Source organism: Anoxynatronum sibiricum (assembly GCF_039414295.1).
Taxonomy (GTDB): Bacteria; Bacillota; Clostridia; order Peptostreptococcales; family Tindalliaceae; genus Anoxynatronum; species Anoxynatronum sibiricum.
On sequence record NZ_JBCITM010000007.1, the window covers coordinates 1 to 115,343 of the forward strand.

Below are 115,343 nucleotides of genomic sequence, written 5' to 3' on the forward strand. Positions count from 1 at the left end.
GCCACTATCCTTGATAATAGAGGATAGGAATACCCTTTCTCAAAGCAATATCACCCCTCAAAACTGATTCTAAGCGCAAAAAAGCCATGTTTCATCTCTAAAACATGACTTTTTCGACAACCTCAAGTCCGGAAGACATTACCGGACTTTTTTGATTGTTTTTATATAAAATGATTATCATTCCCATTTATGGATATAATACTAATATGTGAGTAGACGGGATTCCCCGTAGAATAAACCCATTAACCGAGAATCAAAAGGAGGATACAGATGACTTATCAACTACCTAAGTTACCTTACGATTACAATGCACTGGAACCACACATTGATTCATTAACCATGGAAACTCACCATTCCAAGCATCATCAAGCCTATGTCACCAAACTGAATGAAGCGCTGGAAGGGCATGAAAACTGGCAACAACTGGAAATCAAGGAGTTGGTTGCCCGTTTAAGCGAACTCCCCGAATCCGTTCGCACTGCAGTGCGGAACAATGGCGGCGGTCATTATAACCACTCCCTGTTCTGGGAGCTCATGTCACCCTCTCCCAAAACCGAACCCACTGGAAAACTGGCAGCTAAGATCAATGAAGTCTTTGGCAGTCTGGAAAGCTTCAAGGAAAAGTTTAAACAGGCGGCACTGGGCCGGTTTGGCAGCGGCTGGGCGTGGCTGGTTCTTGACAACGGCCAGCTGGCAGTGGTTTCCACCGCCAACCAGGACAACCCGGTTACCGAAGGCAAAGAAGTGCTCATGGGCATTGATGTCTGGGAGCATGCTTATTATCTGAAGTATATGAACAAACGCCCTGACTATGTGGATGCCTGGTGGTCAGTGCTTGATTGGAAAAAAGTGGAAGAGCGTTTTGAGGCCCTTTCCAAATAGTGTCACCGGTTCGAACTGCTATGACACATGACTGATAAACCCCCAATGCTTAAATGCACTGGGGGTTTGTTGTGACCGCCGCTTTTCAACTTATCTATTGTCATGGTAAAGTAGAAAGATGCCAGCGAACAGGCTGAGATAGCACCGAATCCTTCCTCTCATTTCGGTGCATGAAATGAAAGACTCACTGACCGCTGGTAAGTTTGAGGAATACACCGTTCCCGCGGCCACTTGGGCTGTTTTCTCAGGCGAAGGCACTGGCCGCTCCATTCAGGAGCTGGAGAAGCGTATTATCACCGACTGGCTGCCCACCTCAGGGTATGAGTATGCCAACGCCCCGGACATCGAGGTGTATCTTGATCCAAATCCTGAGAACACAAAGTATGAGGTATGGATTCCCGTTCAGAAAAAAAATGACTAACCGGAACATCTCAAGGCTCCAGCAACAAAGCTCTCACCGGAGATGCTTCAGCCCCCTTGATCTTTAGAGGCACCGCCACCAGGAGGTAATCTCCCGGTGGCACCGCTGCCAGACGAAGGCCTTCAAGAATTAAAATCCCGTTTCCCAGTAGTGTTTTATGGGTCATGCGATCTGGCTGATCCCGCTCAATACCCAGGGAATCAATGCCGACCCCCGTCACGCCTAACTCTTTAAGGTAGGCAGCGCCTGACCTTTCCAGGTAGACAAATTCAAAGTCGAATGTTTCGTGAAAAGAGTTGCGTGTTTTGAGTAAAACGAACTTTCCCGATGAGATCTCTTTTTTTTCCAGATCCTGTTGTGTGATTCCACCCGCTGCTTCTGTCAGATCCACCACCTGACAAGGCGTGACCACTTGTTCTAAACGAAGGTCATTCAGTGTCTCCCCTCCTGGAATCATATGCAGCGGCATATCCAGATGGGTGCCGGTATGCATTCCCAGGGTCACTGTTGTTTCATAGGCTTCGCTTGCTGTAAAGTCCCGGGTGACTTGAATCCGGGGCTTGTTTTCTTCCCGGTTTTTATAGACCATCATATTTTCAGAGATTTCCATGCTGATATCGATGATTGTGCCTGGCCACTTCATCACTTTTCCTCCTTTTCTTCCAATGCTGATGCATGTTTCAACCGCTCCTCATAGGCTGGGCCTTGCGATCCTTTCGGGTAGGATTTCACCGCTTCAGGATGTGCTGCTGCCCATGATATCAGTTGGTCAATCCATATCCACGAGGCTTCCACTTCATCCCAATGGGTAAAGGAGCTTTGATCTCCCTTCATGGCGTCCAGCAACAGTTTTTCGTATGCCTCGGGTGTATTGGTACCCGCCAGGCAGTTCTGGCAGAAATCCATGTTGACAGCCATCAGTTTGTTCAAAGTTCCCGGTTCTTTTGTGTTGAAAGACAAGACAACGCCTTCCTGAGGCTGTATCTGTATGATGAGCCGATTCGGCGCAAGCTGCTGCTGGGTTTGCCTGAGGCTCCACGATCCCATGGGCAGCTTGTACTGGATCATGATGCCAGCTGTTTTTTCTGCCAGCGCTTTCCCTGTGATCAGGAAAAAGGGCACGCCCTCCCAACGGGGATGATCCAGAAAAACTTTCAGGGCTGCGAAGGTTTCTGTCGTGGAATCCGGTGCCACTTTCAGTTCGTTGTGATACCTTTCATACTGCCCCAGCACCAACCTGTTTTCCATCTCTTCCGTTTCAAACGGTACCAGACTTCGAAGAATTTTCACTTTTTCAGCCCGAAGATTTTCAGCCGTCAGATAATCCGGCATCTCCATAGCCGTCAGTGCCAGCATCTGCAGCATATGGTTTTGAACCATATCCCGTAGCGCTCCAGCCTGGTCGTAATAAGCGCCCCGGGTACCCACCCCCTCCATTTCTGTTGAAATAATCTGCACATGATCAATGTGGTCTGCATTCCAAGTTGGTTCAAAAATCTGGTTGGCCGCACGGATGGTCATCAGGTTTTGCACCATTTCCTTGACCAGATAATGATCAATCCGAAAAAGCTCTTCTTCCTCAAAAACCATCCTCAATGTCTGATTAAGTTCTCTGGCAGAGGCGGCATCCCGCCCAAAGGGCTTTTCAATCATCATGCGCTGCCATCCATACTTTCGGTTAACGATTCCATGGTTTTTCAGATGCTGCACAATGGTTCCAAAATATTCAGGTGAGACCGCCATGTAGAAAAGTCGATTCCCACTGCTTTCTGTCTTTTCTCCAAGAGTGTCCAATTTCTTTTTCAGCGACTCATACTGATCTCCCTGATCAAACTCAAGGGACTGGTAGTGGAATCTGCCTGCCAGCTTGTTCCAGACAGATTCCTCAAAGGTTTGACGGGTATGGGCTTCAGCCTGCTGCCTGACAGATGCCACGTATTCATCAGTATTGTGTTTTTTTCGGGCAACCGCCACCACTCCGAAAGCTTTAGGGAGCAACTCTTTTGCTTCCAGATGGTAAAGGGCTGGCACCAGTTTTCGACTGGTCAGGTCTCCGGTGGCACCAAAGATCACCATCAGGCAGTTCATTGCTCCCGCATCCTGCACCATTAGGTTTCCTCCTTTTTCACCGTTGCATGGCCGCCAAACTGGTTTCTCAGACCAGCCACCACTTTTCCGGAAAAAGTGTCTGCCTGTTGAGACCGGTAACGAGTGAACAGTGAAGCGGCAATGACGGGCACCGGTACAGACAGGTCAAGGGCTTCCTGCACGCTCCAGAGGCCTTCGCCGGATGCGTGGACAACCCCTTTGATGGAGGCCAGATCCGGGTCTTCCTGAAAGGCTTTCTGTGTCAGATCCATTAACCAGCCCCGAATCACTGATCCATGACGCCACACCTCTGCCACCTGGGCATAATCCACATCAAAAGGGCTTTCCTTAAGAATTTCAAACCCTTCTCCGATGGCCTGCATCATCCCATATTCAATCCCGTTGTGGATCATTTTCACATAATGACCGGCACCTTCCGGGCCCACATGGGCCAATCCGCCAGGCACACAAAGATCCCTCAGCACCTCTTCCAACTGGCCGTAATCCTCATCACTGCCCCCCACCATCATGCAGGCTCCATGCCGGGCACCTTCAATACCACCGCTGGTGCCAATGTCCATAAAATGAATCCCTTTTCCCTTCAGCTCACCGGCCCGGCGCAGGGTATCCCGGTAATGGGAGTTACCGCCATCAATCACCAGGTCGCCTGCTGCCAGCAAGGGCGTCAGGTCCGCCAACACTGCGTCCACCGCCGCTCCTGCTGACACCATGATCCAGATCCTCCGGGGATGGTCCAGCTGCTTCACCAGATTCTCCAAAGAGTCAGTTCCCTTAATGCCTTCTGCCTGAAGGGCTTTCACTTTATCGAGGCTCCGGTTATAGCCGATCACGCTCTGACCCCGCTCTTGCATGTTCAGGGCCAGCTGGAACCCCATTTTTCCCAGACCAATTAATCCGATCTTCATGTGAACATCCTCCTTCTCCGATATAGAATAGATCTTCATTCATTTTTGACCGACAGTACGGTGATAACTGTTGACAGTCGTGTGGCAAAATCAGTGATGCGTCACAAACAGGTTTATGGTAAAAACAACCTTTGAAACAGTTTTTTCTGCCAGGGCTTAAACGAATCTTTTAACTGGGTCAATGCCGCTCCTCCAAAAATTTCCGATTTGCTGGGATAGGCATAGATGATGTTCATGAAATCCGACACTTTCAACTTCTTCACAATGGCCAGGGAGGCCAGGGAAATCATCTCTCCCGCCTGTTCGCAGACCAGCGTGGCGCCGATGACCCGCTTTTTTCGGTCCAGCACCAGCTTCAGGAATCCCTCCCGGTCATCCTCGATGACGGCCCTGTCCACCTCCCGGAAAGGATGGGTGATGACCGACCCCAGGAGGCCGGCTTCTTTGGCGGTTTCTTCCGTGTAACCGGCGTGGGCCGCCTGGGGGCTGGTGTAGGTGGTCCAGACCACATGGCGGTAATCCACTTTTTTCTTCAGGGGCAAAAACAGGTTCCGCACCACAATCCCCGCCTGGTATCCGGCCATGTGGGTGAACTGATAGGGGCCTGCAATATCACCGCAAGCGTAAATATGAGGCTGGCTGGTTTGCAGGGCTTCGTTCACCACCACAAACCCCCGCCGGTCCGTTTTCACAGCGGCAGCCTCCAGGCCCATGCCTGTCGAAGCCGGCTGGCGGCCCAGGGCGATGAGGAAGGTATCTCCTTCGAGGATCGATGGTATATCTTTTTTGGTTTCCTTCAATGAAAGACTGATCCGGCTCTCTTCCTGGGAAACACCGGTGATGTCACGGCCATAGAGGAACCGGATGCCGTCGGCTTCCAGTTTTCTGGCCATGATCTCGCCCACCTCCGGTTCATCTTTCTTGAACAGCCCATGACCACGAAGAATGACTGTTACCCTGGAACCCAGGTGAACAAATGCCTGGCCAATCTCCATGGCGATGGGGCCGGCCCCCCAGATCATCAGGTGCTCCGGCAGTTTTTTTAGGGAGAACAGTGTTTCATTGGTGAGATAGCTCACCTTATCCAGTCCTTCCAGTTTTGGAACCTGAGGACCGGAACCGGCTGCAATCACAATTCTTTTTCCTGTCAGAACCCGGTCCCCCGCCTGGACCGTATGCGCATCCAGCAACCTGCCATGAGACTGGATCACTTCCACTCCCATGGACTGGAAACGTTCCACTGAATCGTGGGGGGCAATTTCTTCGATGACCCGATGGACCCGGTTCATGACTTTTTCAAGGTTCACAGGCGCCTGGGTACCGTCCAGTCCCATTTTTTTGGACTGCCTGATCCAGTTTGCCAGATGGGCACTGGCCAGGAGGGATTTGCTGGGCACACACCCGGTGTTGAGGCAGTCGCCCCCCATTTCATTCCCTTCAAGCAGGGCCACTTTTGCCCCCAGGGCGGCGGCACCCCCTGCCGTCACCAGCCCGGCGCTCCCGCCGCCGATGACGATGACATGGTATTCGTATGACATGAGTACAACTCCTCTCTCCCCGGTTCTTCAACCCAGTCTGATAGTCAATGCTGGCCACAGCTATTGACAGCTGGAGGCAGTCAGGAAACTATCAGATAAATCCGTCTCGGCAACTCTATTTCCACTGTCTGACCGACACTCAGGTCACCATGGAAATTGTCATCAATCCAAAGGGGGATGTCATCCACCAACACTTTCACCCTTCGGCTTTTTCCCATGTATCGTATGTCAGTGACTCGTCCGCCTGCATCCCCTGGCGTCATGACAATCCCACGTTCTGGAATCAGTCCCGTGGCCGGGCCTTCAGGGATGCCTTCTGCGGGGAAACGCCCCAAAGCACAGTGAAAAACCTCTTGGGCAACAGATCCCTCCACCAGATTCCCAGCTTCCATGAAACGGGCAGTTGCCCTCTTTTTCGGTCGTTCATAGAGCTCTTTGGGGGTGCCCGACTCCAGCACCTTTCCCTCTTTCAGCAACAGTATTTCATCGGATAACTGCAGGGCTTCTGTCACATCATGGGTGACAAAAATAACCGTCAGGTTCATCTGGCGCTGCAGCGTCTTCACCTGTTGGCCAAGTTCACGACGAAGGGAAGGGTCCAGGCTGGAAAAGGGTTCATCCATCAACACCAAAGAACTTCCAGGTGCCAGGGCTCTGGCAATGGAAACTCGCTGCTGCTGCCCCCCGGAAAGGGTTCCCGGCATTCGGCACTCCAATTCACTGATTTGAAGCACTGCCAATAACGCCTTCACTTGTTCCCCGATTTTTCCCCTGTCCCAGCCAACTGTTTCCAGCCCAAAGGCGATGTTCTGGTATACCGTTAAATGGGGAAAGAGCAGGGGCTGCTGAAAAATCATGGGGATTCTGCGCCCCTCTGCCGGAACCGCTGTCACATCCCGGCCCTCCAGGAGAATGCGGCCCTCCTCCGGCTTTTCAAGCCCGGCAATCAGCTTCAGCAGGGTGGTTTTACCCGTTCCAGAATCTCCCAGTATGGTATGGAAGCACCCCTTCGGCGTTCGGAAGCTGACAGATTGGATGACTGGCTGCCTATTCAGTTTTTTTGACACATTCACCAGCTCAAGCATGGGCAGCCTCCTTTAAAACAGGTAGTCGGTGTTGGACGAACTTCGGCGAACCCAGCCATCGGCCAGGTAAAACAGGCTCAGGTGAATGGCCAGGAACAGGGTACCCATGACAGCACCAGTCCCCCATTGACTGCCGGTCAGGGCTGGGTACATGAGCATGGAAAAAGTGAGCACATTGCCTCCCCCCAGCAATAACACAGAAAAGAGCTCTGAAAAAGACAGTAAAAACCCGATGCAGAAGGAAAAAAAGACACCGGGCACCATCAAGGGCAGCAGCACTTTCCGATGATAGTAAATGGTGCTGCAACCCAGGGTTTTGGCTGTTTCTTCCAACTCGCTGCCAATTCCTTTCTGGTAGGCTGTCAGGATTGCCGTGGCATAGGGAAGGCTGATGATCACGTGTGCTGTCAGGACAGCGGCTCCGGTGTTGGCCAGGGAAAGCCGCAGCATCACCAGGTGGAGGCTGAGCATCAGCACCACCGCCGGCACATACAGGGGCAGGGAAATCAGCGCAAACCATGTCAGGGAAACGGATGGCTCCATCCGGGACAGGCTTCGTGCCGTCACCAGGCCCAAAAGTGTGGTGATGAGGCCGGTGAGGAAGGCCAGCCGGACACTGGTGTAAAGCCCTGGCAGGAACAGGGCATTGCGCCCCAGGGTGTTTTCCCAGAATTGCAGGGAAAAACCCCTGGGAATCAGTTCCGGAAAGGGAATGGCTGCAAAGAAGGAAAAGAGGATGACGTAGCCCATGGGCAAAAGCCACAAAACCGAGATCAGCATCAGGCCCACGGAACCCACACTGATGAACCCCGGCGGGGTGTCCTTCCCCTTGTCTGAAGCGGGAAAACCCCGAAAAGTCGTGGTGCTTTTCAGCAGCCAGTTAAGCAGGCTCAGGTACAAGCCAGCGGCGGATGCGCCAAGGACCAGCATCACCATTCCCTGGGCCATGGCTTCGTAATAACTGGAAAGACCGGGGCGCAGGTACAGGCTGTAGAGGCTGGCTGACAAGGGACGGGGAGAAAAGGCACTCATCAGATGGGGAACCTCAAAGGATCCCAGGGCATAAGCAAAATGCACCAGGCAGCTCCACAGAATGACCCGGCGGCATAATGGCAGGTAAATTGCAAACAGCTGCCGCAGCCGTCCGGCACCCAGGGTGCGGGCAACACCCCGGTACTGGCGGTTGATGCGGGTCATCACCGTCAGGGTCATGAGGGCGACGAAGGGAATCCCCTTAAAGGCGTAGACCCAGATCATGCCCACCCCGGCAGCATCAAAGATCAGCGGTGGAAAAGACCCCGGACTGTCAATGACACCCAGGGCCAGGGCCAGTCTTGACAACAGGCCGGCCTGGCCCAGCAGCAGGAACGCCAGAAAAACCACGTACAGGTAGGGAAGCACCAGGCCTGCCTGCATCACCCGTTCCGACAGGCGGCGCAGCAGCCTTGTTTCGCTGGTGGCAATGGCATAGGCTGTCAGGGTTCCCGCCACCGCAGCCAGCAGGGAGGCGGCAACCGCCAGGTAGAGGCTGTAGAAGGCGTTCATCCAAAACCCGGACTGGCTCAGCAGGGTCCGGTAGTGGACCAGCGTCAGGGCGTCCCCTGAATCGCCGGAATCAGTGAGACTGGTGATGAACATGAGCACCAGCCCTCCCGCCACCATAAGGATCAGGGTCATAACAGGAAGCAGTCTTCGGATGTTTCGGTTCATCAGCGTCCCCCCACTTCCTCCTGCCAGATTTCTTTGATCCAGTCAATGGTTTGGGCATGCATTTCAGGCACCCGGGAAGCGGCCAGCATTTCCAGGGAAGGCATCCCCGGCTGGTATTCAATGGCGGCCAGTTCCTGCTGCAGTTCAGCTGTCAGTCGGGAGGGATCAATGGCGGGCATATCCCCCCATACCTCCGGGTTGTACTTGTGCAGCTGGGCTTCCGGACTTTGGAGAAAATCGATGACCAGCAGGGCGCCCGCCTTTTCAGGGGCGTTGAATGGCACCGCCAGGTAATGGGAGTTGCCAATGCTGCCACTGTCAAAAATCAGGGTTTCCACGGTTTCCGGAAAGACCCCTTCCCGGATGAGCCCCAGCACCTTGCCCACTTCAAAGCCCATGGAAAAGGCGGTCTCCCCGTTTCGGAAAAAATCATCCAGCTGGGCCTGGGAGGCGGGATAGGCCTTCCCCTGGCGCCAGAGATGGGGTTGCAGCTCCCGGAAATAGTCCATGACCGGCTGAGAAATCTCATGAATTTCTTCCCGGCTCATTTCCCGGGTGAGTTCCTCCTCTGTCAGGTCAGTGAGCTCATAATAGGCGGACCGGATGAAGGCGGCCCCGGCAAAATCATCCACCGGGTTGGGGTAGGTAAATCTTCCCGGGTTCTCCCTGGCCCAGTCCAGAAGCTCTCCATAACCGCGGGGCGGCTCTGGAATGCGGGCGCTGTCGTAGGCCATGATCAGTTGGGCACGGCCCCAGAGGGCTTCAAACCCGCCGATGGGCACCCCGGTGTCAAAATGAAGGTCCGAGGATTCCGGGTTCATGTAAGCCTGCTGGTTGGGCAGCAGGTGGGTAAAAGGCCCCCAGAGGAGGTCGGCTTCCCGGGCTGTCCGAAAGTTTTCTCCGTTGATCCAGACCAGGTCTGCGGTTCCCCTGTTGAGGCCGCTGCGTTTCTCGTTGATGAACTTGGCCATGAATTCCGGTGCGTTCATGGGCACCCGGCGGAGGATGATTTGGTGTTGTTCCAGAAGCGCCGGTGCCACCCATTCGTCCATGTACCGGTTCACCTGGTCATTGCCGCCCCACATGACGATGGTGACGGTGGTGCCTTCTCCGGATGCCATCACTTCTTCCCAGTTGTCCGGCTGAAATACTTCCGGCGAGGCCTCCGGAACAGGGGACGCGCAGCCGGCAAGAAAGAACACAAACAGGAGCAGCCATAGAACCAGCTTGTTTCTTTTAAGGTGATGCCGATTAGATCCTTTCATCGAATCACTTACCCCCCCAGTTCTTGCAGTACTTTTTCTTACGGCTTCTAATTAATCTTCTTTTGGTCTTTCCATCAATTTACCATCAGTCTTTCATCAAGCTTTATCAAATTTTGAAGAGTTCTCCTCATGCCGGATCAGACGGTAAAACCGCCGGATGCCTGTGGCAAACATCAGGGCGTTGAAGGCCATTAAGAGGCCGAACCGGCCGGCCGGCCAGAGGATCATGGCGGTGAACAGAAGAAATGTCTCCGTCCGTTCTAAAATCCCCGGGTCATAGTGCATGCTTTTCTCGCCCTTGTTGGGAAACAGGGCTCCAGCGGCCAGAAAGGTGGAAAAATTAAAAATAACTCCTACAAAAAACAACAGGTGAGCCAGGGCATGCTCCGGTGCAATGGCATAAAAGCCCAGGATCACTGCCGCTTCCACCATCCGGTCCAAGATCAGGTCCATGAGAGCCCCGGTGGCGGAAACCCTGCCGCTGAGACGTGCCACAGTGCCGTCCAGCACATCCATGATGCCGGAAAGCCACAGCAGCCCCAAGGCCATCACCATCCACTGCCGGCTGACGAAGAACCCGGCAGCCAGGCCGGCGATGAATGCGGCAAGGGTAATCTGGACAGGGGTGAAGCCTGCCTGGTGCAGGTTTTTTCCCGTCCGGTCGAAAAGAGGTTGTACCCGGTGACGCAGTCTGGTATCAATCATCGGCAAGTCCTTCCTGTCTTTTACGGATCTGGCCTGGGATCAATGACACAAAAACAAAGAACACCGCTCCGATTCCCAGGTAAAACAGGACCCGTCCAGGATCCCCTTCCCCGGCGACCACGGATCCGGCCATGAAATTGTAGGCGGCAATACCGGGAATCATGCACACCCAGGACACCACTACATAGGTACCCAGGGAAATGCGGGTTAATCCGTAGGCAAAATTCTGCAGATTAAAGGGGAACAGGGGCACCATTCGTGTCACCATGAGCATCCGCCACCCCTGTTTTTCCACACCTCTGTCGATTCGCTGGAAGGTTTCGTTTTCATCCAGCCAGTTTTCCACCATCTTCCGGGCGGCGTAGCGGGCAGTGAGAAAGGCAGCGGCCGCACCCAGGGTGGAACCAATTGAAGTATAGACCGTTCCCCAGATAGGCCCGAAAGCAAGGGCACCCATGAGGGTCACGGCAAAACCGGGCAGCATCAGCAGGCAGGCGGCAATGTATATGAGGATGTAGACCACCGGCCCTGCCACACCGAAACCGGCAACCCAGTCCCGGAGGAGGGTGGCATTTTCCAGTCGGATGAATTGACTAATCCCGGACATTCGGACGATAACTATCATAATGATCAGCACGCCTGCAATGATCAGCAGCCTGCGCTGGTTTTCCTGTTTTTTCATCGTTGGTGCCTCCCTTGGATGGATTAACTATATTCAGCTCTCCAGCAGCTGGTGCATCATTCCAGCAAACACATCCAGCGGGCGTCTGTTGCGGCTGGATTTCATCCGCAGCATGGCTCCCTGAAAGCTGTTGACCAGGAACTCAGCCATTTGACGGCTGTCCGTGGCCAATGTGGATTCCTCTGACAGGCAATGGGCAATGTCCCCTGCAACAGCATCAAGTATTTCATCTGCTGTGGCTGCAATACGGTCGTTCAGGTCTCCCATCTCCTCTGAAAAGTTACCCACCAGGCATCCCATTTGGTAGTGAAAACCTTCCATCATTTGAATGTTGCCCAAAAAAAAGGCTTTGACCCGCTCTTGTGGGGGCATGGAAGGGTCTTTCAGCACCACTAGCAAGTGGTCCTTCAAGTGCTGGTGGTAGAAATGCAGGGCCTGAACCGCGTACTCCTCTTTACTTTCGAAGTAGTTATAAAAGGAGCCCTTGGGGATCCCCGCTGCATCTGCCAGCTCCTGGATGCCGGTACCGTGATAGCCCTGCCGGTAGATAATGTAAATGGTTTTTTCGATGATTTCGTTGCGTTTAAGCTGCTTTTTATCCAAAGTCAGCTGTGGGCTGGTCATACAATCCCTCCTGGCTATCTTATTCATACACATCTGTTTGCGGATGAAACGCAAACCATCCGAACCACATGACGTCATAGACATTGATCATGTCCAGTTGAGTACCCTCCAGGGGACCTTCCACAGCCGCTCCCCGTTCATTCCAAACTGATTGTGTCTGTTCATCAATGATACGGCCATTTTCAATCCTGAAGTTCAGTACCTGTTCTTCAATACCGCGATGGAATACCCGGCCTGTTTCCAGGGCCTCATCATAGAAGGCAGCCAGCGGCTCTTCTTCCACACTGAATTCCATTAATCCTTTAGATTTCAGGGATTCTTTCAGCACTGCAAAGGGGGTTTCGCTGATCCGGTTGGCCAGCACCACTTCCTTGGGGTTGAAACGGTCGTCCTGGTTCATGACCGGAAACATGAGCCGGTCGTTGTTGTAATAATCATCGCCACTCAGATAGGAGCCGTAGGGGTCCCGTTGATAATCCCGGATAAACCCGGTGTTTGTGGACAATACCCTTCCTTCCCCGTAGTATGCCTTCGCCAGGTGCCAGCGGGTCCAGATCACAGGAAATTCTTCCAGCCTTTCTCCCTTTGATTGTCCACTGACAGCCACACCCAGGATCTGGGGAATGTAGCTGGTGGTCGCCCGGTCGTACATCACCAGGTTGCTGTTCAGCAACTTGCCCGATGTGCCGTAGGTTGTCTCTCCCGCGGTCAACACCCCCCGGTATCCGATGGTGGATCCGGTCAGGGGGCAGTAGGTAATGCTTCGTTTTTCACCTTCGAAGGTTTCATTGACAATTTCATGCCAGACCAGAATACTCTGCGGGTACACATATACTCCTTCACTGCTTTCCACCACAAAGACCACGGCGAGATCTGACAGAAAACGATCCGCCTCTTCCATTGTCACATATTCGGGTGTTTCCAGGGGCGGAATGCCATCCATGGGAGGACCGCCGGCCTGGATGTTGGCAAAGAAATCATCCAGGGGTATGCCATCCTCAACTGCTGTGTCTCTCTGTGATGTTGACAGGCCACCTTCTTCAGTTTCAGCTCCACCTGACATTTCGTCAGATGCCGGGCTGCCGCACCCCGCCATACTGGTGATAGTAACCAACAGAATCATCAGACCCGATAATATCATCCCAAAATTTTTGCTGTTCCTGTTTCTCATAAGAACGCTCCTGTCTCCTGGCTTCTTCATTCATTTCCTTCCTTTGCAGGATCATACACCAGCAAACTCTCCGTTTCTCCTGTCAGGGCCACCTCAATGGCTTTTTTTAGAATGGCTGTTTGGGTATCCCGGTCACCGGCATGGCCAAATATGGTCCCCAGGGAATAGTTCACCTGGATGATCCTGGGCGGCCGCACAATTTTACCGATGTTGGGCAGGTTCATGAGGGAAACAGTTCGGATCCCTTTCTCTTCCATTTCCCGCTGGATCAGTCCCACGGACTGATGGCAGGTGTATCAGCCAGGTGTCAGGACTGCAATGTCCACCCCATCATCAAGCAGTATTTTTGCTGCTTCCGGTGCTGTTTCTTTCACCAGGGGGCCCACGTCCGGGATGTAGCCCATGAAGCTGATGTGATTGGCTGCCGCCGAATCCACATAACCCTCTGCCACGAGTTCTTCCAGTCGGTCCATGGGCAGGAGGCAGTTCACATCTGCCCGCACGTCGGTTTCATCATAATGGCCGTGTGTGATGGTGAGTTCACTTTTGGGGGTGTTTCTTGGAATCAGCCGGAAGCTGTGATCGCCATTCTTTGGTGTGAAGAGTTCTTGGTTTTTCAAGTGAACCCCGCCGGTGGTGACCAGGGCTACCCGGCATTTTTCACTTGGTTTGGTTACAGGCGCAATGACCGGGGCTGTCATGGGCCGGCCAATCTGAATTTCAAACAGTTTTGCCCGAATCCGTTCTTTATAGGTTAAACCGTCTTTTGCCATGTTTATTTCTCCCTTCAGTTACTGTTCAGGCTCCTGCTTGTCTCTGAAAAACATGAGCAGCTCGCATCGCATCCTGTATATATGACCAGTCGTCTTATATTGATATATTATACCCGGTCAATTTCCTTAATAACAACAACTTTCAATTTTATTTGAAATTTATTCTCTTTTGTGGCTGCTAGTGTTCCGGAAAGCCGCAGTTGACACCGGGCAGTGATGGGTTGCTCCTTGGATTTTTACCATGCCTGAAAATGAAGGCAGGCACTGCTGCTGCTTGCCTGTAATAAGTGCTGCTTCTGTCATAAACAAACGACGATTCTTCCATTTGGTAAGTAATGAGGCCGGCGAAAGAGAGACTGGGAAAGTGTTGCCAGTTTCTTTGGGAAAGATGAGGTCCAGCAAATGATACGAAGACTGTCCCCCTCTGTGGACGGCTTCCTGACAGCCTGCACAGTAAGTCATGACGGGATGCTTGTGAAAGCGGGAAGCTCGTTTGCGCAGAAAAGACACCGGTTCATTGACGGAAGAACCCATGAGTTCTCCCTGTCCACAGCAGAGGGTACGGCCATCTGATTCATTCACTTTCACAGGATTCACACCTAAGCGTGTCATCAGGTGTCTGGCTGACTGCTGCACCTCCGGGTATTGACGGGTAGCACAGGAGTCCTGCACATGACAAGTGACAGGGGCATTGCTGAATGACATCGTGTTTTCCGGGAGACCTTGTTCGGCCAAGCAGGTCCAAAGAGACATGACGTTAAGTTGAAGATTCCCCTGACGAAGAACCTGCAAACAGTTTTGGCAAGCAGTGATTATTTCGACTGCACCGGATTGGGCAATTTTATTTTCCAGGTGACGAAAGCGCTTTTGAAAAAGCAAGGGCTGTTTTAGATATCTAGTTGGCTTCCCGCAACACGTGAGAAGCAATCCCACAGGTTCGTCATAGATTGCTTGAATGTGTTGATAGACTAGAAGAGCTTGCTGAGGCCGACTGGCGGACAGGCTGCACCCTGGCATAAACAGTTTTCGTACAGAGTCGGAAGGGGAGAGCACTTTAGAAAACCAGGGAGAAAAACTGAGTGCTTGATGAAGTTTGATGCCAAGATGACTCACAGAGATCACTCCTTTTCATTGCTGGTAAACAGGGCCACTCCAAGGGTGTACCCTGACAATTATACCTTATTGAAAGGGGGTGAAAACCAGTTGTATGCATAAAATTCCTAAATTAAAAACAGGAAAATCATTAAAATATTCGATATGACTTCTGGGTAACCATGTGCTATGATTGTACTGCTCAAAACCTGAAGACTGAAATGATAGATAAACATTTATTTGTGTGACAGGTGGTTTTGCGGCAATCAAACTGTAAAGGATGAATGCTAAATGAATAGCAAAATAAAGATTTTGCTAGCCTTGATGCTGGCCTCGGTGCTGTTTTTCAGTGGATGTGGGGGTAACGATCCAGTTGAACCAGAACAGGAAACACAGCCGGAATCTGCTCCATCGGAAAATGTTGAGGCGGCAGAGGTGTCAAGCCTAACCACAGAAGAAGTGCAGGCCATTGTGGAAGCAGATGACTGGGTGCTTGTTGATACCCGTCTGAATGACGCGTACATAGGCTGGGCGCTGGAAGGTGTGTCACGGGGCGGCCACTTGCCCGGAGCTGTAGACTTTTCAGCTAACTGGTTGGTAACAGATCACCCAGAACTTGATGCGGCCTTGGAGAAAGCCCTGGATGAAAAGGGAATCACTCCTGATAAAAACATCCTTCTTTATGATGCCAATGGCACAGACGCCCAGGCAGTGAAGGGATACCTTGAAGGGAAAGGGTATGAAAACCTGTTTCTCTATGATGTGAAGGAATGGGCAGATGACCAGGGCCTTCCCATGGAAAGATATGCCAACTATCATCTCGTAGTGCCGGCCTATGTGGTCAACGAAATCATTGAAGGCAGAAAACCGGAAACCTTTGAAAATGCCGGCGAGATTAAGATCGTTGAAGCAAGCTGGGGCGAAGAGGAAACCTCTTATGCCAATGGCCACGTGCCCGGCAGTTTTCACATTAACACAGACCTGGTGGAGCCGCCGCCAGACTGGATGTTGGCAGATGCCGAAACCTTAACTGATTTTGCCCTGGAATATGGTTTTACTGTTGACGATACAGTGATTGTTACCAGTGAGTATCAGATGGCCGCCTACCGGGTAGCCGTCGTGCTTCGCTACATGGGTGTACAGGATGTGCGGGTGCTAAATGGCGGCCTGGGAGCCTGGATTGCTGCGGGCTACGAAGTGGAGACAGATCGGCATGATCCGGTGCCGGTGACCGATTTTGGGGCTGTGATTCCTGCCAACCCCGAACTGATCGTCACCATTGATGAACTGAAAAATGCCCTTGCCACTGATGACCAGTTTGTTTTAGTCGATAACCGCACCTGGGAAGAACACATTGGTGAAACATCAGGCTACAGCTACCATGACAAAGCTGGCCGTATTCCCGGAGCTGTCTTTGGACACGCTGGCTATGACGATGCCAATTCACTGCAGCATTTTCAAAATGTTGACATGACCATGCGTAATGGGGATGAAATCAAGGCGCTTTGGACAGGAGAAGGCATCAATTTGAACAAACATCTTTCCTTTATGTGCGGCAGTGGATGGCGGGCAGCAGAAGTGCTGTACTATGCACAGGTGATGGGGCTGGAAAACACCTCGCTGTACAGCGACGGGTGGATTGGCTGGAGCAATGATCCTTCCAACCCCGTGGAAACTGGCATTCCCCAATAAGGTGTGAGCAGCATGAAGCGACACATGAAGACATGGGTTTTATCACTGGCAATTGTCATTCAGGCAGGGTTGGTGGGGGGCATTGCTGCACTGCAGCGACTGACCAGGTTAAGGGCAGGCGTCATGCGCCACCTCTACCAGCGGCGCCTTCAATATGAGCAGACTTTCCTAACACCACAGTTTCTGTGGGGGCTTTCTTTTTTCAACATGGTCAGTGCCGGCCTGTGCCTACATCGGGCCCGCTGCCAGCATCGAAAGGAAGGCAGCGGTCGGGCAGTGACTTACTGGCTGATCGCCGGTGCGTTGAACTTATGGAATCTGTTTGTGATTCACGGCACAACCTTTAAGGATTTGCTGGCACACCCCTACTTTTTGCTGGCCTTCCACATTGTGTGGGTCATACAAGTCATAGTGGCAGTGATTACGGAACAATAGAAAAAAATCACTCTTTCGCTTATCCGATGATTGAATTATAACACCAACAGACTCTCCGGCTCTCCGTCAAGCGCACCCTCAACGGCTTTTTTGAGAATCTTTGTCTGTGCTTCCTCATCACCGGCGTGGCCAAAAATGGTCTCCAGGGAATAGCCCACATGGATCATCCGTGGCGGCCTTACAATTTTGCCGATATTAGGCAGGTTCATCAGAGTTACGGTTGAAATGACCGGTTCTGTCATGGGCCTGCCAATCTGAATTTCAAACAGCTTCGCACGAATCCGTTCCTTGTAGGTAAGCCCGTCTCTTGGCACTTCACCATCTCCTTCCACTTATGCATCCCTGACACACTCTTTTATTTGAATGAATCATCACAAATCATTTCTGGCTATGCATTTAATAGACGACTGGTCATCTATTATTCATTTAAAAAAATGCACCTCCTGTATTCAATTTATGTGCATCTTACCCCCCAGCTATCGTCTTTTATCGCTGCTGCAAAGACTTTTCGGATACTCAACGACCTATGATGTTATTGCAAGATGAACTTATTGGATGCCATGATGCCATTCATGAAAGGATTTTCAACTTAAGACAATGCCAAGGGTCCGAAAGGATATTCGTCGCCCTGGCCACAGGTGAATCATCATCCCGAACTATATCAAACGATAAAGATAGCCGGACACCACCGCCCCCACCAGGCTGTAAGCCAGGTACAGGAAAAATACTTTGCGTTTCACAATGGAATAAACGGCTGCCATGGCCGGTATGGAGGTGGCCGCACCGCCGATCATAAAGGCCAGGGCAGTTCCCTTGTCCATTCCCAAGTCCATGAGCCCTCTGATTACCGGCATGGCTGAAATGCTGCTGGCATAGGCAGGAATCCCCACCAGCGCTGCCAATAGAGGGCCGGCGTCGTTGCCACTGCCCAGCAACCCTGCCACCCACTCTACTGGTACGTACTGCACGATCAGCGCTTCCAGTACGAAGGCCATCAAAATGTATTTTCCAATGAAAATCCCCATAGTAATGGTGTTGATGATGAAGGACTTCATCATTTTTCCGTCCCATTTTCCATCAGGCTCCGATTCCTGTTGGCAGGATGATGTGCCACAGCCTTGTGTTCCCATGGAGTACCGCAATACCTCCGGTTCAATTCTGCCCGTTTTCATCAAATACCAGGTACTGTAGCCGGCCACAAGCCCTATGCCCAGAGTGGCCGTCAGACGGGCCACGGCCATTCCACCTCCCAACAGACTGTAAGTGAGTACAAAAGACTCAGGACTCATGAGGGGAGAAGTAATCCAGAAAGCCATGATGGGAGCCAGGGGAATTCCCGCCGCCAGCATGGCAGCAATGGCTGGAATGACACCACAGGAACAAAGCGGACTGAAGGCACCGGTGCCTGCAGCAACAGGAATGGAAACCAGTTCCCTTCCCCGAAAAGCTTTTTTGAAAGATTGCTCCAGCTTCAGGGTTTTAATCAGCGATGCCACCGAGATGCTTAATAAGAAGAATGGAAGAATGCTTTTGACTGCATTGACTGTAAATATCAGCACAAATAGAATGGTTTCATTCATGGAAAACGCTCCTTTTTTAATGTGTTTACATGTTTACTGTTTTTTCATGGAATCACGAGGACGTTCAACCTGCAGGTTCAGCCGATCTCTTGAAGGAGTGATCACATGAATGATTGAATTCATCTGGTTCAGGTAATCAATATGTTGTTTGGTGCATTTATTGTATTATGCAAATAAACAGCGTGATGACACTTTTCTAAATCTTTATCGCTCAACAGCAGTTGGGATTGGCTTCATCAAAGGCCTCCACCAATAGTGCCGCTGCCTGCAACACCTCCCGCACCCGACCTTCCGGCAGATTGGCTACAATTTTTCGATAGTAATCCTGAATCGATGCCTCCACTGTTTCAGCTGCTTCCTGACCTTTTTCTGTCAGACTCACCACCACCATTCGTCTGTCCTTTTCTTCCCGCATTCGCTCAATGTACCTGTCGCGCACCAGGTTGTTCACAATGCGTGTCATGGTGCTGGTGCGGGCATTGAGCTTTTCGCTCAGCTCATTCATGGTCAGGCGGGGGGTGCGTTTCAGCTGCGTGAGCACATAGGCCTGCGAGGTGGTGAAACCATGGGGCTTAATCTGATCACGTTCGAAAAGCTGCATCACCCGCACCAAATGCTGTACTGTCTGGCCCACTTCTTCCACACAGCAGTCAGTTGAAGTTTCACAGGTGCATTGGGTAGGTGCTCTTTGCCCGCTAACTGATTTCATGGTAACCTCCCCCTTTACTTATTTGTATCATGCAACTATTTGTGTGTCAATAGTTTTTTTATCTTTCCAATCAACACCACTGTTCTTTGTTTACATCAGGCGACACCCTGTGTGGATGCCTGGATTTGGTGGAGCCGCTTTGAAAATCCTGCCTTAGTCCAGTTTGAGTCCCATCGACATCAGGTCGTAATACTGTCCCTTTACCTTGAACTCCCGAGTGATAATGCCTTCCACCCGGAATCCTGTCTGATGATAAAGTCGAATGGCCCCCACATTATCGGTGCGTACCCGAAGATTAATTTTTCGGATGGTGCCCGTGCTTTTTGCCCAAATGATCAACCTTTCTAATAAAGCACTGCCTAATCCCTGTCCCCAAAATTCCCGCAGCACACTCATGCCAAATTCGCCTGCATGAGCAGTTCTGGGACGGTTGCCTCCCGTGAAATGGAGATTGCCGATGATGCGGTTCTCAGCTACTGCCACCAGGAACAGCGCGTTTGGCTGGCTGTTGACAGAGCGGATAAAATGGACCTCTTCTTTTTTCGTTATGTTCAGTTCCCCCGGCCCAAAGGTCAGGTTATCAGATTCCCGGCTAATCTGATTCATGTAGGCGATCAACGCTGCTGCATCCGCCTCCACAGCTTTCATGATATTCACCTTCTGGCCGCTTTTCAGGATGGCAGTGACCATGGTGTCCCTCCTTTGCCTTTGTCTCTTTGTCTGCACTTTTTTTTATTGCCATCGACTGAGGCTGCCTCTTCATGGAGACAGCCCTGATGTGATCATACAATCGATTGGTGGTGTTTTTGTTGCGTTTAAAGCAGGACGAATCCTATCAGCAATCCGGCAATAAGTCCGGCGTTGGCCATATGGCTGTGCATGCTGTTGGACTGGGGAATCAGTTCGTCATTGACAATATAGATCATGGCACCGGCAGCAAAAGCCAGAGAGCCGGCAATAAAAGCTTCTGAGATCCCAAAAACCAGCAACCCGATGGCAGTTCCAATGGGGGTCATCAGTCCTGCCCCCAGGGTGAACAAAATCACCTTCAGATTGGAAAGGCCGCCGGCTCTAAGAGGTCCGGCCACTGCCAGCCCTTCTGGAATATTATGAAGGCCTATGGCCAGTGCAATGACCATTCCCAGTTCCTGACTGGCCTCCAGCCCGGCTCCGATGGCCAGCCCTTCCGGCACGTTATGTAACGCAATGCCCATAAAAATCAGATAACCTGTTCGCAATACCGTTTGGCTATGAACCTTATCCGCGTCCACGTTCTCCACTTCCAGATCATCACTTTTTGACATGTGAGCATGGGGCATGAAGCTATCCAGCAGGAACATCATGCCGCACCCCAGCAGAAATCCCACCAGCGTCACCACCATGGAACCCATTTCCAGAGCTCCAGGCATTAATTCAAAAACAGAAACTGCCACCATGATTCCCCCTGCAAATCCCAAGAGAGCCGCCATGGTTTTTTTACCGGGAGTACCGAAGAACATGAGAATGATGGCGCCCAGCACCGTCGATGTGCCGGCAAAGAAACTGTAAATCATACTTTCCAATATCGTACACCTCCATTTTGTCAGCACAAGGGCTGTCGTTGATAGCAACGCCACGATGGACATGTGCATTCCTTCTCATTTATACCGTTGAAACCCATTTTTATTCAATGCAAGCGTGTTTTTTTGTTCTCAACATGCTGACAGACATACCCTTTTGAGTATGTCTGTCGAAAATGCTCACTATAACGGTTGATGAACCTTCTGGTTGATGAATGACATTAGAAGTCTTCCGACAACAGCCGTTTTTCACCCGAAATGGCCTGAATCGGCTTGATGTTCTGGGTCACTTCCAGCGTTCCCAGATATTCACCGGCATCGTTTCTCACCGCGAAGTAACGAATATAGATAAAGGCATCTCCCATGGAGATCCAGAAATCTTCATGCTCTTTTCGTCCACTTTTAAAAGCATCCAGAATGGCCTCCACCACATGGACACTGGCCGGCGGATGGCAGTTCTGTACCGTGCGGCCAATCACTGATTTGGTGCGGGGGAAAATCCGCTCTGCCGACTGGGAAAAATACTTCACCACATCATCCTGGTCAATAAATGTCATGTCAAAGGGGAGTGTGTTCAACATGCGGGTAAGTTCATCCACGCTGAAGAATCCGGTTTCCAGTCGTACCATGCCATCGGCAGCGGCCTCAGCAATTATTTCATTTCCTGATTCCCGGTCGGGTATCCATCGACTTTCAGGACTCACAATGCAATAACCGATTTCTTCACTGTCTTCAGCAATGGCCATCCATTCATCTTCAGTGAGCACATCCAGCAGCATAGGAACCATGATGCTTTCTTCCTTGACAATCATATCCAGCACTTTGGTGGTCATTTCTTCTGCAGCTTTCTTCAGTGCCTCACCTGTGGTTTCATCAGACTGAAGTAACACTTTGAAAGCCTTGATCAAGGTGCGGATTTCATCATCAACGCCCCACATCACCTTGGGAGGTGCGGTGATGCCATATTTTTCCATATAGGGAAAGAAGATGTTTTCTTTGCGGCTGTAATGCTTATCCAAATCCATGAGCAAGTTGACGTGTTCCAGCAGGCCATAACGCTCTTTCACCGTGGGTTGTGTCCCCAACTTGTGAATCATGGGAAGAATACTACCCTTGATGAGGTTCGTTACAGCAACGTTTTCTTCTTTAAGCACCCTGACAGGGTGTCCCGGCCTTTCCTCTTCCTGGGAGGCTGTGTGTACTTCTTCCACCGAGCCCTTAAAGATATCAGCATGAAGGTCACAGAGACGTTGCACCTCTTCAATGGGCATACCTTCAGCGATGAGCCCTGCTTCCATTTCGGAAATTTCACTGGCAGCCACGCCATCGATGAGACTGGCAAACTGTTGTTGCACCTGTGTGGGATCTTTTCCGTCGTGGAGCTGTAAAATGATTTCCTTCAGGGTTTTCTGGCGCTCCTGTCGATTGGATGCCTGTTTTCCACGGTTGTCAATGTGTTCACTCATTCATCATCGCCCCTTTCACCACTGTGTATCCACTTTTTTCCAGCACCTTTATCACCTGGTTCAGTTCAATCCCTCTCATGGCAGCAGCTTTCGGAATCGTCATAACGCGGGCAGCGGTGCACATCATCACCGGATTGTTGATGCTTTCAAACCCCAGAGACTTGAGTACATCCACCAGCTCCGGATGCTCACGGCACAAATCATAAACGCTTTGATCCAATGATAGCATACCCAATTTGATCCACCTCACGACATTTTTTCTGTTGATGAAGCTATCATATGCTTTCATCGCCTTCCTTGCTGTGATTCGAATCACGCCTGTACTATAAAAGGCTGCCGGTGATTGATCGGCAGCCTTCATCTTCATATATTTATACCAGTTCTTTTCGGATGGTACTTTCCACTTCATCTTCTTCAGGGAACCTTCCCAGAGATTTTTTGGAAAACAGCAACCGGTCTTCCAGTTTAATCTCAAAAACCCCTCCGCCTGAAGGAATCAACACCAACTCCACAATCTGGTCCTTGTGTTCGTTAAGCAGTCTTTCTGTAAGGCTTACAGCCTTTTCCAGGTAACCTCAGGCAATGCAGTACTCAATACTGATTTTGCGTGTCATCGAAAACCCTCCTTTTTCATCCAAAGCTTCCAATACGTTTATATGGTGTATACCCTATTGATTGATATTTAATCTCAACTGTTTCAGGAGGATGCCTTCCCCACCAGCACCCGCCGGAGAAAATCACGGGCAATATGGCGCACCTCGTCGCGAAACCGAATGGCCACACTTGTTTCCGAAACACTCATCACTTCTCCCGGCCCGAAGGTGCTGTGAACAACAGCCTCGCCCGTTGTTACCGGAAATGATTTTTGCGAAAAAGCTTCTGGCAGCGCATGTCTGACTTCACTGACAAAAAGACTCTCCTGTAGACTTTCGCGAAAGCAGGACTGGGGACAGCACAGCCACAGTTCTTTTCTGGCACGGGTCATGGCGACGTACATGAGCCGCCGTTCTTCCTCCAGCTGACTTTGATCGCCTTTTTCCAGCGCAGTTTTCACGCTTCCCGGAGCCGGAAAGGTGTGGGCCGCTACATCAAGGACAGCCACAAAGTCATACTCCAGCCCTTTAGCCCCATGAACTGTACTAAGGGTGACTCTGGGAGTTGTCTGATTATCCGATATCTGAACAGGATCACTGCCTCTTCTACCGGTATCCAGTAATTGTTGACGTAATTGCAATGGCTGATGGATTGACCGACTGAGCCAGTGAATCATTTCAAGGAGCTGGAAAGCTGTTTCCCTTGAAACCTGTTTTTTTCGTTCCAGGTACTGGCCATAGCCCAGTTGATCCACCAGAAAGGGAATGATGCCATCGCTGCTTTGACGGGTGAGAGACTGCAGATTTCTTGCCAGCTCTTTCACCGACTTCTGCCGGTAGTGTTCCGACAACAGTGGTGACTGGCACAGGTGACTGAGTAAGGGGCCCTCATTCGCTGGAGCATGCTGCTTCAGCCAGGCAATCATCTGCTTGGAGACGTAGCCATTCAATTTGTAATAGATTTTTTCAAACAGTTCCAGATCGTGGGGTGCATAGGCAAAGTCAATGATGTGCAGCAGGTCCTGGGTAAGCCAATGGGAGTAAAACGTCATTTTCAAATCCCTTGATCGAAAGGAAATCCCTGCTTCATGCAGGGCATCTGCCAAAACCACCGCCGACAGATTGTTGCGGTATAAAAGGCCCACGCTCACCGTCTCCTGTTGCAGCCACTGTGTTACTTTGCTGATGATCCCTTCCAGCTGTTGCCTGCCATCGGAAAAGGACCGGATCTCCAACCGACCGCCACTGCCCGCCTGACTGACAGCTTCTTTGGCATACCGCTGCTGATTCAGTCGAATAACCCCATTACTGGCCGTCACCAGTTCCTGGGGGCATCGATAGTTCTGATCCATCACATAGACAGCCGCTTCCGGATAAAGGGTGGGGAAATCCAGCAGTAACCGGGGCGAAGATCCCCTGAAACTGTAAATCATCTGATCATCATCCCCCACACAGAAAAGCTGATTTTCGGGTGCTGTCAGCAATCGGATAATCTCCCACTGAATCGGTGAAGTATCTTGAAACTCATCCACCTGCCAGTACAAGTAGCGGTTTTGATATTGTTTCAGAAACGTGGTATTCCGGGAGAAAATCTCCCATGTAACCACCAGCAGATCGTCATAATCCAGCCAGTGATTGGCTTTTTTATAGCTTTCATACCGTAGATAAATATCCCGAAAGCGCTTCACTGCACCGCACAGCGATTCCATTTCATCCTCGGGAATCATTTTATTTTTCACCAGGCTGATCTGCTGTAATAGCTCTTCCATTTCATCTTCGCCTGGAAAAGTCTGGTTGATCTGCCGGTAAATAGCCCTGAGAATCCGTGGCTTGTAAAGCTGCTGCCGCCGATCTTCAATGAGATGAATGTGACGGTGTTCAAACCGATAAGCCCGGGACACCACCTGGTAAGCCAGGGAGTGGATGGTGGAAAACTGCACCTGGTTACTGCCGGAAAGGTGCCCAAACAGCTGCTGAAACCTGGCTGCCATATCCCGGGCTGATGCCCTTGAGAAGGTGAGGTTGCAAATGGCTGCCGGATTCACCTGGTGAACAGTCATTAAATGGGCAATGCGACTGCACATCACAGTGGTTTTACCTGCTCCGGCCACGGCCAGTACAATGGCAGGGCCATCATGGTGTCTGGCTGCCGCCTGCTGCTGTGGATTGAGTGGAATCAAAAAATCACCTGCCTGTTCTTTTGCCTGAAACCAGTCTGATATCGTCTGAAAAACACCTGAAAAAGCCTGAGCAGATTCCCCTCAGGCGAAAAACAGGCGATCCCTTATCGTAGCTATCCTGCTTACTGATTGATAAAGTTCACGAACAACCTGCGATTTTGCCGGAAGCGCTGTTCATCTTCCAGCTGGTCGATGAAGCTCTCTTTAAAATGAGGGTCTTTTGTTTTGAGGACATCGAAAATTTCCTGACTGGAGGCCAGGTCGTATTCCGGATGAAACTGCACGCCCCAAATGGGCAGTTCACCATACTGAAAAGCATGGACAGGGCATCTTTCCGACACTGCCAGCAACTGAAAATCTTCGGGCAATGCGAGAGCTTCATCGTAATGAGACAACACAAACACCGGATCTTCGAGTCCCTCAAAAAGTGGATTGGCTGGCAGTTGAATATTGGCCCATCCAAATTCCGGCTTTGGTGCCACTCTCAGGTATTCTTTTCCTGCCAATAGCCGCACCAGCAGCTGATGACCGTAGCAAATGCCCAGCACAGGCTTTCGGTGCTCCTGGCAATGAGCCAGCACGGCGGCCATGGGAGTTTCCCACCCATAATCCTCCATGGGTGATGCTTCAGAACCCGAAAGGATCAGATGGCTGAAAGGCGAAAGGTCTTCCAACAGCTCCGTCACTTCCTTTTCGCCACGGACCCGAAGGAAATGGACCGGCTCACCGGTTTCTTCCAGCTGACTGCAGATGACCCGATCAAAGGTTGCGGCAAAAACATCATCAAGAAAAAAATTCAGCACCAGTACCATATGCACTCCTCCAGTAATTGGGTTTTTCACCATCGACAGGTTTCTTGATACTTTGTTCCATCAAGTATAGCATATTTTTCCCATGCCGGCAGCTGATTTCTGGCACCCCCGTCCCCCGTCGCATCAGGGGTGCTGCCCTTATGCAGTGGTGGCAGAACAGCCGCCGGTGAAGGTGTTTCCAATAATCATCAAAAAACCTCCCTCCGGCCAGTTGATCGGCCTGAGGGAGGTTGATGTTTTCGATTCATCTCGATTTTTCTTTACTTCTATTCGTCGAAGGCTTCGCTGACTTTCCATTCCTTCCAGACATTGCCCACCAAGCCAGGACCAGGTTTCAATGTCGCTTTGCCCGGTTTCCATCCTGAGGGAGTTGCCTCTGTGCCGTTGCTGGCTCTCACCAGTTGATAAGCCTGCACCTGACGAATGCTTTCACTGACATTTCTTCCCACCGGCGGTGTCAATACTTCAAAGCCCTGTATGATACCATCCGGGTCAATAATGAAGCGGCCACGGGTTTCCACACCACTGTCTTCATCGTAAATCCCATACATTTTTCCAATACGGCCATCCTGATCTGAGCACATGGGGAAGGGAATATCTTTGCCGATCATTTTGGAGAGCTCGATATCATTCCACATTTTATGAACAAACACACTGTCCACACTCATGGAGAGCACTTGGACGTCCATTTCCTTCATAACGGGATATTTTTCAGCAACTGCTGAAACTTCGGTAGCTCAGACGAAGGTAAAATCGCCGGGATAAAAACAGAGCAAAACCCACTTTCCTCTGTATTCAGAAAGATCCACATTCACAAATTTTCCTTCAAAGAAAGCAGGAGCAGAGAATTCCGGGGCCGGTTTTCCAACTTTAACCATTGTTTGAACTTCCTCCTTTTCGGGTTGATCTATCGCCATCGTTGCTGATGGTTCACTCTTTTTCGTGAGTTCCGGTCGCTTGCAGCCTGGCTTGAATTCTTCGGGCAAATCGACACCTCCTCATATTGATGAACGTTGATTTGATTGCATTCATATTAAAAATGCAATCGTTACACCTATTGATTATTATTATACACCTATTGACGTATTAAATGCAATGCCTTTTGGTGATATATTTATCTTGATATGAATACGTACACCCGTTTGTTTGATGGCATAAAAAACTCCGGGAAACAGTTGTGTTCTGTTCCCGGAGCCGTATGCACACCGCGGTGTCCAATCATTTAGTTTTCGCTGTTTACCCATGCATCAAATTTTTCAAGTACCCGGTCATAGGTTTTTTGTGAGATTTCAGGTAAACTGCCCAGTGCTTTCTCAGCTTCTTTAAATCCCTGAATGATGGCGTCCCGAAGAAGTTCTGCCTTCTCTTTATCGCCACCGGAAAGAGCTATGGCAAAGTCGACGATACGATCACTGGTTTTTTCTACACCGTATTCTCCGTCAGGACCCAGCATGGCTTCTAGTTCAGCCCTTGCTTCGTTATCAATGTTAACTGGTTCTCCATCCTGTTTCAGACGATCTGCAGACATTCCCTGGCGTTCCAACATGCGGATGACCAGTTCACGCAGCTGTTGATGTGCCCGGTTGCTTTCGTCCATCAGCCGTTGAATCGACTGTTCATCCCGTACAGGTGCCGGTTTTTCGTAGGTTGCCTTGGTTTCCGGTTCGCTTTTGGTCAGCTGGTCTTTGACAACGCCCGCTTCCTTTTCCTGAGCCTTTTCTGCCTTGGTTTCCCGACTCCCTTCGTGCTTCTTCTGATTTAAGGCTGCTGCTTCATAAGCCGCCTGGGATCGATCTGTCACTTTCATCAGAAAACGCCTCCTTTCATAAAAGTTATCGGCAGTTCCCCCTGGATTTATAGCCTTTTCTTCTTAAACATCTCTTTACCATTATCCTGTTTCAATGGCGGTACCGTCTGTCAACCGAAAGCCTATCTCGATGACTGAAGATCTGTTTCCAATCGATATAACCGCTCCCGTTCCTTACCGGTCAGCTTTTCCAGCAATTCCTGGCGGCGGTACTGGCCTTCTTCTTTTTTATTCCTTTTTTCAGACATGCGATGCTTTTCTTTCTGGGTGTCGGTCCAGCCTACTTTTCTGTTTCGGTAATAAAGATCAAAATCTGCCAGACGTTTGCCTTCATCATCATATTCCAATCCCATGAGTATTTTTTTGATGGCTTCCGGCGGCAGGAAACTGAAAAGGCGTACCTGATAGGCCATCACCGCCAGCAGGGTGAGCGCGTGGTCCCGTGTCCAGCTTTCTCCAAGAATAAACCCCAGTTCCAGTGCAGCAATCACGTGAATGAGCCGGTGATAATGCACCTCATATTGTCCCCGGTTATCATAGAGGTTGATGCGGTATTCATACCAGGAGCCGTCTTTCAGGGTATGGGTGATGTACAGCAGCGCCTCCCGACGCAACTGGGCATAACAGTCGTGGAGGGGTTGATCGATGAGGAGCTGTCGGGGGTATACGGCCTGTTCTCCCAGCGCCTGGTGCAACCGGTGGGTGGTGAGCCCCAGCAGGGTTTGGTCTTTCTCTCCCAGCCGAACCCCTTCATGCCAGGTGACCGTCTGTGCGTGATAATCTTTTGCCAGTGCGTCCAATACCGCCTCCTCATGTTCCGGTACCCTCATGAGCAAAATGCGGGGGCCCATATCCACCCGTTCAATGATGCTGCTGAGCCCTTCATTGATGATTTGACTGAGCACTGCTGTTCCACTGCCCTGGGCCAACAGGATTCCGTGAGCATCGTCAGGATCTGTCATTTCCAGTCCCGTTGGCGTCACAAAAATCAGACTGGTGTTTTTATCTGACTCTCGCTGGCCTTCGTCCAGAGACACCTGGCGCAGGTGCAGCTTCTGAGACAACTGGCGGCAGGTGTCTTCGGGAGATGCCGCGCGCAAAAACAACAGCCTTGTTCCAATGCGCAAATAGACCATTTTCATGCCTCCTTGATCTGTTTAGAGCCCCGTGGGATTCCGGTCCATTTTCCGGAATTTATTCGTGCCTGGCGGATATTCCAGATGGTAGACCTGCCAGGTTTCCACATCGATCACATGAATGTGTAATAGTCCATTGAGAAGCACTCTGGAGTCTTCCTCCAGATTGAGCGGATGAAACTGATGGCCAAAGCAGTAATAACCCGGTGCATCAGGCTGATCATCAAGGGCATGCATCAGGTGAAACTTCTTACCATACAATGAAATGGTTCGATTCTTCAAGTCTTCCGCAGGAAATAATGTCAGGAGCGTGGGAAGATCATCATGATTCCCTGGTGACACATGAAGTTGAGCGCCGCTGATTTTCACCAGTTGATTCAGAAATGGCACCACAGACTGCTGGTAACGGCTCAGCTGGCTTTTTTGCTTTTCTATTTTATAGTTATCAGCCACGTCTCCTGTATGCAGGATATGTGCCGGCTTAATGAGGGTCACCAGCCGATAGAGAAATGGATAGATTTCTGCCGGTGTGTCACTCATATGTAAGATCAGCGGTCCCCGGGCGGCGGCCAGTTCATGGGGAATGAAGGCACGGTCAAACAGGCTGTATATGGCTGATTTAAATCGATTGGCATAAATTCCCATTCTCAGGTTCCTTTCATCATCTGCCCACTTCCCGCGAGTCTTTCGCACTGAATACACCTTGCTTTTTAACGCTTCTCATCTGATCATCTATGATCATCGCATTCAACGATTCATGATCTGTTTGATATCCCTGGCCAGCTGAATGGAGGCTTCAATCTCCACCCGGTTCACCGAGACACTCTCCACATTGCAACCTATGGGAATTCCCTTTTCGCGGCCAAACTCCTGAAGTTCAACAAAGGCCTGCCGGGAGAGGTGAATGGACCGGTCCAGAATATCACTGCTGTGACACAGCTCATTTTCAAGCCAGCGGGGAATATTCACCCCCAGCCATTTCATAAAAGCCAGGGTTTTTAAGGATCCACAGGGTGTCAGGGTAAGCACCACCGGCATCAGGGGAAGGCCTTCCCTGCGGCAATGATAGTAATAGTCCGACAAAAAATTCTTGGAGGCTTCCACGTTATAGACCGCCTGGGTAACAAAGTAGCTGCAGCCTTTTTGCTGTTTGCTGATCACCCGAAGGTGTTCATCTGCTTTGAGAAGATGGCGTTCCGGAATGGCCACGCCACCCATCAAAAAGGCATCATTTTTCGAAACCAACTGATAGGCCTGTGCCAAAGACATGGATACCGCCTGGCTGGAAGAGGCTGCTCCAACAAAAACCGAATAGCGGGTATCCGTTCCCTTGCCTCCAATCCACTGTTCCAGGACTTCCGGCGGATACTTCCCCACACACCGGTAGATGATATGGGGGATGGCAAGATCTGTCAGGTATTTCTGGCTGTACTCCTGGGGATCAAGGGTTTTCATGAAAGGAAAGGGTCTGGCTTCTGTCACCCGTTCTTTTTCGTCTTGAATGTCATATAAAATGATTCTTCCTGGTGGAGTGAATGTTCATGTCATTAAGGTAGGATCTGATGAGGGCGTCAATGTCAATCCCCTGAATCCGTTCCACCTGACGGCGGGCAATTTCATGGAGTTTTTCCTCCGACTGTCCTGCTTTTGGAGGCGTGATGCCATAGGTGAGAATCCCCGGCTGCCGCAGCCTTATTTTCTCCTTTAACTGATCCGTCATGTGCCTGATCCCTTCCTTTCCAATGTTAAAAACCGGCAGCGCACCCTTTGGATGCTCTGCCGGCGCTACTATTTTGCAAAATGGCTTCAGCCGCCTCCTACAGGCGGAAATATGGAAACAACGTCCTCCGGTTTAAGGGGGTTGTCCAGGTGTCCATCCCGTCCGTTCACCAATAGAATGGCCACTTCTTCTTCCGGAATCGTCAGCTGGTCAATAATCTGTCGACAAGTCATTCCTTCCGGCCCTTCCACCATCATTTCCTTATCCCGACCCTCTCGAAGGGTGGCAAACAAACGCACTTTTATCTTCATCTGCTTCACCTCGTCAGCGTGATCTACGTATCATTATACCCTTTTTTTCGCCATTGTCACGTCTAACTCCATTTCTGCCGAAATTCGCCATTGCCGTATCCTCACCGGCATTCTCTTCAGGGTCAATATTGAGAAACACCACCGGCTTCAGGGGCACATGACAAAACGCCTGGCCCACAGGCAGTCAGCACAGGTGGGTTGAACACCGTAACAGTCTTCCTTCGTTTCTGTGGCGTATTCACAGCCTTCCACCAGATCACAGTCCATACAGGAGGGATAGAAGTTGCAGTGAATCTGGTACCTGAATCGTTGGTAATCAACGCTGTTCCAGATTTCAAGCACCTTTTTTTCTTTCAGACTGCCGAAACTATGCTTGGTTACCTGTTTCTTCCGACCAAAAACATATTCTTCATAAGGATGTGAAAATCGGTAACAGGGAACCACATCGCCACCGGCTGTGATATACGTGGTTACATCTTCAATGAAGGCACAAGCCCTTTCTGTTTTCAACACCGCCTGGGGAAACTGGACGGTGACAGCTTTTCGATGGGAGTACATGCGGATCTTATGAAACAGCAATTGGGTTTCGTGGGATGTCAGGCCGGCAAATCCGTACAAATACTGATGTTTGTTTTCTTCTGTTTGTGGAATCAGATGTGACAGGATAAGTTTACCGCAACCCAGCTCATGGGCCAGATCCAGTACTGCATAAATCTGATCGATGTTCTGGCGGGAAGCCACAAACTGAAGACTGATGCGGGGCCAGGCAGTATCCAGTTCTCTCTTGCGTTGTTGCAGGCGCCGGATGCCTTCTGCCACCACATCCACACCGATTCCCCGGATGGCTTCAAACGCTTTTCCCACCCCGTCGACAGAGATGGTGATTTCCTGCACACGGCCCACCAGCGCATCCACCATGGCCGCTGACATCATGGTGCCGTTGGATGTAATATGAAGCGGATAGTGGCCAAACCGTTTCAGTATTTCCAGTATCTGAGGGTGGTAAAGAGGTTCTCCGATCCCCCCCAGCACCAGCTTTTTAATCCCCTTCACTTCTTTCAGACTCGCCTCCACCCGGTTAAGGATGTCTTCACTCATATCCAGATTGAACTGGTCTTCATCCCAACTTTTGCGGTAGCAAATGGCACAATTCAGATTGCACCGGTCGGTCAACTCCAGATAGATTTTGTGAATTTCGTCGCCAGGCAGCAAATGTGCCCGATATCCCAGTTCCAGCAGGTGGGTCCGGTCTTTCAGATTGTCTTCATAAAGGTAATCATGAATAAGGGTTTCATGGGACTTGGTTTTCATGAGGCAACTCCTTCGGTTGTGAAAAAGAGCTCCCAGAGGAAGCTCTTTTTCAAGATGCATTAGATCAGAAGTCGATGTTCATCATCAGCGGGGGAACTGGATGCTTTTCACGGATGTTAAATCCCCAGTTCATCCAACTTTGCCTGAGTGGGAACGCCTTCAGCATCCCATCCACGCACATCATAATACTTGGGCAACAGAACACCCAGCTGCGAAAGGTTTCCTTTTGACGGACCTTCTGCAATGGGATCTTCCAACAGGCGCTTCGGCAACGTATCATCCGCTTTGCCAAGACCACTGTTAATGTTAAAGAGTTTTTCCATGTTCCAGATTCTGTCGCCGGCGGCCAGAAGGCTGGCGGCGTCAAAGTCGGTGCCGGTAACGGCATTCATCATATCGGCATAGTCATCTGCATTCATGGCAAAGGAGGTGAAGAGGCACATGCCGGAGGAATCGATGGCTGCTGTCAGATCCTGGAAGATTTTTACCCATTCCGGCTTGCCGGCCAGGTCAAAGCGGTCCAGTTTTTCAGGAAGCGCCAAAATTTCCGGTGAGATCAAATAAGCCCGTACGTGGCAGCCGCCCCTGTTTGAAGTGGCATAGGCCAGGCCCTGACCCTGAATGGCCCGGGGATCGTAAGCCGGCAGCTCCTGCTTTTTAACACTCATGGAAAGCTCAGGTGCGCCATACATCTCTCCCAGACGATAGGAACCTTCTGCCATTTTATCGCCCAGACCTTCCCGCACACCCATGCGCTTAGTCCATTCGATGACGGCTTCGGCATTTCCAAACTCAAGGGAAAGTCCATCAAGCTCATCGTCTTTAATGAGTCCTTTCTGATAGAGCTCCATGGCAGCTGCAATGGTGGCGGAAGCGGAGATGGTATCCAGCCCCACCTCATTACACCAGTAATTGGCCTTAATGACTGCTTTCAGGTCGGAAACGCCGCAGTCGGCTCCAAATCCCCAAATAGTTTCGTATTCGGGTCCGCCGCCTTCGATGTCATCCACTTTGCAGTGACGCCCACAGGCGATGGGACATCCATAACATCCCACACGTTTCACCAGGTACTTTTCAGCCAAGGCTTCGCCACTGATCTCTTCTGCCAGAGCAAAGGTGGATTGCTGGAAATTATTGGCTGGAAAGACGCCGTTTTCATTGATAATGTTAACCAATACAGCGGTACCGTAGGTGGGAAGCCCCTGGCCGGTGACACCATTTTCTCGGATTTTTTCGTTAACCCGTTTCACCACTTCTTTCAGTTTGTCAGGATCTGCCACTGCAGGTTTGCCGGAACCCTTCACCACAACTGCTTTCAGATTCTTGGAACCCATGACGGCGCCCACACCGGAACGGCCGGCAGCACGGTCAATGTCATTCATCACAGCTGCTATACGGGAGAGCTTTTCACCGCCGGGGCCAATGTTCAGGACTTTCGCCTTTTCATTGTTTTCCTTCAGCAGCATTTCAGTGGTTTCACTTGTCATTTTACCCCACAGGTGAGTGGCATCTTTAATGGTGACTTCATCATCCACAATATTGATGTAGACGGGCTTTTCAGATTTTCCCTCCACAATGATCATGTCATAACCGGCAAATTTCAGCTCTGCCCCCCAGCGACCGCCGGAGTTGGAGGAAGCAATGGTGCCGGTTAGGGGTGATTTGGTGATGACCATATACCGACCACCGGTGGGTACTGTCTGAACACCACTGAGGGGACCAGCGGCAATGATCAGTTTGTTTTGCGGATCAAAAGGCTCTATTTTGTTATCCACTTCATCCGAAAAAATCTTCTCTGCCAATCCGCGGCCACCCACATATTTCTTGGCCAGTTCCAGATCCAGGGCTTCTTTTTTAATGTCGCCGGTGGTGAGGTTAACGCGTAAAACTGTTCCACAGTATCCGTACATACATTTCTCCTCCTTCATACGATTCTTTTGGGATTTTCTTTCAGAGACAATAATGAAATACATGCTCCATTACTGATGTGCAAGTTGCATGCCAACCATCTGCTGTTTTCATTATATTTTCAATAGTCCTTTCAACTCTCTCCCCTCCCTGTTTTCCAACATTGAAAGCGGATGGTCACCCGTATCCCTGAATGATTTTTGTCTCTTCTGAAAGACATGTTCTGTTTCGGATCATTATTCTTGTTCTGAGAGTGTTCCATAGTTGATCACTGTTTCGTTTTAGAACAATCGATCTGGTATTTTTTCGCCTTGCGATAAAAGGTATTTCGTCCGATCCCCAATGCCTCTGCTGCAAGAGACACATTTCCGTTATAACTTTGGTACACTCGTTCGATGTGGCGTCTTTCCATTTCTTCCAAACACTCGATTTCATTTCCCTGTGGTGTGGTTTCCAGGTCCCCTGAAATTATCTGACAATCCTGTTCCCACAATCTGCAGGTGTTCAAGTTAATGATTTGTTCCACAGCATTTTCCAGTTCGCGAATATTTCCCGGCCAGTGATAGTCTGTCAGTCGGCGAATCTGGTCACGGCTGAGCATCACCGGGTTTTTCCCAAGTTTCATGGATTTGACAGTGATGAAATAATCCACCAGCAGGCTGATATCATCTTTTCGTTCGCGCAGGGGCATCAACTCCAGGGGCACCACATTCAACCGATAGTAAAGATCTCTTCGAAAGTTTCCCTTTTCAACCTCTGTTCGCAGATCTTTGTTGGTGGCCGCGATAATGCGCACATCCACGTCAATTTCCTTGTTGCCGCCCACCCGGAACAATTTGCCCGTTTCCAGCACCCTCAATAAATTTGTCTGCATGTCATAGGGCATTTCGCCAATCTCATCCAGAAAAAGAGTGCCTCCGTCTGCCCACTCAAATTTACCCATCTGCCCGCCTCGTTTGGCTCCTGTAAAGGCTCCGTCTTCGTAACCAAAAAGTTCAGATTCAATGAGATTTCGAGGCAGCGCACCACAGTTGATGGCCACAAAAGCTTCATCCCGCCGATCGCTGGCATTATGAATGGCCTGGGCAAATACCTCTTTTCCCACACCGCTTTCACCTGTGATAAGCACCGTGGAAGGGCTGTCACTCACCCGATGGGCATAATCAATGAGTTTTAAAAACTGCTGGTTGCGGCCTACGATTTTATCGAAGGTGTAGACCGCCCGGCTTCCCGCCATTTTGTGAGCTATTTTCCGCAGCCTGCGGGCTTCCTTGATGACACAGACCACGCCCTGATGCTCCCCATCCCGGTATTCCACCGGGTAAGTGCTGAAAGTACAGTGAATGCGTCCGTTCTTTCCATTGGCATCAATTTCTTCTTCCATATAATTGATGCCTTTTTCAAGATTTTGCTGGATATTCTCCCAGTTGTCCACCACACTGGCAATATGAAGCCCCCTGATTTCTTCCGGTTTGTAACCCAGCATTTCACTGGCAGTTTTGTTCATGGTTTTGATATAACCCCGGGGCCCCACTGTAAATATACCGGAAGTAATGGCATCGATGATGGTGCTGATGGAGTTCCGGGCCAACTCCAGTTTCTGATTGGCCTGCCGAATGGTCAGCATCTGTTCAATGGCGTTGACGGCGGCCACCACCATTCCCAGCGTGTGGGAATGCACCAGGTGACTGCGGCCGGTAAGATCCAGCGTGCCAATCATGCGTCCTTTAGGGTCATGAATGGGAGCGGCTGAACAAGTCCACCGGTGATATGCCGTGACATAGTGCTCATCGCCATCCACCTGTACCGGAATTTTTTCTGCCAGGGCAGTGCCCATGGCGTTGGTACCAATATGACGTTCATGCATGTAGGCTCCCGGATTCATTTCCAGCCTGGCCGCCTCCCGCAGCACTTCATCATCTCCCTGAATGTCAAGAATGCAGCCTTCCCAGTCTGTCAGAATGGCAAAAAAACCAGAGCCACGAACGAAATCGCACAGCTGTTGAAGAAAGGGCATGGCGGTTTCAATCAGCTCCCGGTTCTCGTCCATTTTTTCCCGAAGCGCTTCTCCCCGAAGGATTTTTGAGCTGTAGATCCGCCCCAGCTCCACGCCATATTCCTGACTGCGAGCGTGAGAACGGGTGATATAATCTTTGACCGCCTGTTCCTGTTTGAACTCACGCAGTTCTGACATTGCTGTCTGGCTCATTTTCTTTCATCCCCTTTTCATTCACCGCTTCCCTGGCTTCCCTTTTATGTGACCTTCGTGCAGACTAGCACCATCACCAATACCCGCCGTTCCGTCAATGAAATTGCATTATCTTCCTGTGATGGAGGCCAGCGCCCTGTCATAGTCGGGGTGGTTGGTCACTTCCGGCACAATTTCAGCATAACGCACCACTCCTGCTTCATCAATCATCACCACACCGCGGGCCAGCAGGCGCAGTTCTTCGATCAGGTAGCCAAATTTCAAACCAAAGTCAGCATCTTTGTGGTCTGACAACACCAGCGAGTTTTCAATTCCCCTGTCGGCGCAATACCGGTTCAGGGCAAAGGGAAGATCCATGCTGATACTGACCACCACGGCATTTTCCAGTTTCGCTGCCTCTTCGTTGAAACGAATGGTTTGCAGGTCGCAAACCGATGTGTCGATGGAAGGCGCCACGCTGATCAGTACTTTCTTTCCTTTCAAATCACTGAGTTGGAAAGATTTCATATCCCGGGTCACTGCTGTAAAATCAGGTGCCTGCGCACCCTCTTTCACCGGACTACCCACCAATGTCATGGGATTGCCTTTCATTGTGATGATGCCTTTTCTCTTTTCCATTGATAAACCTCCTTATTTGCTGTCGCTTCCGACATCCTTCGCGAATGAATTGCTTAAACAATTTCGATGATCCTTCACCCACCGGTGAAACCGGTACCCTCCCTGCTATTCATACCCAAAACTTAGCAGTTGCAACGTTCATTGAATCATTCCCCAGGCTTCATCTCACCACGACAAGTTAGCCCCTTACCCTCATCAGCATCCCGACAGCTTCGTTGTCATTGCCCCGCTATTGCCTTTTGCCTCAACCCAGCTATAATAAAAGTAACCATGCACTTGATGAAAGGATGATACGTGTGCCGATTTTTCAAAGCGCTTGTTCTTTAGACTGCTGGGATGTCTGCAGTATGAAGGTCACTGTGGATAATAACCAGGTTCTTCAAGTAGCCGGCGATCCCCACGACCGCATCACCCAGGGCTTTCTGTGCCAGAAAGGCGGGACCATCACTGAACGGTTTCTGCACCCTGACCGGCTAAAACATCCCATGAAGCGCCACGGAGAATCATGGGAAACGATTTCCTGGACGCAGGCGCTGGATGAAATATCTCTGAAGCTGAAGCTACTGCTGGCAGATCACGGACCCACCGCCATGATTCATTACAGCGAGGGCGGCCATGGCGGCCTCTCCAAAAATATTGACACAGCCTTTTTCAACGCGCTGGGAGGTGTCACCACTCCTGTAGGCAGCCTATGTCTGGGGGCAGGATTGGCGGCCCAGAAACTGGATTTTGGAAATAGCTACAGCCATCCTCCGGAAGATCTGACCAATTCCCACTGCCTGGTGCTCTGGGGACGCAACCCCGCCGCTACGAATATTCACTTGGTCCCTTTTATTAAAAAGCTGCGAGAACGACAAGTACCCGTCTTTCTCATTGATCCAGTGAAGAGCGCCAGCGCTTCTCTGGCTGATGAACATTTGGCACTGCGCCCCGGCAGTGACGGTCATCTGGCCCTGGCCCTGGCCAAGAGGCTGAAAGAAAAACAATGGCTGGATAGGAGTTATCTCCAGCGGCATTGCCAGGGAGCCGGTGCTTTCCTGGATCAACTGGAACAGTTTTCCATGGAAAGCCTGATCGAGGCCACCGGACTCAGCGCTGATCAGGTTCACCGTCTTGCCGACACTTATGGCCAGGCACCATCTGCTGCCATTTACTTGGGTTATGGCGTTCAGCGAAATCGGTTTGGCGGCCGCAATGTGCGCCTCATCGACGCCCTGGGAGCCCTCACCGGCAATCTGGGAGTACCCGGTGGCGGCGTCAGCTACGCTCACCGTCACACCAGCCAGTGGATTGACCACGATTATCTGGAAAACGCTCCGTCAGCAACCGGGCGCACCTTTCCCCGCAGCCGGTTTGCTGCATTTATCAACAGTCAGCCTTCACCAGCGGTTCAGGGCATCTTGGTAACCAAGGGCAATCCCGTTGTTCAGCTGCCTGACACCAACGCCACCCTGGCGGCCTTTCGGCAGATACCTTTCAAAGTGGTCATTGATCATTTTATGACCGATACCGCCCAGCAGGCTGATTACGTGTTGCCCGCCACCATGATTCTGGAAGAATCTGACGTGGTGTTCGGTTCCATGTGGCACAACCAGCTTACCTGGACGGAGCAGGCTGTCACCCCTCCAGAAGGCCCGCGCCATGAATTCACTATTTTTCAGGAACTGGCCCGCAGGCTGGACCTGAAGGATTTTCTGGAACGATACCCGAATGTGGACACTTACCTGGCCACTGCCGTGGCCCCTTTGTGCCGTTACCTGAACATCACACCAGACGCTCTTAAAGGAAAACGCATCACTGTTCCCGGCCGGGAACTGCCCTGGAAGACGGGTGTCTTTGAAACCCCCTCGGGTCAGTTTGAGTTCATTGAACCGGAAGATCCTGATGCCTTTTTTCTGGCTTCTCCCCACCAGCCCGACTATCCTTACCATTTACTAACGGTTCACACTTCCAGTTCACTTCACACCCAGCACCTGCGCACACAACCAGTTCACCAAATCCCCGAAGTGCGTATTCACCCCGACACCGCAGAAACAAATGGCGTTATCGAGGGTGCCAGCCTCTATCTGGAATCTGCCAACGGATCACTGGCGGTTCGTTTTCGACTGGATGACCGGGTACGTCACGACACCATGGTGATGAATCAGGGCAGCTGGTTACATCAGGGCGCTGTGAACCATCTGACAGATGCAGGTTTGTCAGATCTTGGCATGCAGGCCATCTACTATGACTGCCGCTGCCGCATTGTCAAAACACCCTCCCCACAGCCTATCCCTTTTTGATGAAGCTCACCGCCCCATCGATATAACCGCACCTAATGAGTCCATTCATCAGTCGATCATCCAGACAGCGTCAGTCCGAACCAGACTGGCAACCCATGCCTTCTCCATCAATATCAGGCAGCAGCAGCGGTTCCTCAAGAAATGGCAAAGAGGATTTCCGCTTCGGCTGCCTTTTCGCCGTTCACCGTCGCCACACCTTTCCCAGCACCAAAAGAACGTCGCAGTTTGGTGATTTCAATTTCCAGTCGCAGCACATCACCCGGTACCACCTTGCGCCGGAACCGGGCTTGGTCCACCCCGGCAAAATAAGCCGTTTTCCCCTTGTAATCCGGTTCGTTGAGCAGCAGCACAGCACCCACCTGCGCCAAGGCCTCAAGAATTAAAACGCCTGGCATCACAGGTTCCTGAGGGAAATGCCCCTGAAAAAAAGGCTCGTTGATGGTGACATTCTTAAAGCCCACTGCTCTTTTTCCCGCGTCTTCAATCTCCACACCATCAATCAGTAAAAAGGGATATCGATGGGGAATACAGGCCATGATTTCCGTTACATTCATTTTCACGGTTTAGCACCTCACTTCACGATTTCGATGGAATTTTCTTGAAAATCAGTATATCATATTCCTCCATTGTGCGACAAGGCAGGTGTGTCATTTTCGTACGATGCGCCCCTTCCACAGTGTTCTATTTTGTAACACTATTTCGTTTAGTTGTTCTATTAAAGCACATTCCATTTTTCACTTTTCCTTCACATTAATCATTCACATGACCAACCATACCGCGGCCCATTTCAGAAAAAGACTTGCGCATCGACTTAAATTCTGTTATTATTTTTTTAGTATCTGGTCCTAATAGTTATCACTATATCCTGTTCGTATTTTTCCCTTTGGGTCCGAGGAGTGAATGTATTGAGTCTACAACAAAAGGCAATTTTAAGCGGCATCGGCAGCCAGGTGCCTGAAACTGTCATTACCAATAAAGACCTCGAACGCCTGGTGGATACCAATGATGAATGGATTCGTACCCGCACCGGCATTCATGAACGCCGTCAGGCAGCTTCTGGTCAGGCAGCTTCTGACCTGGCAACCGAAGCCGCTGAAAAAGCACTGGCCACAGCAGGTATTGAAGCTTCTGACCTGGGTGCCATTATCGTGGCCACCAGTACCCCCGACATGATTTTTCCATCCACCGCCTGTGTGTTGCAAAAGAATCTGAAAGCCTTTAATGCCTTTGCTTATGATCTGAGCGCTGCCTGTGCCGGATTTCTATTCGCCTTGTCAAATGGCGCCCAGTACATCGAAAATGGTGTTTGCCGTCATGTGCTGGTGGTGGGTGTTGACCTGATGACCCACATCGTTGATTTTCAGGATCGCAACACCTGCGTTCTCTTTGGTGATGGTGCCGGAGCCGTAGTACTGAGCGCATCGGAAGATTCCCCAGGACTATTGGGAACTCAGCTGGGCTCCGACGGACGCTTTGGCGACATTCTACAAGTACCCGCCGGTGGCAGCCGCATCCCCTTGACTCCAGAAACCTTCCCCCTGCGACAGCACTATATTCAGATGAACGGCAGCGAGGTATTTAAGATGGCAGTTCGCGCCATGGAACAGGCAGCCCTGAACCTGCTGAAAAATACCGACACACCCCTGAGCGCCATCGACTGGCTGGTGCCTCACCAGGCTAACCGGCGCATCATCGAAACCCTGGGCAAGCGCCTCCAGATCCCGTCGGAAAAAGTGTTCATGAACCTGCAGCATTACGGCAACATGTCGGCCGCCTCCATCCCAGTGGCCCTGGATGAGGCCTGGCGCAAGGGACTGATAGAACCCGGGCAGCTGGTGTTAATGCTGGCATTTGGCGGCGGTCTCACCTGGGGAGCTTCTCTTCTCAGGTGGACACGCTGATACTCACACAATGGTACACGAAAAGTAGCAAGGAGGAACTTCCATGAACTTTCAGACCCCTTTATGTCAACAATTAAATATACGCGTTCCCATTCTCCAGGGTGGTATGGCCTGGGTGGCAACCGCATCGCTGGCCGCTGCGGTCTCCAATGCCGGCGGCCTTGGAATCGTCGCTGCCGGTAATGCGCCTGCACAGGTGGTTGAAGCAGAAATTATCCGCACCCGCTCACTGACAGACAAACCTTTTGGGGTGAATGTCATGCTCCTTTCCCCATTTGTGAACGAAGTGGTGGAAGTTGTCTGTCGACAACAGGTGCCAGTGATTACCACCGGTGCCGGGAACCCTGGAAAATTCATGGAACTGTTCAAGTCCTATGGAGCCAGCGTCATTCCCGTTGTCCCTTCCGTTGCTCTTGCCAAGCGCATGGAGAAACAGGGGGCTGATGCTGTCATTGTGGAAGGAACCGAAGCTGGCGGTCATGTTGGTGAGCTCACCACCATGGCGCTGGTGCCCCAAGTGGTGAGGGCGGTGAAAATTCCCGTGATTGCCGCCGGCGGTATTGCCGATGGCAACAGCCTATTGGCAGCACTGGCCCTTGGAGCACAGGCAGTTCAAATGGGTACCCGGTTTGTCTGCTCGGTGGAATGCGAAGCCCACCACGCTTACAAAGAGATGTTGGTGAAAGCCGGTGACCGGGATGCCATCGTCACCGCCCGCAGTACCGGTCATCCGGTACGGGTATTGAAAAACAAATTCACCCGCGACCTGCTCCGCATGGAGAAGGAAGGTATTAGTCAGGAAGAAATCGAAAAAATGGGCACCGGCCGTCTGCGCATCGCCGTTCAGGATGGCGACATTGAAAATGGCTCTGTCATGGCCGGTCAAATCGCCGGTATGATGCAGGATATTCTGCCCTGTGCCGACATCATTCACCAGATCATGGAGGATGCCGGTCGGCAGCTGGAAATGTTAAACCAATTGAAAGGAGTGACCGCTCCATGACCCATCTGGCATTCATTTTCCCCGGTCAGGGCGCTCAGTACGTGGGAATGGGCAAAGACTTCTACCAGCAGCATCCCCTGGCCCGGGAAACCTTCCAGGAGGCAGAAGAAGCCCTGGGCATCCCTCTTGCCCGTCTATGTCACGAAGGCCCTGAATCGGAACTGACCCGCACAGAAATCACGCAGCCAGCCATTCTAACCACCAGTGTGGCCATGCTCCGCACCTTCACTGCGCTGGGATTCCAGTCCACCATGACTGCCGGTCTCAGTCTGGGGGAATACACCGCCCTGGTACACGCTGGTTCCATTGCCTTTGCCGACGCCGTACGTCTGGTACGGTACCGGGGGAAGTACATGCAGGAGGCTGTTCCCGAAGATAAAGGCGGGATGGCCGCCATTCTGGGTCTTGACCCGGAAGCGCTGGAAGACTGCCTCTCCGCCGGACGCCGTGTCGGTTTTGTCGCCGTTGCCAATTTCAACTGCCCCGGACAGATTGTCCTCTCGGGAGAAACCGCTGCTGTGAAAAGAGCTATGGAAGCCTGCAAAGAAGCCGGCGCCAAAAAAGCGGTGATGCTTACCGTCAGTGCTCCCTTCCACACTCCCATGCTGGACTCTGCAGGCGAACGGCTGAAATCAAACCTGGCGACCATTTCCCTGCAAGCACCAAACCAGCTGTTCTTCAGCAATGTCACTGGCGGCGACATGACTGATCCCACTGAAATTGCCGCCGCGCTGGTGAAACAGGTAAGTCACCCCGTTCTTTGGGAAAAAAACCTGTTGACCATGATGCAGGCCGACTGTTCTGTCTTTGTTGAAATCGGCCCATCCAACAGCCTGACAGGCTTTGTGAAACGTACTGCTAAAACTCACAGGCTGAACGCCTCCGGCATGCACATTGAAACTTTCGAGCAATTGAACAACGTTGCAGAAACATTATCAAAGGAGGGTTATCATGGAATTGTCCAATCAAGTGGTGCTGATCACGGGAGCCTCCCGGGGCATCGGCCGGGCCATTGCCCTCAAGATGGCTCAGTCTGGCGCACGGATCGTGATCAACTATGCCCGGCAGGAGAACTCGGCGCTTGAGGTTAAAGAAACCATCGAATCACTGGGTGGCACTGCCATGATTGCACAGGCTGATGTTTCCGATGAGGAGCAAGTCACCCGTATGATGGCTGCCATCAAGGAAACCTTTGGACCTGTCACTATTCTGATCAATAACGCCGGCATCACCCGGGACGGCCTGTTGGTGCGCATGAAAACCAGTGACTGGCATCAGGTAATGGATACCAATCTGACCAGCGCTTTTCTCATGAGCCGGGCCGTTGCCAAAGATATGATGAAGGCCAAAGGCGGTCGCATCATCAATATTTCTTCTGTTGTGGGCGTTATGGGGAATGCCGGCCAGTCAAATTACAGCGCATCAAAGGCAGGTCTCATCGGCCTGACCAAATCCCTGGCGCGGGAACTGGCCCCCAAACGCATTACCGTGAACGCCGTGGCGCCGGGATTTATTGAAACCGAAATGACCGATGCCCTTTCAACCCAGGTAAAAGAACAGCTGCTGGCCCAAATCCCATTGAATCAGTTGGGCAAAGCAGAAGACATTGCCGAAGCCGTTGCCTATCTGGCAGGTGCCGGCGGCCGGTACATCACCGGTCAGGTACTGCAGGTGAACGGCGGCATGGCCATGTAACATCAGATGAACTCTCATTCAATGAATACTCCTTGAATGAGTTCACGCCATAAACCAATCAACCAACCACGAAACCAAAACTAGGAGGAAACCAACCATGTTTGAAAAAATCGCTAAAATCATTGCCGAGCAACTTGAAATTGATGATCTGAGCATCATTAAGCCGGAAACATCCATCATGAACGACCTGGAAGCAGATTCACTGGACGCCGTGGAAATTGTCATGGCCATTGAAGATGAGTTCGGCATTGAAATCTCCGACGAAGATGCAGAACAGTTCAAGAACATCGGCGACATCGCCAGCTATGTTGAGTCACGTCAGGCGTAAGCCTTTCGGTGTCTTGCAGCCATGATTGAACAGGACACTGCCGCTGACGGCGAAGTCCTGTTCTTTTAGAAGGAGGGTTTTTATGAACAATCAACGTGTCGTGATCACCGGCATGGGATGTGTCACGCCCATCGGTACCGGTGTTGACAGTTTTTGGAAAGGGCTTGTGAGTGGTGCCGTAGGCGCTGCTCCCATTACTCATTTCGATGCTTCCGAATTTCCCGTTCAGTTTGCCGCTGAGGTGAAAAATTTTGAACCGGATCAGGTGCTGGATAAACGAGAAGCCAAAAAGATGGATCGCTTTACCCAGTTCGCAGCGGTAGCATCACTGGAAGCGCTGAAAAACGCCGGCCTGGATCAGGGTGGCATTGACCCTGACGAGCTGGGCGTGATTCTGGGTTGTGGCATCGGCGGCCTGACCACCCTGGAAGAACAGCACCAAAATCTCCTGAACCGGGGACCCCGCCGGGTCAGCCCCTTTACCATCCCCATGATGATCTCCAATCTGGCTGCCGGTCAGGTGGCCATCCTCACACATGCAAAGGGGCCCAACATGACCATCGTCACTGCCTGTGCCTCTGCCACCAACGCCATCGGCGAAGCATTCAAAATGATCCAGCGGGGCGCGGCCAAAGCCATCATCACCGGAGGCACCGAAGCTTCCATTACTCCCATTTCCATTGCCGGCTTTTCTTCCATGAAAGCCCTCTCCACCCGAAATGACGACCCCGCCAAGGCCAGTCGCCCCTTCGATGCTGAGCGAGACGGCTTCGTGATGGGAGAAGGTGCCGGGGTAATTGTTCTGGAATCACTGGAACATGCCCAGGCACGAGGCGCCACCATCTATGCCGAAATGGCAGGTTACGGCACTCACACAGATGCCCACCATATCACTGCTCCCGACCCGGAAGGCGCCGGGGCCGCCAGAGCCATGACAAAGGCACTGGCAGATGCCGGTTTAGCTCCAGAGGCCATTGATTACATCAATGCCCACGGCACCAGCACCGATTACAACGACCGGCTGGAAACCCTTGCCATTAAAAAGGTCTTTGGCGACCATGCCGCCAGCCTGCTGGTCAGTTCCACCAAATCCATGACCGGCCATCTGCTGGGGGCCGCCGGTGGTGTGGAAGCCATTGCCTGCGTAATGGCTCTGCAGCACCAGCTGGTGCCGCCCACTGTTAATTATGAAAATCCCGACGCCGCCTGCGACCTGAACTACGTGCCCAACAAGGCAGTTTCGGCTTCAGTTAAGGCCACCCTTTCCAATTCGCTGGGCTTCGGAGGACACAACGCCAGTATTCTCATTAAAGCCTTCGAGTAAAGAAGCAGCCGCTAAAAAAGCGAGTTCCGGTGATCCGGGACTCGCTTTTCAACACTATTCCACAGGTGTTAACACAAACTCGCCGGCCCCTTCCACGTGAAGCTTCACTTCACCCGTGTCAGAAAACAGCTGCTGCATTGCCAGTATTTCGTCTTCTATCTCAATGATCACAGTTCTGTTCAGTCGAATGAGATGATAGGACACCCCTTCCACACGGTCTTTCATGGGCACCAGCACTGGTGCCACATAGGCCGCTCATCCGGCGGTAAGCAGCTTCCATTCCACCGAAGCTTCGCTCCCCATTTCCCGAATCCTCTTTTCCATAAAAACAGATCCCCGCATCTCCAACACCGGCACTTCTGGCATCACATCATCCCTCTCAAATCCCACTCTTTCACTTGCCCTTTACCCTTTTAAAATCCTTTTTACTATCATACCCTTCTTGTTTTAATACCCTTCTTCCTGACGTTGATAATTCACCGTGTTTTTCTCCATGTAAGCTTCCATGACCGCTTCACTGTCAAGATCCAGTTTGGCCGCCAGTGCCATAAACGCCTGGAACAACTGTTGGTATTTGGAGCGGGATGTTTCTTCTTCGAAATGGGTGGCTGTTCGGTAAACCTGCTGGAAATGGTCGCAAAGATCAGCCGCCACCGACACTTCCTCCAGTTGATCAAACCGGTATCCCAGTGTCAGCCCCAGACTTAACAGAAAATGCAGTCCGTCCACATATTCTTCCAGAATGACTTGCCTTGATGAAGGTGGTTTCAAACTCCAAAATTTGAAACAACGGGTCTCATTGGCCAATTCCCCCAGCTCCACCTGAAAGGCCAGAATCTTTCGGCCGATGAGTTCTTCCGCTTCCAATCGGTGATTTTGCTGAATGTGCCGATCCAGCTGTGCCTGCATGTCAAATAGATGCTTCCAGTTCAAATCCGGTTCCTCCTGACAGTTGTGATTGACTAAGACAGTTCCTGTTTATGCCAGCGCGCCATAGATCCGCAGAGTATCCGCCACCAGTGCCGCTTCTTCATTCTGAAGAGGCACTAACGGCCGACGTGGAATGCCACCGGTATAGCCCAGCAGGTCTGCGGCTGTTTTCAATGCTGAAACGCCTTTTCCCCTGGTTACCAGATGATTGATGGCCAGCATTTTCAGCTGCAACTGCCTGGCTTCCTCCAGGTCACCGGCATGAAATAAATCCATCAGCCGGCAGCATTCCTGAGGCAGAATGTTGGCCAGGGCCAAGGTGGCTCCCTGGGCTCCCAAAGAAAGAGCCGGCAGCAGATAGCCTGCATTTCCGGCAAAAACCGCAAAATCAGGCGCTGCATCCCGAATCATCTCTGCCAACTGAACAATATTACCGGAAGTATCTTTTATGCCCTGTATGTTTTCATGCTGAGACAACCTGGCCACCAGTGCCGATCCCAGGTTCAGTCCCGTATTGGCAGGCATGTTATACAGCATGACCGGAACCGGGCATGCGTCGGCCACATCGGTGAAATACTGATAAAGAACACTCTCATTCATGCTTCCTGTATAGTAATGGGGCGGCAGCACCAGCACGGCATCTGCTCCCAGCTCGGCCATCCTGTTACTGAAACGAATGGTTTCCAGCGTCGACTCACAACTGGTTCCCACGATGACCTTTTTGGTCTTGGGGAAATGACTGATGCAAAATGCTGCCAGTGCTTCCTTTTCCTCCTGAGTCAGGTAGACAAACTCGCCGTTGGATCCCAACACCACAATTCCGGATAGGTCCGTCGCCGCCCAGCGGCTTAAATTGTGGGCCATTCCCTCGTAATCAATGGTTTCATTGCGTGTAAAAGGTGTGAGAACCGGTGTGTAAATGCCGTTGAACATGAAGCTCCCTCCTTATCATTTGACGTGCTCGTTGATACTTCTTCTTCAGCATACCTTATTTCTTCCAAAAGAAAAACCCTTTTACCGGGCACTTCCGATAAAAGGGTTTTAAATTGGATCATAACCGAACCAATTACCGGCTCAGGTTAATTCTAATACCAGCCACGGAGTTTCATGGCATCAGCCACACGCTTGATGGACATCATGTAGGCAGCGGTTCGCATATCCACCTGATGTTCATTCATCAGCGCCCAGATATCATCAAACGCCTTGTTCATGCTCTTTTCCTGCTTTTCCTGAACTTCTTCAAAAGTCCAGTTGTAACGCATCAGGTTCTGTACCCACTCAAAGTAGGAAACGGTCACACCGCCGGCATTGGCAAGGATATCAGGAATCACCAGGATGCCCTTTTCATTCATGATTTTGTCTGCTTCAGGCGTGGTGGGGCCATTGGCACCTTCACACACAATTTTGGCTTTAATATCGTTGACATTGTCAGATTTAATGACATTCTCAAGGGCACAAGGCATGAGAATATCCACATCCAGCGTCAGTACAGCATTGCGGTCCAGTTCTTTCTGTGCGCCGGAGAATCCGGTGATCACTTTGGTTTTGTTCTGTTTTGCATACTCCATCACAGCTTTAATGTCGAGACCGTCTTCATGGTACAGGGTGCAGGATACATCAGAAATGGCAACCACTTTGGCACCCATTTCCTCCATGTACATAGCCGCATAGGAACCCACGTTACCAAAGCCCTGAACAGCAACAGGCAGTCCCTTAAGATCCATGCCTTTCTTTTCAGCTGCATAGCGGGCCATAATGGCAACACCAAAACCGGTAGCTTCAGTTCGGGCCAGTGAGCCATAGTAGCTGACAGGCTTTCCTGTGAAGACACCGGGTTCAAATCGACCAGTGGTCTTTTCATATTCATCAACCATCCAGGCCATTACCTGACCGGTGGTACCCACATCGGGTGCCGGGATGTCAATTTTTTCGCCAATGATGGGAGCAATGGCACGGGCATATCCTCTGGAAAGTCTTTCCAATTCCTTTTCTGACAGATCGTAAGGGTTCACGATGATTCCGCCCTTACCGCCGCCGTATGGAATGCCGACAACGCCGCACTTGAATGTCATCCAGGTGGATAGTGCCTTGACTTCGTCTCTGGTAACATCCTGATGAAAACGTACGCCGCCTTTGAAGGGACCTACTGCATCATTGTGCTGTGACCGGTAACCGATGAAAGTACGAATGGAGCCATCGTCCATTTTCACCGGGATGGATACCTGAAGAACGCGAATGGGGTTTTTCAGAATTTCGTACACTTCAGGCGGGGTTCCCAGTTTGTCACACGCTGCTTTCACTTGCTGCTGTGCGATTTCAAACGGGTTAAGGGTTTTTTCGGCCATTTGACTGCCTCCTCATCATAAATGATTATTCTTGTTCAGGTGAATCTTCCTCGTTGCAGTTGCTCCCCAGAAAAGTGCATAACCTGAAAACGTTTTCATTGTCAAGGAAGAACCGGACTCATTTTCAGTCTATTTGAACTTTTCCAACAGTGAAGCTTTTGCAATTCCTTGTTTTCACCTGTGTTGATCACTTGAATTATATCACACTCATTGAAAAAGTGGTAGTTTTTTCCCCATTATTTTGGGGAGATCGATATTTTTTTATCAATTATGACGAATGACGGGCTGTTGCCATTTTCCACTGCGATACATCAGCCATCCCATGAAACAAATCAATGCATTGCTGATGACCATGGCATACCAGACGCCGTGAGACCCCAGGGATGTCCATCTTCCAAGCAGGAGAATCAGCGGGATTCTGAACACCCAAAGCCTCCCCATATCCATCATCATGGCGTAAAGGGTATGGCCTGACCCCTGAAATGTACCCAGCAGAATTTGAAAAATGGCCATTAATGGCAGTGTCAACGTGATCAGACGGGTGTAGTCAAGACTTTGTTTTAAGACTTCCGGATCATTTTTGATGAAAGCTCCCACCACCAGATCGGCGGCCAGAAAGAGAATGATTCCGCCCAGACTCATGATGGTGATGGATCCCAGCGCCGCCGTTCTCACTGCCCGGCGTGCCCGCTCCGGCTGGCCGGCTCCCAGATTTTGACCCACCAAGGTGGCCAATGCTGTTCCAATCCCCATCACCGGCATGATAATCACCATGGAAATCCTGTTTCCAATACCAAAAGCTGCCAGGGTTCCTTCTCCATAGCCAATGACAAAGGCATTGAGAATGATGAATCCGAAGGCTGAAAATGACTGGCCGGTGGAGGCAGGTAATCCAATCCGAACAATTTGCGTCAATATGCCGCTGTCCATCTTCAGGTCTTTTCCCCTCAACCGAATACCGTTGCCCTGACGAAAAAGGCTGTAAACAGCATAGACTGCAAAAAGAGTTCGCGAGAACACCGTGGCCGCTGCCACCCCCCGAATGCCCCACCCTAAAAAAAGGATGGCAATTGGATCCAGGACAATGTTCAGCAACACACCGGAAACATTCAGTACCATTGGGGTATATGTATCTCCCTGTCCCTGGCGGATGGCATTGAACACAAAAAAAGCAAAGAGGGCAGGCAGTTCCCACAGCATGATTTGAACATACTGAAGAGCGTAGACATACACAGCTCCCTGTGCACCCATCATGCGGAGCACCCAGGGAGCCGCCAGGGTTCCCATGAGACTGATTGCCACTGCCATCAGCAGGGCAAAGGTGAGCAGCTGCCCTGCCACTTTCGTTGCCTGTGCAGGGCTGCCAGCGCCACTGAACCTTGAAATTAGCGCTGTGCCGGCAATGTTGACACCCATTCCCAGGGAAAGGGTAAAATAGAGCACAGGGAAAACCAAAATAATAGCTGCCAATTCTGAAGTTCCCAGATAGTTTCCCACCCAGTAAGTATCTGCCAGGCTGTACAGCATCTGTACAAAGTTATTGAACATGAGGGGGAGGGCCATGGTAATGAGAATTTTTGGCAGTGATCCGGATAATATCATGGCCCTTTTATCATTGATTTCCATGAAGTCGCCTGCTTTCCATAATCATCATAACATGAAAACGCCTTCCCCATTATACCATAATACAGACACTTTGGCCTGTGATTGTCTTTCTGCGAAGGACTTTCAACGAAAGTCCCTTCACCAGATTTGACCTTGCATGGTAGAATCAATACAGATGGTATCCTTTCGGGAGCCATACTCGTTGTGTTGGAGGCATGTGTTATGAAAAAAATGGAGAACATTGAAAAAATGCAGCAATTTTCCTGCCAGGCCCGAAAAAAAAGCCACATCATTGGCCTGGTGCCCACCATGGGGGCTCTTCACCAAGGCCATCTGTCTTTAATCCAGGCAGCCCGTCAGGAATGTCATGAAGTGGTGGTGAGTATTTTTGTGAATCCCACCCAGTTTGGCGAAAACGAAGATTACGAACGTTATCCCCGTGATTGGAATCAGGACTGTTCTCTGGCGGCCGCCGCCGGTGCCACGGCTGTCTTTTTGCCAAGTGCGTCAGACATATACCCCCCCGGCTATCAAACCACCCTGCATCTGAGTTCTTTGACCCAACATCTCTGCGGCGCTCATCGCCCCGGTCATTTTGATGCTGTAGCCACTGTTGTCTGCAAGCTGCTGAATATCGTCGCACCTCATCGTGCTTATTTCGGTCAAAAAGATGTTCAACAGCTGCGCGTCATTCAGCAGATGACCGCTGATCTGAACATGAACGTTGGCATTGTCCCCATGCCAACTCTCAGAGAATCAGACGGTCTTGCCATGAGCTCCCGCAACGCTTATCTTTCTCCTTCAGAACGCCTGGCCGCCGGCATCATTTACCAGGCATTGCTGTCAACTGAACAGGCGGCACAGGCTGGTGAAACATCGCCACTGATCCTTCAACAGCTGCTGCTGTCGCATTTGGTCTCCGAACCACTGGTTCATGTGGAATATGCCGCCGTTGCAGATCCTGTCACGCTGACACCCCTTGAACAACAGCAGGCATCCATGCTGCTGGCTGTGGCCGTGCGCATTGGTGATACCCGGTTAATTGACAACTTGCTGATCAATCTCCCCCCATACGCAGACCTTACGAAGTGACTTCTTCTCCCAACAGCTCCCGCTGTTTTTTCTTGCTGAGGGAGCTGACAATCAGCTCATGGGACATGTCAATCATTTGCCGCAGCACTTCACTTGGCACCTGACCGTCCAGATCCACTGAATTCCAATGTTCCTTGTTCATGTAATACCCCGGGCGAATTTCCGGATAAGTGGCTCTCAGATGCTGTCCAAAGGCCGGCTCACATTTCAGCGTGAGGATATGCCGTCCTTCATTGTCATGTCCCAGCATGCCGAACATTTTTCCACCCACCTGGTAACGGTCAACACCCCATTCTTCCTTATAATCTTTTTCTGCAGCCGGCCGGCCCAGACAGTAGGCGTCCAGCCATTCGTATGTTTGTTTCATGATGCGCCTCCTTTTCTCTGTTGATGATTGATCGACACCACAGCGTGCTTACTGATTACCTGCTTCCATTATCCCCTGATTCTCATTTTTCATCAAGGCGTCTTTTCATGCGTGTTCATTTCCGCGACAAAAAAAGTGCCCCCACCAGGGCACTTAGAGGTTGAAGGCAACCAATTTTGTCTGCCATCTGAGAGTACCCTCCTAACAGGGCACCCAATGTGACAAGCAAGGCGCTTTGGGCAAGGTAATGCCTTGCCAGACTTCTTGCTTGTATTAATATTGACAACGGTCGAAGCATGCCATGGCCGGAAGCTTCTTTATGCCGTTAAACTGTTTTGATACATTGTACCAATGCGTCTGCATATGCCTCCGGCTGGAAGAACAGGGCTTCGTGGCTGCCCTGCAGTTCGACCACCGGTGCTTCTCCCAGGCTTTGGAACATGCCCACAAAGGCACCCGGCGGCAGCGACAGATCTTCAGTGCAATATAGCAATACCCGGGGTGTCTCCAGTTGCGCAAAGGCATTCGCTTGAATGGGCGTATCGAAGAGTGCCAGCGGCTGGGGCACCAGGTGGCTGATTAAACGATTCTGCTCTTCTTCTGAAACACCACTGGCCAGTGCTCCCCGAATGAAATCCTCCATTAACGGAATGCTGTGATCCGGTGTCGCCAATGCCATTTGCTTAATTCCCATGGCCATTTCCTGATCGGGGATCATGTCGAACTGACTTTTTCCCTGAGGCAGAATCCAGGCATTGTTAAACACAATTTTGCTGATTTTATCCGCCACCTTCGGTGCAGTCATCTGAATCACATGCCCGGCACTGGAATGTCCCACCAACACCGCCGGCTCTGGCTGTTCCTCCAGTTTTTCCACCAAAGGTTTTAGTGCCTGTTCATAAGTAATGCCTTTTCGATCGTCTTCAGGTCCATTGCCGGCCAGCGTCACCGCTTCTGCCTCATACCCCTTCTCTTTCAGCGCTTTGATCACACCCTCCCAGCAAGAAGCATTGTGCCATGCGCCATGAACCAAAATGATTTTCTCCATGATTATTTCCTCCTTTTTTGTTGATTCCTTTTGACGGTTTTGACAGTTCCTACAAGAACCTGCCGCCCGTCATCAATGATCCCTTTTTCAGTTCAAGCACCATCACATTCACCTGCTGTGTATCGATATCCAGAACCGTCCCCATGGCGGTTGCCACAGATCGCATCACTTTCTGACGCTCTTCCAGCGACTTGCCCTCCAGCCAATAAACCATTGCCAGAGGCTGCCTGCCGCCTTCATGAAACCAGTCCTCCTCCGGGATTTCTTCACCCGTCACCGTCAGTCTCTCCACCGGCCAGTCCATGGCAGCTGCCACCTGAAGAGCCACCTGTCGCAGAACGTGTTTCTCCCGTCCCAGCTTCATCTTCTCCGGTCCCAGCTTCAACTGAATCAGGGGCATGATTTCCACCTCCTTCTCCTGTCAACATTCACCTTGTGTCAGCGTGAAAAATGCAGGAACATCTTCACCCTCATACTGATAAAGGCGTTATAATCCTTTGTTTATATCAGCAATAACTATGCCAACATCATGCGTCTGGGAGCGATCTCTTATTCGGCCTAAAAACAGGGTGGTTTTCCTGCCACAATCAGCCTTGGCACCCATTCATCTTTTCCGCAAAAAAAGAACCCGGGTCACGGATTCATTTTCCTGTTTTCTGATTGTTCCAGATGGGAACAGTTCTATTTTGATTAATGGTTCTTGCTCACATCTTTTCAGCCTTTTTCGCCGGTGTTCCGAATGGGATCAGTGTCAAAAATGGTTACAGCGGTCGCACTCACTTCACACTTCCTCCCTGGTGTCTTTTATTATCCGATACAGGGTGGGTCTGCTGATTCCCAAGCGTCGGGCGGCTTCACTGATGTTTCCATCACTTTCCTTCAGAACCTGCCGGGCCATCTGTCTTTCAAGATGGGTCAACAGCTTTTTCCCGTCGCTGGCAGATGTCCATTGACTGGACCCATGATTCCCAGCTGGTGTCACGCTGCTGGCTTCAGCCCCTCGGTTGAGCCAAGCCGAATGATATCGAATGGTCTCCGGCAAGTCTGCCATCCTGATTTCAGCTGCCTGGCAGGTGATCAGTAGTTGTTCCATCAGATTTTTCAACTGCCGCACGTTTCCCGGCCACGGGTAATGACATAAGCAGGATATGGCTTCTTCTGTCAATCGGGGTATGTCCCGGCCCATTGCCTCCGCCAGACCTTTCAGCAATGTTTCCATCAACAGGGGAATATCTTCCCGCCGGTGCCGGAGTGGTGGTATTGAAATGTCATACCCGCTAATCCGGTAGTAAAAATCTGCCCGCAAAACACCTGCTGCCACAGCCTGTTCCCCCGGTATTTTAGAGGCTGTCATCAGTCTGAAATTCACTGACCTTTCTTCCGTGCCGCCCATGGGCATGATCTTTTTCTCCGCCAGGCAGCGAAGCAGCATGGCCTGAGTAGCGGCTGAAAGACTTTCCACCTCATCCAGAAACAGGGTGCCGCCATGGGCGGCTTCGATGAGACCCGTTTTTCCAGCGGATCGGGCACCGGTAAAAGCACCCCGCTCATAACCGAAAAGAGTGGTTTCCGCCAGTGTTTCCGAAAGCGCCCCACAGTTAATCACAATCAACGGCCCTTTTCTGCGAGCTGACAGCTGGTGAATCACCTGAGCTGCCACTTCTTTTCCCACACCACTTTCACCGGTGAGCATCACCGGCAGTTCTCCCTGGGCAACAGCGGCCACCCTTTCCCTGACAAGCTTCATTTCATGGCTCATTCCCACCAGTTGATTCAGGGGGTTGGGTTTCGCCGGAGTATCAGGAGTGGGTTTCATCAACTCAATGCCCTGCCAGTAGCGGTTTTTATTCCGGTCATACTCCAGCCAGCGCCAATGCTGATATAGATCTGCCACGCACCGCAGAAAGGGCAGTACCATCATCGGCTGATGCATATCCAGGCTGGAGGCCCCCACCGCACCGGCAATGTTTCCCCTGGCGTCCCGTAATGGCGCGGCAGAACAACTGAAGGCATGAAACCAGCTATGGTAGTGCTCACACCCGGCAAGGCGGATGGTGGCCGCCTCTCGCATGGCCAGTGTCACCGCATTGGTGCCGCTGAGATCTTCATTTAACTGTTCCAAAAAAAGGGATGGCACACTCAGTTTTTTCGCCATGGCTTCTGGATATTGGTGATTCAATGCTTCAATAAAGTTTCCCTGATTATCATAGATGGACAGCACTACATGGTTCTCATCTGCAAACCGGCCAATGGCCTCCAGTGTTTCAGCGGGTCGGCGGCGGCTTTTGGTCATCTGCAGGGCAGCGATTTCCTGCCCGGGAACAAATCCAGCCTGGATCCTTCGATTTTCCCAGGGGTCAACACCCCTGTCCCGACAGTTTTTCCAAGAAGTCAAGACTGCCTGTGGCACACTTGGCTGGTGAAGATGCCCCGATCTAATAAACTGTTGCCAGGCAACAGCTGTTTCTTTCAGGTGATTATCTTGAGCCATGGGTATTCCTCCGGTATAGTGACGGTTCTCCATTTGTATTGCTTTGTTCCACTATACCTGTCAGTGGCGGCTTATGTCAATGCAGTGACAATCTTGGATTTTGCCTGAAGCTTCCCATAGACATTTATACGATCCCAAGAAATTCCAATACCCGATTTTTCACCGAAGCTGAAATCGTCCAACAGATGACTGCATCATCGCTGCCAGCTTTGCCAGGTTGTTACCTGCTTCGGCAATTTCTCCCATGGCAGCCGTCTGCTCTTCCACCGAAGCAGAGGCTTCTTCTGTTCCCGCTGCATTCTCCTGTGAAATGGCCGAGAGATTCTCGGCGATCATAACCAGAGATTCTTTCTGCTGCTCCATTTTTTGACTGGATTCATTCAGGGTTTCCACCACCCGTTGCATTTCTGCCAGTGTGGTTGAGATACCCTGAAAACCATTGCGCACTTCGTCCACGTAAGCTGTTTGTTCCCGAGTCTTTTCAGTGGCACTTTGAATGGTTCCCACCGTTTGTTCCATTTTTTGTGTCAGTTCGTCAATGACAGCTGCAATTTCACCGGTGAACTGATTTGACTGTTCTGCCAGTTTTCTGATCTCTTCTGCCACCACTGCAAATCCTCTGCCGGCTTCTCCCGCCCTGGCCGCTTCAATGGCTGCATTCAGTGCAAGGAGATTGGTTTGCTCGGCAATGTTGTGAATCATCTGGCTTGCCTGGCCAATTTTATCCACACTGGCACTTGTTTCGAGAATCATTTCCCTGGCTTCGTCACCCGCCTGACCGCTTTGGTGAGCCTTTTCAACCAGCTGATCTACCTGCAACAGTCCATTTTGCTGCACTTCCAGCGCATCACCGATGGTTCTGTTCATAACGCCCATCATTTGACGATTCTCTTCGATACACTCTCCCAGTATATTGATACTGGTCACACTGCGTTCCGTTTCCTGTGCCTGGTCATCCGCTCCCCGGGCAATATCTTCAATGGTTTTAGCCACTTCGGCTGCTGCAACAGAGGTTTCAGTACCAGCCTCGCCAATATGAACCGACGCTGTGGCAACACTTTCAGATGCTGTTTGGATTTCTGTCATCGAATCGGTGATGGTCTCAAGAAATCGATTCAGATCATGCATCATTTCACCAATTTCATCCTGCGCTTTCACATCGATTCTTTCTGTCAGATTTAGCTGCTCCGAAATCATGCGCAGTGTCGTTCCTGCATTTTTTAACGGCCTGATCACAATCACTTGCAGCAAAATCAAAATCAAGCCCGAAACCACCACCAAATTGATCACCGTCGCCACCACCAGCGACATTTCACCAGTCACCAGATCTCCCACAACATCATCCATTCGCTGAACTACCCGGTTGATGAAGGCTGCTATGGTGGGGCTGATGAGCAATGCCAGAATCACCCCTGTTAAAAATTTAGTTTTGATGCCAATTTTGCGCTTAAATGCACCTCTCGTCTTTGATGCCTGGTTTAACGTCCGACTTTCTCCCTTTTTGCCCATTATTATGCTCCTTTCGTTATTTGCGTTCATCCCGCGGGCCATACCGCCTTATAGTTAGTTCCTATCCAAATCTTCTGTTCTAAAACCTTCTCGAATACGTTAAGCTGGAAACGTCTTCCTCTGTTTCAGAAGATATTTTTCCCAGAAAAATGTTGACAAGTGTTCTCATCCGTATTAGAATGCAAATAAGTTTTTCTTGCAACATCTAAAAACTGAATCGTAAAACTCTTATCCAGAGTGGTGGAGGGACTGGCCCGATGAAACCCGGCAACCGTATCTGATCATTGATCAGGTAAAGGTGCTAATTCCTGCGAAACGTTGTTTCGGAAGATAAGAGAGACAAAACCCCTATGTGTGTTTGGCTCTCTGTCTTTGGCAGAGAGTTTTTTATTGTTCAAAAGGAGGGAGTCGCACTTACAGATTCAAATTGATTGATGTTGTGCATTCAAAATTAAACTCAGGAGGAATAACCCATGAAAAAAATTCAATTAACCCTCATTGCCCTTGCACTGTTACTGTTGCTGGCCGGCTGCGGCAACACCGATGCCGCTGTTACCCCGCTGGACCCTCAGCATCTGACCGTTGGCGTTACTGCAGGTCCCCACGAAGAAATCCTTGAAAAAGTGAAAGAAATTGCCGCCCGCGACGGCGTTGAAATCGACATTCAGGTGTTCACTGAATATGTTATGCCCAATATTGCACTGGCAGAGGGAGAACTGGATATCAACAGTTTCCAGCATCAGCCTTATCTGGACAATTTCAAAAGCGAACGCAACCTTGAATTAGTTGATGTTGCCAGCACCGTCATCTTTCCCATGGGGATTTACGCCGCTGAATACAGCGATGTGAGTCACATTCAGCAGGGAGACCTCATCGGGCTTCCCAACGACCCCACCAATGGTGCCCGGGCGCTGATTCTTTTCGAAAGTGCCGGTCTGATCACCCTGAAAGAAGGCGTTGGCGTCGCTGCCACCGTCAATGACATTGCAGCGAATCCCCTGGATCTCCGATTCATTGAACTGGAAGCTTCTCAGATTCCCCGGCAACTGGATGAACTGGCTGCAGCAGCCATCAATGCCAATTTCGCCATCGAGCACGGCTATGTACCCACCGAAGATACCATTTTCATCGAACCCGGTGATTCTCCATGGGTGAATGTCATCGCTGTGAGAACCGGTCATGAAAATGACGAAGCGGTGAAACGGTTTATTGAGTACTACCATCTGGATGAGGTGCGCCAGTTCATCGGCGAACACTTTCAAGGATCCATTGTCGCTGCCTGGTAAAGGGCAGCGGCAAGATTTAATCCCAAAGAGAAAGGGCTGGTTTTGTTGATTCAACTGCATCAGGTATCCAAAACATTTCAATCGAGCAGTCAGCAGGTGGAAGCCCTTCGGGAAGTCTCCCTTCAGGTGAACCCGGGCGAGATCTATGGCATTATCGGCCACAGTGGTGCCGGAAAAAGCACCCTGATTCGCATTGTCAACCTGCTGGAGAAGCCAACTTCCGGTCACATTGACATAAACGGTGTTGATTTGACCAAGCTTTCCCCACAAAAACTCCGGGAAATCCGGCGTTCTGTGGGCATGATCTTTCAAGGCTTTAACCTGCTGAAAACCGCCACGGTGGAAGAAAACATTGCCCTGCCCCTCCGCCTCACCGGTCTCTCCCACCAGGAAATCAGCCAACGGGTGGAAAAATACCTGGCCGTGGTCGGACTGACAGATAAAAAGCAGGCTTATCCTTCCCAGTTGTCCGGCGGGCAGAAACAGCGGGTAGCCATTGCACGGGCCTTGTCCCACGAGCCGAAAATATTGCTCAGTGATGAAGCCACCAGCGCCCTGGATCCAGAAACCACTGAGTCGATTCTGGATTTACTCCTGAGCATTAACCGGGAGTTTGGCATCACCATTCTCCTGATCACCCACGAAATGAACGTGATTCAGCGGATCTGCGACCGGGTGGCTGTGATGGAAGATGGGCGTATTGTGGAGGAGGGAACCCTGCTGGAAGTCTATTCTGATTCCAGACACCCCACCACGAAAAAATTCATCAACAGCCAGTTCCCCCAAAGTGCCCTGTCACTGCTTCCTGTTGATGAGCAGGATGGCCAGCCGGTACTGGAACTGTCCTTTGTGGGCGCTGTCACCGACCAGCCCGTACTGGCAGAAGTCTCCAAACGGTTTCAGGTTTCTCCCAACATTTTGTCTGGGAATATTGTTCCCCTGAAAAACGCCCACTATGGCAAACTCATTGTGCAGCTGCTGGGAGATCGGGAAGAAACAGCACAGGCTGTGGCCTACATTATTTCCACCGGCGTGAAGGTGGAAGAATTAAAGGGAGGTGAAGCCCATGCAGGCCTTTTATAGCCGTTGGGGAAGCGTCATTTTCAAGGCAACTGTTGAAACCTTTCAAATGGTCACCATCGCCATGTTTTTTGCCGTTCTCATCGGACTGCCGCTGGGCGTCATCCTCACCCTGACGCGAAAGAACGGGAGCCTGGAAAACCGTTGGATCTACCAGGGACTGAACACTCTCATTAACCTGATTCGTTCCATCCCCTTCATCATTCTTCTCTTTTATATCTTGCCCTTTACCAAACTGCTGGTGGGCACCTCCATCGGCGTGAAGGGGGTTATTGTGCCCCTGGTCGTCCACACCGCTCCTTTTGTGGCCCGGCTGATGGAATCAGCCTTGCTGGAAGTGGACCGGGGCGTGGTAGAAGCCTATGAAGCCATGGGAATCAGCACCCCCAAAATCATCTGGCACGTGATCATTCGGGAAGCCCGCCCCGCCATTGCACTGGGACTCACCATGGCCATTATCGCCCTCATCGGTGCCACTGCCATGGCCGGTTTGGTGGGAGCCGGCGGTCTGGGGAACCTGGCCTACAGCTATGGTCACCTGCGTTACGAAGTGTCGGTGATGCACACCACAGTACTTCTGTTGATTGTGCTGGTACAGTGTCTTCAGTCGCTGGGAAACCACTTGGCCGCCCGCCTTCGAAAAGAGTAATCCATCGCAAAACGAGAGCCGGCTGAAATCAGCCGGCTTTTGTTACCAGGTTTCCCATCGAACAATATCAGACAGTTTTTTTCGGGGAGTGGGGGCAGGCGCATGAGCCGGATAACCTACCGTGATCACCGCCACCACATATTTATCATCGGGAATCCCCAATACTGGTCGAATCTCTTCCTGAGTAAACCAGGCCACCCAGCAGGTTCCCAAACCCTGGTTTTCAGCTTCCAACACCAGATGTTCCGCTGCAATCGCTGTGTCCCTGATCACCTGCTTCAGTTCATGCTGAGAGCTTACCTCTGTCAGCACCACCTCCGGGTGGCCAGTGATCCTGCTGGAAAGATCGGCCACACAGGCAATGTGTACCGGGGCGGTGAGCATCCACTTCTGTTGGTGTGAAACAGCTGCCACTTTTTCCCGCATTTCCTGAGACTGGATTACAATGAAATGCCAAGGTTGGGTATTGTTTCCCGAAGGCGCCCACCGGGCACTCTCCAGAATAGCCGTGGTTTTTTCATCCTCCACGGGACGGTCTTCGTACTTTCGAATGCTTCTTCTCGTTTCGATGGATGTCAGCATCTCATCACTCCTCATGTTAATTGATTATTGCTGCTTTCCATGAGCAGCCTGTTCATTGATACCTGTTTTCATTTGTCTTTGCGGGGTATTTAGATTATAATACTCCTTATTCATCCTACCCAACGAGGAGGAAAACGAACAGTTTTGATGCAAAATCCGAAAATGGAGGTCCTTTTATGCAAAGAAGAGCATTCTTATTGACCCTACTGTTACTTTTTGTGTTGGTCCTGACCGCCTGCAGCCAACCCGGCGGCGACGCTGCAGTTCCTGCTGTCACCGTAGCACCTGCAGCCGAATCGACGACTGCCGCCTATGAATCAGATGATTTTTTACCTTTGGTGCTGCCGGTCTATGAAGATCTGGAAAACCACCTGGGCGAAGAAATCACTGTGAAAGGCTTTGTGTTCCTGCGGGACAGTTATGGTGATAACGAGTTCATGGTCACCCGCATGCTGGTGGAATGCTGCTTTGATGATGCGGCTCCCACCGGATTCGTGACTCAGTGGGAAACTGACACCCTGCCGGAGGTCGATTCCTGGGTGGAGGTCACCGGTATCATTGATCAGAGGGAAGCCACTGATTCAGTGACAGGCATGGTGTTCATCCAGCCCTACCTCATCGCTTCTTCCGTAACCTCCATTGAACCCTACGATTCCCCTTATGTCTTTTTCGAAACAGAGTAAGCACCTGAACACTCTCCGGCCACAGTACATGCTGTGGCCGGTTTTTCGTGGTATGAGAAGCAGCTTAACTGTCATCCCGCCGCAGGCGGTTTTGTTCATGGCAGGTTTGCAGAAATGGTATAATAAGGCATGCAAGGGAGGCGCCTATGAATATTCGAACCTTTGACATTTCCAATCCCCTCCGGCATCGCCGGGACATCCGTGCTTATCTTCACTTTTGCCGTCGGGTATATGCCCAGAATCCTCACCACCGGGACCTGATCACACCGGTACTGAAGGAACTGCTGACAGGCAGGGCCGTCATCTGTAGCAGCAGCTGGCTGAAGCCGCTGATGGTGGTGAAGGATAACAATCAAATTGTGGCAGTCTGTCTGCTGGCGGTGGTGGACCGACTTCCCCACCTCATGCAAATCACTTACTTCGAAGCCCTTCCCCAGCAAGCAGCGGCAGTCAACTTACTGATTCAGGCGGCCAGAGAAGCCGCCGTCATGAAAAAGGCCACCGCCGTCAGCGTGGGACTGAATCTCCATGTGAATTACGGACTGGGTCTGTTGTCCAGTCATTTTGACACTCCCCAGACCTTTGGCAGTGCCTATAACTCACCGGAATACCCGACCTATTTCGCCCCCCACGCGGGCCATGAAATCAAGCTGGTCAGCTACCTGACCCATATGCCTGGCTTCGATTTTTCGGCGGGACGCCGGCTGATGGAACGTATGCCTCCTTCTTTTCACGTGCGGCCTGCCCGGTTTCACCAGCTCAAAGAAGAAATCGCCCTGTACACACACCTGAACAATGCGGCCTTTGGTGAGCATCCTTTTTATTATCCCCGGCGGCAAACCGAAGACCTGGAACTTTTCCAAAGCTTTCGCCATTTTCTGCGGCCTGAAAACCTGCTCTTTCTCTATAATGGAAACACCCCCGTGGGCTTCATGCTCTGGTACCCGGATTTTAACCAACTGATCCCCCCCGGCGAAGGTCCCGGTCTGAAGGCCGTTATTAAGAACCGGCTTTTCAGTTGCCGCATTGACCGGTTCAAAATTGTGGAGCTGGGCATCATTCCCGCCTATCAGAAAACCGGGGCTGTCCTCGCCCTTTTTGACAGCTGCCATCGCTTGACAAAAGACCGCTACCAGTGGTGCGAAGCCGGCTGGATTCTTTCAGATAACCGGGCTTCCACAGGCTTTGGCCGCCGCTGGGCCCACGAAGCCTATAAAGAATACCGGGTCTTTCTCCTGCCTGTTCAGGAAAAGACACCCCCAGGGGAAAGGATGACTCTGGAAGATGACCTGTTCTTTTCAGTATTTCCGCCACACCCGTGAACTGCCTGCGACCTGGGATACCGTCTGCCGCAAACAGCCATGGCTGCATCGACAGCTGCTGATGCACCTGGAATCTCTTAATCCCTGTCATCAGCGCTACTACCTGAACACCACTCTGCAAACCGCCTTCGTCACCTATCACCTGAAAATTGATCCCCTGGCCCTGAAAACCGGCCTGGGTCTGAGGCTCCCCGTCACCATTGTCGGCATGCCTCTTTCCCTGTCAGTTCCCGGTTATGCCGCCACCCCGTCAGGTTTGGAGGCCATGGCCACCTTTATCCGCCAACAATCCGGTCTGTGGATGATTCTCAACGCCACGGAACAGGCAACCGAGTCCACTTTTCCCTTCCCCTGTACCCCTGCACTCCCCGCCTGTTCCATGTCCATTACCTGGGATACTTTCGATGCCTACCTGGCTGCTCTCCGCAGCCACTACCGGCACCGCCTGAAGAAGGCGCTGGATCGGGGGCAGTCACTGAGAGTATCGATTCTGCCTGAAGGTGCGCCCCTGCCGCCAGCTCTTTACCGCCTTTATGAGCAGGTTTACCGTCGCTCACCCCACAAACTGGAAAAACTGTCGCCCCCTTTTTTTCAGGCGTTTCCAGCTGAAATTCATTCCTTTTTTCTGGAAGAAAAGCCGGTGGGGTTTGTGCAGCTCGCTGTTCATCAGCAGGAAATGACTTTTCTGTTCTGCGGGTTTGAAAAACAACTGAACACCACCCACGACCTGTATCAAAACATGCTCCTTCATCTGGTGCGGCAGGCCATTGACAGACACTGCCATACCCTGCATCTGGGACAGACCGCCGTTGAAACCAAACAGAAACTGGGCGCCCTGCTGGAACCCCGCAGTCTCTATCTCCACCACTCCCAGCCCCTGGTGCATCATCTGGCCCGTCACCTGGTCCCCCTGCTGGGGTATCGCGACACCCCAGCCCATTACCGGGTTTTCAGAGACTCATTATCTGGCGGTTTTCCTGGGGAAAATCGCTGGTGAAACAGTTGAACCCGCGAAGGAAAACTGATAAAAAGGATGTCATCCCATGAAGTTCTTGCTGGTTAAGTGCCACCAACCCACTCTCTTCACTGCCCTTCAGCCCATCGTCACCGAGCCTCTGGAGCTGGAAGTGCTGGCGGCTGTCATTCAGCGTCACGGGCACACCTGCCGCCTTTATGACAGCTGGTTGGAAGAAATGCCTTTTTCCCAGGTGCTTGAGGAAGCATCTCCCCAGGTGCTGCTGCTTTCCGGCTATATCACCGCGCTGGAAAGGATGAAGGCCACGGCAGCGCAGGCCCGAAAACAATTGCCCCAGCTGCTGATTCTGGCAGGGGGTGTTCATGCTGCCCTGAACCCAGCCGATTTCATGGTGACCACCATCGACCTGGTGGTTCACGGAAACGGTGTAGTGGTGTTGGATCAGCTTCTTGCCATGGATTTTCAGCGGGAATCCTGGCCGCTGACGGCAGGCATTGCCTATCAGATTGACAACCAGTGGCATCTGAACCCTGCCAGCTTGATAACAGCTCACCACCCTTCAACTGGCCAGGATTCAGAATCCCCCTGCAGCGAAATCCCACCAGCTTCCACCCTGCCACCCCTGCCAGACCGCCATTATTTCAACACCTACGCCCACCGCACCCATTACATGACCCAGCGCCCCGTGGCACTGATTCAAACTGCCTTGGGCTGCCCATATACCTGTGACTTCTGTTATTGCCGTCACCTGAACGATGGTGCCTACACACCTTTCCCCCTGGAACGGGTGATGGATGATCTGCTCGCCGCCAAGAGTCACCTCTGCTGGATCGTGGATGACACCTTTTTGCTCCACCGCCCCCGGGTGGAAGCCTTTCTTGACCGGCTGCAACAGCGGCAAATTAACCGGCAGTTTATAGCCTATGCCCGGGCTGATTTCATTGTGAACCATGCCGATCTTCTCCCCCGTTTGAAAGCCGCCGGATTCAGACAGCTCATCGTTGGTCTTGAAGCCGTGGACCAACAGCGACTGGATGACTACGAAAAGCGTCTTTCCCCGGAGATGAACCAGCAGGCTGTCACCCTCATGAAAAGGGCCGGGATGGAAATGGCCTGTCTTTTCATGGTGCATCCTCAGGACCGCCATTCCGATTTTCGCCGGCTCCGCCGCTGGATCCGCCGCAATCGGCTGGCTCCTTACACCCTGAGCATCTACACGCCCATGCCCGGCCTTCCCGGATATGACGCTGTCAAACCTTTGTTCACCACCTCCGACCCTGCCAAATGGGATTTTCTTCATCTGGTGCAACGCCCCACTCACATGAAGCCCTGGGTCTTTTACCTTCAGGTGGCGTATACCTACTCCCTCCAGCTTTTCTGGAGTTCCCTGGTGCGCCGCACCCTATGGCGGGCTGTCACACGTACCTGCCGCCGCCTGCTGCATCTGCCACCCCATCAATCTTTACAGGAGGAAACCCCATGATCTTTAAACCCGCTTCTTTTCGGCTTTGGAACTTCTGGGCCCCTTATTATGAAAAACTCTGGGTACAGTCCGTCTCCCTCACCCCCACCCGCCGGGCAGTGATGCAACAGGTGTCGGCGTGGATTCATTCCCATCAGGCTCATCAGGCTCATACTGCCCAGTCATCTTCCCCGGCGTTCCCCAAGCTGCGCATTTTGGACGTGGGCTGCGGCACCGGTCAGCTGCTCCGGGACATTCGCCGTGCCTTTCCCCACCTTCCCCTGGAACTGACTGGGGTGGATTATGCCCCGGCCATGATTGCCCAGGCACAGGCGCTGGAATCCGGCGAAACCCGCCCCATTACCTACGCCTGTCTGACCGCCCAGGAGCTGGACCAGTTACCCCAGCCCTACCACCTGATTCTCTGCACCCATTCTTTCCCCTATTATCCCGACCAAAGGAAGGCCCTGGACCAGTTTCGCCAGGCCCTGGTGCCTGGTGGTCATGTGATCATGGCCCAGGCTGCCGGCGTGACCCTCTACGATCGCTTCGTTCTGTTCTTTGTCAAATGGACCACAGGCGCGGCCCTTTACCCCAGTGAACCGGCAGTGCGCCAGCTGATCCATTACCGTTTTCAGTTAATGCTGGTACGGCCCCTGCGGGAAAAATGGTTTATGCCCACCATCCTGCTCTTCCATTTAAAGGAGGCCGCCCAATGAACCTGCTGCTGGTGCGGCTGAAGCCCCCCAAAGAAACCATTGGATTGCAGCATGTGATGATCTGCGAACCCCTTGAGCTGGAATATGCCGCCGCCATGGTTACCCAGCCGGGTGTCACGGTGCAGGTGCTGGATATGATTCTGGAAAAAAGACCCCTGGAAACCCATTTAAAGGAAATCAGGCCCCATCTGGTGGGCTTCACCGGGTATATTACCCATGTGAACCTCATCCGGGAGGCGGCCAGGCAGGTGAAGGCACTGCTGCCCCACTGCGGCGTGGTGGTGGGCGGCGTTCATGGAGAAGTACTTCCCGAGGATTTCCACGACCCGGCCATCGATGTGATTTTGGAATCCCACAGCCTCAGTGCTTTTCAGCAGTTGGTGACCCTCTTGCTGGCCCAGGGCCAGGCCGACCCCAAGGCACCCCTGTTTCCACTGAAATCCCCCTTGTCCATTCTGGGCGTTCACCAGCCGGGGACCCGGCAGCCAAAGGAAACCTCCTTCGACCACCCGCTTCCTTTGCGCCAGGCCACAGCAAAATACCGGCACCGGTACCATTACCTCTTTCATCGTCCCTGCGCCCTGATGAAAACCTCCTTCGGCTGCCCCTACCAGTGCACCTTCTGTTTTTGCCGCCAAATCACGGGAGGCGCTTACTTCACCCGCCCGCTGGACTCGGTGGTGGCAGAGCTGTTGACCATTGAAGAGGAACATATCTACATTGTTGATGATGATTTTCTCGTATCACCCCAGCGGGTGCTGGACTTCTGCCAGTCAGTGGATGAGCAGGGTATCCGAAAACGCTTTCTGGTATATGGCCGGGCCGATTTCATCAGCCGGCATCCGGAGGTGATCCGCCGTTTTCGTCAGAGCGGTCTGGAAGCCGTCATTGTGGGGCTGGAATCTTCCCGCCCGGAAGATCTGGACCAGTACCACAAGGAAACCACTCTGGAAGAAAATGAACGAGCGGTGGCCATCCTTCACCAATATCAGGTGGTGGTATATGCCACACTGATCCTTGACCCCGCTTTTACTCCCGCTGATTTTCGGCGGTTGGGACGATGGCTGCGCAACCTGTCACTGGTATTTGTCAACCTGCAGCCATTAACCCCCCTTCGGGGGACGCCCCTTTACGACAGCTACCGGGAACAACTCATTGAACCGGAAACACATGTGGAAAAATGGGATCTGGCCCACCTGGTGCTGCAACCCACCGCCATGAGCCGCCGTCGGTTCTACCTGGAACTGCTCTTTCTCTACATTCGGGTGACCCTTCATCCCCGCAGCCTTTTTTGGTTGCTGAAACGCTACGGCCTGTGGGAATCGTTGCGCCTTTCCAGGGGCAGCAGCCACATCACCTGGCAATACCTGGGAAAAATCCTGCGAGGGCACTGAACCTCTCTAATTTCACGGTTCTTCGAGAAAAACAAGACCGACACGTTATCTTTCGACAGGAAAGGAACCCTGCACCCCATGATAAAGAAAAAACTGCTGTTGATTCAATCCAGCCCTTACGACCCCCAGGGCAACCCCATCAAACGGAAAAAGCTCTATTTTGTGGGGTTGGCCCTCCCCCTGCTGGCGGCCCTCACCCCTGGTGACTGGGAGGTGGAAATCTGCCTGGAAACCATTGATCCCGTTCCCTTTGACACCGACGCCACCCTGGTGGCCATCGGCAGCATGGGCCACGCCATCATCCGTTCCCGTGATCTGGCTCTGGCCTTTCGCAAACGGGGAAAACCGGTGATCATGGGAGGCTACATGGCCAGTCTCATGGCCGAAGAAGCCAAAAAATACTGTGACAGCGTGGTCATCGGCGATGCGGAGCCTGTGTGGGAACAGGTATTGACAGATGCCGCCGCGGGCACACTGAAGCCTTTTTATCAGGCCCCGCTCACCACCAGTGCCGCCGGTACCGCCTATTCCACCCCGATGCCCCGGTTTGACCTGATCATCAACAAATCCATCGGCAATTTTTTGCCGGTACAGGCGGGCCGCGGCTGCCCCAACACCTGCAGTTTCTGCTCTGTCGCATGTCTTTACCAGGGCCATTACCACCAGCGTCCGCTGGAAGAAGTGGTACGGGATATCCATCAGGTGCGTGACCTGGGTTTTCGCCGTTTCCTGCTGTTGGATGACAACATCGTTGCCAGTCGGGACTATCTCATGGCCCTGTGTCAGGCCATTACACCGCTGAAAATGACCTGGTTTTCCCAGTGTGACATTACCATCGGCAATGACCTGGTTCTGCTGAAAGCGCTGGCCGACAGTGGCTGCCAGGTGCTCAGTTTCGGTCTGGAAAGCATCTCCCGGGAAAGCCTGGTGGCCATGGAGAAGGGCTGGGCCCACCCCGATGAGTACCCCCGCCTCATCAGGAACATTCAGGCGGCGGGCATCGATATTTCCACAGAAATGGTGCTGGGAGCTGACGGCGATACCCTTGAATCCATCGAAGCCACCGCCCGGGTTATTGATGAACTGGGGGTGGTGGTTCCCCGGTTCTACATTCTCACCCCCATCCCCGGCACCCGTTTTTTTGACCAGATGCAGGCGGCGGGGCGCATTGTGGAAGATGACATTCACAGCTACAATGGCACCCGGGCCGTTCATCAACCCCGGCACATGACCCCGGAAGCCCTGACAGAAGCCTACTGGAAACTTTACCGCCAGGTATTTTCCTTCCGGTCCATCCTCCGGCGCACCCTGCTGCGACCTGTCATCTGGCGAAATCTGCCCTTGTCACTGTTCTATCTGGTGGTGAACCTCACCTATCGAAACCAGATTCGCCGGGGAATTCCGCCCAATATTTTGTAGCAGGCTGAAGAGCATCGTCCCCATCACCAGGGAGATGATGTGCTGTGGATGTTTATCTGAAAAAGAGAGGAAGTAACAGATGCGTATTTTATTGGTTCGCCCACCCCGGATGAAACAGGCGGTGATCATTGGCGAATTTATGTTCAGCGAGCCCCTGGGGCTGGAAATGATGGTCACCGTGTTAAAGGATACCCATGAGGTGGAGATCCTGGACATGATGACGGACTCGATGTCTCTGGAAACAAAACTGGCGGCTTTTCAGCCCCAGGTGGTGGGCATCACCTCCCTGTGCATTGATGTGGAGGCGGTGCTGGCCCTGGCCCGACAGACCAAGACCTTCAACCCCGCCATTCAGGTGGTGGCAGGAGGTACCCAGGCCACCCTGCAGCCCCAGGCTTTCATCCATGAGGCGGTGGATCATGTGATCCAGTATGCCGCCCGCCAGAACATCACCCAGCTGATGAACCTTCTGGCAGTGGCGTTGTGTCCCTCCGCCACCGCTTCGGATCCCCTCATTGAGGGGATCCGAAGCCGCAGTCATCAGTATCAGGAGGTTCCGCCGGTGAGTTTTCCGCCATACAACGAGTACATCCTGCCGGACCGAAAGAGTACCCTCCAGTATCGTTCTTCTTATTCCTACTTCGGTTACCGCCCCTGCGCCCTGCTGGGAACTTCCCGGGGGTGCAGCAAAACCTGCGATTTTTGCCTGCGGTGGCGGCTGGAAGGTTCCCGGGAGCACTATTTCCCCATGGAGCAGGTGCAGGCAGACATCGAAAGCATTGAAGAACCAAATGTGATGATTTTTGACAATGATTTTCTCCACAACCCCCACCGGGTGATGGCCTTGTGTGATTATCTGGAAGCAGCGCAGATTCATAAGAACTGGATCTGCTATGCCAGTGTTCACAGCATTCTGAACCATCCTAAAGCCGTGGCGCGGTTCCGTGATCTGGGGCTGCAGGCGGTGCTGGTGGGGTACGAAACCTTCAGCGACGAAGAACTGGCCCAATACCGCAAAAAAACCTCCCGGCAGGAAAGCCTGGAGGCGAGTCGTTTCTTAAAAAAGCTGGGGGTGGATGTGTGGGCTTCCTTCATGGCCCACCCTGACTGGAGCAAAGAAGATTTCCGTGCCTTCCGCCGGTTCATCAGGGAGCTTAACCCGGAGATATCCAGCATTTCACCCCTGACGCCTTTTCCCGGACTGCCTCTCTATGAACAGTACCGGGACCGCCTCCTTTATCCCCGGGAAACCTATGCCGCCTGGAGCTTCGGCCAGGTGATGATTCGCCCTGGAAACATGAGCCTGGTGGGTTATTATGGGGAACTGCTGAAAACCAATTTCTACGTGAACCTGGTCTGTAACAGCCTGGGGTATGTGGTGAACAAATTTGGTCCCCTGAGCCTGCTCCGCCTGACCCGGGGTTCTGTGCTGCTGTTGATACGATATCTGAAGCTGATGTGGCAGGCACGCTGAAACAATATGACCCGGCACCTTTAAACAATCCCGCGATCACTGACTTCATCAGTCGGCATTTGCCAGGAAGATCCATTGAAGTGATTTTGTTCAAGGACTGTTTCAAATAGAGTCACCATAACCGGATCAAACTGGGTGCCCGAGCTTCTTTTGATTTCAGCCAGGGCGGCTTCGGCGGGCATGGCACCCCGATAGGGGCGGTCATTGTTCATGGCATCAAAAGCATCCACAATGGCCAGAATCCGACATTCAATGGGAATGGCTTCTCCTTTCAACTGCAGGGGGTACCCGGACCCATCCCACTTTTCATGGTGCTTCAAAATCAGCTGAGAAATTTCCTTCAGCTCCGGCGAAGCGGCGGCGATACGCTCCCCAATGCGGCTGTGGGTCTTCATTACTGCCCATTCCTCTGCGTTCAGCTTGCCGGGCTTTTTTAGAATACTGTCAGGAATGCCCACCTTTCCCAGATCATGGAATTTGGTGAGGAGCCGCAGGCTGTCTTTCTGTGATTGAGAAAGTCCCAGCTGCTCACCCATGGCTTCTGCCAGAAATGTCATTCTGTCGGCATGCCCCTCCGTGATGTAGTCTTTGGCTTCCAGCGCCTTCATCAGTGTACGCACCAATGCACTTTTGCTGCTGCTTTCCTTCAAAAGCTTATGCTGATACAGGTGGTGATCTGCCTGCTGGTGCAGTTCTTTGGTGGCCAGGCACCCCTGCTGATGATAGGCATACCCGTAGGAAACGCCCAGACTGCCTGTCTCAGTTTCCCGGTTATAGGCTTCCAGTCTTTCCCTGAAAATCTGCAGCATGGTTTCGATGCTTTCAATAGGCTCCTGTTCCACCAGCACCGCGAATTCATTGCCGCCGATACGGGCCAGGTAATGGGTATCCTTCACCAGTTGTTGCAATAGTTTTGCCAGACTGACAATGATCTGATCTCCTGCCAGGTGCCCGAGAGTGTCATTGATCACTTTCAGTCCGTCAATATCAAAAAGAATGAGAGCAATCCCTTTCAGGTCTTTGCCCTCCAGTTCCATCAGCTTCTCCTCAAATTTACGACGGTTATACAGGCCTGTGAGGTGATCCTTTTCCGCCAGGGTTCGCAGGCGATTTTCCAGCTGGCGCTGCTCTGTAATATCCCTGACAATGATCAAGACTTCTTTCAGCTCAGTGGCATGCATCCGGGCTTCATAAGTGATGCTTGTCCCCTCGCCTTTCAGCTCAAAAACTTCTTGCTGTATCTCTTGGGTTTCCAGGCATTTCATCACTATTTCCCGCAACATATCAGTAATTCCAGGCTCACGGAGAATGGCCAGGGAACGATTGGTTTCCTGACGGGACCCGGCAGAAAAGGGAGCCAGATGCCCCCGGGCATCGCTCACCAACAGCATATCGGGAATGGCCATCATCAGGGTGCGGTTCCTGGAATGGGATTTTTCTAGAGAAGCCATTTTTTCCTGCAGTTCCGGGTAATAGCTCTTTCTGATGGAGCCTTCTCCCAGACCGATGATAGCTTCCCGGGTGACCTGCTTTTTATCCTTGGGGGTGGAAGAGTTTCTCATAAATGGTCACAACCTCTGCTTTGGTTAGTTTTTTGGGGTTGGTCACCATGCAGGGGTCCTGCAAAGCACTTTCCGCCATTTTATCGATCTGCCCCGGGGTGACTGTGACAGCAGGGAGGGTATCCGGTATTCCTACCCGCTGCCGTAACGCTGAAACCGCCTGTACCAGTTGCCGACGCAACTGGTCATCATTGGCCGCCTCCATGGGCAGCTTCATCTGACGGGAAAGATGTTGAAATTGGGAAACCGCATGGGGATAATTGAGGAAGATCAGATGTTCCAACAGAATACCGTTGCATTCGCCATGAGCCAGGTCCAAAAGCCCCCCAAGGCTGTGAGCCAGAGCGTGAACCGCCCCCAGGCTGGCGTTGGAGAAGGCGAAACCGGCATGAAGGGATCCCATCATCATGTTCCGCATGGTTCCCAGGGTACGCTCCGGTTGAACAGCGGCTTCCAGATTTTCTGTCACCAGGTGCACCGCTTCCAGGGCATGCACATCGGTTAGTTCGGATCGGGCATTGGAAACGGCTGCCTCGATGGCATGGGTAAGGGCATCCATTCCAGTGCAGGCGGTGAGGTAGGGAGGCATGGTGAGAAGGGGTACCGGGTCAATAAGGGCCAGATCAGGCACCACTTTTTTGCTGATAATCGCTTTTTTCACATGCGTCTGGGTGTCTACAATAATGGCAAACTGGGAGACATCCGCCGAGGTGCCGGCGGTGGTGGGAATGCAGATGAGAGGCGGACCCGGCAGGTGTACTTCATCCACACCTTCATAATCGAGGATATGACCGCCATTGGTGGAGACTATGCCAATGCCTTTGGCGCAGTCCATGGGGCTCCCGCCGCCCACAGCAACGATAAGATCGCATTCATTGGCCAGAAACAGCTCTGAACCCAGCATGACTTCATAATCCTTGGGATTTTCTGTCACATCGGTGAACAGCTCCACTTCTTTGTCAAGCTGGCGAATGGAGTCGATAATGCCGGTAAACCAAGGTTGGTCGACCACCTGGGAGTCAGTCACCACCATCACCCGCCGGGCTCCAAAGTGAGCCACGTAACGGCCAGCCAGCAGCCGGGCATCGGTACCCACAATCACTTCCGGCACCACAAACTTTCGAAGCTCTTTCATGGCTCTGTCTGGCATGCCCATCCCTCCCTGGAAAACGATACTGAATTCATACCCGTTATAGAGTGCCATAATCGGTGGTCAGTGGAAAATAATCTGAAAATGTGTCGGTTCCAACAAAGAAATTCATCCACCATTATTCTGCGCAGGCTGTTTCCTATTCAACACAAAAAGAGAAGCCTTTCAGCATGGTCCATGGCCAGGCGAAAATCTTCTCTTTTTGTGTTAAAAACGGGTGATGGTCACCTGTTTCCCCATTTTTTTGAGGATGGTCACCAGTTCTCCCACCACATGATATTTCCGGTTCAGGTTTTCAAAGTCGGAGTGTTGCCGATGGGCTTCATTGACAGCATGCCCCATAAAGAGGTGAATGCGAGTGGACTGCTGCAACAGATATTGGGAGAGCTGGCCGGCGCCGTGCTTTTCTTTCAGCCGTTGTCTCACATTCTGAGTCAAGTGATATCGCTCAAGATTTCGCAGGGTTTTCAGTGTATAATCCAGTGTCAGAACCCCTTCGGTAATCAGGTCAATGCCTTTCATGCGGGAAATGGGGGGAATCCGGTCGGTGACACTGCTGGTCTCCACCACCAGCTCCCGGCCTGTTTCCCGGGCCACAATGTTGGCCGCCGTTCCGCCGCAGATGACCTTGCTGCCCTCACTGGCCAGAAAAGCCTTCACCAGGGGCACGTCTTCATTCCGGGAGACGGGGGGGCCGACGAATAGATTCAGGGGACTGGCCTTTCTGTACTTCAATGTCACAGCAGTCGCATCATCAGCCGGGTGGCCGTCATACAGGTCATGGCACTTGGTCATCAGCTCCCGGGGCAGCATTAACCCACTCTGAGTCGCTGCATTTTGCCGCAGGTACTCTGCCACATGCTCCCATTGCCACCCCATGCTGAGCAGATTTCCTTTCCCGGCATGCACCACCCCATCAGACACCAGGGTCAGGCTGTCACCCGGAGCCATGGTCCCTTCGGTTTCAAAAATTTTCTTGCCGTGAAGCATGGATGCACCGGTATCCTGATGAAACACCATTTGTTTTTCCCGACTGAAATAGAAAGCCGGCGGGTTGTCGTATTCCACCACCCGCACTTTTCCCGTTTTTTCCATCTGAACAATGGTAAAGGTGGAGTAGGCCAGCCCCAGTTCCTGGCACACAGGCAGTGTGTTCACGATGGTATCCACCACCTGGGAAAGCTCGGCACCTTTCTTCATCATGGTGGCCGCAATCTTCGCCGTCAGTCCTGCCAGAATGGAAGCTTTAACGCCGCTGCCCATGCCATCGGAAAGCACCACAATCACACCGTCTTCGGTTCTCACTATTTCCACCTGATCTCCACAGGCAATTTCTCCCTGTTTCACCAGTTGTGCCACACCCACTTCAATATCCATGTTTATGATTCCTCCGCCCTGTCCAGGGTCAATGCCATCATTTGATCCAGTATCACTTTGGTTTCTGCAGTGGTTTCTCCCAACAGGCTGCAAATCTCCTGGGCCACCCGCATCTGGCGGTGAATCACCTCTTGGGCGGTTTCCACCGTTTGCCGCCGAACTGCCCGCAGCTCCTGCTCTTTCTCTTCTTCCCGGGTGACATTGTTGAGAATGGCCAAAATAGTGTCCTGTTCCCGAATATAGAGCAGATGCTGAATCACCGTCAGCCCCTGGCTTTCCAGGTAGACTTTTTTGCCGCACTGGCTGGTTCCAGTTTCAAAAACCTCCAGATAGTCTTCAAAGTCCAGGATTCCCGCCAGATGCACCCCCACTTCTGCTGTTTCGATTTTTAGATGCTTCACCGATGCCGGATTAATGCTGGTTACCTTCAACTCCCGGTTCACAGTGAAAATAAAGTTGGGGGAATGCTCAAAAATCAAATCGGAAATGGTTTCAATCTTTTTGCGCATGTAGGGAAGACACATGGAATCATTGGCCATGTGGTTATAAACGGCAATGGCCCGTTCCCGGCAGCTGTCAAAACCACAGGTGCCGCAGTTCAGTTCTTCTGCTGGCTTAAACTTCCCCATTTCCTTGATGATTTCTTCCAGCCGTTCCGGTGGAGGCATCTTCCAGACAACCTGTCTGTCAGGGAAGGTTCTGGCGAAAAATCCGGGAAGATGTTGCTTGGGTTTGTCTGCCTTCTCATGAAACGGCTGGTGCGTGCTGCTTCGTTCCTCGATAAGTTTCTCCATCATCCCGCGACGCCGGTATACTGTGGCTGTCTGTTGATTAAAGGCCGGGCCGCCGAGACAGCCGTTTCGGCAGAAAGAAATGTCCACAAAGGCGGGTTGCAGCTCACCCCGTTCCATGGCAACAATCGCTTCCCTGCATTGTGCCACCCCTTCCACCTGCACGAAGGTTCGGAGAGATGCTGGTGTCACCTGTTCATAAAAAGACCCGTTACCCTGGAAACTAAATCTGACGGCCCGCTGGCTGCCCTGCCGATCCATGGGCTGAAGGGGCAGTTCTTTCCAGTGGGGACAGTCTTCCTCCAGCCATTCTTCCAGTTCCCGGAAGGTGAGAGCCGAATCCACCGCTTTGTCCACTTTGGAGAACCACAGGTTTTCCACCCGGCTGGCAATGCAGGGGCCAAAGTGGATGACACGACTCGCTTGTCCGTGAGTTTCCTTAAGGATTTTTCCGTGGGCGATCATGGCCGGCACCACCGGTGCCATGTATTGGCGAAGCTCGGGATGGTATTTTTGAATCAGCAGATTGGCAGAGGCGCAGCCGGCTGTAATAAAGTAGGGTCTGTCCCACTGGCGGTAGGTTTCATGGATGGAATCTATCAGAGCATCCATCCCCACACTGGTTTCTTCCACCACCTGAAACCCCAGAAAGCGCAGGGCTGCCGGCAGCCGCCCTGCATCATCGCCAAAGTAAGCCGCATAGGTGGCATCCAGGGAAGCCAGCATGTGTTGCCCATTGGATATGAAAGACTTGATTTTTATAAGGTGATTTCTGGGTGCCTTGTGATTGTGGGGACAAATGATGAAGCAATTGCCACAGGCAATACAGCGGGAGGGGTTGATACGGGTGAGGTTTTCCTTGAAATTTATGGCTTTCACCGGGCATTGGCGAATGCATTTGTAGCAGTTCTGGCAACCGGAGGTGGCAAGTGTCAGGGCATCGTTAACTCTCATAGGATCTGCTTCCTTTCTTAAACTCCCTGTAACTGAATGTATTTTACTGAATGACAGACGCTGCAAATGCCCCCTGCAGAACAAGAGGCATTTGCTTAATGGGGAAGATGTGAGCTGTGTTGGATGGTAAAAGCAGTTAATATTGTTAAGTTTTTAACTTTTATACTTGTCTATAATATAACATAATATTCATCTAAAAGGAATGCCTTCTGCAGGATTATTTTTAAAATAACCGCCTTTTTAAAGCACTTTATCTCTCCCAGGAAAGTCTTGCATCTTTATTTTTCTGCTGCATGTATTTGATTGAATATTCATCCGCAGCTGCTCTGACTCTATTAAGAGGTACTGATACTGATGATGTTTGTCATTTTTTTAACTTTCAGAATCTCATCTTTCCTGTCTATGCCTTGTCTATAATGAACTCATAGGGCGGGGTCATCTGGCATCTTGTCACCCTGATCTCCATCGACCTGCTTGAACCTTACCTTTCCCCTTTCTGGAAAAATCAACTTTCGAAAGCCTTCTTCAATTATCATCGTCCTATTTCCCATTCATGAAGGCAAGGATTTCATCCAGCTCACAGGTTGGCAGGTTGGCTGCTTTATTGATGGTATGTTAAAATAAGAGGAATCAATCACGAAAATAAAATCGTTGAAAAAAAGAGTGCCAAAGCTCTTTGGAGGTGAGTTCCAATGGATCAAAGCTTCAAAATTGCTGTGTGCGATGATGATCAAATGATTCGACATCAATTGGAACAAGCCATGTCACTGTTCGATGTGAGGCCCATGCACTTTCTAATTAAACCGGCAAAAGATGCCAAGATTAAAATAGGGGGCTGATAAAAATGAAAAAAGCAGTTTTTATAATCATTTTATTGACTGGTATATTCAGCGGTTGTGCAGGCATTAATGCAAATGAGGATAAATCATTAAATGATTACTTAAAGCTTTTTAATCATGCAAATTCATTTCAATATAATTTAATTAATGAAGAAATATTTAATATAGATACAGTAGCTAATGGAGTCACTAATGGCAGTATTAACAGTTATGCAAACTCTACTTTTGTAAGAAAACCTTACTTTAAAAGCACTATCTTGACAACCAAAGAAACCTTGCCCAATTCAACAGTTTTTGTAAAAACGATTGAAGAATTCTCAGGCGATACGTTTGAACCATCTCGATTCATCACATATGATATAGAAGCTTCCGATTTTAGCATTGATGACCAAGGTAATATTACCTTAAATGAGGAATTTGAAAATGCCATTAAAATGGAAAAGGAATCTTTGAAAGGTATGCCCTTGTCTATTAAACAACTGAATGATCCTTTTCTTTTGATCGTTTTTCTGATGGAACAAAATTTAGATTCTTTTCAGGTTGACAAAAATAACAAAAATGAATTTGAAATAGTATACAGAGGTCAGATTAAACCGGATACTTTGGTAGATTACTATATCTATGACGGCAATGAAATTTTTAAAGAGGTACTTTATGGCGATTATGGTGGCAATATGACACGTGATGCACTAAAAAATGAAACAATAAAAAACAATTACAATACGTTAGTGGAGCCGCTAAATGCATTATTGTTTACAGACAAACCGGCCTTGGTTACATTTACCGTAAATACCAAAGAGAATACCTATGATATTATTATTGATATCACTAACGCAAGAAACGAGCTTTATAAAGAAATGTATGCCGATACCCAGGCTGTCAATGTAGAAAAAAGAGTAATGGAATATAAAAACATAACGATTAAAGAATAGAACACCTCAATACAGCCTATTCACTTTTCACTATGGTATAAAATCATCAGGAAACCTATCACAACGGTGGTGAAAAGTACTGGTTTGATGAAGATTGGGATAACCATGATTTCTATAGTGGATCATGAACACATAAAACTTGCTGTCAGGTACAGTCGTATTAAATATGTTTTAGGAAATTCGAAATGGAGCTTTACTACCCCGCAATGCAGCAACATCATGCTGAAAAAGTGAGCCCCTCGAATGAAAAGACTAAACATTGTTACCGAGGAAATTACACACTGTTTTGGACTTGACTTCCCAGGAGGAGTTTGATGAAAAGAATAAACAAAAACATCTATGCTACGCTTGTCTTTTGCTTGGCTGCTTTCTTAATGTCCTGTGGAAATTCACCTGAACTTGTTTCTCAGGAAGATGTGTCTAAAGCTACACCTGAGATGGCACCTGAAAGCATCTACGGATATTCCCTGCTACCCGTCTCTGTTGACAGTCAATGGGGTTTTATGAACACCAGCGGAGAAATCGTCATTGAACCGGTTTTTCAACAGGTGCATGCTTTTAGTGACAATGGACTGGCTCCTGTTCAGGTTGATAACCTGTGGGGCCTGATTAACAATAAGGGTGAGTTTGTGGTTGAACCACAATTTGATTATATGCATCATCAATTCTCCATGGGGCTTATTGGTGCAGGAATCGTTGAACCTGGTGAATTTGGATTCCTAAATAAAGATGGAGATTGGGCAATTGCGCCGACAGACATTCTTGCTGGACATTTTAACGAAGAAGGCCTTGCAGTGTTTTCAATTAATGAACAGTATGGCGTGATGGATATCAACAGAAACATCCTCATAGAGCCAATGTATGATTTTATTTTCGATGCTGCTTTATTAGACTGGGAACAAGTTCCTTTTCTGCTGAACGACCAGTGGGGATCCATGAACCGGCAGGGAGAAGTGGTTATTGAAGCCACGTTTGACTCTCTCTTTCATTTTGATAAAGCGGGCATGGCTCGAATAGAAAGTCATGAGGGGTGCACGTTTGTTGATCTTCAAGGGGAAGTTCTTTTCAGCGTAGAGGCCGATCAATGTGACGATTTTGTGGGTGACTATGCCCGGGTGACAAAAGACGGTAAATGGGGCTATATCAACCGCACCGGTAAACAAACCATTGATTTTGAATACGATGATGTGTCTGTTGGCGGCTTTGACCACGATTTGGCAGCTGTGATGAAGGATGGCCTGTGGGGATTTATTAACCCAAAGGGTGAATGGGTAATTGAACCTGCTTATGACTTAACCAATGGAATAGTATCTGACGGCCTGATAGCCGTGCAAGAAAATGAACGGTGGGGCTTTATTGATCTTCAGGGTACCTATGTAATCCAGCCGAACCTGCTGAACCATGGCCCCTTTATCAATGGTATCGCCTGGATTGTGAACGAAGAAGGCAAGGTAGGGTATATGGATAGCCAGGGAAACATTGTAATAGAGCCACGGTTCGACAGGATAATGAGTTCCTCTGCCCTTCCCAAAGGATATAGTTTTAGCGATGATGGTTTTGCTCTGGTAAAGGAAGAAAATAGCCTGGGAATCATCGATTTGCAGGGAAAGTATGTTCTCCCACCAACGATAGAAAGGATTCTCTTGGATGGTGTGGAGGTGCTGCAATGACTCAAAATCAAAAATGGCTAATTGGCCTGACCTGCTCCATAATACACTGTTGTAAGGCGAATGTCTTCTCCTTGTGGCAGACTCGTCATAGAGCCAGGAAAAAAGTGCTTACGTCAGAAGAAAGTTCTGCTTGCCATAGAGCGATCATACTCCTTACCGTATGACTGTAAGAACATCTTTCGACTCACATCTAGAACCATCAAAGTCCCGGCTGATTTCTCCCGGGACTTTTTTTAGTGACGTTCTCAATAGCATGCATCTTTAACGTGTGGAAAAAGTCATTTTAACGCTTTTCCCCATAAGCCGGAACCCTGTTTCAGGCTGATGGAATCTGTCTTTAGATTCCCTGGGCTGCTTCTCTCACAGGATTCAGGATTTTTTCCACTTCTTCATCTGACAGGGAGTAATAATAATATTCCAGGTAATAGTCTTTCAGAATTTGGCTCATGTCATAAGTGAATAATTCGGGATGATTCTTTTGAGCCAGCCACTGGAGCATGAGGGGTGTGTCGCCGGAAGGGGCGAACCACCGGTAGATGCCCAGGGGAATTTTGTAGACCTGGCCATTCTTAACAGCCTCAATCTGGCTCCAGTCCAGGCCTTCGATGGTGTTATTGTAAAAGTCTTCCGGCATTAACTCGGTGAAGTTGGTGATGTAAATAATTTCAGGGTTCCACCGGTAGATTTGCTCCATATCAACAGGCGATTGGCCCTGAAGATCGTCTTCGGCCACATCGATGGCTCCTGTGGCATTCAGCCAGTAGTTGCCAAAAAAGCCTTTGCCTGAAATGATGGGTTTCCCGTCGGTGTAGTTGAAGAGCATCATGGCCCGGGGCTTTTCTGCCACATCGCTGACAGCGGCGGCAATGTCAGCTTCTGCCCGGTTGCCATATTCAATAATCCCCTTGGCCCGGTCATCCAGGTCATAGATTTGATCCAGCAGTTCCAGCCAGCTGTTGATGGTGGCTAAGGAGTCGCCGGCTGCAACACCTGTGGTACCAATGGCCACAGTGGTAATACCCGCTTTGTCGTAGAGGTCTATCTGACCGGATTCAGCACGAATGTAGACCACGTCGGTGTTCAGTTTCAGCAGTTCCTCAATGTTGATTTCGTCCCCTGCTGCAAACCCGGTATTGGCATTGAGTATTTCTGGTGCCAGGGTTGCCAGCATGGAGTTTTCAGCGGCACTTTTGGAGGCAGGATGCATACCCACGATTTGTTCGGCGGTGCCGGTTGCCAGAAAATACACAGAGGGAAAGGGTAAAATACGGTCTGTGGCCACCCGGTCAATGGATTCGGGCAATTCAACTTCCCGTCCCAATTGATCGACGATGACTCTTGGCGCTGCCATGGATTCTTCAGAAGCAGCTGCCGGTTCGGCGGCAGGGGGCTGGGCCGGTGTTGCTGGTTCGGCGGGTGCAGAGGCACCGCAGCCTGCCAGAAGCAATGCCAGTAAGATGGCCGTCAGTGCTATTCCTTTTCTTTTCCCAACTTTTTTCACCATCAATATAAACCTCCTTCTCATCATCTTCATCTTATGATCAAAAGCTCATTACCAAATAAATCTCATTTAAATCCCACAATCCGGATTCGTTCATTGTTGTGCTTTTCCATGAAATCCAAGAACTTCACTTTCCTGCTTCCTGTGTTCGAAACTCCTTTTTAAGGCTTGCCTCTTTTAAATGCAGCAGGCTTCTTCCCTGTTTAAGCGCATCGGGAAACAAACCGGTGTACTGCAGGGAATGATCCCAGTGGAGACGGCTGGACACCGCCAGGTGAGGCACCGGGCAAAAGCGTAGAGCTTCATCCTGAAAAAAGGATTGGAACAAGGGGTCGCCCACCACCAGGGTATAGCGATTTTGGGAGGCCAGTTCCATCAAATCATCTTCTGTGGTGAGAAGACGATCATCTTTCTCCATGAGTACCTTATCCATTTGAAAAAAAGAGCATACGTCCACGTTGCTGACGCCGCCTTCATCTTCCAGATATTCCCGAAAGGCATTGGCCCAGATCTGTTCGCCAATGACCAGGCTTCTGCCGGGGGAGTTCATTTGAGATAGAGATGCTTTCAGAGGCATCATGTGATGACCTGCAGGGTTTTTCAGCTTTCTTGCCAGCCGCTTGGCAGAGCGTTTCCCCACAGGAACACCGGTGACATAGGGCATGCCGTACTCCTTTTCCAGATACCGGGCGGCTTTCAGTCCTGCCCCGGAAACCACCAGGTTCACATCCCCTTCCAGAGTGGCTTTGATACTTTCCATCCCGTTGCCATCCATACCCCAGATACTGTTGATACGAAGCTGATAATGCTCCAGGGCTTGTCTTACCAGTGTCATTTGCTCAGGTCCCCAGTAGTCGAGGGGAGTGGCCCCGATCACATTCACACCACCTTTTTTCTTCTTTCCCGGCTTGACCCAGTGAACCGCCAGTTGCTCAAAAGCCTTGGATGCACCGATTTCGTAAGTTTCCATCCCTGTGGTGTTCAGGGGAATCACAGGAATCTGCTGTTCGTCCATGAGAATGCGGGAAAGGCTCTGGTGGTCGCTGGCAATCACCGCTGAAGTGGGCGTGCCCAACATAAGAATGAACTGAATGTCGCCGGTGAGACGGGCCTCCCGGATTTTTTCCAGTAACACGGCTTCGTCGCCGGTGATGGCATGAATCTCCCGGAGACCTGAGCTGAAAACCCGTCCGGGTTCGTTGAAAAACCGAGGTTCGTCATAGCCTGTCACATTGCCGATGCACCCGTCGGCACCGTTGAGAATCACTGCCCCGCCCAGGGGATAAAACACCGCACTGGCTCCCGAATAATCGGGAGCAAAGGGGGGCAGTCGTTTTAAGATGGCTTTCATGTTTTTCCTCCTATACCAGCAGATTTTCGATGCCAACTCTTTCAGTATTTCATCATTTTTGTTACACCACCAGGTTGGCCCGGTAGATGCGCTGGGTCAGGTCGTACCGGTAGGGTTCTGCTTCCTGAATTCGGGTGATGAGTTTTTCAGTGCCCCGGTAGCCGTACAGGGTTTCGTCGAAGGGGAGTTCCACCAGTTTTTGGGGTTCGAAGTAGACGGCGGCATCCAACCCCAGGCACAGATCCACCTGGTCTACATAGGTGTGTTGGGCCGACAGACTGGGATCAAGATCTGGGATCACCTGCAGGGCTGGTGCATGCTCCTTCAGCCAGGCCACATGTTTCTCTTCAGAATCATGCACCGCCTTGGCCAGCACGTAACGGACGTCGATGCCCAATTCCGTTAAAAGCCGGGCCAGTTCAAAGGGACGGGCGTTGAGGGTGGCACCGATGGCCGCTGTCATTCCTTTCATGGCTGGCTTTGCCCTTTCCATGAGGTGCCAGGCAGCGGCTTCTGCTGCTGCCGTATTCAGGGGAATGTCAAGTGCCAGCGCCTGGGATAACTGCTGGTAGTTTTCGTTGATCTCTGTCGGGTGAAAAGCAGTGAAACCTTCCACAAAGGGTTGTTTTCCCCGCTTTGCCATGGCTTTGACCGCAAAGGCACCGGCAGGCTTCACCAGCAGATTGAGACGGCTCTTTCCCATGGATTCAAAAGTTTTCAGCGTGGCACACTCGGTGATGTGACGCAGACGGTAGCCACCGGCATGCCGCAGGGCTTCGTGTATTTCTGATTCTGAATCCAACTGGCCGAAGGACCCAATGACATTGATATGCCGTTCACCGGTACCATCTTCCGGTGTTTCATTTGCCGCCGGATACTTTAAAAACTGATAGATGCTGTGCTGGATCATCACTTCCGGTGGTTTTTTGGTATCGGACATGATAGGGTTCATTTTGGCCCGAACAACGGGAATGCGGTGACGTTCAGAGGCTACCCGAATGATACCGTCAAAGTCGGCTCCCAAAAGATCGTCCATGCAGGTGGAAAAAAGGATCATCCCCGCAGGTTTTTCCGCTTCTATTAAATGGTCAACCGCTTTTTCCACCCGATCAAGATAGGAACCCACCACAATTTCTGCTTCTTCCACCAGCAAATACCTGACCATGCGGCTGTCACCTGTCTGCAGGGCTGCCACACCCCCATGCCGGCCACAGCCGATGGGAATCACAAACAGCACCAAAATTTCGGGTACCAGGCAGGCCACCCGTACCACGCCCCAGCCGCCGCCGGAGGGAGCACAATAATGGAGAGCGTTGCGACGATTCACTTTGCTTTGCCGGGTGTTCACCTGCTGCTGCAAATCACCAATGGGAATCATATAAGGCAGGGGGCTGTTCATGCACATTCACCACCTTTGCAGCTGCCGGCACATACCTGGGTTTCTGCCTGACGCTCCACAATGCTGTTTTCATCGGTGGCTTTCCCGGCATGACCGGCAGTGTCATCTTTACCAACCGCCGGCATTTTTCCGGTTTCAGGGGAAAGTGCTGCTGTGCCAGGATAACCGGCGATGATGTTGTCGGCAATGGCTAAAATGGTCTGGGATACCGGCAGCGAAAGATCGCCTTCGATGACGGTTTTGTTTTGATCTTCATAGATTTGAATGTGCCTGTCCCGTTCCACCGTGCCGATGAGTCGGGTATCAGCCCGCTCCACAAAATCTGCCACGATGACTTCTTCATTTTCGATGTTTCGCTTGTTGAGAATGACTCCTTTGAGCCGGGCATAGTTTCGGTCCTGGTAATGATCCACTGCCATTTTAATGTTGCCGGCGGCAAAGAGGGCCATTTTTTCTCCTGAGGTGACAATAATCACTTCTTCTGCATAACCGTTGCGAATGGGCATGGCAAAGCCACCGCAGACCACATCTCCCAGCACATCGTACAGAACAAAGTCTGGGGCGAAGGTTTCGAAGGCCTCCAGCTCATCCAGCAGTTCAAAAGCGGTGACGATGCCCCGGCCGGCGCAGCCGGTACCCGGAGATGGACCACCGGCTTCAAAGCAGACAACTCCTTTGTAGCCAATGGTGGCCAAGTCGTCGATATCGTCACAGCTTCCCTTTTTCAGCAGGTAATTCACAATGGGTACACTGGCTTTTCCGCCGGTGAGATTAATGGTGGAATCGGCCTTGGGATCGCAGCCAATCTGCATCACCCGGTATCCCCGGGTGGCCATGGCGGCGGCAATGGCACTGGTGAGGGTTGACTTTCCAATGCCTCCCTTGCCGTAAAAAGCTATTTTTCGCATTACACTGCCTCCTTTGCCAGTCCCACCGGAAAAATGCGCTGATGGGTTTTGGCGGCATCCTGCCACTCCACCATCTGGCTGTCCACATGGAAGTAGGCCCGAATGGTTTCGTGGTTAATCAGGTCTTTGGTGTTGCCGAAATCCCGCCTGTTGCCGCTTCCCAGCAGCAGGGCCTTGCCTCCCAGACGGAGAGCATGGTTGGGATAGTGGGTATTGATGATGGTGGTGAGTCCCAGTTCTTCCCGAAGCTGTTCCATGAGATCCAGAATAATCAGCTGGTTCTTCATATCCAGATTGGATTCCGGTTCATCAAGAATCATCACTTCGGGATCATTGACAATGGCCCGGGCGATGAGGACCAACTGCAGCTGTCCCCCGCTGATCTGCCGGGTAGACTGGTGCATTAAAGGGGCAATGCCCACCCGGCGAATGGCAGTGATGGCTCGCTCCACATCTTCTTTTGAAGGTCTGGCGTTCAATCCAATGGCAGAAGCCCTGCCCAGCAGCACCATGTCCAGCACCGAATATGGGAATACCACATTGCGGGCCTGGGGTACATAACTGACCCGGCGGAAAAACTGTTTGAGGGGAATTTTTTCCAGAGACTGGCCTTCAAACTGAACTTCACCGCTTTGTAACCGCTGAAATCCCAGCAGACACTTCACCAGTGTGGTTTTACCAACACCATTAGGGCCCAGAATCGATAAGGTTTCTCCTTTCGTCAGCTGAAAATTGAGGTCACTGAAAATAGGCTCTTTCTGTCGGTATTCAAAGCAACCATGATGCATGCTAATCATGCCATCCACCTCCTGTTCGTCGCAAAAGCACCGCAAAAAAGGGCGCTCCCACAATCGCGGTTAAAATTGACAGGGGAATTTCTGCCGCTGTTACTGACCGGGCAATGGTATCGATAAGCAGCAGGTAAATGCCACCCATGAGAATGGTAACGGGCACCAACACACGGTGCTCATGACCCACCACCATACGGGCAAAGTGGGGAATCACCAGCCCCACAAAACCGATGATACCTGACAAAGAGACTGCAACAGCGGTGATAACAGTGGTGGCAATGATAATCAGGCCCCGCAGCAGCTTCAGGTTGACTCCCATGGACCGGGCTTCTTCCTCTGGAAGCGAGAGGACATTCAGATGCCATCGAATGGCAAAAATGATGAAGATACCCACACCAATGAGAGGAATACCCAGCCTGAGATCTTTCAGGCTGGTGCCACCCAGGCTGCCCATGAGCCAGTACACGATGCTGGGAAGCTTTTCTTCCGGATCGGCCACATACTGGATGAGGGAGATGAGGGCCTGAAACAGCGCCCCCACAATGACTCCCGCCAAAACCAGCATGTAAAGCTGGGTGCCTTTACCGGTTTTACTGATGCTGTAGGTGAGGGCGATGGCTACTATCCCAAAAACAATGGCCATGCCCTGAATGAACAGGTGATTTTCCGACAGCAGTATGCCAATGGCTGCGCCAAATCCGGCCCCGTAGGAAACTCCCAGCACATGGCTGCTCACCAGAGGGTTGGCAAAGAGAGCTTGCAGGGCCACCCCTGAAACAGACAGCCCTGCACCAATGAGAACGGCCAGAATGATACGGGGCATACGAATGTTCAGCACCACTGTCTGTTCCACATCTGTCCAGTGTTGTTCCACATTGAAAATAACAGAAGAAAGAATGGATACCACTTTGTCAAAGGGAACCATGTAACGGCCAACGCCAGCCGCGGCCAGCATGAGAAAAATCAGCAGAACTCCCAGGCCTGGCAGTACCCATCGGGCCCGTGATCTCTTCTCCATTGCCATCACCGCCGCTGCCGGCTCAGACCGGAAGTGCCGTCGGCAGCTTCCCGGAGGGGGTTGAGAATCCACAGCACTTCATCTTCTGTGAGTTCAAAATCATAGAAACGTTTGTAGTAGGCTTCCACTTCTGCTTCCATGTCGTAGCTGAACAAGTCAGGGTACTGATGATTGGCCATCCATTTCAGCATCAGGGGTGCATCGCCGCTTGGCGGATACCAGCGGTAAACACCCACCGGTTCTTTATAGACCCGGCCATTTTTCACCGCATCCACTTGACTCCAGTCCTGACCGGAGATGGTGTTGTTGAAAAGATCCTCAGGTACAGTGGTGGTAAAACTGCTGATGTAGATGACTTCAGGGTTCCACTGATAAATTTGCTCCATGTTCACCGGTGCCGTCACGTCGATTTCCTTGGCCACATTGATCCCACCGGTACCTTCGATCCAGTAATCGCCGTAATGACCGGTGCCGGGCACCACGATCTCTTCACTGCTGTGATGGAACAGGAACAGCCCCCGCTGCCGGTCTTCTTCGGGAATATCAGCCACTTTTTCAGTGATTGCTGCGGTAATTTCCCGCCCGTAATCAATGACCGCGCCCACTTGATCCTGCTGCCCGAAAACGTCTCCCATGATTTCAAGCCAGGTTTGGAGCGTCAGAAGGGCATCGCCGTTCCCCTGGGTGTTCACCCCGATGGCCGTGATGCCGGCTTCATCAAACTGCTTGGTCTGGTTGGCGTAGTCGGCCCAGTAAAAGACCACGTCCGGGTTCAGTTTCAACAGTTCTTCCATGTTAATGTCAGTGCCTTCAATAAAACCGGATTCCACATCCAGAAGTTCCGGGTACATGACGCCCATGATGGAATTTTCGATGGCGCCCTTGGATCCGGGATGCATACCCGTTACTTTAGACACCGGTTCGCCGGTGATGGCGTAGATGCTGGGGAAGGGAAGGGCTGTCATGACCACCCGGTTGATTTCATCGGGAATCACTACTTCCCGACCACTCTGATCCACAACAGTTTTAGGTGCTTCTGCTTCACCAGATGGCTCTCCGGCAGATGCCGGCTCCTGTGTTGCTTCAGGTGGATTGGCTGCAGATGTTTCGCCACCGGCTCCCGATGATCCGCAGGCTGTTAAAGCAACTGCCAGCAAGATGATGACTGTCCATCCTGCAAGGCGTTTCATGTACTGATTCATTGTTGTCACTCCTTTTTAGTATTGATTTTCATTATCAGTGCTATTATAATGAGAGTCAGCTAACACGTCTATCCAATATTGGACAGACCGCCGTCAAGAAAAGAAATCGGGAGGTGCCTGATGACTCACCAATGTTGTCTTGATCCTTGTACCGGCAAAAGGTCCACCAGTTTTTGGACAGGTCTGGAGGCCGATGAAATTACCGAAATTCTTCAACAGGTTTCCGCCTTCACCCGCACTTTTTCACAAGGCGCTTCCATCGTAGCTGACGACGAAGATGATTACCTGATGTATTTACTGGAAGGTCATGTTTCTGTTTCAGTCGCTCTTGAAAACGGCAAATGCATTCCCCTGCGGCATCTTCACACCGGCGAGGTTTTTGGTGTTTCATCCGGCTCAGAAATAAGCGGAACCCTTGCTTTTTGCGCTGAAAGCATTTCCACTGTTCAGTTCATTCACAAACCACTCTTTTTAGGCCGATTAACTGAACATCCCCAACTTCTGTCCAACTACCTGGCTTTTATGAATCATCGCATCAGTTTTTTACTGAACAAGGTTATTCTCTTCAGCATACAGAATAACCGTCAGCGGATTGCCTGCTTTTTTCTGGGGGAAATGAAGCAACAACAGGATCACCTGTTGACAGTCGACCTGTCAAAAACCTGTTTGCTGGAATGCCTGGGAATGTCCCGGAGCTCCTTCTACCGGGAGCTGAACGCCCTCACAACTGCCGGGGCCATACACCCGGTTGGGCGCAAACAGTACCAATGCAACACCAATATCTTAAATGAAGTGCTTAACAGCGACACCTGATATTCATTAAAACTATTTTGAGTGAAATGTCTTTTATCGGGTAAAATGGTGACTATACAGATGAGTGTTTTGAAGAAAGCCACTCCTGTAAATCAATGGTTCTAAATGGAGGAGATGCACTCATGGATAATCGCAAAGGGATTCTGCTGGAAACCGGCACCAATGAACTGGAGATTGTTGAGTTTCGTATTGGCGAAAACTTTTTTGGCATTAATGTGGCGAAGGTGAAAGAAATCATTCCCTTTATGAAAACCATCCGCATACCCAACTCACACCCTTGTATCAAAGGCATTTTTAAGCCCCGTGACCTGGTAATCACTGCCGTCGACCTTCCCAAATACCTGAATTTGAGTGATGAAGATGCCGATGCCAGCGCGCGCTACATCATATCTCATTTCAACAAAACAACGGTGGGGTTTTTGGTTCATGAAGTGGTGGGTATTCACCGCATTTCATGGGAAAATGTGGAAAAACCAGACGAAACCATTTTTTCCGGTCAGGAAGGCATCGCCACCGGCATTGTAAAAATGCCGGAAAAACTGATTGTCGTGCTGGACTTCGAGAAAATCCTGGTGGATATCAGCCCCAATACAGGCATTCAGCTGTCTGAGGTGTCTAAAATGGGGCCTCGGGTCAGAAGTGAAAAACCCATCCTTATTGCAGAAGACTCCAAAATGCTGACGAATATATTGCTGGAAGCCCTTACCACCGCCGGATATACTTCTGCCACCGTCACCCCCAATGGCAAAGAAGCCTGGGAAACTCTTGAAGCTTATCGGGAAAATGAAAAACTGCCACTTGAAAAGAAAGTGGCATTGGTCATTACCGATATTGAAATGCCTCAAATGGATGGGCACAGCCTCACCAAAAAAATAAAGACCGACAAAGTACTGTCGAAGCTTCCTGTGATCATCTTCTCTTCACTGATTGACGAACAAATGTATGAAAAGGGTGTTGCCCTGGGTGCCGATGACCAGATTACCAAACCAGAAATCGGACGCCTGGTGTCTTCCATCGACCGCCTCATTCTTTAAACTGCTTTCGCAAAAAGACGCTGCAGCAGATTCTCTTGATCTGCAACAGCGTCTTTTTATGTTTGAAAGTATATCAACAATGATAAATCTTCGCAGTACTCCTTATTGAGATCTGACCGCTACATTAATCTGAAGTGCCAGATCATCAGCCTTCATTTCGACACACACATATTTGGTCATGTTCACCATGACTTCAAAATCGGTGCCGTACATGAGTGTTGGCGTGGAAATATTGGTGCTGATATCCATTTTGGAGAAATTAATGCTGGCATTGGCGGTCAGCATGTTGGACAACTCTGAGATGGCACTTTGAGCCATTTCATCCAGTTCAGCCACCGGCATTCCCATCATCATTTTGGAAGCGATTCCTTTCGCCGTTTCCATCTCAATGTTATAGACCACATTCCCGGTGAGCTCTCCCACAATCCCCAGGTTCATAATAACACCGGCACTTTTTATCTTACCCTGCCCCAGAGTAACAGCGCTTTTTTCAATGGTTTGAAATCCAAGCTGGGGCATCACATGGATAAACGCTTCAATAAATGGATTAATCCATTTTACATCCACATATGTTCCCCCTTTGCAAATCCAAAGTTCAAATGCATATCCCCCACAGAAGTATTCGCAAAAATGGTGGTGCCTGCCAAATTGGCCGTGGAGAGTTTCAGGGATTCACCATGATAGATGGTGGGAGGTGCCAAACGAAGGGCATAGAGCTTATTGATCTGGTTGATCATTGAGCAGGCGTTTCCTGCGACCATGTTGGCCAGTTCCGCTGCAGAATTCAGCACCTCATCTTTTGGAACAGTTTCCCGCTTCAACATTTTTTTAACCACCGCTTCAGCTGAGGCGTATGACAGGTCCATTACAAAACGACCACTGAAGGCGCCGATAATTCCCATGACCACAGAAATACCCTGGGATTCAGAGAGCGTCTCTTCCGGTTCCTGAAACACAGGCTTTTCACCAAAAATGCGATTCATATTGTTCATCAGAGATTCCTGAAAAGCCAGCTTTCCCAGTTCGTTCAATTTTTCCAGCAATTGTTCTTCATTCACCAGCCGATCAATCACTTGCCCCAACTCTTCTGAGTCAACGGGTTTCTGCACGTACCCCACCGCTCCAGCTTCTTTTGCCTTTTTCATCATGGCTTCGTCTTTCAGCGAGCTGATGATGACGACTTTTGTTCCGGGATGTCGTTTTTTAATTGCTTTTGTGCACTCCAGGCCATCGGTGCCTGGTATTGTCATATCCATGGTAACTAAATCAGGCTGATGCATACCCACTACTTCAATGGTTTGCTCAAGGGAATCAGCCGAACCCACCACATTGTGTCCCAGATCTGTCAGAACGTTTTCCAGCACACTGACCGAGAAGGGAGAATCATCCACAATGACAATACGCTGTGAAAGAGAAGTATTTTGACTCATTGATATCACCTGCTTTCTAGAAATTGTCAGCACTATCTGCCATCTTCATTAAGTCTTTCATCACTGTCACGAACTGGCAATTATGAAGCACCATAGTTCTATTGTACCATTTATGCAGCACTTTTAATCAAAATGGCGGCAATTGATTAACACTTCTCTAAAATTCGTCGCCATTGTGATTGCAAAAATAAAATCTCCCAGTTTCAGGCTGGCAGTCAACTGATTCCAGCCAATTTCAGTCAAACCCACTCCATTTTGACTTTTTTGAATGCGCTATTTCCCCATTTTACAAGATTCGCCTACAGTTATTTCAGATACGATGGCGTATGATTTCTCAAATTACAAAAAGTTGGTGGATCTTTCAAGTTTTGGTTATAATAGAGGCAGCTTTCTATTCCAGTTATCACACCATCGACTTCAAAGGAGTGATTGTCATGAAAGTATTTATCTCTGCTGATCTGGAAGGGATTTGGGGCGTGGTTTCCCGAAAACAGACGGGATGGGACAAGCCGGACTATACCCGTGCCCGCAAACTGATGACGGATGAGGTCAACCTGTTGTGTGAGGAACTGTTTGCACATGGTGTCACTGAGGTGATTGTCAACGATTCCCATGATTCCATGGATAACATTCTCATTGAACTCCTTCACCCGGATGTGAACCTCATCAACGGCTATCCCAAAGACCTGAGTATGATGGAAGGGGTGGACAGCGGCGTTGACTGTGCCATGCTCATCGGGTATCATCCCAAAGCCGGTACACCTGGGGGCATTTTTGATCATACTTATGCCGGCCGGGTGGTGAACAAGCTCATCATTAATGGGGAAACCGTTGGAGAAACCGGTCTGAACGCTTTGGTGGCGGGTCATTTCGGTGTACCAGTGGTACTGGTGGCCGGCGATCATCAGGTGACACAGGATGCATTGAGTGAGATTGGCCCCATTGCCACGGTGGCAGTTAAAAAGGCACTTTCCCGCTACTGCGCCCGGCATTTATCCCAGAACCAGTTGAAGACGGCTTACGCCGAAGCAGTGACGGAGGCACTGGCAAGCGTTCCCACTGCATCAGTAAAAAGGCACGAAGGTCATTTTGCATTGACGCTGGAGCTGGCCCAAGCAGTAATGGCCGATAAGGCGGCATCGATTCCCGGCGTCTCTCGGGCGAACGCCCTGACTGTGAGCTGTGAAGCCTCCGACGCGGTGACGCTGTATCAACTGTTCAGAGCCATGGTGACGCTGGCAGGTTCAGTACTGTAAGAACGACCGTCTGTTTCTTTTCTAAAAAGGGGTTCTGCCGAAATGGCAGAACCCCTTTTATGACACAATAGATCTTTCATTGAAGCGAACGTCCGGCGAGGTCATCAACCCGTTGACGATCGGTCAAATTCAATCATCGGATGATCGCTGCTGACCACATAGGCTTCAGCTGTTCCCTGAAATCGCTGGACAACCAGTGTTTCAATGGATTCAAGTGCCTGACGAAAAAATGATTCCGGTTCATCTTCGAAGCCCACCAGCTGAAAAATAATGTCTTTGCTGGCAAGGGTGGTTTTGCCCAGTTCACTCTGCCGCCAGATCCACTTTCGGGTTTGCACCTGGTCACCACTGGTGAAGATCAGTTCTCCCGGCTCCACTAGTTCCTGTTTTGTTTCTCCAAAGGGAAGGAACTGCTCATTGCCTTCGGCAAAACGAACCGCCAGATCTTCCTCAATATCTGCCAGATCATGGGCCCCCAGGGTGATCAAATGCTCCAGGGAGACGGCGTTGCACAGGTCCACCAGGGCGTTAATCACTGGCAGACTGCCGCCTTTCACCACCCGCTTCAGCATGGCTTCCACCGATACGGGATACTTGTTGGGGTTGATCCCGGCCCGGGTCATCACATCCCGATAGAAGGCCACCGTAGGCCAATCCCTCGGTGCACCTGCAGACAGTTTTACACGCGCACTTGCTTCCGCCTCTCGAAGTCTTTCCAAATCCGTCGCTGATGTTTCACCATTTTGAAGACTCCTGCCAATCACAATGCCGAATTTCAGTTGTGGTTCCAACTGGAAAACGGGAGGCATCACCTGGTAACGCATCTTCTTCACTCCCCTCACTAATTCAAGACTGGTTTGTTGCTCCCCATTAAATGGCTTGAACTGCTGCGAAATGTCACCATAGTTAATTCTGCCTGTTTCAAGACTTGTTTGAACCCACTATATCAAACAATGTCTTGGGTGTCGAATAAAAATGATCGTTCAGCACTATTTATTCGGGCTATTTTTGTCATTATTATGTCAATTTTTGATTGACTCATCTGCTGTTTGCGTGTAGAATGGATTCAATGACTGCAGTCACTATTTTGCTCAGGCTTTGCTTATCTCCCTTTCACCTGACAAAATGGTGATTCACGCTCATCCTTTTTTCTCATCTCTCCCTTTTAAAGAAGGCCTCTGTGTGATCCAGTCACACGAGGCCTTCTTCATATTTATGCATTTATATATGCCTTCTTTCAAGCCACTCCTGAAAATGACGACCGCTTTTTCACTGTCACTTCCTCTGATGTTAAAGCTTCATGGTCTCTATGGTCTTTGTTTAATCCAGTATGAAATGGGTGAGCCAGTATTTGGCATCAAACTGAAACAACACCTCAACCAGCTTTCCATGGAACTCATTTTGACTTTCATAGAACTTGCCATACAAACCATATAGTTCAGCTTCAATGGTTTCCAGGCTCCTTTTTCCGGCACATCGAAGCAGCAGCTCATATTCCAGCGGCGAAAGCGCTATCCCATCAAGCTGAGGAAAGCCCTCAGAAAATGTGATGGAACGCCATAGCTCAAAGGTTCGCTGGGGATAATCCCTGGAGAAGTCCAGCGATTCAACAAAGGCCTGCCCCTCCTCTAAGTAAAGCACATAGTAGTATTCATAGGCTCTGGGATTGGCTGAAATCTCCTTAAACCATCGGCTGCTGATCCCATACTTCAATGCCGCCTGATACTGTTTCATTACCGCTTCCACTTTCATTTCATGATTCTTGATTTTTTGCTGCATCCTCAGACGAATCAGTCTGTTCAGCTCCTGACGCTGCTTCATTACCTGCTCCTGGCTGCATCCCACAGGTGTCACAAAGGGATAGTCATCTCCGCTTTGACGGCCTGATTGATCATGGAGCTGAAGGTTATATTTTTCTGGATTCTCAAAGATCCCGGCTCCGGGGTAGGCTCTTAAAAAGCCTGTAATGATGTCAATGACACCAGGTGCCCGGTCCATCAGCGTTTCAATCAAAGCTGCGGTTGCCCCTGCTTTCTCTTTTGGTCCCCCCACAATAAAGTTGGTGGCCATTTGTGCCAGGCCGCAGTCGGCTGCGTAAGTGACAAAGTCAATCACATCATGGACCTTGATGTGCTTGTTGTACTGGTCAATGACTTCCTGATCTCCCGATTCGATACCAATCTGCAACCGAATCAGTCCTGCATCGATCATGGTGGGCAGTACTTCTTTAAAGGTTTTGATTTGACCCACATGACATTCACAGTACCAGATCAGGTCCCGTTCTTTCCGAATTTCCCGCATGCCCTCACAGAAGACTTCAATGCGTTGACGGTCCATGGTGAAGATGTCATCCATAATCACCAGATAGGTTAGGGCAGGGTTGTTTTTCAGATTGATTTTGATTTCTTCAAGCACCAGGAAAATGCTTCGTTTGCGCACTTTTCGTTTGCCGGGACTGGGAGCACAATAGGCACAGCTGAAAGGACAACCCCGGCCTGTCAAAATGGTGCTTCCATAAGAACGGTGAGGATGCATGGAGGTGTGGTAGGCCGGTAATGGCAGCGTATCCAGATCATCGATAATGTCAGGTGGCGTTTCCACCAGCACCCCGTTCCGGATCATTGCAAGTCCCCTCACCTCGCTGATATCGCCCTGTTTCTTTAAAATTGCGTTGAAAAGCATAGGCAGAGATCGTTCGCACTCGCCCCGAAGCACATAGTCAGCCCCACTCGTTGCAAGAAAATCCCTGCCTAACGCCATGCTGTTGGCACCGCCCACAACAATGGGAATATCATGGCCTTCCTTTATTTTTCGGGACAAGCTTTCGATGATCTGAACATTATCGAAATCGCAGGAAAACCCCACTGCTTCAGGCTGGTTCCTTGTCACCTCCGCCAGAAGATTTTCAGGTTGACCGTGGTAAACCAACGGCTGAAACCCTTCCTGTTCAAGTGCTCCCGCCAGGTAAAACAGCCCTGCATAATCATGAGCGTGCTCGTTATTCCTGTGGGACACATTACAAAGCAGCACCTTCATCCAATCACCCATTTCTAATATGGAACCACCAGCATCCAATATTTTTTATCAAAGACCTTCATTACTTCGATGATCCGCGCCATTAGTTCTTCCGGTGTTTCTTCAAAGGGCTTCCCAAACCGCTCGTAAAGAATCTGGGTAATGGCTGCAATGGTGCTTTTTCCAGTGGCATATTTCAGTACCTCGTACTCAAAGGGCGACAATGCTTCCCCCCATATAAGCGGATATCCCTGGGAAAAGTCAAGGTCCCGCCACATTTCAATCAGCCGCTGCGGTCGCCAATTAGGAAGTTCTTCCGGTTTCACATCTGCAATTCGACTGGCTGCTTCTCTGGCCAACATGGTATAATAGGCGGTCATGGTTGGCTTATGATGGGCTATCATGTTGACCCAGTATTTTGACCTGTTTGATTTCAAGGAGGTACGATGGCAGGTTAGAATCGCTTCATGGCTTAACTCGCCATGGTTCAGCATTTCTTTCACCTCATTCACAAAGTGTTGGAGGTACTCCTGATAGGCAGCCATGATTTCCCGCCGATCCATGGTCTCACTCTCCATGAGTGGATAGTCGGAGATGCTGCCCACACCCTGGGCATCGCAAATCTTCAGACCGTACTTTTCCGGGTACCGCCCGATTTCCGTCATGGGATAGGGCATCACAATGCTGGGAGAAATTTCCATCATCCCAGGTCCCAGGCGCAGGAGTTTGCCACCAAAGAATTTGTTTTTTTCGATATGCTCCCGGTTTTCAAAGGGACCGCCCACCAGAATCACACCAAAAACCTGATGAACCCCGGCATCATAGGCAGCTTTTACCACCATTTCCACCATCTCCGGCGTGATGTTCTTACGATAAACCTTCAGCATGTCCTGATCAACGGTTTCAATACCAATTTGAAGGCGGGTGAGCCCTGCCTCCACCATCTTCTTTATGTCTTCCGGCCGCTTGCTCAGGGATGCCACATCAGCCTCACAATAGAACTGAAAGGGCCTGAGGGCTTGGAGTACCTTTGCTTCCCGGCAAAACTCATCCAGCCACCTGGCATTGGTGACCAGTGTATCATCGCAGAAATTAAAGTAGTTGAGTTCAGGATATTTAAGCAGCAAGTGGCGCATTTCGGCAATGACATTTGCCACACTCCGCTGGCGCATGGGCCGCTTCAGAGCGCCCTCATGACAAAAAGTGCACTGGTAGGGGCATCCCCGGCTGGTCATCAGGTAGAGACCGGCACTGTCAACAGGAGTCATGGTTTTGTCATAGTCAGGAAAAGGCAGTAGATCAAGATTTTCTATGACCGGGCCCTCGCCTCTGTCGACAGCTTGTCCTTTCTCGTTCAGGTAGAATATGCCTGGTATTTCATCCAACGGTTTATTATCCTTCACAGCATTCAAAACAGCCACAGTGGCCAGTTCTCCCTCACCCCGGACAATGGCGACCGCTTTTGACCGGCGCAGGTAGTCTTCATCCAGAGAAAGGGCCTCGGGCCCTCCCATCAGTACAGGAATCCCATATGTTTGCACCATGGCTGCACTTACCTTTTTGGCTGCATGCTTGTTTTCAAAATCAACGGAAAAGCCAATGGCGCTAATTTCATCGAGGGGTAGTCGCTCTAAATAATCCATGGCCTCGTCGCCCCGGCATTCACAGACAACCGCCTCATACCCATTTTCATCCAGATAGCTTGCCAGTCCATAGAGCCCTAAGAAAGCACCGTTTTGGGCGGAGCCCGCCATCTGCATGCCAATGGTTGAGATTTTAAAGAGCACCACTCTGTTTTTCACCTGACACGCTCCTGACTGTGGTTGATGTGTTCCATCTGGGACTGCTGTTTTCGGTTTCAATGGACCAGATAGCACGCACATCCCTGCCCCTTCCAGTTTTTTGATGGTCTCCAGCAAGTGCACCTTAAACCCATTAAAATCTTCAAAACTGTTATGGTATTTGGGATAGAGCACTTCAGCCATTTCCAGCATTGTCAGTTTGCCGGAGGTATATGTCAGCACTTCAAACTCGAAGGGCGAATAGACAAACCCATTCAAAACGGGTATTTCCCTTGCCAGTTCAGGTGTCAGGGAAAGGAGAGAAATCCGTTGGGGGTATGTATCAAACACCGTTTCCGGATCATAGTCACTTGTCAGCTTGTCCCCTCGCACCCGCGCTTTGTACTGGGCATTGAAATAGGGATAGTGAGCGTATGCCATGCTCTGCCACAACCCCGTCACACCATATGTTTCACTTAGCTTGTAGCTTTCCAGAATCGCCGCGTCGGGGACCTCGCCTTCTCTGAACAATTTTTGCATCAGTCTGGTGTTCATTTCAAAAAACGCATTCCGGGCCGCACAGATTTCTTCAACGCTCAATGTTTCGGTGGCAACCACGGGATAATCACCCACTGAAGTGATGGCCTTTTCATCCTTCACAATCAAACCAAATTTCTCCGGATTTTTGGACATGGCCGTCTCAGGATAGGGCATGTAAAAAGTACTGACCACCTCCATCATCCCTGGGCCGGCTTTTAGCATCTCTTCGACGGTATCGAATGTTTCCTGCAGGGTTTCACGTGTCTCAAGGGCGCCTCCAATGATTATATTTCCAACCAACTGAGGAAGCCCCGCTGCCTGACAAATCTCGATCACTCGAAAGAATCCTTCCCGTGTCACATTCTTGTTGTAGACATCGATGATGGGCTGGTGACAGCTTTCAATACCAATCTGCATCCTCACCAGGCCCGCCTCCACCATCATCTTCACCATTTCCGGGTGCTTGACCACCACATTCACATGGGCATCGGCAAACCAAACGAAATCATGCTCTTTACGCAATTCTTTCAGGTGCTCACAAAAACTTCGTACCCGCTCCTTATCCAGGGTGAACGTATCATCACAAAAGAAGATGTATTTCACACGGGGATTTTCTTTCAGACGGCATCTGATTTCCTTCATCACGTTTGGCACACTGCGTCTTCGCACGTTTTGACTGTTGGCCCCCTCATAACAAAAAGAACAGTTAAACGGACACCCGCGCCCTGAGATGACTGCCATGTGGTTAATCCCCTGATGCTGAACTGATTTGATTTTACCGGTAATCAGCGGGAGGGCGTCCAAGTCATTGATGGGCGGGTAGATGCCATTGTCATAATAGATCCCAGCTTTGTTGAACGAACACATACCCGTAATGGTCTCCCACTGCTGCCGGCATCCTTTCTCCAGGGCTTTAACCGCTGCATAGAGGGAATGTTCTCCTTCACCCCGGAAGACTCCGTCAGCTTGGCTTTCCCGCAGAAAAGACTCGTCCAGCCCTACAGTCTGAGGTCCTCCCACCAGTACCACAGCGCCAAACTCATCCTTGATCACTCTGGAAAAACGCTCCACCGCCGACTGGTTTTCGTAATCACAATATAAACCCACCACTGTCTCTGTATTGCATCCAGTCTCTTTCAAAAATGCCAGGCCCTTCAGCAGCTCTCCTGAAAAAACGGCCACATCGATGCCTTTGCAGGCCAGGGTCTCCGCCAGGGACATCAGGCCAATGGGTTCAATCTGCGTGATTGAGTTTGTTCTTGTTCCACGGTGAATCAGCATTAGTCTTACGTTGACGGGTTTCATGCGACGCCTCCAGTTCGAAGTTGAAGATCCCACAGCCTCACAGGCTAGGTGAAAACAGCACTAAATGTTTCCGACTCATTTCTTCAAGACAGGCTTTCACTTCTTCAGCGGATCGGTTCATCATACTGGCCATCTCTTTCGCAGAAGAAGTCCCCGAGCGAAGAAGGATCTCCACTTCCCCAGCACCCAAGGTTTTATAATCCACCATGTCATCCTCCACAGCGGACTGGATAATCCAGTTTTCTTTTTCGGATGCATCCATGTCCCACCACTCTTTCAACAGCCCCTGGAACTGATTGAGCTGCCGATGGTACGCCACCATGGCCGGGTCTTTGCAATAGATATACTTCAGATAGCCTGCGGCGATACCGTAACGAAAAGCCAACTGGAAATCCCTGCGAATACGCCAGGAGGGAATTTCTCCTTTGCTAAACTGCTCTTTCATCCTGTTGGAAATTCGGGTGAGAAAGACGGCGCGGCCTCTACAAATTTCCGGCAATGATAAACTGCAAGTCCGGTTCACCGGAAAATCCTCCAGCGAGGTGAGATATTCCTGGTCCTCCAGCTCGATATTAAAATTCTGGGGAGCTCTGGAGATCTCCGTGCCAGGCAATGGCATCAGAAAAGTGGTGGAAAGATCCATCATTCCCGGCGCAAGCTGAAGCAGATCAAGGGCATAACGAGTGGTCGTCTCAAGGGTTTTGGGAGTTTCAAAAGCTCCTCCGATGATGAAGTTCCCGGTGAGCTGGGGCAATCCTGCCTGATAACAGGCCGCCACCACCTCTCTGATATCTTCGGTACAGGCTTGTTTTCCGTAGGCATCGAGCACCCGGTCGACGCCAGATTCCAGGCCGATCTGCATGCGAACCATGCCGCTGTCCATCATATCCGGAATCAGCTCCGGGTGTTTGGATAGAAATCCCGGATGTCCTTCGCAGAACCAGACAAAATCATGGCTTTCCCGGAGTTTTTTCAACCCTTGAAGCAGGGCTTGAAGCCTCTTGAGGCTGGTGGTGAATGTATCGTCACAGAAGAACAGGTACCGGGGCCGCCTGCTTTTTTCCAGCCGAACCTGTATTTCTTCCAGAACAGCCTCTGCACTTCGCATTCTCAGGTTCTTGGAACGGCCACCTTCAAAGCAGAAGGCACAGCGATAGGGACAGCCTCTGGCGGTAATCACCGACAGCAGGGGTCTTTCGACGTAATTCAGTACCGCATCATCCTGAGGCAGTTGGTATTTGGAAAAATCTTTCAGTTGGATGTATTCCGCGTTTTTACCCGGGCAAATTTCGCCGGGTACGTTGATGTTGGTATTCTGGGTTTTGCCTTGTAGCCATGCAAAGAGAGATTCTTCCCCGTCCCCCTTGATGATGGCGTCGGCACCGTATCGATCCAAGTCTTTGTCGGTCATATGGAGAGTATGTGGACCTCCCACCACTAAATAAGTATCTTCTCTGATTCTTTTTTCCTTTTTTAAACCTTTGATAATGGCTGTCACTGCCGTTTGATTATCGAAATCACAATAAAAACAGACCGCGAAAAGCTGGTCTTTCAGTCTTTCGATGGTGTTGACAGCATCAGTGGTAATGCCCGTATAGGCCTTCGCCTCAAAACCATTGGCATTCAGCTGGGCTGCCAGGGTAATAATTCCCAGGTTTTCAATCATCTCGAAGGTTCGTCCCCTGACCATTCGCTGGGTATACACCAGCAACACCATTGGTTTCTTTTTTATGGCCTTTTGAATAAGATCCATTTGTTCTTCTCCATTTTATCCATGGATGCTTCCGCCTGCTGGTGGAAATCACCGAGCTGGTCCCCAGGATCCATCTTGGTTTTCGCCTGTTGAATGATTTCCTTTTTGGAAAGTTTGCCGCTGCATAAGGTCAGCAAGGTGTAGTCCACTGGATCCAGTTGTTTGTCATCAATACGGGGCATATCACTGCTCACGTCAGTATGCAGCCACATCTCAAAAGTACGGTGCGGCATGGCCGCTTCACACTGGCTTCCCATTTCACTGCCCAGCAGGAAATCGCCAGAAGCTCTCATTTTCCAGTAGGCATCATCAATTGGCAGATGTTTATAGACATATTCATTCCAACGGGTAAAAACGCCATAGCGGTGGCCCAGCCGATAGGCTTCCAGTATCACCTTTTCGGGAATTCGTCCATCTCGGTAGATCTTTCGCATTTCATTTTGAAGCCGGTTATTCGTCTGAAGACGTATGCTTGTCAGTTCTATAAAATCCAGTGCTTCTGTTCCCGAAAGTGGTATGTCTTCATTGCAGCAATCGATGAGATCTTCATAGATGTGCATTCCAAATTTTTCGGGATGCAGGGTAATTGGAGTTTGAGGAAAAGGAAGAAATGAAAAATAGGCAGTTTCAAACTGGCCCGGCGCCCGATGAAGCAGTTCCATGATCAAATCTTCCGATTCCTGAATGGTTTCTCTGGTTTCATGGGGGCCTCCCAGAATTATGTTGCCCGAAACAGCATGAATCCCCGATTCCACACAATGATCAATCACCTCCACTGCCATTTTTCGGGTGATTTTCTTGTTGTAGCTCTTTAGAACGGTATCGCTGCCGGATTCCAGCCCAAAAAAGATTTTTTTAAGCCCGGCATCTGCCAGGCTGCGGGCCATGGTACGGTGCTTGTCAATGATGGAAATATGGGCGCTGGCGAACCAAACAAAGTCATAGTCCTTGCGGATTTCTTTGATTTCGTCACAGATCAGTTGAACCCTTTTATGATCCAGGGTAAAAGTGTCATCCAGAAAATTGATGTAATGGATGGCGGGATTCCGTTTGAAGTTTTCCCGGATCTCTTTCATCAGTGAGGGAATTGAGTGACGGCGCACCCGTTTGGCATTGGCTCCCTCATAGCAAAAGGTGCAGCCAAAGGGGCAACCTCGTCCGGTTAATATGGGAAGAAGTCCGTAGTGTTTATAATCACTGGTCAAGGTGATGTCCGGCCAAGGGATTTCATCCAGTGTTTCTGGAGAGGTTCTTGGCGGCGTGGCCACAAGATGCGCCGACGCGTCCATAAAAACAATTCCCCGAATCGCCTCCAACGAACCTTTGCGGCGAATGAAGTATTCCATCAGTTCTGGAACCGTTTCTTCACCTTCACCAATACAGGCCGCTGCAATCCCGGTTTCTTTTAAAAACCTGGCATCCATTCCCACCGTTTGTGGGCCGCCTGCCAGCAGAATCACTTCCGGGTAGTCATTTTTCACTTTCTGGGCAAAGGTCTTAACCCAGTGGACGTTATCAAAATCACAATAAAATCCGATGATTTTGGGTGGTTCTTCAGTGTTCATGACGGTTTTCACATAGTTGACAGCTTCTTTGGCATAACCCTGAAACATCCGGGCATCATAGCCTTTTCGTATCAATAGCTGCATCAGTATGTTCATTCCCAGATTACTCCCAGGAACATACCCACTAATGTAGCGGTGTGACTTGATGAGTAGGATGTCCACGTTTTACCCCCCAAAGGAAAAGGAGACTGCTAACTGACCAGTCCCCACTCCAATTACCCGTGAAGGAGAATGCTTCCTTCAGGCCTGTTACATCTTTGTTGTTTGTACAGCAGTGAATGCATAATCCACTCCCACAATACTTAACCCGCCGGAAGCCTGATCCAGCTGATCATCTGTGAGGGGAGCATTTTTCTGAGCTTCTTCAAATGCTGCCTCAAACTCCTCTGCAGAACAAGTGTATCCCATTTTTGCAACAACTGCATCAAATTCTGCTTCGGTTTTTGCTTCGCCCACCTGTTTGGCAAGCTCCTTATCTGTTAACACCTTTGCAGCCAACGCCTTTGCTCCATCCATACTCATTTGTTTGCCTCCTTCTTACACAATGGGGTCAAGTTGCTGGAAATTTAATGCCTGCCGTTTCAGCCAAACTCCCTGTAAAGGGCTGATGATTTTTCCCGGCTTCAGGTCAAGTGAAACGTGCTTAAAGCCAGTGGAGAGCCTGATTTCATAATACTCGAAATATAATAAAAACACAAGCAGTTTTGTTTGTCGCAACTGCAGCAGGGTTTGTATCCGACTCATCGTTCGGGTATTATTCTCGTTGTTTTTCTTTCAAGTTCCAGCAAACGTTGTTTCAGGGCAAGCCCGCCCCGGTAGCCAGTGAGTGACCCATTGCTGCCGATCACCCGATGGCAGGGAATCAAAATGGGAATCGGATTATGGCGATTGGCCATCCCCACTGCCCGGGCGGCCCTGGGAGAACCCAGTTCAGCTGCTATTGCCTTGTAGGTGAGGGTTTCGCCATAGGGAATGGTCTTTACCCGGGCCCATGCATTTTGCAAAAAAGTGGTTCCCTCGGTTTTCAGAGGCAGGTGAAAGTGGCAGCGTTCACCTGCCAGATATTGGCGCAGCTGTTTTGCTGCTTCTCTCAAAAGGGCTGTTTCATGGATTTCCATATTCTGCGGCAGGGGATCCTCTTCAAAAAACAGGTGAGTAATGCTGCCGCTCTTTTCGGCAATGCCGAAATTTCCGGCTTCTGTTTCGTAGTAATATAGCGACACCTGATCACCTCATGTTATATTCATCAACACATTCAAACAAATAATAGATAGAACCACTGGCAAACATGCAGTCTGGCAGGTCACTGATCCAGCTTCAGTTTTGCCAGGGCATCAGCCAAAGCGGTGTTGATGGGTTCATCCTTGGCTTTTTCCTGGCTTTTCAGGTACTGGGCCACTTCTTTTTTCGAAACCCGACTGCCGCCTTCCTTTTTCTTTCGTGCTTCAAAAACACTGAGTTTTTCTCTGTAACCGCAGCGACAGACAAAAATGCGGCCTTCTCCTTCGCCCCGAAGCTCCAGTTTCTTCCGGCACTCAGGGCAACGGGCATTGGTCACCACCGCCACCGACTTTCGATGGCCGCATTCCCGATCCTGGCATACCAACATCTTTCCTTTCTTGCCTGCAACCTCCAGCAGGTATTTGCCGCATTCCGGGCATTTTTCCCGGGTAACGTTGTCATGCTTGAAAGTGGCCTCACTTTGTTTGATCTCTTTCACAATTTCTTTGGCATAGGTGCGCATGTCACTGACAAAGGTTTCTTTCTTCAGTTTGCCTCCGGCGATGGCTCCCAGCCGCTGCTCCCACTCTGCTGTCAACGCTGGAGATTTCAGGCCCTCCGGCACCAGGTTCAGCAGTTGTTTTCCCTTGGAGGTGATGTAAAGGGCATTGCCTCTTTTTTCCATAAGAAAGCTGTTTAGCAGTTTATCAATGATATCGGCCCGGGTGGCCACGGTTCCCAGTCCCCCGGTTTCACCCAGGGTGCGGGCCAGGTCTTTTCGCTGAGACGCCATGTATTTCGACGGATTTTCCATGGCCGCCAGCAGGGTGCCTTCGGTAAAGGGGGCTGGTGGTTTGGTTTTTCCCGTGGTGAGACGCAGGGTTTTCACAGGCAGCCGCTGGCCTTTTTCCAGTGCCGGCAGGGCTTGATCTTTCAGGTCTTCATCGCCATCATTTTCCGGCGACGCATCGTCAAGTTCCTTTTCCTGTTGGAAGACGGCTTTCCACCCCTGATCCCGGATGATTTTGCCCCGGGCGATGAACGTTTCATCGCCAATGGCGGCTTCCATCACTGTTTCGTCGTAGGTGAAAGGCGGAAAAAAAGCTGCCAGAAAACGCCGCACCACCAGATCGTAAATTTTCCGTTCCCCATCACTGAGATCTGCCAGAAAAGGGCTCACCTCTGTGGGAATGATGGCATGGTGATCAGTGACCCTGGCATCATCCACCACCTGCTTGCCTGCTTTGATTCCCTGGCGCAGCAATCGGCTTGCCAGGGGCGCATAGGGGCCCACACTGCAGGCATTCACCCGGTCTTTCAGAGTGGCTGTCATGTCAGAGGTCAGGTGCCGGGAATCGGTGCGGGGATAGGTGAGCACTTTGTGATGTTCATAGAGGCGTTGCGTCAGCGAGAGGGTTTCCTTGGCAGAAAATCCGAAACGGCTGTTGGCTTCCCGTTGCAGCAGGGTCAGGTCATAAAGACCGGGAGCCGGTTGTTGCCTGGCGTTTTTGCGGATACTCTGCAGGATGGCTGTTTCTCCCGAAAGACGTTGCTGCATCTGGGTCATCCGCTGTTGGTCAAAAGAGCGGGTGGCGTTGCTTTTAGCGTCCCGCCAGGTGAGTGTCAGACCGTTGGATTCGGCAATGAGGCCGTAATAAGTTTGGGGCTGGAACTGCTGAATCTCCTGCTCCCGCCAGGCCAGGATGGCCAGTGTGGGGGTCTGCACCCGGCCGCAGGAAAGCTGAGCATTATAACGGCAGGTGAGAGCCCGGGTGGCATTGATGCCCACCAGCCAGTCTGCCTCAGACCTGGCCACAGCAGCGGCATAGAGGTTTTCATACTGCTTGCCCTCTTTCAGGTTGCGAAAGCCTTCCTGAATGGCCTTGTCCGTGACAGAGGAAATCCAAAGCCGCTTCAGGGGTTTGTGCACCCCGGCTTTTTCCAGAATCCACCGGGCCACCAGCTCACCCTCCCGGCCTGCATCGGTGGCAATCACAATATCTGCCACGTCTTTCCGTTTCATCTGGCTGGTGACAGCCTGGTATTGCCTGCGGCTTTGGCCGATGACTTCCAGCTTCAGTTCCTTGGGCAGCATGGGCAGGTCTTCCAGCTTCCAGCTTTTGTACTTCTGATCATAGGTTTCAGGATCTGCCAATGTGACCAGGTGGCCCAGTGCCCAGGTAACAATCCACCTGTCGCCTTCCAGAAAACCGTTTCCTTTTTGCCGGCATTGAAGCACCCGGGCAATATCCCGGGCGACAGAGGGTTTCTCTGCCAGTACCAGTGATTTTTTCATCGTTTCATTTCATTCCTTTCATCAGTAAAAATCCCGGTAGGTACCGGGACAGAGACAGTCAACAATCTTTAATGAACCCAAAGGGTTTTGATCAGGGGAGGCGATTGCCTGCAGCCAGATACAACGCATACCACTCCTGACGGTTCAGGGAGATATGAGCGGCTTCACTGAGGGCTTCCAGCCGTTCTGGCCGGGTGGTGCCCACAACAGGTTGTATGCCTGCAGGGTGACGCATGATCCAGGCCAGGGCAATGGCGGAAGGTTGGGTGTTTTTGCTCTCTGCCATTCGCTCCAGTAATCGATTCAGCTCTAGGTAATCTCCGTGGCCGATGAAGCTGCCGGCCTCCGGGTTGATGGTGAGGGGTGACCAGGCCTGCAGTGTCATTCCTTTCGTTCGGCAGTAGTCCAGCACATAGCCGTCCCGGTTCAAGGCTGCCGTCTGGTTCATGTTCACATGCAAACCGGCATCCAGCAGGCTGGTGTTAGCCAGGCTCAGCTGCAGCTGATTTAATATCAGAGGTTGTTCCAGCTGCTGGTTCAGCACCTCAATTTGCAGCGGATGATGGTTGCTGACGCCAAAATAACGCACTTTTCCACTTTCGTGAAGCTGGCTGAAAGCTTCTGCCACTTCTGCCGGTTCCATGAGAGTGTCGGGCCGATGAAGCAGCAGTATATCCAGGTAATCTGTTTTCAGACGTTGAAGGCTTTCCTCCACCGAGGTCAGAAGATACTCCTTTGAAAAGTCGTAATACCCTTTCCGAATGCCACATTTGCTTTGAAGCAGGATCTGATCCCGCAATCCAGGGTGTTTCTCCATTACCTTCCCGAACACTTCCTCAGAACGACCGTCGCCATAGACATCAGCATGGTCGAAGTGGGTAACGCCCTTTTCAACAGCCGTCTGCACCAGTGCTGTTGCTTCTCTCGTAGAGAGTGTGTTCATCCGCAAACAGCCCAACACCAGTGATGGGGCGTTCAGGCTGCCCCGGGCCAGTTTCATCTGTGTCATCATCGATCCCGTCCACCTCTCACTTCTGATTTATGCTTTCCATTATAACAGATTTACACCTTAGGGGCATGGAATCAGTTGACTTCTCCCCCACTTTTCAGTATATTTACCTTAACTGCGTCACTCGTAACCGCCTCTTTTTTTCGGATATTCCTGATAGACAGCGGATCACGCGGATGACCTTGCCAACCATCACCCGAGAGGAGTTTCACAACATGTTGAAAAGAACTGGCCCCCTATGCTTTCTTGTGATTCTTTTTGTATTGACCACCGGACTAACTGCAGGTGCCGTTGCTCCTGAAAAAACCATCACTGAACGCCCGCCCATGCGGGGTCTTTGGGTGGCCTCGGTGCTGAACATCGACTACCCTTCCAAGCCCACCACAGACCCTGCCGTTCTGAAGGCAGAGGCCATCACTATTTTGGAAACTGCTGAGGCAGCCGGCCTCAATGCCATTTTTCTGCAAGTGCGTCCCACCGCCGATGCCTTTTACCAATCCCGTTATTTCCCCTGGTCCAGGTATCTCACCGGGAGTCAGGGCCTGGCACCCCAGGATGGTTTTGATCCTCTTCTATTTTGGGTGGAAGAGTCTCACCGCCGGGGCTTGGAGCTTCATGCCTGGTTGAACCCATACCGCATCACCCGCAAAACCAAGGATGAACCGGCTCATGACATTGCGGCTCTGGTGCCCTGGCATCCTGCCCGTCTCTATCCTCACCTGGTGGTGCACCATAGCGACGGCAACCTGTATTTCGACCCGGGCATCCCACAGGCCCGCCAGCTGATCATCGACAGCGCCCTTGAGCTGGTGGAAATGTACGATATCGACGGCATTCATTTTGACGACTATTTTTACCCCGGTACCACCTTCGACGATGCTGCCACGTATGCCAGCTATGGTGTCGGCTATGCGTCGGTGGAAGACTGGCGCCGGGATAATGTGAATACGCTGATCCGGGATCTTCACCAGGCCATTGAAGCCGTTGACCCCGAAGTGCGTTTTGGCATCAGCCCCTTTGGAATCTGGGCCAATAAAAGCTCTCATCCCCTGGGAAGCGAAACCCGGGGCAACCAAACCTATTTTTCCCACTATGCTGACCCTCTTGCCTGGATTCAGGAAGGCACTATTGATTACATTGCTCCTCAGATCTACTGGCACATTGGCTTCGATATTGCCGATTACCATACCCTTCTTGCCTGGTGGAACCAGGCAATGGCCGGCTCTGCCGTTGACCTTTACATTGGTCAGGCAGCCTACCGCGTTGGCAACTCCGACCCCGCCAGCCCCTGGCACGGTATCAGTGAAATGGACCGCCAGCTTCAGATGAATACTTGGTATCCGCTGGTGAAAGGCAGCATTTTCTATAACTACAGCGCTTTGAAACGCAACCCCGATTTAGTGACCCTGCTGAAGCACCATTTCCCTGAAGAGAAGACCGTTGACTAATTAACCATGGCGCATGCACTTTCAACCCCTCCCAGGATTTCCCCCTGGGAGGGGTTTTTTATCACCATGTAACACCACCCGGCATCATCCTGCTGGTTGATCAATTGTTTGATTGTCCATTGCTTTCTATTTCTTGATTGGGTATAATTACCTAATCAAGGGAGGTATGTCAGTTGGGAGTACGAAGATTTTCAGAAACATCTCTCCTATTAATGCTATTCTTTCTATATATCATCAGTGTCCTCGCAGCCAGCGACATATGGAGCAATCTCGCTTCTCCCCTGGTAGGCTTCGCGGCATCCCTAATTCTTTTCCATTCCGTCAAAACCCATGGACTGCCCCGCTTTCCATGGGTTTATCTGCTTGCATTCACCTCTGTCTGGACCTTTGCCGATTGCTGCTGGCTGGTGATGCAACACCTGCTGGAACTAGACCCAGCCGGAGTATACTGGCTGGAAGTGGTGTATATTCTCCCCAGTCTTTTTCTCATGTCTTTTTCCATCAGATACTTCAGGGAACATCTGCAAAAATGGAATGGCTATCAGCTGTTGCTGGATCTTCTGGCCGTTGTTTCCCTGGTGCTGATCTTTATGTGGGCTGTGATCTTTCTCAGAACCAATCTTCGTTTCCATGAAATCTACGGTTATATTCTGACAATAATTTATCTTTTTGCCGGCTTCTTTTCACTGACCAGTATGTTGCTCATTTATATTTCCAGCCGCGATGGCCGCATTCATCCTTCTTTTTATTATCTTTTCCTGGGAATCTTCATCTCTTCAGGCAACGATTTTTATTACGCCTACCTGACTTTGGCAGACTTGTATCAGGCGAACACCCTGGTGGACATTTTGTACCTTCTTCCCCTGATGCTCTTTTCCATCGCTTCCGTCCACGCCAGAAACTCCCTTTCGCCCACTGGCACTGATGAGTTATTGGTGCTGCCACAAAACTATGGCCGCAAAAAATCTGCCAGGCTGCTGCCATTTTTGCTGTTACTCCTGCTGCTGACAAAAACCTTTAGTATTGAGGCTTTTCTCGCCGCCACTTTTGTCATCATCCTCCATCAACTACTGACCAGTTATGTACAGACAAGTATACGAAATGAGTATTTACTGAAGAAAGAGCTGCAACTCAACGAACAACTGGAGCAACAAGTGGCCTCACGCAGCCATGATTTGATGAAAGCCAACGAAACTCTAAACTCACTGGCAAAGAAGGATTCTCTCACTGGCCTTTACAACCGCAGGTATTTCATCAACTGTCTTGACGACCGCTTAAATCTGCCGGAAGCCGCTCCCTTTGGCGTTTTCTATCTGGATTTGGATCGCTTCAAAGCTATCAATGATACCCATGGCCATGAGCTGGGGGATCAGGTACTGGTGAAGATCGGCCAGCGTATTGCAGCCGTCTGCCATCCCTCCAATGATTTTTTTCGCATTGGTGGTGATGAGTTTGCCATCCTCACTGCTCCAGGTCTCTCCATCGAAGATATTGACTATTTGTCGCAGCAGGTGGTAGAATCCATCAATCATCCCGTTGAAGTTCCTCCCTATACCTTCCACCTGGGTGTCAGTATTGGTGTTTCTCTTTATCCTGATGATGCAACCACCCGGGATTTGCTAATGAAATATGCAGATATGGCCATGTATGAAGCCAAGTATTCCCATCAGGACAGTGCCGCCCTTCGATTCAACAGCACGCTGAGGGAAAAAATCGAACGTAAGCATTCCCTTGAAATTCTGCTGAGAAATGCAAACTACTCCAAGGAGTTCCAGCTTTATTTCCAGCCACAGTTTCGCATTTCTGACCATGCTTTAGTGGGGATGGAGGCCTTGTTACGCTGGTTTCATCCTGGCCAGGGGATGATTTCTCCCGGCGAGTTCATTCCAGTGGCTGAAGAAACCGGCGTCATTCTTCCCATCACCGATTGGGTCTTTGACCAGGCTTACTTCACCATTGCCCAGGTACGCCAAGCCACCTCCATGCCTCTTCAAATGGGAATTAATCTGTCGCCAAAAATCATTGAAACTGCCGATCTTCTAATTTCTCTGAAGCAAAAGGGGGTGCGACATCGTGTTCCGTCCGATTGGATCGACCTGGAAGTCACGGAGAATTCAGCCATGAGCCTGCACTCAACCATTGAGGGTACTTTTGATCAGTTGAAGCAGTCCGGCTTTACCATTTCCATCGATGACTTCGGTACAGGTTACTCTTCCCTGAGTTATATCAGGCGCTTTGGGATTGATCGTTTGAAAATCGCCAAAGAACTGGTGGACAATGTGGCTCATGACCGTAACTCCCAACTGATCATCCAAGCTATCATTATGATGGCTAAGGGGATGAACCTGCGCACCATTGCAGAAGGTGTTGAACATCAGGATCAGTTGGATGTTCTCAAAGAAATGGGCTGCGATGAAATGCAGGGATACCTGTGGGGTCGTCCGGTGCCCTTCGAAACCTTCAAACAGCAATACCTTCCACAATGACTCTCAATCCAAACCAGTGCTCTGCCAGTTGATATGGACGGCAGATTTTGTCTATACAGTTTCCAGACTCATGCAAAAGAGACATGCCCTCAGCATGTCTCTTTTGCATTTCCGGCTATAATGACCAGGGTTGCTGCCGAAGGGGAACTGCCGATTTTTCATCCACCGGCAACTGGTACACATAACCGTATACCTCTTCCAATGTATCAGCCGCCACCCTCACAGCCATCTTGACACGCCTGTATTCTCCTCCTTCATCTTCCAACTCATCCAGTTGCGCCAGCGTCGTTTCGTTAATCCGATAAACCTCACCCTTTACCTCACTGCCTGCGGATGGCACCATTCCCGGATACGCTCCCAAATGGTAGAGCTGGTAACCCTGCACAATACCTTCTCCCAAACGCTGTGAGTTGCTGAGGTAATGGTGATTGCTTTGCCTCTGCATAAGGGTTCCATAAACAAACACCTGCACTTCCATTGATGATTGATCCACACAAATCTCTCCTCTATGCATTTCTTATTCGCGCTTCCTCATCCTCGCTCATTCCAGTATATCAAGCTTTTGAAATTTTTCACAGTCAGATCGCCGGTCATAACATTTTTTGCTGGTTAAGATACTGAATATTATGATAGAATCACAGTAGTCCGTCAATACGCTACAGGAGTGATGCTCAGAAGAAATGTGATTCTTTGTCCCAATTTGATGCCCGCCCATTTTTAAACTCACAAGGAAAGGTTGATGAAAATGAAAAAAATGAAATGGCTTTTGGCAATCTGTCTGGTATTGGCTCTCGTTTCTCTATCGATGGTGTCTGCTGCCGCCGAAGTCAGTGTTGTGGTGAATGGGCAGCAATATCCATTGCCTGAGGATCAAGCGGTTGAAATCATTGAAGGACGCAGCTATGTACCCTTGCGTGTACTGGCAGAGCTTTTGGGTGTTGCCGTGGAATGGGACGCTTCTGAAAAAACGATTCAACTGATGCTTGCAAACAATCAGGCCGCTGACAAAAATAAACCGGAGCTCATTCCCGAGGCCGTTAATATTGATGAATGGGGCGGTGCCAATGCCTATGAATCTGCCGGCGACAATCCGGCCTCCCACTATTATGTGAATCCTGATTTTTACCGCATGAAATCCGATGACCAACTAACCCTGCTGGAAAACTTCAAGACCTATCAACAGACTGCTGAATGGTCCTGCGGCCCGGCTTCTGCCCTCATGGTACTGTGGCATTTTGGTATCACCGATTATAATGAATGGGACATCAGTGTGATGATGGATGCTCATACCGATTTGGATGATCCCGATGCTGAACCAGGCTCTGCCAATGAATTTGGGGAATATGGCACTGACGTGGGACAGATGACCCGCTTCTTCGAAAACCTGGCAGGCTTTGAAGTGGTGGAAACCAGCTATCGCGATAACTATTCTGCCCAGGATCTGATTCAAGAGGGTGATCCCAGTCATGTGGCTGCTGAATGGGGCAATTTGCCGCCCACCTTCTCCTATATGTCTCTTTACGCCACCGAAAATGATGATAAAAGTGAAGACTGGGCCGATGCCGCCGACAGTTATTTTGTCAGATGGCTCACCGGTCATCTGGAAGCCGGCCGCCCCATCATGGTGGAATGGGTGGACTGGGATGGCCACTGGCAGGTGATCATTGGCTATGACAACAACGGAACTCCCGAAATCGGCGATGATATTCTCATTTTTGCCGATCCCTATGATGTTTCTGATCACTGGCAAGATGGCTACTACTATTACCCGCTGGAGCGGTGGTTCTATATGTGGCATGACCGCAACATCGCCCCCAAACCTTACCAGCTGCAGCCTTACCTGGTGGTGGATCTGGTTAGTTAGCCACTGTCTGATACACTTATATCACCGATACAATAGCTGCATCATGACAACCTTGAACTGTTTCATGTCGATCCCCGAAAAATATACGAGCATAAAAAGAGCCCCGTGTTTCTGAGGCTATTGGAAAAGTCTACGAAAGTAGGCTTTTTTTTGCATATTTTCCCGATTTCATTGGCCTTTTTTAATGGTTATGCCTATAATAGACTCATCGATCAATCCACTTAAGGAGGTTTTCTGATGAAACAATGCCTCAAAGCGATTAGTTTGGCACTGGTATTCCTATTATTTTCCACAGTTCTGGTTTGTGCAAACCCGCTGGAACTGAAATTTTCAGAGTTCAATTCAGAGCTGTGGTATCCTCCTGAGAATATGTATGAAATCATCGACAAAAGCAAGGGCCTGGCCAGTCAAAACAGTCTTGATCACCACCTGGAGATCACTCAGTATGCTGACTTCTTCAAAAGTCTGAGAAAAGACCTTGATTCGGTCCAATCCTATTTGTGGATTCAGAGACGCCTTTACCCTGAAGACATTAGCATAACTGAAAGGTTTGACCAGATAACGGAACTGAACTCTGAGGTCAATGTTCAAATCGGCAATTTCATCAGCGTTTTCACTGGAACTGTCCACGAAAAAACGATGGAAATTCTTTTCGAGGATGATTTTGATTTTTACTCATCCGATAGCGAAGTAAAGGAAATTCACCAGAATTTCAAGGAAGAAATAGAGCAGCTAAAAAGAAAGTATGAAGAAAGCCTTGCTTTTCAGGCAACGGTTGAATTTGAAGGGGAAATTTATGACGCAGTGACGTTTGATGAAGTGTGGTCTGATCCCGAAAGCCCTGACAGGGACTGGGATGCCTTTTATGAAGTGCTAGCAGAAATAGGCCGCTTGGAAAACCAGCATATCGGCGAAGTCATCGTTGAAGCCATTCACCTTCGAAACACCTTTGCACAGTCGCTGGGGCATGAAAACTATGCCGTCTATCACTACCACTCTCAAGATTTGGATTATACCCCCGAAGAGCTGGACAGGGTTTTGAAAGCCGTCAAAGACGACCTGGTCCCTTTATTTAATCAACTGCAGAAAAAGCTTGCCGTCGTTCGCCAGTCACCTGAGTTAACTGCAGGCATTCCTGAAAAGCTGGACCGGGAAGAATACCTGGAACTTGTTATCAATACCCTGGAAGAATCGCCGCTGCTGGACATTTTCAATGAGGCGCTGGAGCGGGAACTCATTCTTTTTAGTGATAACCCCTCAGCAAACTGGCTTGCTTTTGCTGCGCAAGTGGAACGATATAATGCTCCCATCACCTACATTTCAGAAGTGATGAATCCTACACTTAACTTCAAACTGATCATGCACGAGTTCGGGCATCATGCCAATATCTACCATGACCTTCACCAGGGATTGGAGAACCCCGATCATAAGACATTATCATTTGATGAAGCGCTGGCTGAGTTTCATGGGCTGGGATTAGAGTTTCTAAGTTCCCAAAAATACCCGGAATTATTCCCGGACTTTCATCTGTTTGCAGAGCTGGAATACTTTGAAAACATCCTCTACCATATTATACTGGCAAGCTTAAACTATGATTTTCAAATGAGTTTTTATCGTTTGGATTCAGACAACGCAACATATGAAAGCATCGATCATTTATACGGCGAGTTGCACGAAGCTTACGGATTAAAACCTGTTGATTATTATGATTGGCCAAAAGACTGGCTTATCATGGAATCGCCGCTTCGAACCACTGAATATGTCCTGCCCGCCTTGGCCATCTTCGGAATATTGTCAAACGATCCTGAGTTGCAAGATGAAGCGTGGCATCAATACTGGGAGTCAACCTTATTGGCATATCCTTATACTTTTCGAAAAGGAATGGAAAAGGTCGGCGTGTCTGACATTTTCCTGGAAAATCAGGCGTCTATGAATGTGAAAAACCTTGAACAATATCTGACAGAGAGAGGTGTATTCGATCAACATGAAGCAGGCAGATGACTGACCCTTCACGAGTCAGCCACCTGCCCACAGAACCCGGTGTCCCCTTGGGTACACAGGGTTCTCCTTTTTTGCCCATCCATAAACCGGCCATCCTCTGAAGATAGAAAAACTATCAGTCAATGAATGCTCCTCACAAACTGATCCTGTTGAAGCTGAAGTACTGCAGCGCTATTGAAACCGGTAAAAGCCATCTTCTTCCATAAAGATGGTCACACCACCATCGCTATTTAACTGGGTGGACGGTACTGGCCACCACTGACCGTTATCATCCTGCCGCTGGACTATTCTTCCCCTCAGGCTTTCCCCTGAAGGAGGTGAAAAGATCAAACTCACCGCACCTTTGGGATTGGCATGAATCTGATACCCTTCATCATTCTTTTCCACGGTGATTCTTAAATCCTGGCCACCCTCAAGCGTCTGGGGTTCCACCAACACGCCCAGTCGTCCATCCATCAACAGGAGATTATTCTGGTTTTGTTTCAGTGCTTCCACTGTCTCTCCCCCAATGGTAAAACTGCTGAAGCGCTGAGCTCCAAAGGGGATCTGAAGCAGTTGATTGCGGCCCAAATCTGCCGGAGCTGTCACCGCGAAATAGCCTTGATCGTTTGAAAAAGAGGGTAGTATGAACTGACGGTATGGTGCCTGATCACTGTAAAGACTGGCCCCCGGCATACTGGTGGCGGGAGTGCCAGTGGTGGTGCCCGTACTGCCGCCTGTATCCCGTGATGAATCTCTTCGATCACTTTCGTATCGGTCATCGTACCACCGAAGCACTGTCACTTCACAGGTGTCCCGGTAAGAACCGTCTTCTGTGGTGACGGTGATGATCACCCGGCCATTTCTGCGGGCTGTCACCAGACCGGTGGAAGATACCCGGGCCACCGACTCATTACTGCTGCTCCAGGTAACACTTTGATTGGTGGCCTGGGACGGGGTCACCGTTGCGATAAGGTACCGGGTTTCACCTTCTTCCAGCGTGAGGGTGCGGCGGTTCAGTGAAACGCCTGTCACTCTGACAACGTCTGCCGGATCTTCCGGGCCGTCATCATCGTCGGGTTCTCCTGGTTCGTCATCATTATCGTCACCCGGATCATCATCGTCGCC

At 50.6% G+C, this 115,343-nt stretch carries 105 protein-coding genes, 2 pseudogenes and 1 riboswitch (1 of these 108 running past the window's edge); of the genes and pseudogenes, 34 read left to right on the forward strand and 73 right to left on the reverse strand.

Annotation, left to right across the window (positions count from 1 at the left end):
* The first annotated feature begins 270 nt into the window (after positions 1 to 270).
* Positions 271 to 882: a superoxide dismutase gene (locus AAIG11_RS08160; RefSeq protein WP_343185754.1), complete on the forward strand. Its 612-nt coding sequence runs from the start codon at positions 271 to 273 to the stop codon at positions 880 to 882.
* A 205-nt stretch (positions 883 to 1,087) separates the two neighbouring features.
* A pseudogene (locus AAIG11_RS08165) lies at positions 1,088 to 1,303 on the forward strand (GyrI-like domain-containing protein); the annotation flags it as partial.
* Between the two features lie 10 nt (positions 1,304 to 1,313).
* Here the strand turns inward: AAIG11_RS08165 and AAIG11_RS08170 are convergent.
* From AAIG11_RS08170 to AAIG11_RS08235, 14 genes are all read right to left on the reverse strand, one after another.
* Positions 1,314 to 1,946 (reverse strand): cyclase family protein, encoded by a 633-nt coding sequence (locus AAIG11_RS08170; protein ID WP_343185755.1) that lies wholly within the window; start codon positions 1,944 to 1,946, stop codon positions 1,314 to 1,316.
* Positions 1,946 to 3,412, reverse strand: coding sequence for a glucose-6-phosphate dehydrogenase (zwf, locus tag AAIG11_RS08175; RefSeq protein ID WP_343185756.1), 1,467 nt, complete (start codon positions 3,410 to 3,412; stop codon positions 1,946 to 1,948). The genes AAIG11_RS08170 and zwf overlap by 1 nt, the downstream gene beginning before the upstream one ends.
* The gene (gnd, locus tag AAIG11_RS08180; RefSeq protein ID WP_343185757.1) at positions 3,412 to 4,317 is read right to left on the reverse strand and encodes a phosphogluconate dehydrogenase (NAD(+)-dependent, decarboxylating); all 906 of its coding nucleotides are present in this window, start codon (positions 4,315 to 4,317) and stop codon (positions 3,412 to 3,414) included. The genes zwf and gnd overlap by 1 nt, the downstream gene beginning before the upstream one ends.
* A gap of 113 nt (positions 4,318 to 4,430) precedes the next feature.
* The gene (locus AAIG11_RS08185; protein WP_343185758.1) at positions 4,431 to 5,855 is read right to left on the reverse strand and encodes a dihydrolipoyl dehydrogenase family protein; all 1,425 of its coding nucleotides are present in this window, start codon (positions 5,853 to 5,855) and stop codon (positions 4,431 to 4,433) included.
* Positions 5,856 to 5,935: 80 nt separating this feature from the next.
* Positions 5,936 to 6,940: an ABC transporter ATP-binding protein gene (locus AAIG11_RS08190; RefSeq protein ID WP_343185759.1), complete on the reverse strand. Its 1,005-nt coding sequence runs from the start codon at positions 6,938 to 6,940 to the stop codon at positions 5,936 to 5,938.
* A gap of 12 nt (positions 6,941 to 6,952) precedes the next feature.
* Positions 6,953 to 8,650, reverse strand: coding sequence for an ABC transporter permease (locus tag AAIG11_RS08195; RefSeq protein ID WP_343185760.1), 1,698 nt, complete (start codon positions 8,648 to 8,650; stop codon positions 6,953 to 6,955).
* A complete protein-coding gene (locus tag AAIG11_RS08200; protein ID WP_343185761.1) occupies positions 8,650 to 9,915 on the reverse strand; it encodes an ABC transporter substrate-binding protein in 1,266 nt (421 codons plus the stop codon). Before AAIG11_RS08200 ends, AAIG11_RS08195 begins: the two co-directional genes overlap by 1 nt.
* A 96-nt stretch (positions 9,916 to 10,011) precedes the next feature.
* On the reverse strand, positions 10,012 to 10,620 hold the full coding sequence (locus tag AAIG11_RS08205; RefSeq protein ID WP_343185762.1) for a CDP-alcohol phosphatidyltransferase family protein: 609 nt from the start codon (positions 10,618 to 10,620) through the stop codon (positions 10,012 to 10,014).
* A complete protein-coding gene (locus AAIG11_RS08210; protein ID WP_343185763.1) occupies positions 10,613 to 11,302 on the reverse strand; it encodes a TVP38/TMEM64 family protein in 690 nt (229 codons plus the stop codon). The genes AAIG11_RS08205 and AAIG11_RS08210 overlap by 8 nt, the downstream gene beginning before the upstream one ends.
* Before the next feature lie 33 nt (positions 11,303 to 11,335).
* Complete coding sequence (locus AAIG11_RS08215; RefSeq protein ID WP_343185764.1) at positions 11,336 to 11,926, reverse strand: TetR/AcrR family transcriptional regulator; 591 nt, start codon at positions 11,924 to 11,926, stop codon at positions 11,336 to 11,338.
* A 19-nt stretch (positions 11,927 to 11,945) separates the two neighbouring features.
* Complete coding sequence (locus AAIG11_RS08220) at positions 11,946 to 13,097, reverse strand: DUF3179 domain-containing protein (RefSeq protein ID WP_343185765.1); 1,152 nt, start codon at positions 13,095 to 13,097, stop codon at positions 11,946 to 11,948.
* Positions 13,098 to 13,123: 26 nt separating this feature from the next.
* Positions 13,124 to 13,375 (reverse strand): hypothetical protein, encoded by a 252-nt coding sequence (locus AAIG11_RS08225; protein ID WP_343185766.1) that lies wholly within the window; start codon positions 13,373 to 13,375, stop codon positions 13,124 to 13,126.
* Between the two features lie 18 nt (positions 13,376 to 13,393).
* A complete protein-coding gene (locus AAIG11_RS08230) occupies positions 13,394 to 13,870 on the reverse strand; it encodes a glycine/sarcosine/betaine reductase selenoprotein B family protein (protein ID WP_343185767.1) in 477 nt (158 codons plus the stop codon).
* Between the two features lie 159 nt (positions 13,871 to 14,029).
* Entirely contained in the window at positions 14,030 to 14,575 is a 546-nt protein-coding gene (locus tag AAIG11_RS08235; RefSeq protein ID WP_343185768.1) for a heterodisulfide reductase-related iron-sulfur binding cluster, read from the reverse strand.
* A gap of 18 nt (positions 14,576 to 14,593) precedes the next feature.
* Here AAIG11_RS08235 and AAIG11_RS08240 point away from each other — a divergent pair, with 18 nt between their 5' ends.
* A complete protein-coding gene (locus tag AAIG11_RS08240) occupies positions 14,594 to 14,761 on the forward strand; it encodes a hypothetical protein (protein ID WP_343185769.1) in 168 nt (55 codons plus the stop codon).
* Here AAIG11_RS08240 and AAIG11_RS18180 read toward each other — a convergent pair.
* A pseudogene (locus AAIG11_RS18180) lies at positions 14,711 to 14,887 on the reverse strand ((Fe-S)-binding protein); the annotation flags it as partial. The gene AAIG11_RS08240 and the pseudogene AAIG11_RS18180 overlap by 51 nt on opposite strands.
* A gap of 366 nt (positions 14,888 to 15,253) precedes the next feature.
* On the opposite strand from AAIG11_RS18180, the gene AAIG11_RS08245 reads away from it, so the two are divergent.
* The gene (locus tag AAIG11_RS08245; RefSeq protein WP_343185770.1) at positions 15,254 to 16,654 is read left to right on the forward strand and encodes a rhodanese-like domain-containing protein; all 1,401 of its coding nucleotides are present in this window, start codon (positions 15,254 to 15,256) and stop codon (positions 16,652 to 16,654) included.
* Between the two features lie 12 nt (positions 16,655 to 16,666).
* On the forward strand, positions 16,667 to 17,089 hold the full coding sequence (locus AAIG11_RS08250; protein ID WP_343185771.1) for a hypothetical protein: 423 nt from the start codon (positions 16,667 to 16,669) through the stop codon (positions 17,087 to 17,089).
* A gap of 35 nt (positions 17,090 to 17,124) precedes the next feature.
* Here the strand turns inward: AAIG11_RS08250 and AAIG11_RS08255 are convergent, their stop codons facing one another.
* The 21 genes from AAIG11_RS08255 to tpx all read right to left on the reverse strand — a co-directional run bounded on the left by AAIG11_RS08255 (position 17,125) and on the right by tpx (position 37,008).
* Entirely contained in the window at positions 17,125 to 17,421 is a 297-nt protein-coding gene (locus AAIG11_RS08255; protein WP_343185772.1) for a hypothetical protein, read from the reverse strand.
* A gap of 324 nt (positions 17,422 to 17,745) precedes the next feature.
* Complete coding sequence (locus AAIG11_RS08260; RefSeq protein ID WP_343185773.1) at positions 17,746 to 18,669, reverse strand: permease; 924 nt, start codon at positions 18,667 to 18,669, stop codon at positions 17,746 to 17,748.
* Between the two features lie 211 nt (positions 18,670 to 18,880).
* Positions 18,881 to 19,378, reverse strand: coding sequence for a MarR family winged helix-turn-helix transcriptional regulator (locus AAIG11_RS08265; protein ID WP_343185774.1), 498 nt, complete (start codon positions 19,376 to 19,378; stop codon positions 18,881 to 18,883).
* Positions 19,379 to 19,531: 153 nt separating this feature from the next.
* The gene (locus tag AAIG11_RS08270; RefSeq protein WP_343185775.1) at positions 19,532 to 20,068 is read right to left on the reverse strand and encodes a GNAT family N-acetyltransferase; all 537 of its coding nucleotides are present in this window, start codon (positions 20,066 to 20,068) and stop codon (positions 19,532 to 19,534) included.
* A 125-nt stretch (positions 20,069 to 20,193) separates the two neighbouring features.
* The gene (locus AAIG11_RS08275) at positions 20,194 to 20,931 is read right to left on the reverse strand and encodes a ZIP family metal transporter (protein ID WP_343185913.1); all 738 of its coding nucleotides are present in this window, start codon (positions 20,929 to 20,931) and stop codon (positions 20,194 to 20,196) included.
* A 227-nt stretch (positions 20,932 to 21,158) separates the two neighbouring features.
* Positions 21,159 to 22,403 carry a DUF438 domain-containing protein gene (locus AAIG11_RS08280; protein ID WP_343185776.1) on the reverse strand — a complete coding sequence of 415 codons (1,245 nt, stop codon included), beginning with the start codon at positions 22,401 to 22,403 and terminating at the stop codon, positions 21,159 to 21,161.
* On the reverse strand, positions 22,396 to 22,632 hold the full coding sequence (locus AAIG11_RS08285; RefSeq protein WP_343185914.1) for a DUF1858 domain-containing protein: 237 nt from the start codon (positions 22,630 to 22,632) through the stop codon (positions 22,396 to 22,398). The genes AAIG11_RS08280 and AAIG11_RS08285 overlap by 8 nt, the downstream gene beginning before the upstream one ends.
* Positions 22,633 to 22,774: 142 nt before the next feature.
* Entirely contained in the window at positions 22,775 to 22,972 is a 198-nt protein-coding gene (locus tag AAIG11_RS08290) for a SelT/SelW/SelH family protein (RefSeq protein ID WP_484477161.1), read from the reverse strand.
* 128 nt (positions 22,973 to 23,100) lie between these two features.
* The gene (locus AAIG11_RS08295; protein ID WP_343185778.1) at positions 23,101 to 25,176 is read right to left on the reverse strand and encodes an ATP-dependent helicase; all 2,076 of its coding nucleotides are present in this window, start codon (positions 25,174 to 25,176) and stop codon (positions 23,101 to 23,103) included.
* A 122-nt stretch (positions 25,177 to 25,298) separates the two neighbouring features.
* Complete coding sequence (locus tag AAIG11_RS08300; protein ID WP_343185779.1) at positions 25,299 to 25,988, reverse strand: type 1 glutamine amidotransferase; 690 nt, start codon at positions 25,986 to 25,988, stop codon at positions 25,299 to 25,301.
* A 266-nt stretch (positions 25,989 to 26,254) separates the two neighbouring features.
* Complete coding sequence (prxU, locus tag AAIG11_RS08305) at positions 26,255 to 26,974, reverse strand: thioredoxin-dependent peroxiredoxin (RefSeq protein ID WP_425499416.1); 720 nt, start codon at positions 26,972 to 26,974, stop codon at positions 26,255 to 26,257.
* A 236-nt stretch (positions 26,975 to 27,210) separates the two neighbouring features.
* A complete protein-coding gene (locus AAIG11_RS08310) occupies positions 27,211 to 27,795 on the reverse strand; it encodes a hypothetical protein (protein ID WP_343185780.1) in 585 nt (194 codons plus the stop codon).
* A gap of 122 nt (positions 27,796 to 27,917) precedes the next feature.
* Entirely contained in the window at positions 27,918 to 28,931 is a 1,014-nt protein-coding gene (locus AAIG11_RS08315; protein ID WP_343185781.1) for a hypothetical protein, read from the reverse strand.
* A 21-nt stretch (positions 28,932 to 28,952) separates the two neighbouring features.
* Positions 28,953 to 29,624 carry a metallophosphoesterase gene (locus AAIG11_RS08320; protein ID WP_343185782.1) on the reverse strand — a complete coding sequence of 224 codons (672 nt, stop codon included), beginning with the start codon at positions 29,622 to 29,624 and terminating at the stop codon, positions 28,953 to 28,955.
* Between the two features lie 54 nt (positions 29,625 to 29,678).
* A complete protein-coding gene (locus AAIG11_RS08325) occupies positions 29,679 to 30,386 on the reverse strand; it encodes a methylenetetrahydrofolate reductase (protein ID WP_343185783.1) in 708 nt (235 codons plus the stop codon).
* Between the two features lie 49 nt (positions 30,387 to 30,435).
* Complete coding sequence (locus AAIG11_RS08330; RefSeq protein ID WP_343185784.1) at positions 30,436 to 30,651, reverse strand: hypothetical protein; 216 nt, start codon at positions 30,649 to 30,651, stop codon at positions 30,436 to 30,438.
* An 86-nt stretch (positions 30,652 to 30,737) separates the two neighbouring features.
* Positions 30,738 to 30,962 (reverse strand): MoaD/ThiS family protein, encoded by a 225-nt coding sequence (locus AAIG11_RS08335; RefSeq protein ID WP_343185785.1) that lies wholly within the window; start codon positions 30,960 to 30,962, stop codon positions 30,738 to 30,740.
* Positions 30,963 to 31,109: 147 nt separating this feature from the next.
* The gene (locus AAIG11_RS08340) at positions 31,110 to 32,273 is read right to left on the reverse strand and encodes a radical SAM protein (protein ID WP_343185786.1); all 1,164 of its coding nucleotides are present in this window, start codon (positions 32,271 to 32,273) and stop codon (positions 31,110 to 31,112) included.
* 116 nt (positions 32,274 to 32,389) lie between these two features.
* On the reverse strand, positions 32,390 to 34,183 hold the full coding sequence (locus AAIG11_RS08345) for an aldehyde ferredoxin oxidoreductase family protein (RefSeq protein ID WP_343185787.1): 1,794 nt from the start codon (positions 34,181 to 34,183) through the stop codon (positions 32,390 to 32,392).
* 266 nt (positions 34,184 to 34,449) lie between these two features.
* Entirely contained in the window at positions 34,450 to 36,390 is a 1,941-nt protein-coding gene (locus AAIG11_RS08350) for a sigma-54-dependent Fis family transcriptional regulator (protein WP_343185788.1), read from the reverse strand.
* 108 nt (positions 36,391 to 36,498) lie between these two features.
* A complete protein-coding gene (tpx, locus tag AAIG11_RS08355; RefSeq protein WP_343185789.1) occupies positions 36,499 to 37,008 on the reverse strand; it encodes a thiol peroxidase in 510 nt (169 codons plus the stop codon).
* Between the two features lie 287 nt (positions 37,009 to 37,295).
* On the opposite strand from tpx, the gene AAIG11_RS08360 reads away from it, so the two are divergent.
* Positions 37,296 to 39,290 carry a molybdopterin-dependent oxidoreductase gene (locus AAIG11_RS08360; protein WP_343185790.1) on the forward strand — a complete coding sequence of 665 codons (1,995 nt, stop codon included), beginning with the start codon at positions 37,296 to 37,298 and terminating at the stop codon, positions 39,288 to 39,290.
* A 134-nt stretch (positions 39,291 to 39,424) separates the two neighbouring features.
* Here the strand turns inward: AAIG11_RS08360 and fabZ are convergent, their stop codons facing one another.
* Positions 39,425 to 39,844: a 3-hydroxyacyl-ACP dehydratase FabZ gene (gene fabZ / locus AAIG11_RS08365; protein WP_343185916.1), complete on the reverse strand. Its 420-nt coding sequence runs from the start codon at positions 39,842 to 39,844 to the stop codon at positions 39,425 to 39,427.
* Between the two features lie 351 nt (positions 39,845 to 40,195).
* Here fabZ and AAIG11_RS08370 point away from each other — a divergent pair, with 351 nt between their 5' ends.
* From AAIG11_RS08370 to fabF, 6 genes are all read left to right on the forward strand, one after another.
* Complete coding sequence (locus tag AAIG11_RS08370; protein ID WP_343185791.1) at positions 40,196 to 41,191, forward strand: beta-ketoacyl-ACP synthase III; 996 nt, start codon at positions 40,196 to 40,198, stop codon at positions 41,189 to 41,191.
* Positions 41,192 to 41,234: 43 nt separating this feature from the next.
* Positions 41,235 to 42,194: an enoyl-[acyl-carrier-protein] reductase FabK gene (gene fabK, locus AAIG11_RS08375; protein ID WP_343185792.1), complete on the forward strand. Its 960-nt coding sequence runs from the start codon at positions 41,235 to 41,237 to the stop codon at positions 42,192 to 42,194.
* Positions 42,191 to 43,279 (forward strand): ACP S-malonyltransferase, encoded by a 1,089-nt coding sequence (gene fabD, locus AAIG11_RS08380; RefSeq protein ID WP_343185793.1) that lies wholly within the window; start codon positions 42,191 to 42,193, stop codon positions 43,277 to 43,279. The genes fabK and fabD overlap by 4 nt, the downstream gene beginning before the upstream one ends.
* Positions 43,167 to 43,889, forward strand: coding sequence for a 3-oxoacyl-[acyl-carrier-protein] reductase (gene fabG / locus AAIG11_RS08385; RefSeq protein WP_343185917.1), 723 nt, complete (start codon positions 43,167 to 43,169; stop codon positions 43,887 to 43,889). The genes fabD and fabG overlap by 113 nt, the downstream gene beginning before the upstream one ends.
* Before the next feature lie 97 nt (positions 43,890 to 43,986).
* A complete protein-coding gene (gene acpP / locus AAIG11_RS08390; RefSeq protein ID WP_343185794.1) occupies positions 43,987 to 44,217 on the forward strand; it encodes an acyl carrier protein in 231 nt (76 codons plus the stop codon).
* Between the two features lie 82 nt (positions 44,218 to 44,299).
* Positions 44,300 to 45,541 (forward strand): beta-ketoacyl-ACP synthase II, encoded by a 1,242-nt coding sequence (fabF, locus tag AAIG11_RS08395; protein WP_343185795.1) that lies wholly within the window; start codon positions 44,300 to 44,302, stop codon positions 45,539 to 45,541.
* A 54-nt stretch (positions 45,542 to 45,595) separates the two neighbouring features.
* On the opposite strand, the gene AAIG11_RS08400 is transcribed toward fabF, so the two are convergent.
* The 5 genes from AAIG11_RS08400 to AAIG11_RS08420 form a co-directional block, all read right to left on the reverse strand.
* Positions 45,596 to 45,787, reverse strand: a complete 192-nt coding sequence (locus AAIG11_RS08400; RefSeq protein WP_343185796.1) for a hypothetical protein — start codon at positions 45,785 to 45,787, stop codon at positions 45,596 to 45,598.
* A gap of 201 nt (positions 45,788 to 45,988) precedes the next feature.
* Positions 45,989 to 46,474 carry a dUTP diphosphatase gene (locus AAIG11_RS08405; RefSeq protein WP_343185797.1) on the reverse strand — a complete coding sequence of 162 codons (486 nt, stop codon included), beginning with the start codon at positions 46,472 to 46,474 and terminating at the stop codon, positions 45,989 to 45,991.
* A gap of 45 nt (positions 46,475 to 46,519) precedes the next feature.
* Positions 46,520 to 47,404 (reverse strand): dihydrodipicolinate synthase family protein, encoded by an 885-nt coding sequence (locus tag AAIG11_RS08410; RefSeq protein ID WP_343185798.1) that lies wholly within the window; start codon positions 47,402 to 47,404, stop codon positions 46,520 to 46,522.
* 152 nt (positions 47,405 to 47,556) lie between these two features.
* On the reverse strand, positions 47,557 to 48,816 hold the full coding sequence (locus AAIG11_RS08415; protein WP_343185799.1) for a Glu/Leu/Phe/Val family dehydrogenase: 1,260 nt from the start codon (positions 48,814 to 48,816) through the stop codon (positions 47,557 to 47,559).
* A gap of 264 nt (positions 48,817 to 49,080) precedes the next feature.
* A complete protein-coding gene (locus AAIG11_RS08420) occupies positions 49,081 to 50,442 on the reverse strand; it encodes an MATE family efflux transporter (RefSeq protein WP_283410295.1) in 1,362 nt (453 codons plus the stop codon).
* A 201-nt stretch (positions 50,443 to 50,643) separates the two neighbouring features.
* Here AAIG11_RS08420 and panC point away from each other — a divergent pair, with 201 nt between their 5' ends.
* Positions 50,644 to 51,513 carry a pantoate--beta-alanine ligase gene (panC, locus tag AAIG11_RS08425; protein WP_343185800.1) on the forward strand — a complete coding sequence of 290 codons (870 nt, stop codon included), beginning with the start codon at positions 50,644 to 50,646 and terminating at the stop codon, positions 51,511 to 51,513.
* Here the strand turns inward: panC and AAIG11_RS08430 are convergent.
* The 5 genes from AAIG11_RS08430 to AAIG11_RS08450 all read right to left on the reverse strand — a co-directional run bounded on the left by AAIG11_RS08430 (position 51,503) and on the right by AAIG11_RS08450 (position 56,928).
* A complete protein-coding gene (locus AAIG11_RS08430) occupies positions 51,503 to 51,880 on the reverse strand; it encodes an MmcQ/YjbR family DNA-binding protein (RefSeq protein ID WP_343185801.1) in 378 nt (125 codons plus the stop codon). The genes panC and AAIG11_RS08430 overlap by 11 nt on opposite strands.
* 325 nt (positions 51,881 to 52,205) lie before the next feature.
* Positions 52,206 to 52,928 (reverse strand): alpha/beta fold hydrolase, encoded by a 723-nt coding sequence (locus tag AAIG11_RS08435; RefSeq protein WP_343185802.1) that lies wholly within the window; start codon positions 52,926 to 52,928, stop codon positions 52,206 to 52,208.
* A gap of 49 nt (positions 52,929 to 52,977) precedes the next feature.
* Entirely contained in the window at positions 52,978 to 53,328 is a 351-nt protein-coding gene (locus AAIG11_RS08440) for a tautomerase family protein (protein ID WP_343185803.1), read from the reverse strand.
* Positions 53,329 to 53,709: 381 nt separating this feature from the next.
* Positions 53,710 to 55,419 carry a sigma-54 interaction domain-containing protein gene (locus tag AAIG11_RS08445; protein WP_343185804.1) on the reverse strand — a complete coding sequence of 570 codons (1,710 nt, stop codon included), beginning with the start codon at positions 55,417 to 55,419 and terminating at the stop codon, positions 53,710 to 53,712.
* 159 nt (positions 55,420 to 55,578) lie between these two features.
* The gene (locus AAIG11_RS08450) at positions 55,579 to 56,928 is read right to left on the reverse strand and encodes a methyl-accepting chemotaxis protein (RefSeq protein WP_343185805.1); all 1,350 of its coding nucleotides are present in this window, start codon (positions 56,926 to 56,928) and stop codon (positions 55,579 to 55,581) included.
* A 225-nt stretch (positions 56,929 to 57,153) separates the two neighbouring features.
* Positions 57,154 to 57,265: riboswitch (SAM riboswitch) on the forward strand.
* A 136-nt stretch (positions 57,266 to 57,401) separates the two neighbouring features.
* On the opposite strand from AAIG11_RS08450, the gene AAIG11_RS08455 reads away from it, so the two are divergent.
* The 3 genes from AAIG11_RS08455 to AAIG11_RS08465 are packed head-to-tail and all read left to right on the forward strand — an operon-like array spanning position 57,402 to position 59,943.
* On the forward strand, positions 57,402 to 58,214 hold the full coding sequence (locus AAIG11_RS08455; RefSeq protein ID WP_343185806.1) for a MetQ/NlpA family ABC transporter substrate-binding protein: 813 nt from the start codon (positions 57,402 to 57,404) through the stop codon (positions 58,212 to 58,214).
* A 42-nt stretch (positions 58,215 to 58,256) separates the two neighbouring features.
* Positions 58,257 to 59,297: a methionine ABC transporter ATP-binding protein gene (locus AAIG11_RS08460; protein WP_343185807.1), complete on the forward strand. Its 1,041-nt coding sequence runs from the start codon at positions 58,257 to 58,259 to the stop codon at positions 59,295 to 59,297.
* Positions 59,281 to 59,943, forward strand: a complete 663-nt coding sequence (locus AAIG11_RS08465) for a methionine ABC transporter permease (RefSeq protein WP_343185808.1) — start codon at positions 59,281 to 59,283, stop codon at positions 59,941 to 59,943. Before AAIG11_RS08460 ends, AAIG11_RS08465 begins: the two co-directional genes overlap by 17 nt.
* A 42-nt stretch (positions 59,944 to 59,985) precedes the next feature.
* Here the strand turns inward: AAIG11_RS08465 and AAIG11_RS08470 are convergent, their stop codons facing one another.
* Positions 59,986 to 60,525: a nitroreductase family protein gene (locus tag AAIG11_RS08470; RefSeq protein WP_343185809.1), complete on the reverse strand. Its 540-nt coding sequence runs from the start codon at positions 60,523 to 60,525 to the stop codon at positions 59,986 to 59,988.
* Positions 60,526 to 60,701: 176 nt separating this feature from the next.
* Here AAIG11_RS08470 and AAIG11_RS08475 point away from each other — a divergent pair, with 176 nt between their 5' ends.
* From AAIG11_RS08475 to AAIG11_RS08510, 8 genes are all read left to right on the forward strand, one after another.
* Complete coding sequence (locus tag AAIG11_RS08475) at positions 60,702 to 61,208, forward strand: TIGR03943 family putative permease subunit (protein ID WP_343185810.1); 507 nt, start codon at positions 60,702 to 60,704, stop codon at positions 61,206 to 61,208.
* A gap of 146 nt (positions 61,209 to 61,354) precedes the next feature.
* A complete protein-coding gene (locus tag AAIG11_RS08480; RefSeq protein WP_343185811.1) occupies positions 61,355 to 62,530 on the forward strand; it encodes a hypothetical protein in 1,176 nt (391 codons plus the stop codon).
* On the forward strand, positions 62,493 to 63,527 hold the full coding sequence (locus tag AAIG11_RS08485) for a GNAT family N-acetyltransferase (RefSeq protein WP_343185812.1): 1,035 nt from the start codon (positions 62,493 to 62,495) through the stop codon (positions 63,525 to 63,527). The genes AAIG11_RS08480 and AAIG11_RS08485 overlap by 38 nt, the downstream gene beginning before the upstream one ends.
* A 46-nt stretch (positions 63,528 to 63,573) precedes the next feature.
* A complete protein-coding gene (locus tag AAIG11_RS08490; RefSeq protein ID WP_343185813.1) occupies positions 63,574 to 64,989 on the forward strand; it encodes a B12-binding domain-containing radical SAM protein in 1,416 nt (471 codons plus the stop codon).
* On the forward strand, positions 64,986 to 65,687 hold the full coding sequence (locus AAIG11_RS08495; protein WP_343185814.1) for a class I SAM-dependent methyltransferase: 702 nt from the start codon (positions 64,986 to 64,988) through the stop codon (positions 65,685 to 65,687). Before AAIG11_RS08490 ends, AAIG11_RS08495 begins: the two co-directional genes overlap by 4 nt.
* Positions 65,684 to 67,081, forward strand: a complete 1,398-nt coding sequence (locus AAIG11_RS08500) for a B12-binding domain-containing radical SAM protein (RefSeq protein ID WP_343185815.1) — start codon at positions 65,684 to 65,686, stop codon at positions 67,079 to 67,081. Before AAIG11_RS08495 ends, AAIG11_RS08500 begins: the two co-directional genes overlap by 4 nt.
* 78 nt (positions 67,082 to 67,159) lie before the next feature.
* Positions 67,160 to 68,500, forward strand: coding sequence for a B12-binding domain-containing radical SAM protein (locus AAIG11_RS08505; RefSeq protein WP_343185816.1), 1,341 nt, complete (start codon positions 67,160 to 67,162; stop codon positions 68,498 to 68,500).
* A gap of 79 nt (positions 68,501 to 68,579) precedes the next feature.
* Entirely contained in the window at positions 68,580 to 69,974 is a 1,395-nt protein-coding gene (locus AAIG11_RS08510; RefSeq protein WP_343185817.1) for a B12-binding domain-containing radical SAM protein, read from the forward strand.
* Between the two features lie 20 nt (positions 69,975 to 69,994).
* Here the strand turns inward: AAIG11_RS08510 and AAIG11_RS08515 are convergent, their stop codons facing one another.
* The 4 genes from AAIG11_RS08515 to AAIG11_RS08530 form a co-directional block, all read right to left on the reverse strand.
* Positions 69,995 to 71,536 carry a sensor domain-containing diguanylate cyclase/phosphohydrolase gene (locus AAIG11_RS08515; protein ID WP_343185818.1) on the reverse strand — a complete coding sequence of 514 codons (1,542 nt, stop codon included), beginning with the start codon at positions 71,534 to 71,536 and terminating at the stop codon, positions 69,995 to 69,997.
* Positions 71,508 to 72,686 (reverse strand): alcohol dehydrogenase-like regulatory protein ErcA, encoded by a 1,179-nt coding sequence (ercA, locus tag AAIG11_RS08520; RefSeq protein ID WP_343185819.1) that lies wholly within the window; start codon positions 72,684 to 72,686, stop codon positions 71,508 to 71,510. The genes AAIG11_RS08515 and ercA overlap by 29 nt, the downstream gene beginning before the upstream one ends.
* A 207-nt stretch (positions 72,687 to 72,893) precedes the next feature.
* The gene (locus tag AAIG11_RS08525) at positions 72,894 to 74,063 is read right to left on the reverse strand and encodes a PP2C family protein-serine/threonine phosphatase (RefSeq protein ID WP_343185820.1); all 1,170 of its coding nucleotides are present in this window, start codon (positions 74,061 to 74,063) and stop codon (positions 72,894 to 72,896) included.
* A gap of 2 nt (positions 74,064 to 74,065) precedes the next feature.
* Complete coding sequence (locus AAIG11_RS08530) at positions 74,066 to 75,808, reverse strand: [Fe-Fe] hydrogenase large subunit C-terminal domain-containing protein (RefSeq protein WP_343185821.1); 1,743 nt, start codon at positions 75,806 to 75,808, stop codon at positions 74,066 to 74,068.
* Positions 75,809 to 76,500: 692 nt separating this feature from the next.
* On the opposite strand from AAIG11_RS08530, the gene AAIG11_RS08535 reads away from it, so the two are divergent.
* From AAIG11_RS08535 to AAIG11_RS08545, 3 genes are all read left to right on the forward strand, one after another.
* Positions 76,501 to 76,647, forward strand: coding sequence for a hypothetical protein (locus AAIG11_RS08535; RefSeq protein WP_343185822.1), 147 nt, complete (start codon positions 76,501 to 76,503; stop codon positions 76,645 to 76,647).
* A 5-nt stretch (positions 76,648 to 76,652) separates the two neighbouring features.
* Positions 76,653 to 77,579, forward strand: coding sequence for a hypothetical protein (locus AAIG11_RS08540; RefSeq protein WP_343185823.1), 927 nt, complete (start codon positions 76,653 to 76,655; stop codon positions 77,577 to 77,579).
* A 314-nt stretch (positions 77,580 to 77,893) separates the two neighbouring features.
* Positions 77,894 to 79,249, forward strand: coding sequence for a WG repeat-containing protein (locus AAIG11_RS08545; protein WP_343185824.1), 1,356 nt, complete (start codon positions 77,894 to 77,896; stop codon positions 79,247 to 79,249).
* Positions 79,250 to 79,586: 337 nt separating this feature from the next.
* Here AAIG11_RS08545 and AAIG11_RS08550 read toward each other — a convergent pair whose 3' ends face one another.
* The 7 genes from AAIG11_RS08550 to AAIG11_RS08580 form a co-directional block, all read right to left on the reverse strand.
* Complete coding sequence (locus AAIG11_RS08550; RefSeq protein ID WP_343185825.1) at positions 79,587 to 80,753, reverse strand: ABC transporter substrate-binding protein; 1,167 nt, start codon at positions 80,751 to 80,753, stop codon at positions 79,587 to 79,589.
* Positions 80,754 to 80,877: 124 nt separating this feature from the next.
* Positions 80,878 to 82,101, reverse strand: coding sequence for a nitrogenase component 1 (locus tag AAIG11_RS08555; RefSeq protein WP_343185826.1), 1,224 nt, complete (start codon positions 82,099 to 82,101; stop codon positions 80,878 to 80,880).
* Positions 82,102 to 82,162: 61 nt separating this feature from the next.
* On the reverse strand, positions 82,163 to 83,500 hold the full coding sequence (locus AAIG11_RS08560; RefSeq protein WP_343185827.1) for a nitrogenase component 1: 1,338 nt from the start codon (positions 83,498 to 83,500) through the stop codon (positions 82,163 to 82,165).
* Positions 83,497 to 84,408 carry a nucleotide-binding protein gene (locus tag AAIG11_RS08565; protein ID WP_425499417.1) on the reverse strand — a complete coding sequence of 304 codons (912 nt, stop codon included), beginning with the start codon at positions 84,406 to 84,408 and terminating at the stop codon, positions 83,497 to 83,499. Before AAIG11_RS08565 ends, AAIG11_RS08560 begins: the two co-directional genes overlap by 4 nt.
* Entirely contained in the window at positions 84,408 to 85,205 is a 798-nt protein-coding gene (locus tag AAIG11_RS08570; protein WP_343185828.1) for an ABC transporter ATP-binding protein, read from the reverse strand. The genes AAIG11_RS08565 and AAIG11_RS08570 overlap by 1 nt, the downstream gene beginning before the upstream one ends.
* A complete protein-coding gene (locus AAIG11_RS08575) occupies positions 85,198 to 86,217 on the reverse strand; it encodes a FecCD family ABC transporter permease (RefSeq protein WP_343185829.1) in 1,020 nt (339 codons plus the stop codon). Before AAIG11_RS08575 ends, AAIG11_RS08570 begins: the two co-directional genes overlap by 8 nt.
* Before the next feature lie 5 nt (positions 86,218 to 86,222).
* Positions 86,223 to 87,419 carry an ABC transporter substrate-binding protein gene (locus tag AAIG11_RS08580; RefSeq protein ID WP_343185830.1) on the reverse strand — a complete coding sequence of 399 codons (1,197 nt, stop codon included), beginning with the start codon at positions 87,417 to 87,419 and terminating at the stop codon, positions 86,223 to 86,225.
* Positions 87,420 to 87,539: 120 nt separating this feature from the next.
* Here AAIG11_RS08580 and AAIG11_RS08585 point away from each other — a divergent pair, with 120 nt between their 5' ends.
* Together AAIG11_RS08585 and AAIG11_RS08590 are read left to right on the forward strand one after the other, a co-directional pair.
* The gene (locus AAIG11_RS08585; RefSeq protein WP_343185831.1) at positions 87,540 to 88,232 is read left to right on the forward strand and encodes a Crp/Fnr family transcriptional regulator; all 693 of its coding nucleotides are present in this window, start codon (positions 87,540 to 87,542) and stop codon (positions 88,230 to 88,232) included.
* Positions 88,233 to 88,354: 122 nt separating this feature from the next.
* Positions 88,355 to 89,266: a chemotaxis protein gene (locus tag AAIG11_RS08590; protein ID WP_343185832.1), complete on the forward strand. Its 912-nt coding sequence runs from the start codon at positions 88,355 to 88,357 to the stop codon at positions 89,264 to 89,266.
* A 102-nt stretch (positions 89,267 to 89,368) separates the two neighbouring features.
* Here AAIG11_RS08590 and AAIG11_RS08595 read toward each other — a convergent pair whose 3' ends face one another.
* Positions 89,369 to 89,833, reverse strand: coding sequence for a chemotaxis protein CheX (locus AAIG11_RS08595; RefSeq protein WP_343185833.1), 465 nt, complete (start codon positions 89,831 to 89,833; stop codon positions 89,369 to 89,371).
* Positions 89,824 to 90,696 (reverse strand): response regulator, encoded by an 873-nt coding sequence (locus AAIG11_RS08600; protein WP_343185834.1) that lies wholly within the window; start codon positions 90,694 to 90,696, stop codon positions 89,824 to 89,826. The genes AAIG11_RS08595 and AAIG11_RS08600 overlap by 10 nt, the downstream gene beginning before the upstream one ends.
* A 434-nt stretch (positions 90,697 to 91,130) precedes the next feature.
* Here AAIG11_RS08600 and AAIG11_RS08605 point away from each other — a divergent pair, with 434 nt between their 5' ends.
* A complete protein-coding gene (locus AAIG11_RS08605) occupies positions 91,131 to 91,952 on the forward strand; it encodes a M55 family metallopeptidase (protein WP_343185835.1) in 822 nt (273 codons plus the stop codon).
* 104 nt (positions 91,953 to 92,056) lie between these two features.
* Here the strand turns inward: AAIG11_RS08605 and AAIG11_RS08610 are convergent, their stop codons facing one another.
* The 10 genes from AAIG11_RS08610 to AAIG11_RS08655 form a co-directional block, all read right to left on the reverse strand.
* Positions 92,057 to 92,776, reverse strand: a complete 720-nt coding sequence (locus AAIG11_RS08610; RefSeq protein ID WP_343185836.1) for a B3/B4 domain-containing protein — start codon at positions 92,774 to 92,776, stop codon at positions 92,057 to 92,059.
* Positions 92,777 to 93,272: 496 nt separating this feature from the next.
* Positions 93,273 to 95,000, reverse strand: a complete 1,728-nt coding sequence (locus AAIG11_RS08615; protein WP_343185837.1) for a B12-binding domain-containing radical SAM protein — start codon at positions 94,998 to 95,000, stop codon at positions 93,273 to 93,275.
* Between the two features lie 2 nt (positions 95,001 to 95,002).
* A complete protein-coding gene (locus tag AAIG11_RS08620; RefSeq protein ID WP_343185838.1) occupies positions 95,003 to 98,593 on the reverse strand; it encodes a B12-binding domain-containing radical SAM protein in 3,591 nt (1,196 codons plus the stop codon).
* A 37-nt stretch (positions 98,594 to 98,630) separates the two neighbouring features.
* A complete protein-coding gene (locus AAIG11_RS08625) occupies positions 98,631 to 100,346 on the reverse strand; it encodes a B12-binding domain-containing radical SAM protein (RefSeq protein WP_343185839.1) in 1,716 nt (571 codons plus the stop codon).
* Positions 100,322 to 102,073 (reverse strand): B12-binding domain-containing radical SAM protein, encoded by a 1,752-nt coding sequence (locus AAIG11_RS08630; protein WP_343185840.1) that lies wholly within the window; start codon positions 102,071 to 102,073, stop codon positions 100,322 to 100,324. The genes AAIG11_RS08625 and AAIG11_RS08630 overlap by 25 nt, the downstream gene beginning before the upstream one ends.
* An 87-nt stretch (positions 102,074 to 102,160) precedes the next feature.
* Positions 102,161 to 102,433 (reverse strand): Nif11-like leader peptide family RiPP precursor, encoded by a 273-nt coding sequence (locus AAIG11_RS08635; protein WP_343185841.1) that lies wholly within the window; start codon positions 102,431 to 102,433, stop codon positions 102,161 to 102,163.
* Between the two features lie 15 nt (positions 102,434 to 102,448).
* Entirely contained in the window at positions 102,449 to 102,655 is a 207-nt protein-coding gene (locus tag AAIG11_RS08640) for a hypothetical protein (protein ID WP_343185842.1), read from the reverse strand.
* Positions 102,652 to 103,134, reverse strand: a complete 483-nt coding sequence (locus AAIG11_RS08645) for a methylated-DNA--[protein]-cysteine S-methyltransferase (RefSeq protein WP_343185843.1) — start codon at positions 103,132 to 103,134, stop codon at positions 102,652 to 102,654. Before AAIG11_RS08645 ends, AAIG11_RS08640 begins: the two co-directional genes overlap by 4 nt.
* An 80-nt stretch (positions 103,135 to 103,214) precedes the next feature.
* Positions 103,215 to 105,428, reverse strand: coding sequence for a DNA topoisomerase III (locus tag AAIG11_RS08650; RefSeq protein WP_343185844.1), 2,214 nt, complete (start codon positions 105,426 to 105,428; stop codon positions 103,215 to 103,217).
* Between the two features lie 91 nt (positions 105,429 to 105,519).
* A complete protein-coding gene (locus AAIG11_RS08655; RefSeq protein ID WP_343185918.1) occupies positions 105,520 to 106,437 on the reverse strand; it encodes an aldo/keto reductase in 918 nt (305 codons plus the stop codon).
* A gap of 215 nt (positions 106,438 to 106,652) precedes the next feature.
* On the opposite strand from AAIG11_RS08655, the gene AAIG11_RS08660 reads away from it, so the two are divergent.
* Both AAIG11_RS08660 and AAIG11_RS08665 read left to right on the forward strand, forming a co-directional pair.
* A complete protein-coding gene (locus AAIG11_RS08660; RefSeq protein WP_343185845.1) occupies positions 106,653 to 107,885 on the forward strand; it encodes a glycoside hydrolase family 10-like protein in 1,233 nt (410 codons plus the stop codon).
* Positions 107,886 to 108,058: 173 nt separating this feature from the next.
* A complete protein-coding gene (locus AAIG11_RS08665; protein ID WP_343185846.1) occupies positions 108,059 to 110,371 on the forward strand; it encodes an EAL domain-containing protein in 2,313 nt (770 codons plus the stop codon).
* A 115-nt stretch (positions 110,372 to 110,486) separates the two neighbouring features.
* Here the strand turns inward: AAIG11_RS08665 and AAIG11_RS08670 are convergent, their stop codons facing one another.
* A complete protein-coding gene (locus AAIG11_RS08670) occupies positions 110,487 to 110,864 on the reverse strand; it encodes a gamma-glutamylcyclotransferase family protein (protein WP_343185847.1) in 378 nt (125 codons plus the stop codon).
* 252 nt (positions 110,865 to 111,116) lie between these two features.
* Here AAIG11_RS08670 and AAIG11_RS08675 point away from each other — a divergent pair, with 252 nt between their 5' ends.
* Both AAIG11_RS08675 and AAIG11_RS08680 read left to right on the forward strand, forming a co-directional pair.
* Entirely contained in the window at positions 111,117 to 112,235 is a 1,119-nt protein-coding gene (locus tag AAIG11_RS08675) for a stalk domain-containing protein (protein ID WP_343185848.1), read from the forward strand.
* 237 nt (positions 112,236 to 112,472) lie between these two features.
* A complete protein-coding gene (locus AAIG11_RS08680; protein WP_343185849.1) occupies positions 112,473 to 114,236 on the forward strand; it encodes a gluzincin family metallopeptidase in 1,764 nt (587 codons plus the stop codon).
* Positions 114,237 to 114,407: 171 nt separating this feature from the next.
* Here the strand turns inward: AAIG11_RS08680 and AAIG11_RS08685 are convergent, their stop codons facing one another.
* Positions 114,408 to 115,343, reverse strand: the 3' portion of a protein-coding gene (locus AAIG11_RS08685) for an Ig-like domain-containing protein (RefSeq protein WP_343185850.1). It continues 906 nt past the right edge of the window; 936 of the gene's 1,842 nt are visible here — the last part of the coding sequence; its start codon lies off the right edge, out of view; its stop codon occupies positions 114,408 to 114,410.

Excerpts from the sequence above, each read along its gene's own strand:
- AAIG11_RS08160 (WP_343185754.1), top strand. The coding sequence starts at position 271 with ATGACTTATCAACTACCTAAGTTACCTTACGATTACAATGCACTGGAA.
- AAIG11_RS08170 (WP_343185755.1), bottom strand. The coding sequence starts at position 1,946 with ATGAAGTGGCCAGGCACAATCATCGATATCAGCATGGAAATCTCTGAA.
- zwf (WP_343185756.1), bottom strand. The coding sequence starts at position 3,412 with ATGGTGCAGGATGCGGGAGCAATGAACTGCCTGATGGTGATCTTTGGT.
- gnd (WP_343185757.1), bottom strand. The coding sequence starts at position 4,317 with ATGAAGATCGGATTAATTGGTCTGGGAAAAATGGGGTTCCAGCTGGCC.
- AAIG11_RS08185 (WP_343185758.1), bottom strand. The coding sequence starts at position 5,855 with ATGTCATACGAATACCATGTCATCGTCATCGGCGGCGGGAGCGCCGGG.
- AAIG11_RS08190 (WP_343185759.1), bottom strand. The coding sequence starts at position 6,940 with ATGCTTGAGCTGGTGAATGTGTCAAAAAAACTGAATAGGCAGCCAGTC.
- AAIG11_RS08195 (WP_343185760.1), bottom strand. The coding sequence starts at position 8,650 with ATGAACCGAAACATCCGAAGACTGCTTCCTGTTATGACCCTGATCCTT.
- AAIG11_RS08200 (WP_343185761.1), bottom strand. The coding sequence starts at position 9,915 with ATGAAAGGATCTAATCGGCATCACCTTAAAAGAAACAAGCTGGTTCTA.
- AAIG11_RS08205 (WP_343185762.1), bottom strand. The coding sequence starts at position 10,620 with ATGATTGATACCAGACTGCGTCACCGGGTACAACCTCTTTTCGACCGG.
- AAIG11_RS08210 (WP_343185763.1), bottom strand. The coding sequence starts at position 11,302 with ATGAAAAAACAGGAAAACCAGCGCAGGCTGCTGATCATTGCAGGCGTG.
- AAIG11_RS08215 (WP_343185764.1), bottom strand. The coding sequence starts at position 11,926 with ATGACCAGCCCACAGCTGACTTTGGATAAAAAGCAGCTTAAACGCAAC.
- AAIG11_RS08220 (WP_343185765.1), bottom strand. The coding sequence starts at position 13,097 with ATGAGAAACAGGAACAGCAAAAATTTTGGGATGATATTATCGGGTCTG.
- AAIG11_RS08230 (WP_343185767.1), bottom strand. The coding sequence starts at position 13,870 with ATGGCAAAAGACGGTTTAACCTATAAAGAACGGATTCGGGCAAAACTG.
- AAIG11_RS08235 (WP_343185768.1), bottom strand. The coding sequence starts at position 14,575 with ATGTCATTCAGCAATGCCCCTGTCACTTGTCATGTGCAGGACTCCTGT.
- AAIG11_RS08245 (WP_343185770.1), top strand. The coding sequence starts at position 15,254 with ATGAATAGCAAAATAAAGATTTTGCTAGCCTTGATGCTGGCCTCGGTG.
- AAIG11_RS08250 (WP_343185771.1), top strand. The coding sequence starts at position 16,667 with ATGAAGCGACACATGAAGACATGGGTTTTATCACTGGCAATTGTCATT.
- AAIG11_RS08260 (WP_343185773.1), bottom strand. The coding sequence starts at position 18,669 with ATGAATGAAACCATTCTATTTGTGCTGATATTTACAGTCAATGCAGTC.
- AAIG11_RS08265 (WP_343185774.1), bottom strand. The coding sequence starts at position 19,378 with ATGAAATCAGTTAGCGGGCAAAGAGCACCTACCCAATGCACCTGTGAA.
- AAIG11_RS08270 (WP_343185775.1), bottom strand. The coding sequence starts at position 20,068 with ATGGTCACTGCCATCCTGAAAAGCGGCCAGAAGGTGAATATCATGAAA.
- AAIG11_RS08275 (WP_343185913.1), bottom strand. The coding sequence starts at position 20,931 with ATGATTTACAGTTTCTTTGCCGGCACATCGACGGTGCTGGGCGCCATC.
- AAIG11_RS08280 (WP_343185776.1), bottom strand. The coding sequence starts at position 22,403 with ATGAGTGAACACATTGACAACCGTGGAAAACAGGCATCCAATCGACAG.
- AAIG11_RS08285 (WP_343185914.1), bottom strand. The coding sequence starts at position 22,632 with ATGCTATCATTGGATCAAAGCGTTTATGATTTGTGCCGTGAGCATCCG.
- AAIG11_RS08300 (WP_343185779.1), bottom strand. The coding sequence starts at position 25,988 with ATGGTACTGGTGCTGAATTTTTTTCTTGATGATGTTTTTGCCGCAACC.
- AAIG11_RS08310 (WP_343185780.1), bottom strand. The coding sequence starts at position 27,795 with ATGAAAGTGACAGATCGATCCCAGGCGGCTTATGAAGCAGCAGCCTTA.
- AAIG11_RS08315 (WP_343185781.1), bottom strand. The coding sequence starts at position 28,931 with ATGGTCTATTTGCGCATTGGAACAAGGCTGTTGTTTTTGCGCGCGGCA.
- AAIG11_RS08325 (WP_343185783.1), bottom strand. The coding sequence starts at position 30,386 with ATGAAAACCCTTGATCCCCAGGAGTACAGCCAGAAATACCTGACAGAT.
- AAIG11_RS08330 (WP_343185784.1), bottom strand. The coding sequence starts at position 30,651 with ATGACGGATCAGTTAAAGGAGAAAATAAGGCTGCGGCAGCCGGGGATT.
- AAIG11_RS08335 (WP_343185785.1), bottom strand. The coding sequence starts at position 30,962 with ATGAAGATAAAAGTGCGTTTGTTTGCCACCCTTCGAGAGGGTCGGGAT.
- AAIG11_RS08340 (WP_343185786.1), bottom strand. The coding sequence starts at position 32,273 with ATGAAAACCAAGTCCCATGAAACCCTTATTCATGATTACCTTTATGAA.
- AAIG11_RS08345 (WP_343185787.1), bottom strand. The coding sequence starts at position 34,183 with ATGTACGGATACTGTGGAACAGTTTTACGCGTTAACCTCACCACCGGC.
- AAIG11_RS08350 (WP_343185788.1), bottom strand. The coding sequence starts at position 36,390 with ATGAGCCAGACAGCAATGTCAGAACTGCGTGAGTTCAAACAGGAACAG.
- tpx (WP_343185789.1), bottom strand. The coding sequence starts at position 37,008 with ATGGAAAAGAGAAAAGGCATCATCACAATGAAAGGCAATCCCATGACA.
- AAIG11_RS08360 (WP_343185790.1), top strand. The coding sequence starts at position 37,296 with ATGATACGTGTGCCGATTTTTCAAAGCGCTTGTTCTTTAGACTGCTGG.
- fabZ (WP_343185916.1), bottom strand. The coding sequence starts at position 39,844 with ATGAATGTAACGGAAATCATGGCCTGTATTCCCCATCGATATCCCTTT.
- fabK (WP_343185792.1), top strand. The coding sequence starts at position 41,235 with ATGAACTTTCAGACCCCTTTATGTCAACAATTAAATATACGCGTTCCC.
- fabD (WP_343185793.1), top strand. The coding sequence starts at position 42,191 with ATGACCCATCTGGCATTCATTTTCCCCGGTCAGGGCGCTCAGTACGTG.
- acpP (WP_343185794.1), top strand. The coding sequence starts at position 43,987 with ATGTTTGAAAAAATCGCTAAAATCATTGCCGAGCAACTTGAAATTGAT.
- fabF (WP_343185795.1), top strand. The coding sequence starts at position 44,300 with ATGAACAATCAACGTGTCGTGATCACCGGCATGGGATGTGTCACGCCC.
- AAIG11_RS08410 (WP_343185798.1), bottom strand. The coding sequence starts at position 47,404 with ATGTTCAACGGCATTTACACACCGGTTCTCACACCTTTTACACGCAAT.
- AAIG11_RS08415 (WP_343185799.1), bottom strand. The coding sequence starts at position 48,816 with ATGGCCGAAAAAACCCTTAACCCGTTTGAAATCGCACAGCAGCAAGTG.
- AAIG11_RS08420 (WP_283410295.1), bottom strand. The coding sequence starts at position 50,442 with ATGGAAATCAATGATAAAAGGGCCATGATATTATCCGGATCACTGCCA.
- panC (WP_343185800.1), top strand. The coding sequence starts at position 50,644 with ATGAAAAAAATGGAGAACATTGAAAAAATGCAGCAATTTTCCTGCCAG.
- AAIG11_RS08430 (WP_343185801.1), bottom strand. The coding sequence starts at position 51,880 with ATGAAACAAACATACGAATGGCTGGACGCCTACTGTCTGGGCCGGCCG.
- AAIG11_RS08435 (WP_343185802.1), bottom strand. The coding sequence starts at position 52,928 with ATGGAGAAAATCATTTTGGTTCATGGCGCATGGCACAATGCTTCTTGC.
- AAIG11_RS08440 (WP_343185803.1), bottom strand. The coding sequence starts at position 53,328 with ATGCCCCTGATTCAGTTGAAGCTGGGACCGGAGAAGATGAAGCTGGGA.
- AAIG11_RS08445 (WP_343185804.1), bottom strand. The coding sequence starts at position 55,419 with ATGGCTCAAGATAATCACCTGAAAGAAACAGCTGTTGCCTGGCAACAG.
- AAIG11_RS08450 (WP_343185805.1), bottom strand. The coding sequence starts at position 56,928 with ATGGGCAAAAAGGGAGAAAGTCGGACGTTAAACCAGGCATCAAAGACG.
- AAIG11_RS08455 (WP_343185806.1), top strand. The coding sequence starts at position 57,402 with ATGAAAAAAATTCAATTAACCCTCATTGCCCTTGCACTGTTACTGTTG.
- AAIG11_RS08465 (WP_343185808.1), top strand. The coding sequence starts at position 59,281 with ATGCAGGCCTTTTATAGCCGTTGGGGAAGCGTCATTTTCAAGGCAACT.
- AAIG11_RS08470 (WP_343185809.1), bottom strand. The coding sequence starts at position 60,525 with ATGCTGACATCCATCGAAACGAGAAGAAGCATTCGAAAGTACGAAGAC.
- AAIG11_RS08475 (WP_343185810.1), top strand. The coding sequence starts at position 60,702 with ATGCAAAGAAGAGCATTCTTATTGACCCTACTGTTACTTTTTGTGTTG.
- AAIG11_RS08480 (WP_343185811.1), top strand. The coding sequence starts at position 61,355 with ATGAATATTCGAACCTTTGACATTTCCAATCCCCTCCGGCATCGCCGG.
- AAIG11_RS08485 (WP_343185812.1), top strand. The coding sequence starts at position 62,493 with ATGACCTGTTCTTTTCAGTATTTCCGCCACACCCGTGAACTGCCTGCG.
- AAIG11_RS08490 (WP_343185813.1), top strand. The coding sequence starts at position 63,574 with ATGAAGTTCTTGCTGGTTAAGTGCCACCAACCCACTCTCTTCACTGCC.
- AAIG11_RS08495 (WP_343185814.1), top strand. The coding sequence starts at position 64,986 with ATGATCTTTAAACCCGCTTCTTTTCGGCTTTGGAACTTCTGGGCCCCT.
- AAIG11_RS08500 (WP_343185815.1), top strand. The coding sequence starts at position 65,684 with ATGAACCTGCTGCTGGTGCGGCTGAAGCCCCCCAAAGAAACCATTGGA.
- AAIG11_RS08505 (WP_343185816.1), top strand. The coding sequence starts at position 67,160 with ATGATAAAGAAAAAACTGCTGTTGATTCAATCCAGCCCTTACGACCCC.
- AAIG11_RS08510 (WP_343185817.1), top strand. The coding sequence starts at position 68,580 with ATGCGTATTTTATTGGTTCGCCCACCCCGGATGAAACAGGCGGTGATC.
- AAIG11_RS08515 (WP_343185818.1), bottom strand. The coding sequence starts at position 71,536 with ATGAGAAACTCTTCCACCCCCAAGGATAAAAAGCAGGTCACCCGGGAA.
- ercA (WP_343185819.1), bottom strand. The coding sequence starts at position 72,686 with ATGCCAGACAGAGCCATGAAAGAGCTTCGAAAGTTTGTGGTGCCGGAA.
- AAIG11_RS08525 (WP_343185820.1), bottom strand. The coding sequence starts at position 74,063 with ATGGATATTGAAGTGGGTGTGGCACAACTGGTGAAACAGGGAGAAATT.
- AAIG11_RS08530 (WP_343185821.1), bottom strand. The coding sequence starts at position 75,808 with ATGAGAGTTAACGATGCCCTGACACTTGCCACCTCCGGTTGCCAGAAC.
- AAIG11_RS08535 (WP_343185822.1), top strand. The coding sequence starts at position 76,501 with ATGGATCAAAGCTTCAAAATTGCTGTGTGCGATGATGATCAAATGATT.
- AAIG11_RS08540 (WP_343185823.1), top strand. The coding sequence starts at position 76,653 with ATGAAAAAAGCAGTTTTTATAATCATTTTATTGACTGGTATATTCAGC.
- AAIG11_RS08545 (WP_343185824.1), top strand. The coding sequence starts at position 77,894 with ATGAAAAGAATAAACAAAAACATCTATGCTACGCTTGTCTTTTGCTTG.
- AAIG11_RS08550 (WP_343185825.1), bottom strand. The coding sequence starts at position 80,753 with ATGGTGAAAAAAGTTGGGAAAAGAAAAGGAATAGCACTGACGGCCATC.
- AAIG11_RS08555 (WP_343185826.1), bottom strand. The coding sequence starts at position 82,101 with ATGAAAGCCATCTTAAAACGACTGCCCCCCTTTGCTCCCGATTATTCG.
- AAIG11_RS08560 (WP_343185827.1), bottom strand. The coding sequence starts at position 83,500 with ATGAACAGCCCCCTGCCTTATATGATTCCCATTGGTGATTTGCAGCAG.
- AAIG11_RS08565 (WP_425499417.1), bottom strand. The coding sequence starts at position 84,408 with ATGCGAAAAATAGCTTTTTACGGCAAGGGAGGCATTGGAAAGTCAACC.
- AAIG11_RS08570 (WP_343185828.1), bottom strand. The coding sequence starts at position 85,205 with ATGATTAGCATGCATCATGGTTGCTTTGAATACCGACAGAAAGAGCCT.
- AAIG11_RS08575 (WP_343185829.1), bottom strand. The coding sequence starts at position 86,217 with ATGGAGAAGAGATCACGGGCCCGATGGGTACTGCCAGGCCTGGGAGTT.
- AAIG11_RS08580 (WP_343185830.1), bottom strand. The coding sequence starts at position 87,419 with ATGAATCAGTACATGAAACGCCTTGCAGGATGGACAGTCATCATCTTG.
- AAIG11_RS08585 (WP_343185831.1), top strand. The coding sequence starts at position 87,540 with ATGACTCACCAATGTTGTCTTGATCCTTGTACCGGCAAAAGGTCCACC.
- AAIG11_RS08590 (WP_343185832.1), top strand. The coding sequence starts at position 88,355 with ATGGATAATCGCAAAGGGATTCTGCTGGAAACCGGCACCAATGAACTG.
- AAIG11_RS08600 (WP_343185834.1), bottom strand. The coding sequence starts at position 90,696 with ATGAGTCAAAATACTTCTCTTTCACAGCGTATTGTCATTGTGGATGAT.
- AAIG11_RS08605 (WP_343185835.1), top strand. The coding sequence starts at position 91,131 with ATGAAAGTATTTATCTCTGCTGATCTGGAAGGGATTTGGGGCGTGGTT.
- AAIG11_RS08610 (WP_343185836.1), bottom strand. The coding sequence starts at position 92,776 with ATGCGTTACCAGGTGATGCCTCCCGTTTTCCAGTTGGAACCACAACTG.
- AAIG11_RS08615 (WP_343185837.1), bottom strand. The coding sequence starts at position 95,000 with ATGGGTGATTGGATGAAGGTGCTGCTTTGTAATGTGTCCCACAGGAAT.
- AAIG11_RS08620 (WP_343185838.1), bottom strand. The coding sequence starts at position 98,593 with ATGAAACCCGTCAACGTAAGACTAATGCTGATTCACCGTGGAACAAGA.
- AAIG11_RS08625 (WP_343185839.1), bottom strand. The coding sequence starts at position 100,346 with ATGGATCTTATTCAAAAGGCCATAAAAAAGAAACCAATGGTGTTGCTG.
- AAIG11_RS08635 (WP_343185841.1), bottom strand. The coding sequence starts at position 102,433 with ATGAGTATGGATGGAGCAAAGGCGTTGGCTGCAAAGGTGTTAACAGAT.
- AAIG11_RS08640 (WP_343185842.1), bottom strand. The coding sequence starts at position 102,655 with ATGAGTCGGATACAAACCCTGCTGCAGTTGCGACAAACAAAACTGCTT.
- AAIG11_RS08650 (WP_343185844.1), bottom strand. The coding sequence starts at position 105,428 with ATGAAAAAATCACTGGTACTGGCAGAGAAACCCTCTGTCGCCCGGGAT.
- AAIG11_RS08655 (WP_343185918.1), bottom strand. The coding sequence starts at position 106,437 with ATGACACAGATGAAACTGGCCCGGGGCAGCCTGAACGCCCCATCACTG.
- AAIG11_RS08660 (WP_343185845.1), top strand. The coding sequence starts at position 106,653 with ATGTTGAAAAGAACTGGCCCCCTATGCTTTCTTGTGATTCTTTTTGTA.
- AAIG11_RS08675 (WP_343185848.1), top strand. The coding sequence starts at position 111,117 with ATGAAAAAAATGAAATGGCTTTTGGCAATCTGTCTGGTATTGGCTCTC.
- AAIG11_RS08680 (WP_343185849.1), top strand. The coding sequence starts at position 112,473 with ATGAAACAATGCCTCAAAGCGATTAGTTTGGCACTGGTATTCCTATTA.